Here is a 113584-nt window from a genome sequence, read left to right as displayed (position 1 = left end):
GGTCCCCGGTGACCTTGTGCCCTCCATGAGGATGCCCTTGGCCTGGCCGATGACGTCCCTGGAATCGACGGCCGCATGCAGCTGCTGGGTCTTCTCGGCTTCGGCGAAGGCGACAGCGGCATGGGAGGCGACCAGCAGGCCCACGTTCTCCGACTCGTCCGTGAACGCGTTCGCCTCGTACGAGTAGAGGTTCAGCGCCCCGAGGTCATCGCCTTCGACCCACAACTGGATGGACAGCATCCCCTTGGCACCGGCCTCGGTGGCACGCTGCGCGAAGAGCGGCCACCGCTCCTCGGCCGCCATGTCCGGCACCCGGACGGTCCGGTGCTCGTACGCCGCTTCCAGGCACGGGCCCTCCCCGGTCTCCATCTGCAGCGCATCGATGCGTTCCGGAAGATGTCCCGATGCGCCACGTGACCCGACATTCTTCCGTCCCAGGACGACGCTGACCGACCCCTCGTCAGCGCCCGGGATGAGCTCCAGGGCCCCGTGGACCAGCCCTGCCAGGACGGCGTCCGCATCCGGCTCCCCCTGCAGCGACTGGGCCAGTTCTGCCAGTTCGGCTGCCAGGTCGTTCGTCTACTCTTCACCCTCGTGGTGTGCCGACGGCCTGCCCCGACCCCCGTTGGGGCCCTCGCCCGTCGCGTCACCCTCGCCGGCCGTCGGATCCTCGCGGACGCGGCCTTCATTGTGCTCAGTCATAGGAATCATCGTGTCAGACGGTGACGGACCACACCTATCATCTGCAGTCCCTGCCGATCCGGTCGGCCCGCACCGTGCACGTGGTACAGGCGGTCCGTCCGGATCACGCGGTCCGGCGACGCCGAAGGAAGCCGGCGACGGCGGTCGCCACGGCGCCGGCGGCGCTGTGATGCGCGGCGTGGGGTGCGCCGTCGATGGCGGCCGACTCGCCCCGCTGTGCGGTGCGGGCGAGCCTCTCCGACCAGTCGGCGCCGGCGACGACATCGCGCGAACCGCGCAGGACGAGCACGGGCTGTTCCACGCGGGGCAACCGGTCCTCGAGCGGATAGCTCATCGCCAGCTTGAGCTGGGCGACATACCACCGGGGACCGCACCGGAGGACGTCCAGGAACTGCACCATGCTCAGCAGCGGCTTCTCGAAGATGGAGTTGACGCCCAACCTCAGGGCCTGCTGGTGGGCGGTGCGGTGTTCGGCGTCGATGGCCGCGCCGATCAGCACGAGGTGGGAGACGAGGTCCGGGCGTTCGATGGCCAGTTCCGTCGCACTCTGCGCACCCATGGAGTGCCCGACGACGACGCAGGATGACGCCCCGGCTTCGTCGAGGAGCTTCCCGACGAGATCCGCTGTCCCCTCGTTGGTCGTCGCATGCGCCGGCCGCCTCGTCCACCCGTAACCCGGGAGGTCGATGAGGTGCACCTCGCCGTAGGCGGAGAGGAGGGCGCCCAACCGGCGGAAGTACCGGTGGGACATGCCGATCCCATGGATCAGGACGAAGACCGGCGCGGGAGCCCCGCCCTCGGGCTCGATACGGTCGGCGGCCGAGCCGTGGCCGCCGAGGTAGGAGCGGCACTGCCGGTCCCGTACCGTGACGCTCCGCATCTCGACGACCTCTTCGGACGCGTGCGGCCCTGACGGGTAGGTCCTCGAGGAGCGGTTGAGGTAGGTGGGCGCCGAACGCAGCGGCGCGGGCTCTCCCACGTGCCGGGGAGCGAGGGTCTGCACGGGCCCCTGGAACTTCCCCCCGCGATCAGGAAGGGACTCGAGAATGGCATCCGCGATGTCGACGGCGCCTCCGCGGTGCGCCGCATGCGGCCGGCCGGCCAGTTCGACCAGGCGGCCGTCCCGTGCCGAGGAGCTGAGCTTCCGGCACCAGTCATGGCCGGAGATGATGTCGCGGGTACCCCGGACGACCAGGACGGGGCAGGTGACCAGGGGCAGCCTGGCGTCGAGGCTGTAGCCGAGCATGACGGGCAGTTCCTTCAGGTACCAACGGATCCCGCATTCGGCGTACGCCGTTCCGACCATCAGATTGGTGACGGGGGGTTCGACGAGGGAGTCCGCGACGAGCATGAAGGCGTGCTTGACCGGGGACCTGCGAGCCGTGTCGGTGACAGGACCGACCAGCACGAGCCGGGAGACGAGATCGGGCCGGCTGATGGCGAGCTCGGTCACGAACTGCGCGCCCATCGAATGGCCGATCACCACGCACCCCTGCGCGCCCTCCTCGTCCAGCGTCCGTGCGATGACGGCGGCGTAGGCGTCGACGCCGAGCTGGTGGTCCGGGGACGGCGTCCGGCCGAAGCCGGGAAGGTCCAGGACGAGGGTGTCACCGTGCTCGATGAGCGTGTGCTGCAGCTCGCCGAAGTAGCGGTGGGACATCCCGAGCCCGTGCACCATCACGAAGAGCTGCCGCGAAGATCCGGGTTCCGGTGCCCGCCGGGCACGATGCACGCGACAGGACAGCTCCTCGCCCACCGGCAGGTCGGGGATCGCTGCTGCGCCGTCAGCAGGGCTGTCATCGGCGGTGTCATCGGCGGTGGCGGTGGTATGCATTCGGTTCACAGTGTCCCAACGGGTCCGGATCGGTGGCTCAGGGGCGGCGGTAGCGGGTGAGGATGGGGCAGTCGAAGGGGTCGCGGGCGGCGAGGCCGACGCGGTTGAGGTAGGTGATGACGGCGGTGTAGGAGGCGGTGACGCCGACCTCGGTGTAGGGGACGCGGAGGCGTTCGCAGTGCTCTTTGACGATGATCGAGGCCCGGCGGAGGTGGGGTCGGGGCATGTCGGGGAAGAGGTGGTGTTCGATCTGGAAGTTCAGTCCGCCGTAGGCGTTGTTGATGAAGGTTCCGCCGCGGATGTTGCGGGAGGTGAGGACCTGTTTCTGGAAGAAGTCCAGGGTGCTGTCCCGGGGCAGGACGGGCATGCCTTTGTGGTTGGGGGCGAAGCTGGCGCCCATGTAGAGGCCGAAGACGGCCATTTGCACGCCGAGGAACGCGAGGGCCATGCCGGGGGGCAGGAACCAGAAGAGGATGCCGAGGTAGGCGCCGAAGCGGGTGGCCAGGAGGGCGAGTTCGATCCAGCGGCCGGTGATGGTGCGGCGGGCGAAGAGGGTGGCGATGGAGCGGGCGTGGAGGTTGATGCCTTCGAGGGTGAGCAGGGGGAAGAAGAGGTAGCCCTGGCGGCGGGTGATCCAGGCGTGGAGTCCGCGGGCCTGGGCGGCGTCTTCTTCGAGGAAGGAGATGGTGTCGACGTCGATGTCGGGGTCTTTGCCGCGGGTGTTGGGGTCGTTGTGGTGGCGGGTGTGTTTGTCCATCCACCAGGCGTAGCTGATGCCGACGATGCCGGCGGCGAGGATCCGTCCGGACCAGTCGTTCGCGCTGCGGGTGGCGAAGATCTGGCGGTGGGATGCTTCGTGGGCGAGGAAGGCGACCTGGGTCAGGACGATGCCCAGGACGGCGGCGATGAGGAGTTGGAACCAGGTGTCGCCCAGGAGCGCGAAGCCGGTCCAGGCCGCGCCCATGGCCAGGGTCAGGGCCGCGAAGACCGTGAGGTAGAAGCGCCGTCGCCGGTTCAGCAGCCCTTCCTTGCGGACCTGCTTCAGCAGCACCGAGTAGGACGCCACCACATCATTGGGCCGGGAAAGACGAACCGTACGCGACGCTGCGGCAGGTGTGGAGGGCGGTGCGGCGAGATCGCTCATGAAGGTCCTTGGCGGTCGTGATGGGTAGTGGGTGGGTCAGTGTCGCTGGTGGCGCTGACCGGTGGCCGTCAGGATCGAGCGGGCAGGGGCGCGGGATACAGGTCATCCCCGTGCCGGAGGATTCCAGGCACGGGGATGACGATGCGGGCTATGCGTTGTAGTGCTCGCGGCTTCCGGACTTCGCCAGTCCGCGGGCCACCATGTAGCCGATGGTCAGGTACGTGATCAGCTGCATGGCATCACGGCCGTCGAAGATGTCATCGCCGCCGCCGTCGCCGTTACCCACCATCACCGAGGTGATGACCGTCGCGATGACCATCGCGACGTAGGCGAACAACTCGGTGGTCTTGGTCGAGGCCTTCGTCTCGGTCGAGCGGCGGTTCTCCACCGCGTGGTCGCCGGTGACGTTGTTGTTGGAATGGGTGTTGCTGTGCGCAGTGCTATTAGCCAAGAAATTCTCCTGAAACGTAAGGGGGCCGCTCTACGGCGATGGATGCCCTGATCGGGCTCGTCCATGGATGTGTGAGCTGGAAGGATCCGCAGTGTCCTCTACGACCGCTCTACACCGTAGACACTATGGTGTAGAGTCCAAATTAGCAAGACGGCTTACTAATGCCGCATCAGGGAACAGGTGTTCAGGATCGTGACGAGGCAGGACAGCAGTCCCGGCGAAGAGGCCGCGGGTGGAAGCCCCACGCGTGGACCCCTGAGCCGCGACCTCGTCCTGCGGACCGCTATCCAGCTGGTGGACGAGGACGGACTCGAGGCCCTGTCGATGCGGCACCTCGCTGCGAGGCTCGGCCGGGATCCGATGGCCCTGTACCGGTACTCGACCAACCGTGAGTCACTGCTGGACGGGCTCGCCGAACTGCTGCTGGACCAGTGGGCCATCCCCGTGGCGGGCAGCGGCGGCGGGGCGTGGCTGGACCAGCTTCGCCGGGCAGCCCACGACTTCCGTCATCTGGCCCTCCAGCATCCGCATCTCATCCCCCTGTTGGTGACGCGCCCCCTGTCCACACCCCTGGGGCTGCGGCCGCTCGGCGCGCTCAGGCCACTCGAGCGGATCCTTGCCATCCTCCGCGAAGCCGGTTTCGATCCGGCCGGCGCCCTGCACGCGTACCGCGCCTATTACGGCTTCCTCATGGGACACCTCATCAATGAGCTCGAGGAGTTCGTGGTCAACGCCGACGAGGACGAGATCGGTCTGCGCCTGGGTCTGCACAGGCTCCCCAGGAAGGACTTCCCCAACCTGCGCGACCTCGCGGCGGTCCTGCTGGACTACGACGGCGAGGCCGAACTCGACCAGGGCATGACCATCATCCTCCACGGCCTGGAGGCGCAACTCCAGGACTCGCCAGTGACCCCCGCCTAACGGTAAGCTTACTTACAACAAGTGTCCGCCCGGGGCTATTCCGGTTCCCCGGGGGTGTTTTCAAGAGCACAGACATGGCCCATTTCCCGGTCGCAGCCCGAGCAGGCACCCGAATGACCGCACAGACCCAGCAGCACAGCACTTGGCTCGCAGCACATCACGCGGATCTTCTTGCCCGCGACCTCTGGCTCCACTACTTCAGCATCGGCGGCTACCTCACGGAGTTCGAGCTGGACGCCTACCTGCACGGCATGCTCCCGCTCCCTCAGGGCGAGCGCAACACCGTCGCACTGGCCCTCAACGAACTGATCGATGATCTCCCCCGGCGGCCCCGGGCCGACTACGTGCAGGCCTGGTCCTCGGACTAGAGCCGAACCCCGCGGGCGCAGCGCACTGCGGAGGCCACGGGAGCCTGCCGTGAGCACCACCCGGGCCCGCGGCATCCTCGCGCCATGCGCCGGACGATGACCGGGCGACGGCCTGGTTCCATCCCGAGGCACCCCTGCGGCGGGGGCTGGATACGATAAGGGCGAGGCAAGGCGCAGGAGGCTCCTGCAGGACGAAGGAGAACCCGAGGCTGTGCGGTCACTACCCGGTGTGGCGAACGGTACCGAGGGCCTGCGCGCACAGAACCTCTCACAGATCCTCACGATGGTCCACCGCGGCGGCCCGCTGTCCCGCGCGGAACTCACCCGGCGCAGCGGCTTCAACCGCTCCACGGTGGGCGCCCTGGTGTCGGCGCTCTCCGCGAAGAACCTCGTCCGCGAGACGGAACCGGCCGTCGGCGGTCGGGTGGGCCGTCCGAGCCCCATCGTGCAGGCGAACCCGGCAATAGCGGTGATCGCCGTCAACCCCGACATCGATGCGCTGACCGTCGGCGTCGTCGGGCTGGGCGGCCACGTCCATGCGAGGATCCGCCGCGAGACCCGGGGCATCCCCTCGCTCGAGGACGCGGTCGGGCTCACGCGCGAGATCGTGGCAGGCCTCCGACCCACCGTGGCCGGGCTCGACCGGGTGCTCGGCGTCGGCATCGCGCTGCCCGGGCTCGTCAACGCGGGCACGGGGCGGGTGCTCGTCGCGCCGCACCTCGGCTGGCACGACGTCGACCTCACGGGCCCCTTCGGCGCCGCCCTCGGCCTGCCGGTCGTGGCCGCGAACGACGCGTCCCTCGGATCGCTCGCGGAGAGCATCTTCGGCGCGGCGCTCGGCGTCGACGACGCCGTCTACCTCAACGGCAGCGCGAGCGGCATCGGCGGCGGCATCGTGAGCGGGGGTGCGCAGCTGGTCGGCAGCCGCGGGTACGGCGGGGAGCTGGGCCATACGCTCGTCAGCCCGGGCGGCCGGGCCTGCCACTGCGGGCGTTCGGGCTGCCTCGACGCCGAGGCCCGCCTCGAGCGGCTGCTCGGGGCGGCAGGCCTGGACGGCGGGGGCATCGAGGCCCTCGAACGTGTGCTGTCGGGCACCCCGCCCGAGGCCGTCCGGGTGGAGGCCGAACGGCAGCTGGACCTGCTCGCCGTGGCCCTCACGGACTTCGTCAACATCTTCGACCCGGGACTGATCGTCCTGGGCGGGTTCCTCGGATCGCTCGTCGGCTTCCGGGGCGACCGGCTCGCCGAGATCGTCAATGCGGGCTCGCTGGCCGGCCGCGTGACCGTGCGGCGCGCGACGCTGGGACCGGAGCTCCTGCTCGTCGGCGCCGCAGAGCTGGCCTTCCAGCCCCTCCTCGCCTCGCCGGCCTGAAGCGTGCCGCCGTCCGGGCATGCAGAACGACGCACCGTCCCCGAAGGGGCGATGCGCCGTGTGGTTCACGATTCGCCGTCCGGCCCGAAGAGGACCGGCCGGCCGGGTCAGCCGGTGCGGCGTGAGCCGTTCTCCTCGCCGTCGTCGAGTTCGTCGGCGTACTTGTCCGCATACTCCGAGTAGTCCGGTTCGACCGGCTCGAGCGGTTCGGTACGTCGGGTGGATGCACGACTACCCGGGCCTGTGAGCTCTCGCTGCAGTGCCGAATAATCAGTGGCCGGACTGAAATACTTCATGTCCCTGGCCTGCTTGGTAGCTTTTGCCTTTTGACGGCCGCGCCCCATGGCGTGACCCCCTTTGTGCGTCGATCCGGAAATGTCACTGGGGCACGAGGCCCAAGGCTGCAGCGAGGCCCCGGAGTATTTGGTCGTTTTGTCGTAAGTATAGGTTACATGTTTTCGGGGGCACCCGAGTGCGCGGGCCCTCGGGTCCCGCCGAACACCCCCGACCGCGGGGGCGCAGGCCGTGGCACAGGATTTCCGCGGGACGGTCTCTTCGCAGGCGTTCTTGGATAGAGTCGACTCGACGTCGGAGCGCCGGCCATGGTAGCGACCATGCGGCACCAGGATCGCAAGGAGACAGCAACCCCATGAGCAACGAGGAGCAGGTGCCGGCGGATCCCAGTCACGAGCCCGGGCCGGACGGCGCCGGGGAACCCGAAGGCGCCGACGTGCTCGACCCCGACACCGTGGTCCTCGACGACCCGGACATCTCCGCCGAGGCGCTGGAGCCCGAGCTGACCGTATCCCCGGACACCCTGGACCTCGAGGAACCCGCCCTCGAACCGGCGCAGATCAGCCCCGAGGTCGCGGAGGCTGCGTCGCTCGACGATGCCGCAGCCGAAGCCCGCGCCGTGGCCGCCGCGGCCGAGGAGGCGAGGACCCTGGTGGGCGGCCCCCTGCCGCCCGGCGCCCCGGTCGCCATGCCACCGGGCGAACACGCCGTCACGCCCGCGGGGGCGGCCTCCGTCGATCCGGTGGATGTCGCGGCGGACAGGACCGGGGAGGCGGCCGCCGCCCCACCGGGCGAATACGCCGTCACGCCCGCGGGGTGGGTCCCGACGACGCCGGGTGGCGAACCGGCGTCCGAGGCACACCCCAAGCGGGACCGGACCCGGTCCAGGAGCGGCTTCGTCCCGCTCCTGCTGGTCGCCGGCGGCGCCGTCGTGCTGCTCGGGCTCGTCGCCTGGCTGCTCCTCTCGCTGTTCGGAGGATCGGAGGACGAGGGACGCGTGGACCCGTCGTCGCTCGCGGCCGGGGACTGCCTGGCCGAGTTCACGGACATCACGGAGGAGGCCGTCCTGGTCGACTGCTCGGAGCCGCACAACGCGCAGCTCGTGGCGAGCGAGGACTACGCCGACGACGCCGAGTTCCCGGGTCGCGACCAGCTGGGCCTCCGCGCCGAGGCGGCATGCGCCGCGGCCTCCGCCGGCATCGACCCGGACGTCGTCACGGAGGACCTCCAGGTCACGCTCCTGCGCGCCACGCCCACGGAGGGGACCTGGGCGGACGGGGACCGCCGCGTGGACTGCTTCGCGGTCGTCGAGGACGGCGGTCCCGTCAGCCACAGCCTGCTGGACCCCTGAGGGGAGCCGGCAGGACACAGCAGCACCGGGGCACACCGCAGCACCGGCGGACGTACCCCGTGCGCATGACCCGCAGCGGCCCCGGTCAGCGGGCGGCGTACACCAGCAGGCCACCGGCGTCGGGCCCGGTCTCGCCGAGGGCGTCCACATCGGGCGCGGGACGGTCGACGTGGACGGTGTCGCCGTCGACGATCTCCCCGGCGAGGATACCCCTCGCCAGCCTGTCGCCGATCTCGCGCTGCACGAGCCGGCGGAGGGGGCGGGCGCCGTACGCCGGGTCGAACCCGGTGAGGGCCAGCCATTCGCCCGCCGCCGCACTGACGTCGAGTTCGAGCCGGCGGTCGTGCAGCCGGTCCCCGAGGGCCCTGACCTGGAGGTCGACGATCCTGGAGAGGTCATCCAGGCTCAGCGGATCGAAGACCACGACGTCGTCGAGCCGGTTCAGGAACTCGGGCCGGAAGTTCGCGTTCACCGCGGACATCACGGCGGCGCGCTTCGCGGCGTCGTCGAGGGACGGGTCGACGAGGAACTGCGAACCGAGGTTGGACGTCAGCACGAGGATGGTGTTCCGGAAATCGACGGTCCGGCCCTGGCCGTCGGTCAGCCGGCCGTCGTCGAGCACCTGCAGCAGCAGGTCGAACACCTCCGGGTGCGCCTTCTCGACCTCGTCCAGCAGCACCACGCTGTACGGGCGGCGCCGGACGGCTTCGGTGAGCTGGCCGCCCTCCTCGTAGCCGACATAGCCGGGAGGGGCACCGACGAGGCGGGCCACCGAGTGCTTCTCCGAGTACTCGGACATGTCGATCCGGATCATGGCCCGCTCGTCGTCGAACAGGAAGTCCGCGAGCGCCTTCGCGAGCTCGGTCTTGCCCACGCCCGTGGGGCCCAGGAACAGGAAGGACCCCGTGGGGCGGTTCGGGTCCGAGACCCCGGCCCGGGCGCGCCGGACGGCGTCGGACACCGCGGACACCGCCCGCTTCTGACCGATCAGCCGCGCCCCGATGACCTCCTCCATGGCGAGGAGCTTCTCGCTCTCGCCCTGCAGCATGCGCCCGGCCGGGATGCCCGTCCAGGCGGAGATGACCTCGGCGATGTCGTTCGCCGTGACCTCCTCGGCGACCATCAGCTCGGGGGCGTTCGCGGTCTGCTCCTCGGCGGCCTGCGCTTCGCGCAGCTCGCGCTCCACACGCGGGATCTCGCCGTAGAGGATGCGCGACGCCGTCTCGAGGTCCCCCTCGCGCTGGGCGCGGTCCGCCTGCGAGCGCAGCTCGTCGAGGGAGGCCTTCAGGTCACCCACGCGGTTCAGTCCCGCCTTCTCCGCCTCCCACCGGGAGTTCAGGGCATCGAGTTCCTCCTGGCGGTCGGCCATCTCCGCCCGCAGGGCGTGCAGCCGCTCGAGGGACGCCTCGTCCTTCTCGCGGGAGAGGGCCATCTCCTCCATGTGCTTGCGCTCGAGGGACCGGCGCAGCTCGTCGATCTCCACGGGCGCCGAGTCGATCTCCATGCGCAGGTGCGAGGCGGCCTCGTCCACGAGGTCGATCGCCTTGTCCGGGAGCTGACGGCCGGGGATGTACCGGTGGGAGAGGGTGGCTGCGGCGACGAGCGCGGAGTCAGCGATGGAGACCTTGTGGTGGGCCTCGTAGCGCTGCTTCAGCCCGCGCAGGATGCCGATGGTGTCCGCCACGGACGGCTCGCCCACGTAGACCTGTTGGAACCGGCGTTCCAGCGCCGGGTCCTTCTCGACGTTTTCGCGGTACTCGTCCAGCGTCGTCGCGCCGATCAGCCGGAGTTCACCCCGCGCCAGCATGGGCTTGAGCATGTTGCCGGCGTCCATCGAACCCTCGGACGCCCCGGCCCCCACCACGGTGTGGAGCTCGTCGATGAAGGTCACCACCTGGCCGTTGGAGCCCTTGATCTCCTCGAGCACGGCCTTCAGGCGCTCCTCGAACTCGCCCCGGTACTTGGCGCCCGCGATCATGGACCCGAGGTCCAGGCTGATGAGCCGCTTCCCCCGGAGCGATTCGGGGACGTCACCCGCGACCATGCGCTGCGCGAGCCCCTCGACGACGGCGGTCTTGCCGACGCCGGGCTCACCGATGAGGACGGGGTTGTTCTTGGTGCGGCGGCTGAGCACCTGCACCACGCGGCGGATCTCGGCGTCGCGGCCGATGACCGGGTCGAGCTTCCCGCTGCGCGCCACCTCGGTCAGGTCGACGCCGAACTTCTCGAGCGCCTGGAAGGTGTTCTCGGGATCCGGCGTCGTCACGCGCCGGTCGCCCCGCACGCCGGGCAGCTCCGCGGCGAGGGCCTCACGGGTGAGCCCGACGGACCGCAGGATGCCGCCCGCCGCTCCCCCGTCGGCCGCCAGGGCCAGCAGGAGGTGTTCGGTGGACACGAACTGGTCCCCGAGCGTCTCCGCCTCCTGCTGGGCGGCGCTGACGACCTGCAGTGCACCGCGCGAGAACTGCGGCTGCGCCACGGAGGAGCCCGACGACGACGGCAGGGCCTTGATCGCGGAACTCGCCTGGACGCTCACTGTGTCGGGATCCGCGCCTGCCGCCCGCAGCAGGGCGACGGCGATGCCGTCCCGCTGGTCGAGCAGCGCCTTGAGGAAATGCGGCGCCTCGATCTGGGCGTTGCCCGCCGTGGATGCGTTCATCGCAGCGGCTGACAACACCTCACGGCTCTTGGTGGTGAAGTTGGTATCCACGCGCGGTTCCCTTCCGGTCTGGGTGCAGATCCTGGTGACGCCTTGAGTGTACTCGACTCAACTTTCGGCGTCGCCCCCCCCCCCCCCGATCCAGGGGGGCAGGACGACGCGGGTCGCGCACGGGCCGGCGTCTTCGTACGCTGACTCTGGAGACCGGACACCACCGGCCTTGCCCCGGGCCCCCGAAGGAGCATCGAGTGGACGGTGACGTCGAGAGCTGGTTCCTGAGCCGTGCCGAACGGGGGAGTCCGGCGTCGGACGTGCAGGCGGGTGATGCAGGGTCGCCGTCCTGGTCCGAGGGCAACCTCGTGCGGCCCCTGATCCATGGAGCGACCTACTTCGCCCGACTGCACGAGGAACTGACGGCCCTGCAGGCGGGAGACCGCGTGTGGTTCACCGACTGGCGCGGCGACGGCGACGAGCGGCTGACGGAGGACGGCCCGTCGATCGGCGGGCTGCTCGCGGGTCTGGCCCGTGCGGGAGTGGAGGTGCGGGGCCTGATCTGGCGATCCCACGGCGAGCGCGTGTCGGCTCCGATCAGCGGCCGGTCCAACGAGCTCCTGAGTCGCCAGGTCAACGACGCAGGCGGCGAGGTGCTCCTGGATCAGCGTGTACGCCTCTTCGGCTCCCACCACCAGAAACTCTTCGTCATCCGCCGTCGTGACGACCCGTCGCGTGACGTCGCGTTCGTCGGCGGGATCGACCTCTCCCACAGCAGGCGGGACGACGCCGACCACGCAGGAGACCCGCAAGCGGTGGCGATGGATCCCCGGTACGGGAAACGGCCCCCCTGGCACGATGCCGCCCTCGAGCTCCGCGGGCCCGTCGTGGCGGATGTCCTCGAGCTGTTCGCTGAACGGTGGAACGACCCGCATCCCCTGGACCATCGCACGCCGTACCGGATGCTGCTGCATCGCCTGGCCCGCATGCCACGGCACCCCCAGCCGCTTCCGGAGGCTGCTCCGCCGCCACCACCGGCAGGCCCCCACGCCGTGCAGCTGCTCCGTACCTACGGCGTCAGGCACCCCCCGTTCCCCTTCGCGCCCGACGGCGACCGGAGCATCGCCCGCGGCTACGCGAAGGCCTTCTCCCGGGCCCGCTCACTGATCTACATCGAGGACCAGTACCTGTGGTCGACGGAAGTCGCTGCCGGCATCGCCAGGGCACTGGAGCAGAACCCCGACCTGACGGTGATCGCCGTGGTGCCCCGGTACCCGGACTCCGACGGCTTCTTCGGAGGTCCGCCCAGGCGGATCGGGCAACTGCGCGCCATGCGGACACTCCACCGGGCCGCGCCCGGCAGGGTCGGCGTGTTCGACCTGGAGAACAGCTCCGGGACGCCGATCTACGTCCACGCCAAGATCTGCATCATCGACGACGACTGGTTCGCCTGCGGCTCGGACAACTTCAACCGCCGATCCTGGACCACGGACAGCGAACTCACCTGCGCCGTACTCGACACCACTGACGGCACGTCGGCACCGACCCGCACGGACGCCGGACAGGAGCCCCACCGTCCGCTGGCCCGCGAGTTCCGGCTCCAGCTCTGGGCCGAACACCTGGGCCTGGAGCAGGACGACCCACGCCTCCAGGACCCGGCAGCCGGGCTCGAGCTGTGGAACACCACCGCCGACGCGTTGGACCGATGGCATGACACGGGCCGCCGCGCGTCCCGTCCAGCCGGGCAGGTACGGCACCACATCCCCGAACCGGTGCCGCCCCTCCACCGTCTCTGGGCCGATCCGCTCAGCCGTTTCGTCCTGGATCCCGACGGCCGCCCCCGCCGATCACGCGGCACGACGGAGTTCTAGGCAGGTCAGCGGCCGCCGACCACTGCCGGACCCGGCGCCGGGACTCCGCGTCCGTCCCCCATCGCCCGGGACGCGTCGTCCCTCCGATCAGGGCGCGTGCGCCCCACCCGGCGCGCCGGTCAGGTCAGCGGGGCCTTGCGGGCTCCTCGGACATAATGGGCCGTATGGGGAAACTGCAGCGTGCCACGTCCGTCCTGACCACCGTCGCCCTCGCCCTCACGCTCGCGGCCTGCACCGACGACCGCCCGACGGCCGAGGACGCCGCCGGCACACTCGCCGAGGGGCTCGCCCGGCTCGACGTCGGACAGTCCGCCTTCACCGCCGCGCAGCCCGCCGAGGTGACCGCCCAGCTCGCCGCCATCACGGAGGGCTTCGCCCCGGAACCGCCGCAGGTCACCGTGGCCGGCGTCGAGGAGACCGGCGAGGACACGGCGACGGCGACGCTGGAGTACGCGTGGGACCTCGATGCGACCGACGAGGACTGGACGTACACCACGACGGCGGACCTCACGCGCGTCGAGGACGCCTGGCAGGCAGCCTGGGATCCCGGCGTCTTCGTCCCCGACCTCCTGCCGGAGGAGAAGCTCACCCTGACGCGCGTCCCCGGGGACCGCGGCGACATCACGGGCGCGAACGGCGCGATCATCGTCACGCAGCGGCCCGTCGTCCGCGTGGGCATCGACAAGACCCTGGTCCCCGAGGCGCAGCAGGCCGCCTCCGCGCGCGCCCTGGCGACACTGCTGGAACTCGATCCCGCGGGCTACGAGGAACAGGTGACCACGGCCGGCGCGGAAGCCTTCGTGGTGGCCCTCGTGCTGCGCGACGACGCCACCCGGACCGTCACCGACGCGCAGATCGACGCCGTCCCGGGAGCACTCCGCCAGGCGGACACGCTCGAGCTCGCGCCCACCCGCACCTTCGCCCGGGAGCTGCTCGGCGGCGTCGGGGAGGCCACCGCGGAGCTCGTCGAGCAGTCCGACGGCGCCATCCGGGCCGGGGACACCACCGGGCTCGCCGGACTGCAGCTGCAGCACAACTCCCGCCTCGCCGGCACCCCGGGCCTGTCCGTCGACGCGGTACCCGTGGGGGATGCGCCGACGGCACCCCGGAACCTCTTCACCACGGCACCCGTGGACGGCGAGGACCTCGCCACCACCCTCGACCCCCGGCTCCAGGCACTCGGCGAGGAGGTCCTCGCGGACGAGCCCTCGGCGTCGTCCATCGTGGCCATCCGTCCCAGCACGGGCGAGATCCTCGCCGCCGCCAACGGGCCGGGCAGCGAGGGCCTGCAGACGGCGCTGCTCGGGCAGTACCCGCCGGGATCGACGTTCAAGATCGCCACGAGCCTCGCACTGCTGCGCACGGGTTTCACCCCCGAGACACCGACCGAGTGCAGCGAGGAGGTCGTGGTGGACGGCCGGACATTCACCAATGCCAGCACCTATCCCGCCCGGTTCGTCGGCACCATCCCCCTCCTCGAGACCTTCGCGCAGTCCTGCAACACCGGGTTCATCGCGGCACGGGACGAGATCAGCCAGGCCGAACTGGAGAGCGCCGCCGCCGACCTCGGCATCGGCGTCGAGGCGAGCATCGGGACGCCCGCCTTCTTCGGCTCCGTGCCCGCCGAGGCCGAGGGCACCGCCCACGCCGCCGCGATGATCGGCCAGGGCGACGTCCTCGTCTCGCCCCTCTCGCTCGCCACCATGGCGGCGTCCGTCGGCGCCGGCGCCCGCGTCACCCCCACACTCCTCGCGCCCGGGGAATCCACCGCACTCGATCCCGGCTCCGAGAGCGCGGCGTCCTCCCAGCAGCCCACCGACGACGCCACCGCCCCGTCCGCCACCGCGGGGGCGTCCCCGACCGCGGCCCCCTCGGACCCGGCGGAGCCGAGTGCCTTCACGGCCGCGGAGTCCGCGACGCTGAAGACGCTCATGGGCGCCGTCGTCGCCCAGGGCGGCGTGCAGCTGCTGCGGGATGTCCCGGGCGCACCCGTCCTGGCGAAGACCGGTACGGCCGAGTTCGGCAGCGAGACTCCCCCGCGCACCCACGCCTGGGTCGTCGCCCTGCAGGGAGACCTCGCCGTTGCCGTCTTCGTCGAGGAGGGCGAGCTGGGCTCCACCTCCGGCGGGCCGCTCATGCAGGCGTTCCTCACCGGAGCCGCCACCTAGAACCATCGGCCGCAGCGAGCGGCCCATCCGCTTCGATGACATGGGGGTCAGATCAGCACAGTGCACGCAACAGCTTGATCACGCTCCGGCGCGCACACGCTGCGCCGGAGCTTCTTCGAAGACCATTGAAAGGGTCGCAAGTGGATCTCACGTTCATCCCGCTCATCATCGGCGCGGTGGTACTCCTCGTCCTCGTCATCGCCGCCATCGTGCTCGCCCGGATGGCGCTGCACATCGCCAGCCCGGACCAGGCACTCATCATCTCGTCCAAGGACAGCAAGGGGCAGCCCGATCCGGACAGCCAGCGGGTCGTCTTCGGCCGCATCTTCATCAACCCGTTCTCCCAGCGGGCCTACCCGCTGTCCCTGGCCTCCCGGCAGGTGTCCCTCCGCATCGAGGGCATCTCGAAGAACGGCATCAAACTCCACCTGACCGGCGTCGCGCAGGTCAAGGTGGGCGGCGACGCCGACGCCGTCCGCAAGGCTGCCCAGCGCTTCCTCAACCAGCAGGACGCCATCGACCACTACACGCAGGAGACGCTGTCCGGTTCGCTGCGCTCCATCGTGGGCACCCTGACCGTCGAATCGATCATCCGGGACCGCGCCACCTTCGCCAAGAGCGTGAAGGAGGAGGCGGAGCACTCCATGCACAACCAGGGCCTGGAGATCGACACCTTCCAGATCCAGTCCGTGGACGACGACTCCGGGTACCTGAAGAACCTCGGCCGGCCCGAGGCGGCCCTCGCCGAACGCAACGCGAAGATCGCCGAGGCGCGGTCCATGCAGGAGTCGGAGCAGGCGCGCGCCCTGTCCGACGAGCAGGTGGCCCTCGCGCAGCAGCAGCTGATCATCCGCCGCGCGGAGCTCAAGGAGGAGGCCGACGCCCGCCAGGCGCGGGCCGACGCGTCCGGCCCGCTCGCCCAGGCGGAACAGCAGGAGCAGGTCATCATGCGCGAGCAGCAGGTGGCGCAGCGGCGTTCGGAGCTGCGCGAGCGCGAGCTCGACACCGAGGTGCGCAAGCCCGCCGACGCCGAGAAGTACCGCCTCATCCAGCAGGCCGACGCGAAGCTCGAGGAGCGCCGTCGTGCCTCCGAGGCGAGCGAGATCGAGGCCCGCGTGGACCTCGCGCGCCGCAAGCTCGTCGCCGAGGGTGACCGTGTGGCCGCGGAGGCCGACGCCGCCGCGAACACCGCGCGCGGTACCGCGGAGGCGTCCATCAGCGAGGCCAAGGGCCGTGCCGATGCCGCCGTCATCGCGTCCCGCGGCGACGCGGAGGCCGGGTCCGCGGAGGCCCGCGGCAAGGCCGAGGCGGCCGGGATCGCCGCGCAGGCGGAGGCCTACGAGAAGTTCAACCAGGCCGCCATCCTGTCGAAGGTCCTCGAGGTCCTGCCCGCGATGGCCCGCGAGATCGCGGCGCCGATGTCCGCGATCGACACCATGACCGTGGTCTCCACCGACGGCGCGAGCCAGCTCAGCCGGAACGTCTCGAACGGGGTCCACCAGACCACGCAGATGGTGAAGGACACCACCGGGCTCGACATCATCGCGCTGCTCGGCGACCTGCTGAAGAACGCGGACAAGCCCGGGCAGAACGGGGCAGCGGTCCACAGCTCCGCCACGTCCGACTAGCGCAGGAAGAGGCCGCCACCGGGGATCCGGCGGCGGCCTCTCAGCAGGTCGTCTGCAGGTCGTCTGCTGGACGTCTGCGGGTCGGTCGGGGTGAGGTCAGCGGTACGTCTGCAGCGAGGTTCCCTGCGACGGGACGATGACCTTGCCGAGCGGTGCCAGCGACACCGGGATCAGCTTGAGGTTCGCGATGCCCAGCGGGATGCCGATGATGCTCACGAACATCGGGATGGCCGTGATCACGTGGCCGATGGCGATCCAGATCCCGGCGACCAGCAGCCAGATCACGTTCCCGATCGCGGACCACGCTCCCACGCGCCCGCCCCGGTTCACGATGGTCTGGCCGAACGGCCAGAGCGCGTAGACACCGATCCGGAAGGATGCGATACCGAAGGGGATGGTCACGATCAGCAGGCAGCAGATGACGCCCGCCGCGAAATAGCCGAGGGCGAGCCAGATGCCGCCGAAGAGGAGCCAGATGACGTTCAGGAGTGCGTTCATCCGGCCATTGTTCCCCACCCGGCGCACCCCTCGCACCACCCGGAACGCGTGAGGCCCCCCACCCGGACGGGTAGGGGGCCTCACGGATGCGTGGTGCTAGCGCGGGCGGCGGTCGTTCGACGCCGGGGCGCCGGCCCTGCGGGAGCCTCCGGCGCGGCGGGCGCCCTCGGACCGGGCGCCCTCGGGGCGCGCGGCCGACGACGGTGCGTGGCTGCCCTGGCCACCGGCCGCGGGAGCCCCCGCGGCGGTGCGGCGGACGGCGTCGCCGACGCGCTGGCCCGAGGCCGGACGGCGGCTGCGCGACGTCGTCTCCGAGGCCGTGCGGGGCTCCTCGGTGCGACGACGGGAACCTGTCTTCGCCGCGGCACCGGTGTCGGAGCCGAAGCGGGGTGCCTGCGGCTGGTCCTTGCGGCGCTCGGCGCGGTTGCCCTGGGCTGCCTGCGGATCAGCGCCGACGCGTCCCCGACCGCCACGGCCACCACGGCCACCTGCGGTCGGTGCTGCAGCACCACGGCGGGCGCGCTTGCGCTCGGCGTTCGCACCGGTAGACGTGCCCTCGCCGCGAGCGGCCTCACGGGAGACGAGGAGTGCAGCACGGGTGCGGGGGTCGATCTTCTCTGCGAGGTCCCCGGTCAGGGACAGGACCAGGGGCGAACTCGCCTTCACGTTCTCGAACGCGACGTCGACGCCCGCAGCCTTCATCAGCTTCTGCACCTCGGACTTCTGCTCGGGCAGCGTGATGGTGACCACGGTGCCCGACGAGCCGGCGCGGGCGGTACGGCCCGAACGGTGCAGGTACGCCTTGTGCTCCGTGGGCGGATCCACGTGGACCACGAGCTCGACGTCGTCGACGTGCACGCCGCGCGCGGCGACGTCGGTGGCGACGAGCACGCGCACGTCACCCGAGGAGAACTCCGCGAGGTTACGGTCGCGGGCGTTCTGCGACAGGTTGCCGTGCAGGTCGACGGCGGGGATCCCGGCGTCGGTGAGCGTCTTGGCGAGCTTCCGCGCGTGGTGCTTGGTGCGCATGAAGAGCAGGCGGCGGCCGGAACCGGAGGCGAGCTGGACGATCAGCTGCTTCTTCTGCGTCTGGTCGCCGATCAGCAGCACGTGGTGCTCCATGGTGGTGACCGCGGCCTGCGGGTCGTCGACCGAGTGCGTGACCGGGTTGGTCATGTAGCGGTTGACCACCTTGTCCACGCCGTTGTCCAGCGTCGCCGAGAACAGCAGGCGCTGGCCGTCGGCCGGGGTGGTGTCGAGCAGCTTCTTCACGACGGGGAGGAAGCCGAGGTCCGCCATGTGGTCGGCCTCGTCGAGGATGGTGATCTCCACGGACTCGAGCGTGATCAGCTTCTGCCGCATCAGGTCCTCGAGGCGCCCGGGGCAGGCGATGACGATGTCGACGCCGGCGCGCAGGGCCTTCTCCTGGCGCTGCTGGGAGACTCCGCCGTAGATGACGGTGGTGTTCAGGCCCAGTTCCTTCGCCAGGGGCTCGACCGTGGCGTTGATCTGGGTGGCGAGCTCACGCGTCGGAGCGAGGATCAGGGCCAGCGGGCGTCCGGGCTTGCGGCGGTAGGCCGCCTCCTGCTCGGCGAGGCGCGCGACCATGGGGAGCGCGAAGGCGAGGGTCTTGCCCGAGCCGGTGCGGCCGCGTCCGAGGACATCGCGCCCGGCGAGGGAGTCGGGGAGCGACTTGACCTGGATGGGGAAGGGTTCGGCGATTCCCTGCGCGGCGAGGTTCTCAACCAGCGCTTTGGGCACACCGAGGGCAGCAAAAGTAGTCATGTGAAGTACACGAACTTTCTTCTCATGTTCCCCGGCACCGGTCGGCGCAGGGGTTCGCCGAAGAAGAGTCAGACAGTGTCCACCGCGCTCACGATCGTGCGAGCTGGATGCGGGACAAAAGAATGCGTTCTATCGACGCAGGCTGCGCACTGTACCAAGTGGTGTTGTACTGGGTGGTGCTGTACTGGCTGACGTGGTCAGCCGTGCGCAGGCAAGTCCTTCGACTTTACCAGCAGGCGGGCCGGAATCCCGCATCGCCGTCCCGGCCGACGCCGCTCTCGGGGCCCGGTCCGCGGCCTCCCGTCCGGTTCCCGGGGCCCCGCGGCGACCCGCTGCCGGTAGCCTTGGGGGTGATGGATCCTCAAGTACAGACCCCCGATCAGCCGCACCGCACCCAGCCCGTGTCCTTCGTCCGGCGGGGCTCGCGCCTCCAGGGCAGGCGGCGCGAGGCCTGGGACGAACTGGCCGCGGCCTTCCTCCTGGATGTCCCGCGCGTCCACAACGCCGACACCTCGGTGGCCCCCGGCTTCGTGCTCGACGTCGAGGCCGCTTTCGGCCGGTCCGCGCCGCTCGTCGTCGAGGTCGGGTCGGGACTGGGCGAAGCCATCACCCACGCCGCCGAACTCGACCCGGACCGCGACCACCTGGCCCTCGAGGTGTACCGTCCCGGGCTCGCCCAGACCATGCTGCGCATCAGCCAGAAGGACCTGACGAACGTGCGGACCGCGCAGGTCGACGCGGCGGAGGCCTTCGCGGGGATGATCCCGGCGTCGTTCGTCGCCGAGCTCTGGACCTTCTTCCCCGACCCGTGGCACAAGGCCCGCCACCACAAGCGCCGGCTCGTGAAGGAGGACTACGTGGACCTCGCCGCCCGCGTCATCGCTCCCGGCGGGCTGTTCCGCCTCGCCACCGACTGGTCGAGCTACGCCGTGCAGATGCGCGCCGTCCTCGACGCGCACCCGCACTTCGAGAACCTGCACGACGGCGAGCGCAGCGGCGCGGACAGCCCGCTGACCCAGGTCTGGGAGAGCGGTGTGGAATCGGTGGTCGGCGGCGCGCCGGTGCGTGAAGGCCGCGATCCGGTGAGTACCGGGAACACGGGCGTCAACGAGGGAACGGACATGCTCGGCGGCTGGGCTCCCCGCTTCGAGGGCCGCCCCCTCACCAGCTTCGAGAACAAGGCGATCCAGGCCGGGCGCACGGTGTTCGACCTCGCCTACCGCCGCCGCTGAGCGGCCGCGGGCATCAGGGGGACGCAGGAGTGATGCGCATCTTCGGCCGCCGCAGGACCTCCGCGCGCCGGGCCGGCACGGACCCGATCGACGCCTTCTGGCGCTGGTGGGCCGACGACGGCGAGGACCTCCTGACCGACGCGACCCGGGCCGGGAACTTCGACGCCTACGTCGACGTCATGACGCGGCGCGTGAAGGCGATCGCGCGCGGCCTCGAATGGGAGACCCGGACAGGCACCGACGCCGAGCACACGCTCTGCGTCTCCAGCGGCGGCGACCCGTCGCTGCGTCCGGTGGCCGAGCGCTGGTTCCGGGCATCCCCGCCGCCCAGCCCCCGGTGGGACTTCGTGCCCGCCCGCAGCGCCAAGCCGGACATGCTGGAGTCGGCCATCACCTACCGCGGCCGGACCTTCGACCTCCGGCGGACCCGCGTGCATGCCGCCGTGACCCGCGCCGGCGACGGTTTCATCGTCTCGGTGTACAACCCGGGCTTCGCCGGGCAGTGGGACGACGAGTACGGGCTGTGCGTCCTGCTGCTCGAATGGCTGCTCGGCGAGGACGACGTGGAACGCTGGGTCCGCCGCGTGGACTGCATCGTCCACGACGTGGTGGACAGCATCCCTGCCGCGGAGCTGCCGGCCAGGGTCGCGGACCTCGCCCGCACCCTGCCCGCACCGGACTGGCTCCTGATGCAGGGGGCGCTCACGACGGGCGATCCGATCCTCGTGCGCGCCCTGCGCCCGCTGCGCTGGATCGACCATCCGCGCTTCGACCTCCACACGACGCTGCGGGTCCCGTTCGACGCCGACGAGCAGGGCCTCCCCCGCCCCGCGGCGTTCGACGCCCTCGACGCCCTCGAGGACGCACTCGTGGAAGCTCTCGGGATCCGCGGGATGCTGGTGGCCGCCGAGACGTCCAGGGGCGCGCGGACACTCCACTTCTACTCCGATTCGGAGGACCAGAACGGCAGGGACGTGCTCGACGCCGCGGCCCGCGAGCAGCGCACGGTCACCGCGCGGCACACGCTCGACCCCGGCTGGAAGAAGGTCCGGGACTTCGCCTGACCGCGCACACCGGCGGCCTCCGGCGTGGCCCGGGGTGCGGACCGCCGGGGACGCGCGGCAGTTGTTCCCCGTCTACGGTCCCTCCCGGCGGGCATGTCCGATCCTGCCCACCGGGAGGGGCCGCAGGATGGGCTGTGGGTCACGGGCGTGCGCGGGCCGGCAACGTCAGCGGGCCATCACGCAACCGGTGCGCTACCGGCCCCGTCGGTACGCGAGCGGCAGCGTCAGAACGACGACGACGGCAGGTCCCGCTCGCCGTCCCGGATCGCGGTGACGATGCGCTCGGCGACCGCCACCGGGTCCTTCCCCCGGGGCAGCTTCGGGGCCTCGCCCGCGATCGGCCGGGTGGCCAGGCCGGTCTCGGTGTGCGGCGGACGGACGTCGAGGATGCGCACGCCCTGCCGGCGCAGTTCCAGCGTCAGCGCCTTCCCGTACGCGCTGAGTCCTGCCTTCGTCGCCGAGTACGCGGCCATGCCCGCCGTCGGGCTCTCCGCCACGACGGCGCTGATCTGCGCCACGAAGGAATCCCTGGCGAGCCTCGGCCCGACCTCGCGCATGAGGCGCATGTAGCCGAGCAGGTTCACGAGCATGAGTTCGTCGAGGGTGTCGTCGTCGACCTCCATGGCCGATCCGAAGGCGACGACGCCGGCGGCGAACACGACACCGTTGAGCTCCCGTCCGTAGACGGCCGCAGCGATGTCGGCGGGCCCCGACGGTCTGCTGAGATCCGCGGCGACGGATCCGACGACGGCGTCCCCGAGCTCGTCGGCGAGGTTCGCCAGCTTCTCCCGGGAGCGGCCGGACAGCGTCAGCCTGGCGCCCTGGGCCGCGAGCTGCCGGGACAGTTCGGCCCCGAGGACCCCGGTGGCGCCGACGACGAGGACGTGGGAACCGCTCAGCTCAGTCATGGCCAGAGTCTAGCAACGCGTTCTCCGCTCCCCCGCCGGTCCGTGACGCGAGATCGGGCCGGCGGGGGAGGCGGCCAGGTCTCGCCGGCCGCGGAGGGACGACGCCGGTCCGGTCAGTGCGGTGCGGGCGGGTAGCGCCGTGCGTTCCTCCGCTTGAGGTCCTCGAGCTCCTGCTGGGTCGCCGCTTCGGCCTCGAGTTCCTCGAAGGCCCGCTGCAGGCGCGGGGAGGACGGGTCGGTCCAGGACAGCTCCTCGCGCGCCTGCGCCTGGGCCTCGAAGCGCCGCACCTCGAGTTCGGCGCTGCGGCGTGCGGCGTCGATCGCGGCCGCCTCCCGCGAGGACGAGGCGAGCGCGTCATGGACGCCGATGGCGGCCTGCGCTGCAGCGCGCCGGGCCAGCATGGCGTCGTACTCCATGGCGCTCTGCTGCACGTGCTGTTCGAGCCGACGGACGTCCTGCTGCAGCCTGCGGGACTGCTCCTCCGCCTCGCGGAGCTGCCGGGTGAGCGTGTCCAGGCGTCGTCGCGCCGTCATCGACTCGCGGATCGCGGCGCGGGCGGCGTCGTCGTCCCCGCGCTGGACGGCGGCCGCGGCGGCCGCCTCGACCCGGTTCAGGTAGGCGGCGGCGTCATTGGCGGCGAGGCCCACGCGGTGATGGTGCGCCGCGACGTCGGCGGCCCCGCGGCGCGCCTGGTCCAGCAGCGCGTGCTGCGCCGACTGGGCGCTCCGGGCCTGGACCCTGGGGTCCTGCTTCCCTTCGGCCGCGGCGTTCCGGTTGGCCTGCACGATGCGCGTGATGCGTCGTTTGATCGACATTGCTCGGACCCCCGGCTGCTGGTTGTGGTGTGGCTACCTGGTCGAACCTCTCACCACGTCTGCCGGTTCCCGTAGGTGTCCCGCCAGGTCCCCATGGCCGAGATCTCGGTGCGCAGGCGGGTGGTGGCACGCTCGAGCTGGAGCGTGTCGATGGACCGCGAGGTCTGCAGGAGGCATCGGCGCAGGTCGGCGGATAGTTCGTCGAGGGCGTGCGCCTGGGTGGAGAGGTCCCTGGTCCATTCCTGCTTGAGCGCGCGGTTGGGTTCCCGGTCCGCGGCCCGCAGCAGATTCTCGAGGGAAGCCGCCGCCTGGTCGATCTCCGCGGCGGCCCGCGGCAGGTCGCCGACCGGGCGGCCCTGGGCGGTCGCCTCCGACAGGGCGAGGTGCGTGGCGCGCGAGGACCGGGCGAGGTTGCCGATCAGGCGTGCGGGTTCCCGGGTCAGGGCATCCGGGGAATAGGCGCGGGCGGCCAGCAGGCCGCGGTCCCTGGTCCGCTCGATGATGCGCGAGTTCCTGACCCTCCGCACGACCACCCAGCCGGCGACCCCGGTCCCGGCGCCGAGGGCGAGGAGCACCCCGAGGCCGATGGCGAAGGCTTCGACGAGCTCCTCAAGCATGATGGTGCTCCGGGATGTGGTTCATCCGTCTAGTCTGCCCGCCTCCCCTGACAAATTCCACCCGTCGAAGGGCCCTCGATCACCGACGGGCAGGGGGAGGGACGCCGGGAAGACGCCACACCCCGACGCCCGGCCCGCGGCCCGACACCACGAGCGCGTCCGCCGTCTCCTCCGCCGACGCCCCCGGCAGGCCCAGGTCGATCGCCTGGGCCGCGGTCCACGGGGCGGGCAGCAGGTCGGGCGGCACCCGGACGGCGTCGTAGTCAGCCCGGGCCGCCGCGACCACGAGGCATTCCTCCTCGTGCTCGCGTACGAACACGACGACGTCGGGCGTCGCGGCCAGCCAGCGCACCGCACCCTCCCGCAGCGCCGGGGAGGCGCGTCGGAGCGCCGCCAGGTCCGCGATCAGGGTGCGCACGTCGGCGGGCCGGCGGTCCGGGGTGTCCCACGGCATGGGTGTCCGGGCGTCCTCGCCGTTCGTGCCCCGCAGGCCGAACTCGTCACCGGCGAAGAGCGTGGGCAGGCCGGGCAGCAGGAAGGCGAGGGCGAGTCCGACGGCGGCGCCGCCGTCGACCATCACCGTGGCGGCACGCGCGGTGTCGTGGGTGTTCAGCGCCGTCATGTTCTGCGAGCGGACGCGCCACGAGAACCCGGAGGACAGGGCCGTGTGGGTGGCGACGAGGTCGCCGCCGTCGATCCGGGGTACGCCGGGCGCGGGCGTGCCGAAGAAGTTGACGCCCGCCGCCGCCCGGTCCCCGCGGGCCAGCCACTGCCAGAGCGGGCGCGTGAAGTTCGAGTAGGTCATGCCGCCGTCCCAGGTCCGCCCGGACAGGTCGTCGGTGGCGTCGCCCGTGGATTCGGCGAGCAGCATCAGCCCGGGCCGGACGCCGTCCATGGTGCCGCGGATGAGCGCGGCGACCTCCCGGTTGAGGTCCACGCGCCCGTGCCGTCCGGTCATGTTGGCGACGTCGATGCGCCAGCCGTCGAGGTTGTAGGGCGGGAGCAGCCATCTGGCCACCGCCGACTCCGGACCCTCGACGAAGCGGCGGCGCAGTCCCGGCGAGGACCAGTCGAGTTTCGGGAGGCTGGGGACGCCGAACCAGCTGGCGTACTCCGTGCCGTCCTCACTGAAGTAGTAGAAGCCGGCCTCCTCGCAGGTCGGATCGGCGGAGGCCTTCCGGAACCAGTCGTGGGCGTCGCCGGTGTGGTTGACGGTGAGGTCCCCGAGCACCGCGATGCCGCGGGCGTGGGCGGCCTCGACGAGCCGGACGAGGGCGGCGTCACCGCCCAGGAGCGGGTCCACCTCGTCGAACGTCGAGGCGTCGTACCGGTGGTTGGACCGCGCGGGGAAGAAGGGCGTGAGGTACAGGACCGTCGCGCCCAGCGCCTGGATGTGGTCGAGGCGGTCGGTGATGCCGTCGAGGTCTCCCCCGTACACCTGCCGGGGCGTCAGCTCACCGCGCGGCTGCACCGGTTCGTCCCAGGGGCAGCCGACGGCCCAATCCGGGAGGGCGTCGAGGGGCGTGGCGGAGGAGGACCGGGCGTACCGGTCGGGGAAGACCTGGTAGATCACGGCGTCGCGCGCCCACGGCGCGGGTGCCGGGCGGCAGTCGAGGCGGAAGTCGTCGCGGTCGGGGGTGTCCCGGCGGGACGTGCCGACGGCGTTGAGCCACCGCTGGGCAGGCCCGTGCGGCGTCGGCAGCTCCAGCAGGAACCGGTAGCGGAGCGTGGGGTTGACGGCGGTGACGTGCGCCTCCCAGCAGGCCCACGCGCCGTCGTCCCCGGCACCGGTGAGGAGCCGCGCCTCGTCGTAGTGCCCCTCGCCGTCGCGGATCGACCGGACGAACACCCGTCCGGGTGTCCCCCACCGGATGGGGACCCGCACGCGCACCACGAGGGTGTCGCCCACTCCCGGCGACTGCTCGGGCACGTACAGGGGCGAGCCGTCGTGGTGGGGTGCGAGGAACGGGTCCTGCACGGGTCAGCCCTTGACGGAGCCGGAGACGAGACCGGTGGTGATGTACTTCTGCAGGAAGAGGAACAGGGCCATGACCGGCACGGCCGCGAGCACCGCGCCCGCGGCGAAGACGCCCCAGTTCTCGGACCGCTGCTGCGCCACGTAGGAGTACAGGCCCACGGCGAGGGTCTGCGAGTCGGGATCCGTCAGCACCACGCTGGCGATCACGAATTCGCTGCTCAGGCCGATGAACGCGAGGAGCCCGACGACCGCGAGGATGGGCGTGACGAGCGGCAGGATGATCGTGAAGAACACCTGCACGTGGCTGGCGCCGTCGATGCGGGCGGCTTCGTCGAGGGACTTCGGGACCGTGTTGAAGAACCCGTACATGAGGTACGTGTTCACGCCCAGCGCTCCGCCCAGGTAGACCATGATCAGGCCGAGCTGGCTGCCGAGGCCCAGCCACGGGACCACGTCGGTGATGGCGTTCAGGAGCAGGAAGATGGCGACGACGGCGAGCAGCTGCGGGAACATCTGCAGGATCAGCAGCGAGAGCAGGCTCACGCGGCGGCCCTTGAAACGCATGCGGCTGAACGCATAGGCCGCGAGGGCGCCGAGGAACACGGTGGCCGCGGAGGTCACCACGCCGATGATCATCGTGTTCATGAACCACCGCCCGAAGGGCCTGCTCGGGTTGTCGAACAGCGCCTCGAAGTTGCCGGTGTCGAACCGGCTGAACAGGACGTTGGAGCCGGCCATGGTGCCGCTGGAGTTCAGGGCGGCGGAGAGCACGTAGAGCAGCGGGAACACGGCGAAGAGCGTGGTCACGACGCCGACGACGTGGCGCCAGCCCTTGTGCCTGAACCACTGGCCGAACGTGCGCTTGCGCTGCTCGGGGATACGGCGGGACCCGCCCGCGTCCGGCTGGACGGGGGCGGCTGCCTGGGGATCGGTGAACGTGGTCATCAGTTGATGTCCTCCAGAGCCTTGGTCTGCCGGAAGCTGATGGCGGAGATCACGGCGACGATGATGAAGATGATGATGGACAGGGCGCTGGCGAGGCCGTAGTCGCGGCCCACACCGGTGCCGAACGCGATCTCGTAGACCATCGTGATCAGGATGTCGGTGTGGCCGATGTTCGCCGTGGTGCCCGAGAACCGGGGCCCGCCGTCGGTGAGCATGTAGATGACGTTGAAGTTGTTGAAGTTGAACGCGAAGCTGGCGATCAGCAGCGGCGCGACCGAGACCAGCAGCAGGGGCAGCTTGATGGCGGTGAACGTGCGCCACGCGGTCGCCCCGTCCATGCGGGCGGCCTCGTTGACCTCCTCGGGCAGCGACTGCAGGGCGCCGGTGCACACCAGGAACATGTACGGGAAGCCGAGCCAGAGGTTCACGATCAGCACGCTGACCTTGGCGAGCAGCGGGTCCGTCAGCCACGGGATGTCCGCGCCCCCGAAGAAGGTGTTGTTGACGAATCCGAACTCGGGGTTGAGCAGGCCCGACCACACGAGGCCGGCGAGGAAGGCGGGGAAGGCGTACGGCAGGATCATCAGGATGCGGTAGATCCGCTTGCCGCGCAGGTCCGGCAGGTTGAACGCGTTCGCGAGGAACAGGCCGAGCGCGAACGTGGACAGGACGGAGACGATCGCGAAGGTGAAGGTCCACAGGACCACCTGCAGCAGTGGGCCGCGGATGTTGTCGTCCGAGAACGCCTTCACGAAGTTGTCGAAGCCCACGTTGATCTTCCAGCCGGTGCTCAGCTGCTCGCCGTCCGAGGACCGGAAGGAGCCCTCGCCCGTGTCGGAGTAGGTGGTCCCCGTCTCGAGGTCGGTGAAGGTGCTCGAGGCCTCGTCGTAGCTCAGCGACGGGCGGTAGACATAGGCGTTCGAGCCGTCGCTGGTCTTGAGGCTGCCGTCCTCCGGGTCGTCGGAGAACGGGACGGTGACCGCCAGGATGTCCGCCTGGTTCGCGAGGACCTCGCCGAACTGCAGCGTGCGGTAGCCGTCGAGCTCCACGCCCTTGCCGGTGCCGTCGGTGACGGCCTCCCCTGCCTCCTCGAGCGGCACGTCGGTGGTGCCCACGGACACCCCGCCGTCGGGGTCGGTGGCGAGGAGGTGGAACTCGCCGTCGCGCTCGAGGACGGAGATCCGGTAGGCGGGCGAGTCCGGGACCCGCTGCTGCGCCGAGAGCTGGATCGCGTTCACGGCGTCGGCCTTGGTGCTGTTGTGGCCGTCGCCGTAGTTGGTGAACGCGACGTAGCCGCTGTAGATCATGACGAACACCTGGAAGATCACCAGGAAGAAGATGCCGGGGGCCAGGTACTTCGCGGGCAGGCCGCCCCTGCGCAGGTAGATCCAGTTGATGAAGACCGTCACGGCGGCGCCGACGACGAGGATCACCCATTTCTCCTGCAGGAAGAGCGTGATGAGGACGTAGACCGCGAAGGCATCCACGAGGGCGAGCAGCACGATCTTCGCGAGCAGGCCGAGGGTCGAATCGGAGCGGACGGCAGTCTTCTTGGGAGGACGCGTTGCGGCCGGGCCGGGAGGGGCCGATGTGAGCATGGCGGAGGCTTTCGGTGATCGGCGCGGAAGGCCGCTGCTGTGATGCCGCCACCTCGATAGGGGTGGCGAGGAAAAGGGTGGCGCCCGTCGCCGGGGCGACGGGCGCCAGTGGTACTGCGTTACTGCGTTACTGCGTTACTGCGTTACTGCGTTACTGCGTTACTGCGTTACTGCGTTGCTGCGTCACTGCGGGTACTACTGTTCGGCGATCTTCGCCTCGATGTTGCTCACCATGGTGGTCCAGGCTGCGGCGGGGTCGCCGCTGCCCTTGATCAGCGCGAGCTCGGTCCCTCCCCAGTCGGCCCAGACGGCCTGCATCTCGGGCAGTGCGGGCATCGGGACGCCGTTGGCGCCGATCTCACCGAACGCGGCGACGATGGGGTCGGACGCTGCCTTGTCGAAGCTGGCCTTGAGGGCCGGCGGGCGGCCTCCGACGTCGTACATCGCATCCTGTGCGGCTTCGGTGCTCAGGTAGTTCACGGCGAACTCGTTCGCCGCGAGGGCGTTGGCGCTCTTCGAGGAGATGAAGAAGCCGTTGACGCCGATGAACGGCTGGGCGTCCTGGTCGCCGACCGTGGGGAGCTTGTCGACGGCGAGGTTCAGGCCGGCGGCCTGCGCGTCGGGGACGTTCCACGGACCGGTCAGGAAGTAGGGCGACTCGCCCGCGTTGAACTTCTCCTTGGCGATGTCACCCGTGATGTTCGAGTTGATGATCTTCGATCCGGTGTCGCCCCACTCCACGAGCTTCTTGGCGAATTCCACGCCGTTCGGCTCGCCGAGCAGCAGTTCGTCGGCGTTGTAGCTGCCGTCCTCGTTCTGCCCGAACACCGGCACGCCCATCGAGGTCTGCAGCGGGTACAGGTGGTAGGGGTCGCCCTGCTTGGGATCCATGCCCACCAGGAACGGATAGGTCGCTTTCCCCTCGGCGACCGCGGCCTCGCCGTTGGCGATGACCTCGTCGAAGGTGCCGGCGGCCTCGGGGACGAGGTCCGTGTTGCGCAGCAGCGCGATGTTCTCCAGCGCGTAGGGCACGCCGTAGACGTTGCCGTCATAGGTCATGGCCTGGACGGCGGACTCCTGGAACTCGGAGGCCTTGTCGCCGAGCTCCACGGGGGCGACGACGCCGTTCTGCACGAAGGTGCCCAGCCAGTCGTGGGGGCCCACGATCAGGTCGGGTCCCTTGCCGGTGGGCACCTGGGTGATGAAGTCGTCGCGGACGGCGGCGAAGTCCTTGACCGCGAGCTTGACCTCGATGCCGGTGTCCTCCTTGAAGGACTTGGTGATCTCCTCGAGGGCGGGGGCGCGCTCGGCGTCGACCCACATGGTGAGGGTGGTGGCGCCACCCTCGGCGAGGTTCGGGGCGGCGGAGCTGGAGCTGGCGGAGGAGGACTCGGAGGCCCCTCCACCGCAGGCCGTGAGGGCCAGGACGGCCACCGACACGACGCCGGTGATCAGAGCGTGCCGACGGGTCGGCTGGGTGGATCGCACCTTCATTGGTGAACCTTTCATGAGCGGCTTCTGTCGATCTCCCGGACGAGGCACGGGGCTTCGCGGGCCGGGAGACGTGGGTGTCGCAGCCGCTCCCAATCGGAGGCGACGGTGACCCGAGTCACAACTGTAAACGCTTGCATCGGGTTTGCCCAACGCAGGATGCCCGACGCGCCGGTACCCGAGGAAAGACGCAAGATCAAGGCACTTCCTGCTGAAAGCGCTTCCACAATCCGGTCGGATGCGGTCTAGGATGATGCGCATGTCTGAGATCGCCCGCCTCCTGCACGGCGAGGACCTGTCCTCCCCCGATGCCTTCCATGCACCGCTCCACGCCCCCTCCGAGGGCGACCAGTGGTGGCGTTCGTCCGTCATCTACCAGGTGTACCCGCGGTCCTTCCGCGACTCGAACGGCGACGGCATGGGCGACCTCCCGGGCATCACGGCGGAGCTCGACCACCTCGCCGAGCTCAGCATCGACGCGCTCTGGCTCTCGCCGTTCTTCACCTCGCCCCAGCGCGACGGCGGCTACGACGTCGCCGACTACTGCGACGTCGACCCCCTGTTCGGCACGCTCGCCGACTTCGATGCGCTCGTGGCGCGCGCCGACCGCCTGGGCGTCCGCGTGATCGTCGACCTCGTCCCCAACCACTGCTCCAGCGAGCACGTGCTCTTCCGGGCCGCCCTCGCGGCTCCCGCGGGCTCCGCGGAACGCGCGATGTTCATCTTCCGGGACGGCCGGGGCACCGACGGCAGCGAGCCGCCCAACAACTGGCAGTCGCACTTCGGCGGGCCGGCCTGGACCCGCGTCATCGACGCCGACGGTACGGCGGGCCAGTGGTACCTCCACCTCTTCGACTCCTCGCAGCCCGACTTCAACTGGGACAATCCCGCGGTGCGGGCCGAGTTCGAGAGGGTCCTGCGCTTCTGGCTCGACCGCGGCGTCGGCGGTTTCCGCGTCGACGTGGCCCACGCCCTCATCAAGGCCGAGGGGCTGCCGGACTGGGGCGGACGCGCCGACGGCGGATCCTCCGAGGGCTTCCCCGGCTGGGAGGCGCCCATGTTCGGCCAGGAGGAGATCCACGACATCTACCGGCAGTGGCGGGCCATCCTCGCCGAGTACGACGGCGAGCGCATCCTGTGCGCGGAGGCCTCGATCGACCCCCTGCCGCGGCTCACGAACTGGGTCCGCTCCGACCAGATGCACCAGGCGTTCAACTTCGCCTACCTCCACCACCCGTGGAACGCGCACGGTCTCCGGCACGTCATCTCCTCCTCCCTCACCGCGTTCGACGCCGTGGATGCTCCCACCACCTGGGTACTCAGCAACCACGACGTCGTCCGGCACGCCAGCCGCTTCGGGCTGACGGACGGCCCGCCGCGTGGCGGCGACGGCATCGGCCGCTCGGACGCACAGCCCGACACAGCGACCGGCCTCGCCCGCGCCCGCGCCGCGTCGCTCGCCATGTTCGCGTTGCCCGGCGGGATCTACCTCTACCAGGGCGAGGAACTCGGCCTGCCCGACCACACGGCGATGCCCGACGACGCCCGGCAGGACCCGACCTTCGTCCGCACGGCCGGTGAGAGGATCGGCCGCGACGGCTGCCGCGTCCCCCTCCCCTGGCAGGCGGCGGCGCCGGCGTTCGGATTCGTCGACGCCGAGGCGCCCGCGACACCGTGGCTGCCGCAGCCCGAGGGCTGGGCGGAGTACGCCCGCGACGTGCAGTCCGCCGACCCCGAGTCCACCCTCTCGCTGTACCGGACGGCCCTGCAGCTGCGCCGGGACCTGCGCCTCGGCGCCGGGTCGCTCAGCTGGTCCCGGGACTTCGAGGCGTCCGACGTCGTCGCGTTCCGCAACGGGGAGGTGCTGGTGATGCTGAACATGGGCGAGTTCGCCGCTCCCCTGCCGGAGGGCACCGTCATCGCCACCAGCACGCCGGGCTCCGTGACGGACGGCATGCTCGCCCCCGACGCCTGCGTGTGGCTGATGGCCTCCGCCGGGTAGGAGATCCGCGCAGGATCCGCAATGATCGGACGGGGGCACCCTGCTGGGTGTCCCCGTCACCGCTGACCACGCGGGAAGGGGGAACCATGGCCGGCATCAAGGACGTCGCCCAGCTGGCCGGCGTGTCCACCGCCACGGTCTCCCGGGCCCTCAGCGGCAACGGCCGCGTCTCCGAGCGGGCGCGCGCACGCGTCCTGCAGGCGGCCAGGGAGCTCGACTTCGTCGTCAGCTCGACGGCCTCCTCCCTGGCATCCGGACGGCACCGCAACATCGGCGTCGTCGTCCCGTCGGTCGCCCGCTGGTACTACTCCCAGATCGTGGACAGCCTGGCGGCGTCGCTCCTCACTGCCGGCTACGACCTCACGCTCTACAACCTCAACGAGGACGCCGGTCTCCGCGACCGCGTCCTGTCCGAGTTCCTGCTGCGGCAGCGCTGCGACGGCGTCATCCCGGTCTCCCTCGAACTGAGCCGGGAGGAACTGGGGCAGCTCCTCGCCGTCGGCAAGCCCGTCGTCGGGATCGGCGGCCCGCTCCCCGGCGCGGAGACCTACAGCGTCAACGACCGCGAGATCGCCGAACTCGCCACCGAGCACCTCATCAGCCTCGGGCATCGGCGCATCGCCCACATCGGCGGGTCCGACGCCTTCGAGAACGACTTCCGGATCGCCGGTACACGGCGCCACGGCTACGAATCGGCGATGGCCGCGGCGGGCCTGGAGATCCTCGACTCCTGGCGCGTGGACGCCGACTTCACCATCCAGGGCGCGCACAGCCAGGCGAAGCAGCTCCTCGGCTACCCGCGGGACACCCCGACCGCCGTCTTCTGCGCGTCGGACGAGATGGCCATCGGCGCCATCCTGGCCGCCCGCGAACTGGGCCTCCGCGTCCCCGAGGACGTCTCGGTGATCGGTATCGACGGGCACGAGCTCGGCGAGGCGCTCGGCCTGACCACCGTGGCCCAGTTCCCCCGGCAGCAGGGCAAGCGGGCCGTCGAGCGCCTGCTGCAGATCCTGCAGGATCCTGGCGCCTACCGCCCCACGAACCACTCCGCCCGGACCGCCCTGATCATCCGGTCGAGCACCGCCGCCCCGGCGGCCTGACGCCCCGGTACCGTTCCCTGGGACGTCCGGCCCCGGCGGTGCGTGTCGACCTCCGACGCGCCGGCCGGTCCCGCCCGGTCCGCGCCGAAATCCCGCACTCCCGCCGGGAACCGGAAGGGCCCGGCACCCCGTGAGGGATGCCGGGCCCCGGTGGGCGCGGACTACCGCGCCTCGAACACCGCCACCGTGCGGGCAGGGACCGTGAAGGTCCCGTCCTCGGTGGCCGCGGCCTGGCGGACGACGTCGTCGCTCCCCGCCGCCTGGACGGCGTGCAGCGCGAAGCCCGTGCCGGCGGCGGCCGGGACGCGCTGGCTGGTGGGTTCGTCGGAGGCGTTGAAGACCACCACGATGCCCTTCCGCCCGGGATCGACGTCGGGACCGACGGTGTCGTCGAGGTGCATCACGATCACGCCGGGCGCCTGGTCGGGACCACTGCCCGGGAAGGACAGCTTCTGCTGGACGAGCCCGGCCGTGCCGAGGCTGAACAGCGGGCTGCCCTGCCGGACCTGCAGCAGCTCCTGCGCCTGCTCGCTCGCCGCCTCGATGTCCGCCGGCGACGGCTTGAGCGCCGGGTCGGCCAGCAGCGGCTGCATGAACGCGTACTTGCCCTCGTTGTCCGCACGCGGCGGCAGGCCCCGGCCGAAGCCGTTGTCCGTGCCCGTGTGGTCGAGGATGTTGAACCAGTCGCCGGAGTCGTAGCTGTTGCGATCCAGCGACTTGCTGCGCAGCGCCTCGCCACCGGCGTGCCAGAAGGAGACTCCCTGGCCCAGTGCCGTGGTGGAGAGCGCCAGGGTCTGCATCCTCACGCGGTCGGCCATCGGGGTGTCGGACGGCAGCTTGAACGCGAGCGCGTCGAAGAGCGTCTCGTTGTCGTGCGCCTCGACGTAGGTGATGCTCTCCTGCGGGTCGGCGGCGTACCCGGTCGGCGAGCCGTTGTAGTCGACGTCGGCGCCCGTCACCTGCCGGCCGGTGCGGTCGGTGAACACGTAGTCCTTCAGGTTGCCGGTCAGCCCCACCCGGATCTGGTCCTGCGACAGCAGCAGCTCGGCACGCTGTTGGGCCTCGGTGCCGTTGCCGGCGACGCCGTTCGGGTCGGTCAGCAGCCCGGAGGCGAAGCCCTGGATCCGCGGGTCGTCGTCGAAGGGTCCGCCGCCGCGCACCGCGTCGCGGAGCCGGTCGTTGAACGTGCCGATGCCGGTACCGGCCATGTTGGCCTGCGTGGCCTGGACGAACCGGGCGTTGTCGGCGACCTCCCCGAAGTTCCAGCCCTCGCCGTAGAGGTAGATGGACGTGCCGTCCACGCCGTCGCGCTTGAGCGTCAGCTTGTCGAGGGCGGCGCGGACGTCGAGGATGTTCTGCTTGGAGTGGTGCCCCATGAGGTCGAACCGGAAGCCGTCGAGCTTGTAGGTGCGGGCGAGCGTCACGATCGAGTCGACCATCAGCTTGCCCATCATGGTGTGCTCGGTCGCCGTGTTCGGGCAGCACGTCGAGGTCTCGACGGCGCCCGACTCCGGGTTGAGGCGGTGGTAGTAGCCGGGCACGATCCGGTCGAGGTTGTTCTCCGACGACTGGCCGGCGCCCGCGGTGTGGTTGTAGACGATGTCCTGGACCACGCGCAGGCCCGATTCGTTCAGCGAGGCGACCATGCCGCGGAACTCGCGGATCCGGGTGGCGTCCGCGGGGTTCGTCGAATAGGAGCCCTCGGGCGTCGTGTAGTGCAGCGGGTCGTAGCCCCAGTTGAAGCCGTCCCGGGCGGCGACGTCGGTGACGCACTCCTGCTGCCCGGTGCTGTCGGGGGCGAACGCCTCGAGGTCGCAGTCGGGTCCGGCCTGCCGCGCCCGGTCCTCCTCGATGGTGCCGATGTCGTTCACGGGCAGGAGGTGGATGGCGTTGAGCCCGTTGTCCGCGAGCTCCGAGAGCCGCTGCATGCCGACGCTGTCCGGCCGGCTGAACGCCGCATAGGTGCCGCGCTCGGCCTCGGGCACGGTGGTGTCGGTGATCGAGAAGTCGCGCACGTGGAGTTCGTAGACGGACAGCTCCTCGGGCCGCTCGAGGGCCGGTTTCGCCAGGCGCGACCACGACGACGGCATGAGTGCCGGATCCGTGAGGTCCACGAACAGGGAACGCTCCGAGTTCGTGGAGAGCCCGACGCTGTAGGGGTCGGTCACGCGGTTGTGTTCCACGGCGCCGGTCTCCGGGACGAAGACCTCGACGTCGTAGAGGTAGTACGCGCCGTTCCAGTCCTTCTCGCCGTCGACGCTCCAGATGCCGTCCTTGCCCGCCCGCAGGGAGCGCGTGGCGATCGGGTCCCCGCCCGAGCCGTCGCGGAAGACCTGCACGGAGACGCTGCGCGCCGTCGGGGCCCAGAGGTCGAGGTGCGGCTTCCTGCCCTTCCAGCTGAGGCCGAGCTGCTGGCGCGCGGCCCCCGCGTAGAGATCGTCGAGCACGCCGGGCACCTGGACGCCCGTGGTCGCCAGGAGTTCTCCCTCCGGCGAGACCGCGGCGAGGAGCAGCTGTCCCTTGAGCAGGTCCCCGGCCTTCCGGGCGTCCTTCCTGTCGAGCGTCACGGTTGCGAGGTCGGCCAGGTGCGGGTAACGGGCCGCGAGATCGGCGGGCAGCGCCTCGCCGCCGCGCTGCAGGTCGATGTAGGTGCCGCCCGTGACGCTCGTGTCGTCGGCGACGAGGCCACCCTCCGGGGCGGAGTAGAGCCGGAAGCGGGCATCGGCCGGCACCTCCGCGCCCCAGGCGAGGGTGTCCTCGGTGAGCCAGTGCGCCGCCGTCGACCCCGTGGGCGCCTGGGGGGCGTCGCTGGAGATGACGTGCGTGCGGTGGTTGTAGGTGAAGGTCACCGGGCCGCCCGGAGCCTGCAGCGCCAGGTTCGCGCCACCGGCGGCACCGTCGGCGCCGTAGTTCTCACCCCAGGACTCGTTCAGCGCCACCTTGTACTCGTAGGACCCGGCGGGGACGTCGAAGGTGGCCGACCAGGTGTCCGGCGAGCCATCCACGGGGGCGAGCCTCGTGGCTGCGCACTCCGGCTGCCAGTCGTCCGGGCAGCCGATCTCCGCTTGCAGGGAGCCCACGAGGGCGACGGTGCCCGGCGGGGTCGTGTGGTCGGCCAGCGCGGGGGCGGGCATAAGGGTCGCGAGGAGCGGCGCGGTCAGGACGACGGCGGCCAGCCGGGAGCGGCGCCGAAGGGCTGGTCTCCCGCCGGTCCGGCCCGTATCCGTGGTGTTCAGGGTCATGGTGGTCCTTCCCCGGCCGTGCGTCGCTGCAGGCCGGACTGGGGGTGGATACCCCGACCCTAGGGATGCCGCGCGCCGACCGTCAAGAAGTTTTCGAAACTTTCACGCAATCTTTCTGGGCGCGTTGCGGGCCTGCGCTAGATTGGGGCCATGACTCCCGGCAAGCGTAACGAGCGGCCGCGCCTGGACGACGTCGCCCGCACCGCCGGTGTGAGCGTCCCCACCGTCTCGCGTGTCCTGAACGGCAAGGGCGGCGCCTCGCAGGAGACCCGGCAGGCTGTCCTCGCGGCGATGGACAGCCTGGGCTACGAGCGGCCCGGACGGACGGCAGGACGCTCCAAGGGGCAGATCGGCGTCGTGGTCCCGGACCTCGTGAATCCGATCTTCCCGGCCTTCGCCGGCGCCATCGCGGCCCTGCTGGCACCCAACGACTACATCCCCGCCCTGTGCACCCTGCCCGGCGGGGGCATCACCGAGGACGAGTACGTCGCCCTCATGCTGGACCAGGGCGTCAGCGGCATCATCTTCGTCTGCGCCGCGCACTCCGACGGCCGGGCGAGCGTGGAGCGCTACCGGCGCCTGCGCGGCCGCGTGCCGTTCGTCCTCGTCAACGGGGCGAGGCCCGAGATCGACGCGCCGTCCGTCTCGAACGACGACGCCACCGCCATCCGGACGGCGGTCCGTCACCTCGTGGCGCAGGGACACCAGCGCGTGGGCTTCGCCACCGGACCCGACCGCTTCATCCCGAGCCGCCGCAAGCTGGAGGGTTTCCGCTCCGGGCTCACGCAGTTCCTCGGGGACGACGACGCCGGGCCGCACATCGCGACGAGCATGTTCACCATCGAGGGCGGGCAGAGCGCGGCGAACGAACTCATCGACAGCGGCCATACCGCGATCGTCTGCGCCTCGGACGTCATGGCCCTCGGCGCCGTCCGCGCCGCGCAGACCCGCGGCCTGCGGGTGCCGGAGGACATCTCGGTGGTCGGTTTCGACGACTCCCCGCTCATGGCCTTCACCGATCCACCGCTGACGACCCTGCGGCAGAACGTCGCGGCGATGGCGGAGGCGGCCGTCCACGCCCTGGTCACGGAGCTGGACGGCGACCGGGTGACGCGGAACGAGATCCTGTTCCAGTCGGACCTCGTGGTCCGCGGTTCCACCGGGGCGGGACCCGCGGTGCGGACCGCCCCCTAGCCCTACGGGGCCCGCGTGTACGCCTGGTTCGCGGTGCGCGCCGGCTCGGGGCGCCACACCATCAGGGCCTGGCTGCGGGCGCGTGGTCGCTGCCCCCGGACGAGGGTGACGACGTCCCCCGCGAGACCGGCCGCGAACACCCGGCTCGACTCGGCGTGGACGCGGCGGGCGGCCAGTTCGGAGGACAGTTCGGCGACGCGCGACTGCAGGGCCGCCACCTGGTTCTCGAGGTCGAGGATCCGCCGGATACCCTCCAGCGATACGCCCTCCTGGGACAGCCGCTGGACCTCGCGCAGGGTACTGACGTCCTTCTGGGAGTAGCGGCGTGCCCGGCCCGGCGCCCGGCTGGGCGTCACGAGGCCGAGCCGGTCGTACTGGCGGAGCGTCTGCGGGTGCATGTCCGCGAGCTCGGCCGCCACCGAGATGACGTAGATGGGCAAGGTGTAGTCCATGGCAGGCCTCCTTCCGTTGCCGATACTCCCGGGTACTGCTCGAATACAGGTCTCGAACGGCCTGCTACAGGCGCGCCTTCGCGGCCAGGCCCGCCCGCGGATCCGCATCCTGCGTGGCGGCCCGGAACGTCTCCACGGCGGCTTCCGCCTCCTTGGACAGGTTCTGCGGAACGACGACGTCGACGGTCACCAGCAGATCGCCGGTCGCCTTCGACGTCTTCACGCCCCGGCCCTTCAGCCGGAGCGTCCGGCCCGACGGCGTGCCGGCGGGCACCCGCATCGTGACCATCTCGCCGGAGAGGGTCGGCACCTGGATCTCGGCACCGAGCGCCGCCTCCGGGAAGCTGACGGGCACATGCACCCGGATGTTGTCGCCGTCGCGCTTGAAGAGCGGATGCTCCTTCACGCTGACGCTGACCATCAGGTCACCGGGCCCGGCCTGGCCCGGCTGGCCCTTGCCCTTGACCCGGACCTTCTGGCCGTCGCGGATACCGGCCGGGATCCGGACGTCGATCTGCTCCCCGGAGGGTTCGCGCAGCCCGATCGTCGTGCCGTTGATGGCACCCGCGAAGGAGATGGACGTGCTCGCCGTGCGGTCCGCGCCCTTCTGCGGTCGGGTGGGCTGGAACCCGCCGGGGAAGCCGCCACCGCCCATACCGCCGCCGCCGCCGAACAGGTCGGCGAATTCGGGGGGCAGGTTGCTGTTGGAGAAGCCGGTGCGCTGGCGTGTGCCCGCGCCCTGGCCGAAGAGGTTGCCGAAGACGTCCTCGAAGCCGGCGCTGCCACCGGCGCCGCCGCCCGCCCCGCCCGCGGAGAAGCGCGCGCCGCCGCCCATCGCACGGATGGCGTCGTACTGCTGGCGCTGCTCGGCGTCGGACAGCACCGAGTAGGCCTCCGACACGTCCTTGAAGGTCCGCTCCGACGCCGCGGCCCCCTGGTTCTGGTCAGGGTGGTGCTTGCGCGCGAGCTTCCGGTACGCCTTCTTGATCTCATCGCCGGAAGCATCCTTGGAGACACCCAGGATCTTGTAGAAATCCTTGTCGACCCAATCCTGACTAGCCAATTGGCGTCTCCTTCCTAGGTCCTGCTGAAAGTTGTGGGCCCGAAGTGTCGGTGTGCAGCTTCCTGCACCCACCGCTTCGGGGAGAGCCGGGTGGGGTGGTCTTCTGTAGGGCCTTTAATATTCCTTCGCGAGTTCTGCGAGCGCAGGAATTTCGTTGGCCCGGGAAGACCATCCCACCCGGCGGGTAGAGCTACTCCGGCACGGCGACGATCACTTGCGCGGCCCGGAGGACGCGCTCCCCCTTGCGGTAGCCCGCACGGAGGATCTGGCTGACGCTGTCCGCCTGGACGTCCGCGCTCGGCTGCTGCATGAGCGCCTCGTGGACGTTCGGGTCGAACGCGACCCCGACCTCGTCGATCCGGGTCAGCTCGTACGTCTTCAGGACGTTCTCGAGCTTCCCCGCGATCGCCGCGAAGGGGCCGTCGGCGAGATCGCCGTGCTGGCGTGCGGCGTCGATGTCGTCGAGGACGGGCATCAGCGAGTTCAGGACGCCGATGACGGCCTGGTCGCGGGCGACGTCCCGGTCGCGCTCGACGCGGCGCCGGTAGTTGACGTACTCCGCCTGCAGGCGGAGCAGGTCGTTGCGGAGTTCCGCGACGACGTCCACCGCAGGATTGTGCCCCTCGGCGCCGGCCTCGTTCAGGATGGCCTCGGCCTGGGCCAGGGCGTCCCCCTCGGAAGCGTCGGCGGCGGGGGCCGCCTGCTCCCCGGTCGCGGATTCCTCCGCGACCGGCTCGCCGGCGTCCTTCTGCTGCCCACGGACTTCGCCCGTCTCAGGGTCGATCTTCCGGTTGTCACGAAAGCTCACCGGCTCTGACTCGTGCTCTTCTTCATTTCCGTGGTGCGGCATGGCTACTTCTTCTCGTTGGTGTCTTCGTCAACCACTTCGGCGTCGACGATGTCCTCGTCGCTGCCCGCGGAGGCTGGCTGGTCGTCGGCGGGCGCAGCGCCGGCCTGGCCGGCGTCCTGCTGGGCCGAGGCGTAGATCGCTTCGCCGAGCTTGGACTGCGAAGCCTGCAGCTTCTCGAAGGCCGCCTTGACCTCGTCGTCGTTGTCCTGCGTCTCGAGGGCCTTCTTGAGGGCATCGACGTCGGCCTGGACCTCGGTCCTGACGTCCTCGGGCAGCTTGTCCGAGTTGTCGGCGATCAGCTTGTCCACCGAGTAGGCGAGCTGCTCGGCACCGTTGCGGACGTCCGCGGCCTCGCGGCGCTTCTTGTCCTCGGCGGCGTGCTCCTCGGCCTCGCGCACCATGCGGTCGATGTCCTCCTTGGAGAGGGAGGAACCACCGGTGATGGTCATCGACTGCTCGGTGCCGGTGCCCTTGTCCTTGGCGGACACGTGCACGATGCCGTTGGCGTCGATGTCGAAGGTGACCTCGACCTGCGGGACGCCGCGCGGGGCCGGCGCGATGCCGGTCAGCTCGAACGTGCCCAGCGGCTTGTTGTCGCGGGTGAACTCGCGCTCACCCTGGAACACCTGGATGGCCACCGACGGCTGGTTGTCGTCCGCCGTGGTGAACGTCTCGCTGCGCTTGGTGGGGATGGCGGTGTTGCGCTCGATGAGCTTGGTCATCATGCCGCCCTTGGTCTCGATGCCCAGGGACAGCGGGGTGACGTCGATCAGCAGGACGTCCTTGCGCTCGCCCTTGAGGACACCGGCCTGCAGTGCGGCGCCGACGGCCACGACCTCGTCCGGGTTGACGCCCTTGTTGGGCTCCTTGCCACCGGCGAGCTCCTTGACGAGCTCTCCGACGGCGGGCATGCGGGTGGAGCCGCCGACGAGGACGATGTGGTCGATGTCGGCGACCTTGATGCCGGCCTCGGTGATGACGTCGTGGAACGGCTTCTTCGTCCGGTCCAGGAGGTCCTTGGTGAGGTCCTGGAACTTGGCGCGGGAGAGGTGCTCGTCGAGGTGGACGGGTCCGTCCGGCGTCACCGAGAGGTACTGCAGGGAGATGTTGGTGGACGTCGCCGAGGACAGCTCCTTCTTGGCCTGCTCGGCGGCCTCCTTCAGGCGCTGCAGCGCGATCTTGTCCTTGGAGAGATCGGCACCCTTGGCCTTGGCCTGCGACAGCAGGTAGTCCACGACGCGCTGGTCCCAGTCGTCGCCGCCGAGGCGGTTGTCACCGGCGGTGGAGCGGACCTGGATGGTGGAGAAGGCGTCCTCGTCCTTGCCGACTTCGAGCAGGGAGACGTCGAACGTTCCGCCGCCGAGGTCGAACACGAGGATCAGCTCGTCTTCCTTGCCCTTGTCGAGCCCGTAGGCGAGGGCCGCCGCGGTGGGCTCGTTGACGATGCGCAGCACCTTCAGGCCCGCGACCTCGCCGGCCTCCTTGGTGGCCTGGCGCTCGGCGTCGTTGAAGTACGCCGGCACGGTGATCACGGCGTCGGTGACCTTCTCGCCGAGGTAGCTCTCGGCGTCGGTCTTGAGCTTCTGGAGGATGCGCGCCGAGATCTCCTGCGGCGTGTACTTCTTGTCATCGACGGCGATGTTCCAGTCGGTGCCCATGTGGCGCTTGACCGACGCGATGGTGCGGTCGATGTTGTTGACGGCCTGGCGCTTGGCGATCTCGCCGACCAGGACCTCGCCGGACTTGGAGAATGCGACGATCGACGGCGTGGTGCGGGCGCCCTCGGCGTTCGCGATGACGGTGGGCTCGCCGCCTTCGAGAACCGAGACGACCGAGTTGGTGGTTCCGAGGTCAATACCTACTGCACGTGACATGCAAATTCCTTTCGACTGCCCGGGGTTTGCGAGGCGCTCATCCGCCGGGCGCGTAGATTGAGCGTTCTGGACTCAAGTATAGGCGGGGATCGGGACGGGTCAAAACGAAGTTGAGTCCGGCCGACTCAACTCCCCGTGTCTAGGCCGCCGGTACAGCGGTGATGAGCCCCTCGCGGAAGGCGTCGACGAAGAGCGCATGGTCCTCGCGGACCGTCTCGGCGTAGGCCTCCCCGAACCCGACGATGTCCTCGAGGAAGTCGTCGCGTGAGCGGTCCACGGCGGCCAGGATGGCCGTCTCCGTGCGGAACGGCACGAGGTCGTGGTCGCTGTCCTCGTCGGTCGAGCAGTGGATCTTCGCGGTCGCCTGCCCGAGCGCCTCGAGGACCGGCACCATCTGCTCGGGTTCGGTCAGGTCCTCCCAGGAGAGGTCGCGCTTGTAGGGCGAGAGCTCCGACACCACGAAGGAGACGCCGCCGATCGTCGTGTAGCCGAGGAACGGGTCGGTGTGGGTCTGCAGGGACCGCTGGCTGATGACGGCCCGGTGCCCGTCGTCCGCGAAGTAGCCCCGGACCCGCTCGTCGTCGACGATCCGGCTGGGCGCGGCGATGTTCGACTGCTTCATCGTGAGGATGATGTCGTTCTCCTGCGCCTCGTCGAAGCCCTCGATCAGCACGTTGTAGGTCGGCAGGCCGGCACTGCCGATCCCGAACCCCTTCTTGCCGACGATGCCCTTCACCCGGTAGAACACCCGCCGCCGGGACCGCTCGCTGTCCGGGATCGTGTCGAGGTACCGGTCGAAGGCGTCCGCGACCTCCCGGTACTCGTCGTCGGGGAGCACCCGGATCGAGCCGTCGTCGCGGAACTGGCGCTCGTAGTCCTCGATGAGCGTGAGCGCGTCGAGCAGTCGCGTCCGGCGTGCCGCCCGGGCCTGCTGCAGCACCTGGTTGACGGGCCCGTCCGTGTTGTCAAGACCGAAGGCGAATTCGGACTGCTCGTCGTCCACGTAGTCCCCGACCCGGCCGAGGTACGCCTCGAGATAGGTGCGCGAGAGGTCCCGGACCGACTGCGACGGCAGTGCCTTCTGCCAGCAGAGCAGTGTCAGCGATGCGACGAAGCGGCGCAGGTCCCACGAGAAGTGGCCCACATAGGCCTCGTCGAAGTCGTTGACGTCGAAGGTGAGCCGGCCCTCGTTGCTCATGTAGGTGCCGAAGTTCTCGGCGTGCAGGTCGCCGTGGATCCACACCCGGCTGGTGCGCTCGTCCGCCCAGGCGTCGTCGAGCCGTGCCATATCGGTGTAGAACAGCGCCGCGCTGCCCCGGTAGAAGGCATACGGATCCGCCGCCATCTTCCGGAACCGTGCCCGGAAGGCGAGGGGGTCCACGCCCATGAGGTCCTGATGGGCCTCCACGAGGGTGCTGACGATGTGCTGCTGACGGGACTCGGAGGCTGCCATCACGCCACCGTACGCGTGTTCCCTGTGGATCGCGGGGGATCAGTGGCGCGTGAGGACTGGTTGCCACGGAGGGGCACCCGCGTGGCTCTGCCGGCGTCGCCTGCGAGGGCCGGCGAGCAGCGCGCCACCATCGGCCGCAGCGGGCGGCCGGCGGCGGAGCATTCCGGCGCTAGGCGGGGTGTTCCTCGCGGGGGCTACCGCCGTGGCTGTCACCGGCCTGGCTGGTGACGGTGGTCAGGAGGAACACGGAGTCCTCCAGCGCCTCGACACCGTGACGCACGTGGGTCAACGCGACGATCTCCCCGGCAGCCACCTCCGATGGGTCCTGCCCGGTGACCCGCACCCGACCCCGCAGCACATACATGCTCGCAGCAGGCGGGGAATTGTGCTCAGCGAGGATCTGCCCTCTCCTGAGCCCGATGACGGTCTGACGGAGGGGCCCGTCGTGGACGAGGATCGCGGCCGAACGACCCTTGTCACTGGCCGTCGCGTCGTCGAGTGCCTTCACGAGAGCCGACTCGATGATGGGCATGGTGCCTCCTGTGGTTCGCTCGTGTGCTGGATCCAAGCGGTCGGTGCGACAGTGCTGGCCAGTCTATCGGTGACGGTGAGGCCATCCGGTGGCGCCATCCGGTGGGGCACCGGGGTGACACCCGCGGGTGCCATACTGTCCGGCATGGACCTCGAACAATGGTGGAACATCGTCACGCCGCCGACCAGGGAATGGCTGATCGCCCACAACGGCGAGGCGCTCACGCCCGAGGTCGTCGCCGACATCAGCCGTGCCGGCGGCCTCGTCGCCTCCGATGCGTGGTGGATGGGCGGACGCGGGCCCGATGGCATCTTCCTGTCCGACGCCGCGACCGACTGGATCGAGGAACGCGCCAACGAGGAGTAGCGCCCGGCCGCTCCATGGTCGCGGACGCACGCGCTACCTCAGGACGAGGAGCACGGCCAGCAGGAGCATGACGACCGCGATCAGCCCGTCGAGGATACGCCAGGCCCGCGGGCGGGCGAAGACGGGGGCGAGGAAGCGGGCCCCTACGCCGAGCGCGGAGAACCACAGGATGCTGCCGAGGGCCGCACCCGCGGCGAACCACCACCGGCCCGGCGTGCCATGCGTGTTCGCGAGCGATCCCAGGAGCAGCACGGTGTCGAGGTACACGTGCGGGTTGAGCCAGGTCAGGGCGAGACACGTGCCGAGCGCGGCGCGCCAGGACATCGTGGCGTGTCCGCCGTCGACGTCGAGTCGCTCCCCCTGGAGTGCGCGTCGCGCCGCCAGGGCGGCATACCCCGCGAGGAAGGCCGCCCCGGCCCACCGCACCACGTCGAGGAGCACGGGGGCCTGCTCGATCGCTGCTCCCAGCCCGCCGACGCCGAGGACGATCAGCACGAGGTCCGAGACCGCGCACACCGTCACGACCAGCGCTATATGGGAACGCCGCAGGCCCTGCCGCAGCACGAACGCGTTCTGGGAGCCGATGGCGACGATCAGGGTCAGGCCGGCGGCGAGGCCGCCGGCTGCAGTGGAGATCACGGGCCCACGCTAGGCCCCGCGTCCGTGCTTAGACAAACTAATGTTCCTTCAGCATGATAAGAATTGCTCATGAGATCCGTCGATCCGGGACAGGCCGCGGCTCTTGCCGCGATCATCGACCAGGGGAGTTTCGAGGCGGCGGCCTCCACTCTCTCCGTCTCGCCCTCCGCAATCAGCCAGCGGATCCGGGCCCTCGAGGTGGCCGTCGGGCGCCCGGTCATCACCCGTACCCGCCCCCTCCGCCCCACCGAAGCGGGACGGGCGATCATCCGCTTCGCGCGACAGCTCGAACTGCTGTCGGCAGACCTCGCCACCGAGCTCGACGCCACCCGTGACGGCCCCCGGCTGCGGATCACGATCGTGGTCAACGGCGACTCGCTGCACACCTGGGTCCTGCCGGCCCTCGCCCGGGTCGCAGACACCCTGCAGCTGGAGATCCTGCGGGAGGACGAGGACTACTCCCTCGAGCTGCTGCGCGACGGCGCCGCCTCGGCGGCCATCACGTCCGTGGCCTCTCCCGTGCAGGGATGCTCCTCGCAACCGCTCGGCGTCATGCGCTACGTGCCCGTCTGCTCACGGGACTTCCGCGCCACCTGGCTCGCGGACGGGGCGACGCCGGAACGGCTCTCCCGTGCACCCGTGGTCCTCTTCGACCGGAAGGACGATCTCCAGGACCAGTACCTGCGGTCGCGCGTCCGCCACGCCTTCGATCCGCCGCGCCACTACCTGCCCGCGGCGCAGGAGTTCGCAGACGCGATCCGCCTCGGCATGGGGTGGGGTCTCGTCTCCGAACTGGAGTTGCGGTCCGACCCGCAGGACCTCGTCCCGCTCGGCCCCGGAGGCCACGTGGACGTCCCGCTGTACTGGCAGCAGTGGCGCCACGGGTCCACGGCGCTGGCCGCCGTCAGCGACGCGGTACTGCGGTCCGCGGCACTCCTCCTCCGCCCGCCCGCACGGACGGGCTGACCGCGGGGGCCGCACGCTGCGCCGGCATCAGTGACGCCACGGTCGACGGCCCTCCCGCTTGTTCACGGAGGTGTCGGTCGGGGTTGCTACTATCATCGGGCGAGCAGCTGCTCGTCGACAAAGGCAAACCCGGCGCGAGCCGGGGACGCAAAGCCACGGGACCCTCGAGGTCAGCCGGGCCGCCGAAGAGAACAGGCCCACGGAGTATGCCTCGGACACGCCACGTCCCCTCAGTTCCCATACCGGCCTGCCGACAGGCGTCGGCCGTCCCGCAGGGCCGTCCCGGGACAGCCCGCGATGAGTAGTCCCACACTCGGCGATCGCCGCGCCGCCGTCGTCATCGAGGACGATCTCGATATCCGGAACCTGGTCTGCGCGGTCCTCGAGCAGGGCGGCTTCGTGGTCAGCGGTGCCACCACGGGACGCGAGGGTGTCGACGTCGTCCGCCGGCAGCATCCGATGGTGGTGACCCTGGACATCGGGCTCCCCGATATCGACGGGTACGAGGTCCTGCGCCGGATCCGCAACACCACCGACTGCTACGTGATCGTGCTCAGCGGCCACAGCGACGAGATGGACATCCTCACCGCCCTCCAGGCGGGAGCCGACGACTACGTCCTGAAGCCGTTCCGCCCGCGCGAACTGCGCGCCCGCATCGACGCGATGCTTCGCCGGCCCCGCATCGGACAGGATGCGCAGCACCCGCCGGTCCAGCCCGCGGACCCCGCCGCATCCACCCCGTCCGACGACGGCGAGGCCGCCCCGGTCGGGTCCGCGAACGTCCTGCGGAACGGCGGGATCACCGTCGACGGCGACGCGCGCATCGCCAGCTGCGCCGGCGTCGAGCTCCCGCTCACGAAGACCGAATTCAACCTGCTGTGGGAGCTGATGCGGAGCAACGGCGCCGTCCGGACCAAGGAGGAGCTGGTCCGCGTGTCCCGGGGCGGGGACTACCGGGGCTACAACTTCGTCAGCCGCACGGACGAGCGGGCCATCGAGGTGCACGTCGCCAATCTGCGCCAGAAGCTGGCGCGCTTCGACGGCGGTCCGGACCTCATCACGACGGTGCGGGGCGTCGGCTTCCGCATCATGCCCCGGAACAGGGACTAGACCGGGACCGACTGCTCAGGATTCGTCCGGGTAGCCGGCACGCAGTTCCCGGAGCGTGTCGGTCGCGCAGGCGCGCAGCAGCGCCGCCGAGCGCCGGGCGCCGTGGAGGTCGTCGGCGGCGATCATCCTGTGGATTGCACGCGCGGCCTGATTCAGGCGCACCGCGCCCACCATCATGGCCGATGTGGTCACGCTGAGGACGGCATCCTCGGCGCCCGTGGCGTCGCCGGCCTCGATCCGCAGCGCCAGCCGCTCGAGCTTGCCCTCCAGCGTGGCGGAGAAGTCACGCACGAACCGGAGGACGACGGCGGGGTCGGAGAAGTCGCGCCGCATGTCCGCGAGGACCGTGGGGTCGACGAGGGGCGCTGCTTTCCCCGGGGCGTCGAAGGAGGGGTCGGCATCGTGCAGGAGGGGTGCCGCACCGTCCACCGGAGACCGGCCCTGGAACTGGTCAGGGCCTGACGGGGCTGAAGGTAGGGGCACCGTCCAAGCCTAGCGACGGCAGGAGGGCGGCGTGTACCCGCAAGAAGTTCTTGCGCAAAGCTTGCGCTGGAGCGTGCCGTTTGCAGACAGGACTGCTGCGCTTCACCTTCGCGCCACCCGGCACCGGCCGGTGCAGGCCGGTGCTCTCGGATCCTCGGACCCGGACCGTGCTCCGCTCAGGCCTTCCACTCGGGCAGGTAGCCCCCGTGGCCGGCCCACGGTCCGGCGAGCAGCTTCAGCATGCTCGACCCGTGGGGCTCATCGAGGTCGAACAGCGCGAACTGGAGGAGCCGGCGCTTGGCCTCGCACTCGGACAGGACACGGGCGGGCTCGTACCAGCCGCGCGCCCCCCACACTTCTTCGGGGAGGGTGCCCGTGCGGGCTGCTTTTTCGTCCTCGGTGATGCGGGCGTCGAGGAAGGTGGCGATCTCGTTCATACCTGAAACCTTATCGAGCAGGAGCAGCGGCACCGTCCACCCCACGCGGACGACGGCCCGCCGTCGCTCGCCGGCTCACGATCAGGCGGGACCTGCCGGTCGCGCGCGGCAACGGCTCCAGGTGCCGTCCCTCTCCCGTGACGATCTCCTCGAGCTCGTCGAGGACTCCGGGCAGCGGCCCGTCGGCGTCCACGCGCCGGAAGCCGTCGAATTCGGGGAGCCCGAGGTAGCCGGCGCGGTAGGCGCGGAGGTCCTCGACGCGTTCGGTGTCGGCGCCCCGCACGACGATCCGGCGGAAGGCCTCCTCCGGGCTGACGTCGAGGAAGACGACGACGTCCGAGGCCGGCAGCATCCGCGTCAGCGCGGCGAGGAACCTGCCGCGGGGCAGTCCGCGGGTGGTGCGCAGCGCCTGCTGGCAGTGCAGGTGCCGGTCCAGGATGACGACGCCGTCGAACCGGTGGGCGCGGAGATGGTTGGTGAGCACGTTGACCGCCCGGACCAGCGATTCCAGGAGGTCGAGGATCCGTGGCGGAACGGAGAGGCCGAGCCGCGCCGTCCACGCCGTCATGGTGCGCCGCCCCGAAGGATTGGCCAGGACCAGCGTCGGCGTCGTCGTCCCGAGGAGCCTGCCGAGCGCGGAGGCCGCCGTCGTCTTGCCCGCGCCGTCGATGCCCACCAGGGCTACGACGACGCGACGCACCGGACGGCGGGAGGGCCTGCCGTCGGTACTCGCTCGGGGTATCACCCTCCAGGTATACGGGCTGATGCTAGGAGTCCTCCCGACGCGGGATGTGCCGGGGCTGTGAAACGGGCAGTTCCACACGGAACCGGGTCCGCCCGGGCTCGCTGCTCACGCGGATCGTCCCCCCGTTCGCCTCGACGAGGGCCTGGACGATCGCGAGCCCGAGGCCGGTGCTGCCGGCGTCCGCGGAGCGCGCCGTGTCCGCCCGGCTGAAACGCGTGAAGATGGTGTCGATGAAGGCCGGATCGATGCCGGGGCCGGTGTCCGTCACGGTGACGGCGGCGAGCCCCTCCTCGACCGTGACGGCGGTGGTCACGGCGGTTCCCGGCGGGGTGTGCTTGTGGGCGTTGGAGAGCAGGTTGATCAGCACCTGCCGGACCTCGGCCTCCACGGCCCGCACCACGACGGGCTCGTCCGGCAGGGCGAGGGTCCACGTGTCGCCGGGCGCGGAGGCCTGGGCGTCGCTCGTCGTCTCGATCACGAGCTCGGTGAGGTCGACGTCGGACGCCTCGCCGCGCTGGCCCTCGTCCAGGCGTGCGAGCAGCAGGAGGTCCTCCACCAGGGAGGACATGCGCCTGGACTCGCTGTCCACGCGCTCCAGCGCCGAGCGCGCGGACGGGCTCACCACCTCGCTCATGAGGATCAGCTCGGTGTAGCCACGGATGGACGTCAGGGGGGTGCGGAGTTCATGGCTCGCGTCGGCCACGAACCGGCGCACCTTCATCTCGCTCGCCTGGCGGTCCTGGAGCGCGCTCGCCACGTGGTCGATCATCCCGTTGAGGGCCAGCCCCACCGTGCCGACCTCCGTCCCGGGCCGCGCGGCAGCGGGCGGAACACGCACCGGGATGGTGACCTCTCCCGAGGACAGGGGGAGCCGGGAGACGGACGTCGCCGCGGCGGACAGCTCCTCCAGGGACCGGAGCGATCGGCGGATGATCACCGTCCCCGCGGCACCGGCCAGCGCCAGCCCCGCCAGCGACAGGCCCGCGACCGTGACGGCGAGGGAGACGAGGGTGCTGTCACGCTCGGCGGTGGACAGGCCGGTGACGAGGACCGCGCCGTCGGAGCCCGGGACCGGCGGGATCCCGGCCGCATCCACGCGGTAGTGGCCGGTACTGAGCGTCAGTTCCTCCGGTGCATCGGCCGGGTCGAGGCCCGCCAGCAGGTCCAGGTCGGCCGGTCCCAGCGGCCGGGTGCTCCCGTCGTCCTGCACGAGCGCCGAGGTCCGCGCCTGGCCGTCGTCGAACACCGCGTTGAGCGTGCCCGGCCGCTGGCCCGCCGCGTTCTCCGGGTCGACGGCGCCGGACGGCCGGTCGTCGTCGTCCCCCGGCGGGCGGTCGCCGGGGAACCCCGCCCGTCCGGCGGCGAGCTCGAGCGCCGCATCGAGCTGACCGGTCAGGTAGCTGCTCATCGCGAGGTGGCTGAGGACGCCGAGGGCCGCGCAGATCGCCGTGAGCAGGCCGAGCGTCACCAGGATGAGCTTCGTGCGCAGGTGCAGAGGATGGCCCGCTCCTGCCGGTCCGGCGCCGTCGTCCGGAGCGGTCATGGGGCCGCGGGCTTCAGGACGTACCCCGCGCCACGCACCGTGTGGATCATGGGCGCACGGCCGGCGTCGATCTTCTTGCGCAGGTAGGAGATGTACAGCTCCACGATGTTCGCCTGGCCCCCGAAGTCGTACTTCCACACGTTGTCGAGGATCTGGGACTTGCTGAGCACGCGGCGGGGATTCTCCATGAGGTACCGGAGGAGCTCCCACTGCGTGGACGTCAGCGCGATGTCCTCGCCGTCGCGGGTGACCTCGCGGGTGTCGACGTTCATCACGAGGTCGCCGACCACCAGTTCGGCGGAGTCCGACGCCGCAGCGCCCGAGCGCTGCACGAGCCGGTGCAGCCGGAGCATGAGCTCCTCCATGCTGAACGGTTTGGTGACGTAGTCGTCGCCGCCCGCGGAGAGTCCGGAGATGCGGTCCTGCACGGCGTCCTTCGCGGTGAGGAACAGCGCGGGGACACCGGGGGCGAACGCGCGGATCTTCTGCAGCGCCTCGATGCCGTCCAGGCCGGGCATCATGACGTCGAGCACGAGGACGTCCGGCCGGAAGTCCCGCGCGGCGGAGACCGCGGTGCGGCCGTCGTTCGCCGTCGTCACGCTCCAGCCCACCATCCTCAGGCCCATGCTGACGAGTTCAGCGAGGCTCGCCTCGTCGTCGACCACGAGGGCCCGGATGGGGCTGCCGTCAGGGTGGGCGAGGCGCGGGAGGTTGTCGGTCATGGAATGGTGCGTGGCGTCGGCCATGTGTCGTCCTCGGGTCCTGCCGCGGCCGGTGGGTCACGGGCAAGCGTTGCGGAGCAAGCGTTGCGGTCCAGTATCCCGCACCGCCGGTGTCCCCCGAGCGTGCCGCCCGGACCTTGTGCGGGGCTTTCCCGACGCTGTGCGGCGGCTGTGCGGAGCATCCATCCGCGGTGCGCACACAGGCCGGGTCACGCCGTCGACCACCGCTGCGTGCCCGGCCCGCGTGCACCCCGGACGCACGGCCCCCGGATTCACGCCTGCGGCTACCGCGGGGACGGCACCCTGCCAAGCTTGGACGGCCACCAGATCTTCGGGCCGATGTCGTAGGACAGGGCCGGGATGAGCAGCGAGCGCACCAGGATGGTGTCGAGGAGGACACCGAAGGCCACGATGAACGCGATCTGCGCGAGGAACAGGATCGGGATGACGCCCAGGGCGGCGAAGGTCGCCGCGAGCACCACGCCGGCCGAGGTGATGACGCCGCCCGTCACGCCGAGCCCGCGCAGGATGCCGGGCCGGGTGCCGATGCGGAGGGACTCCTCACGGACCCGCGTCATCAGGAAGATGTTGTAGTCCACGCCGAGGGCCACGAGGAACACGAAGCCGAACAGCGGCACCGATGCGTCCGCCCCCGCGAACCCGAAGACGTTGTTGAACACCACCGCCGAGACCCCGAGGGCCGTCGCGTAGGAGAGCGCCACGCTGGCCACGAGGAGCACCGGCGCGAGCACGGAGCGGAGCAGGATGACCAGCACCACGAGGATGACCCCCAGGACGATCGGGATGATCTTGACGAGGTCGGCGAGCGCGGTGTCGTTCGTGTCGATCGCCACCGCCGTGACGCCGCCGACGAGCGCCTCCGGGCTGGCGTCGTCGAGCGCGGTGCGCAGCTCACGCACCACGTCCTCGGCCTGTTCGGAGTCGGCCTGGTATTCGAGCGTGCCGCTGATGAGGACCTGACCGTCCTCGATGACGGCGGCGCCGCTCGGGTCCGTGGTCAGGGCGGCGTCGGAGATGCCCTCCTGCGCCGTGACGACCTCCAGCGTCGCCGCCTGGTCCGCCTCGGGTGCGACGACGTAGACGGGACTCCCGGAGCCTGCGTCGAAGTGGCGGGCGAGGGCCTCCTGGCCGTCGACCGCGTTGGACGGCGTCAGGATCACGGCGGACTGCGGGACGCCGTTGGCCTGCAGCTGGGTCAGGCCCAGGGCACCCGCGGCGAGGATGAGCAGGGACGCGATCCACAGCACGCGCGGGCGGCGGGCCACGAGCAGGGCCACGCGCCGCCAGAGGCCCTTGAGCCGTTCGAGTCCCGTTTCCGGCCCGGCGCCCGTCGGCGCCGCATGCCTGCCGTGGTGGGGGGCGACGACGGCGGCCGCCTCGGGGTCGTAGCGCGGAACCAGGGGCCAGAAGGCCGCCCTGCCGAACAGGAGCAGGAGCGCGGGGAGGAGCGTGAGCGCCGCGGCGAGCGAGAAGGCGATGCCGATGGCGGCGATCGGCCCGAGGCTCCGGTTCGAGTTCAGATCCGAGAACAGCAGGCACAGCAGGCCGAGGATCACGGTGGCGCCGGAGGCGAGGATCGGCTCGAACGACCCGCGGTAGGCCACCCGCATGGCCTCCCACTTCGTCGCGTTGCCCGCGAGCGCCTCCCTGAACCGGGCGACGAGCAGCAGCGCGTAGTCCGTCGCCGCACCGATCACGAGGATCGAGAGGATTCCCTGGCTCTGGCCGCTGAGCTGGATGACGTCGAGCTTCGCGAGACCGAAGATCAGCAGGATCGACGTCGCCAGGGCGAACACCGAGGTCAGCAGGACGAGGAACGGCAGCACGATGGACCGGTACACGGCGAGGAGGATGACGAACACCGCGCCGAGCGCGACGGCGAGCAGGATGCCGTCGATCCCGCTGAAGGCGTCGACGAGGTCGTTGGTGAGCCCGGCCGGGCCCGTCACGTAGCCGGTGACGCCGTCGGGCAGTTCGTCGTCGAGGATGCTCCGCAGCTCGCCGACCACCTCGGTGAGTTCCGCGTCGGAGGAGACGAAGGCGATGTACTGGACGGCGAAACCGTCCTCCGACGGGATGGGACCCGCCACCGCGGGCGCCCCCTCGGCCGGGGGTTCGAGCCCCTCGACCCCACCGAGCGTCGCACCGAGCTCCGCGTAGGAGCCGAGGTCCTGCGGACCGATCACGGTGTCAGATTCGGCGACGATCACCGCCGGGATGGCGTCCGAATCACTGAACCTCTGCTGCAGTTCCCCGGCCTCCGTCGACTCGGCGCTGGCAGGCAGGAAGGACGCCTGGTCGTTGCTCGAGACCTCCTCGAGCCGCCCGAAGGTGGGGCCACCCACCGCCGCACCGACCAGCCAGATCAGCACCACCACGACGGGCAGCAGCACCCTCAGCCATTTGTTCTTCATCGCACTCCACGCCTCTCTCGGATTCTCTCTGCAACAAAGTATATCTATGATGGAGATAATCTGAACCGGCTTAAACTGGGAGGGACAGGAGGCGAGGATCCATGGCCACGAGGGACGAGCTCATGGCACTCATGCGGCAGTTCACCATCGAGACCGAGCGCTACGTGGAGGCCGCCAGTGAGCGCGACAGCCTGTACCGCACCGATCTCCACGCCCTGAGCATCATGATGGGTGCCGCCCAGGCCGGCCTCACCGTCACCCCCGGCCTGCTCCGCGAGGAGCTCAACCTGAGCTCACCGGCCACCACGGCCCTGGTCGACCGCCTCGATTCCGCCGGCCACGTCACCCGGCGGCGCAGCGAGGTGGACCGGCGGCAGGTCCACCTGCAGATGACCGACAAGGCACGCAGCACCGGCGCGATGCTGTTCGCCCCGCTCGCCCGCCACCTCAACGGCGTCCTCGACCGGTACACGGAGGAGGAACTGACCCTGCTGCGCGACATGATGCAGAGGATCACCGACGCCACGGTCGCCGCGAAGGACGACGCGCGGGACGGCGTCGGGCTGGCTGGTGACCGGCCCGCCGGTTAGCCTTCCAAGCATGAACGACGAGGTCTACTCCCATGGACACCACCCGAGCGTGACGGCCGCGCATGCGATGCGCACGGTCGCGTCGTCGGCCGCCTACCTCGAGCCGCTCCTCGAGACCGGCATGGAGCTGCTCGACATCGGGTGCGGACCGGGCAGCATCACCGCCGGGTTCGCCGATCTCCTGGCCCCGGGGTCGGTGACCGGCCTCGACCGGTCGGCCGACGTCGTCGCGCAGGCCACGGCCGCCCACGCGGACGTGGCCAACGTGGAGTTCCGCGAGGGCAACGTGTACGACCTCGACTTCCCCGACGAGTCGTTCGACGTCGTGCACGCACACCAGCTGCTGCAGCACCTCGCGGATCCGGTGGCCGCGCTGCGGGAGATGCGGCGCGTCGTGCGCCCGGGCGGCATCGTGGCCGCCCGCGAGGCGGACTTCGGCGCGATGACCTGGTACCCCGCGGTCGGCGAGCTCGACGAGTGGCGGGACCTCTACGGCCGGCTGGCGCGCGGGAACGGCGGCGAGCCCGACGCCGGGCGGCGCCTCCCCGCGTGGGCGGCCGAGGCCGGTTTCGCGGACGTCGAGGTGTCGTCGTCGAGCTGGGTGTACGCCGCCGCCGAGGACCGGCGCGGGCACGCCGAATCCTGGGCCGAGCGCGTGGAGCACTCGGCCTTCGCGGAGCAGACCATCGAGCGCGGCCTCGCCGACCGGCAGACCCTGCAGCGCCTGGCCGAAGGGTGGCGCAGGTGGGGGCGCGCGGACGACGGCGTGTTCCTCCTGCCGAGCGTCGAGATCCTCGCGCGCGCCTGACCCGACCGCCGATAAGCTGGCGGGATGTACCGCATCGTCACCGTCTGCACGGGCAACATCTGCCGTTCGCCCATGGCAGAGCTCATGCTCGCGCATGCCTTCGCGCAGGCGGGACTGCAGCAGCACGTCGCCGTCGATTCCGCGGGGACCACCGACTGGGAGGCCGGCCAGCCGATCGACGAGCGTGCGGCGGCGAAGCTGGCGGAGCTCGGCATCGAGAGCCACCTGCACCGTGCCCGGCGCTTCGAGGCCGTCTGGTACCGCGAGCGGGACCTCATCCTCGCCCTGGACCTGGACCACTACCGCGAGCTGCGCCGGGATGCGCCGGACGGTGAGGCCCGGGACCGGATCCACCTCCTGCGCGAGTTCGACCCGTCCACGACGGACGCCGACCTCGAGGATCTGGGGATCTACGACCCCTGGTACGGCGACGCCAGCGACTTCGAGGCCACCTGGCGGATGGTCCACGGCGCAGTGGAGGGCGTCGTCCGGTTCGTGCGCAACGAACTCGACGCCTGACGTTCCTCCGCCCCGACCGGCAATGCTTACCATGAACGGGTGAATCCCTCCCTCTGGCTGGCGCTGCTCGGCGCCGGAACGCTCATCAGCTTCGTGCCCGGGGCGGGCGCGGTGAACACCATGAGCAACGCGCTGACGGTCGGCTTCCGCCGTTCCATCTGGGGGATCCTCGGCCAGCAGGCGGCCCTCCTCGTGCACATCGGTGTCGCCGCGGCGGGCGTCGGACTGCTCGTGACCAACTCGCCGCTGGCGTTCAACCTCATCCGGTACACCGGCGCCGCGTACCTGGTCTACCTGGGCGTGCGGAAGTTCCTGCAGAAACCCGAGCACAGTGAGGTCCGTGACCGGCAGGTCAACGAGGGCGCGCTCTCGATGGTCCGCCGCGGCCTCTGGGTGAACCTGCTCAATCCGAAGGCCATCGTCTTCTTCCTCGCCCTGATCCCGCAGTTCATCCGCCCGGACCGCCCGCTGCTGGGCCAGTACGCGGTCCTGGCCGTGACCGTCGTCGTCATCGACGTGCTCGTCATGTGGTTCTTCTACGCCGGCGCCGCCCGCTCGTTCCGGCGGTTCACGCAGGACGACCGCGGCCAGGTCATCTTCAACCGGACCTTCGGCTCGCTCTTCGTGGGCGTCGGCGCCCTGCTCGCCGTGGCCTGATCCGTGCCGGCCGACGCACCCCTGCTCATCGCCGTCGACGGGCGATCCGGGGCGGGGAAGACCACCCTCGCCGTCGAACTCGCCGCCCTCCTCCGGGAGCACCACAGCGTCAGCCTCTTCCACCTCGAGGACATCTACCCGGGCTGGGACGGGCTCGACGACGGCATCGGCCGCTACGTGGAGCGCGTCCTCCGCCCCCTGCACGCCGGGCGGCCGGCGCACTGGAACGCCTGGGACTGGGACCGCGGGCAGGACGGCGCCGAGCGGACCACGGCGGCGGCCGAGATCGTGCTCCTGGAAGGGGTGGGCGCGGCGGCCGCCGCCGCACGGCCCCACCTCGACGCGGTGATCTGGATCGAGGCGGATGCCGGGATCCGGCACCGGACCGCGATCGAGCGCGACGGCGAGGCCTATGCGCCCTTCTGGCATCGCTGGGCGGACCAGGAGGACGCCTGGCTGGCGGGCGACGATCCCGCCGCGGCCGCCGACGTCGTCGTGCAGGGCCACCGCGGGGTCCCCTCGCCGCAGGCCGTCCGCCTGGCGCTCACGGGGCTGCCTGCGTGCGCGATCCTGCTCGCGCCGGAGCGTGCGGGACGGCGCGGACTCCGGCTGGACTGCGAGCGCATCGAGGCGGCGCCGGACACCGCGGCGCTGTTCTCGACCCTGTACGGCGCGGCCCCCGCGGCGGTCTGGCTGGACAGTTCCGACGCCGGGACCACGACGCCCCTGCCGGACGGGCGCAGCCGCTTCAGCATCCTGGCGGACGCGTCAGGCGACTTCGGGCAGCAGGCCCTGCACCGGGACGGCACCACGGAGATCACCGCCGGCGCGGTCACCACGCGCATCCGCGAGCCCTTCTTCCGCTGGCTCGACGACGTCTGGGGGCGCCGCGCGGTCCGCACCCCGGACGGGTTCGCCTGCGGGTTCGGACTGGGTTGGCTGGGGTACCTCGGCTACGAGCTCAAGCGGGAGACGGGCGGCGCCTCCGTGCCGACCCCGGCCGACGCCCTCCCGGACGCCGCGCTGGTCTTCGCGGGCCGCGCCGTCGTCGTGGACCATGCCCAGGAGGCCGTCTTCCTGCTCACGCTCGCGGACGGGCGCCGCGACCCCGGCCGTGAGGACTGGCTGGGGAGGGCCCGCCGCGCCGTCGGGGCCGCGCCCCTCGCCGCGCCGTCGCCCCCGCCCCCGGCGCCCCGCTTCGTTGCCCGGGATTCCCGCGAGGAGTACCTCGCGAAGACCCGCCGCGCGCAGGCCGAGATCGCCGACGGCAACACCTACGAGGTCTGCCTGACGACATCGCTGTCGGCCCGCGTGGAGCGCCTCGATCCGCTGGCGACGTATCTCCGCCTCCGCGCCGCGAGTCCGGCACCCTTCGCGCACTACCTCCGCTTTCCCGGCTTCGCCGTCGCCAGCACCTCCCCCGAGCGCTTCCTCCAGCTCACGCAGGACGGCCTCATGCGGGCGGAGCCCATCAAGGGCACGCGCGGCCGTTCGGCGGACCCGGCGGAGGACGCCGCCCTGCTCGAGGACCTCCGGAACTCCGCGAAGGACCGCGCGGAGAACATCATGATCGTGGACCTGCTCCGCAACGACCTCTCGCACCACGCGGTCCCGGGCTCGGTCACCGTCAGCCGGCTGTGCGCCATCGAGTCCTACGCCACCGTCCACCAGATGGTGAGCACCATCGACGCCCGGCTGCGGCCGGGCAGCGCGCGCGCCGGGGTGATCGGGTCCGCGTTCCCTGCCGGCTCGATGACGGGCGCGCCGAAGATCAGCACCATGGCCATCCTCGACCGCCTCGAGGAGGGTCCGCGCGGCCCCTACTCGGGCGCCGCCGGGTACTTCAGCCTGACCGGCGCCACGGATCTCGCCGTCGTCATCCGCACCCTCGTGCTGGCGGACGACGGCGATACCACGCACCTCGCCCTGGGCGTCGGCGGGGCGATCACCGCCGACTCGGACCCCGCCGAGGAGTGGGCCGAGGTCCGGACGAAGACACGCGGGGTGCTGTCGGCCCTGGGGTCCGAGTTCCCGGCCGATGTCCCCGACGTGCCCCGCACGGCGCCCGCCACGGAGCCCGCCCGTCACCCCTCCTCAGGAGCGGATGTCAACCGGATCCTGCCGGTACCGCGGCACCTCCCGCAGGTGGACGATGAACGGGTCAGACCGCGGCAGCCCACGGCGGGCCGCGGACCGGTTCGACTGAAAGCCGACTCTATGGCGGACACTGGTGACATGGCCGACAAGGCCGAGGATTATGCACAGGACAGCGATCAGGAGTAACTGATCCCGCCCCGGAGGCCGGGCCGCACGCATGCGGCCCGGCCTCCCTTTCCTTCAGGCCCTCCGCCGGTGCCGAGCGGATACGCTGTGGCCCATGACTGTTCTCGTGTTCCTCGACCCGGCCCACGACGACGGCAGGGTCGTCGACGCGTCCCAGCCCCAGCTGATGGCCACCGACCTCGGCGCCACCCGCGGCGACGGCCTCTTCGAGTCCCTGCTCGCCGTCGACGGAGCTCCCCGCAAGGAGCAGGCCCACCTGGCGCGCCTCGCGTCGTCGGCCGCGGCCCTGGACCTCACCGTGCCGGACGCCGAGGCGTGGAGCCGCGCGATCCGCACGGGCCTGCGCGAGTTCGCGGCCGCGGAACCGGGCCGGCAGGACGCCGTCGTCAAGCTGATCGCCACACGCGGGGTGGAGGGCGCCGGGCGCGCCACCGCCTGGGTCCAGGTGGCCCGCGTACCGGAAGCCACGCTGCGGCAGCGCGAGACGGGCCTGAACGTCCTCTTCCTGGAGCGCGGGTACGACAGCACGGTCGCCCAGCGTGCACCCTGGCTGCTCATGGGCGCCAAGACCCTCTCCTACGCCGTCAACATGGCCGCCGTCCGGTACGCGAAGGCGCACGGGGCCGACGACGTCATCTTCACCTCCTCCGACGGCAAGGTGCTGGAAGGGCCGACGTCGACCGTGCTCCTCGCCTACGACCGCGACGGCCGGAAGACCCTCCTCACACCCCAGCTCGAGAGCGGGATCCTCGCGGGCACCTCGCAGAGCGCGCTGTTCGCCGCTGCGAAGGAGCAGGGGTGGGAGCTCGGCTACGGACCGCTGGAACCGCACCACCTGCTCGAGGCCGACGCCGTGTGGCTGATCTCGAGCATCCGGCTCCTCGCGCCGGTGCTCTCCCTGGACGGCCAGGAGCTCCGCACCTCGAGCGCGCTGACCGCGGAACTCACCGACCTGGTGGACCGCTTCGTGTAATCTCCGCCACAAATAGGCCCCCTGGGACCCTTCTGCTACGTCAAGCGTCGCATTCCGGCCCTTCCCGTTTTGACCCGGCGCTTCCTGCTGCCCTAGCGTTTTGCCTGCAATCAAGAGTTCCAGCCCTCGGCCCTGGCCGGCTGGACAGCAACCCTCTCCCGTAGTGGGGTGCTCCAGGTGAAGATTCGGCCGCCGGGACAAGTCCCCCGGTTGGCAAGTACGGCGTCGTGCGGCCTGTCCCGATCCAACCCCGGTGACAGCAACCGCACCTGCGCACAGCCCAGAACAGTGAGCGTGTCACCCAGCAGCCTGTCTTCTTCCTCGCCGTGACCCGGCGTCCCAGCACCACCCCCGTTTCCCGCGCCCCCATCCGGGCCGGCACTTCGAAGGACACCATGAACATCTCCCGCAAGGTCCTCGCGGCACTCGCCGTCCCCTTCCTCGCCCTCACCGTCTCCTGCGGCAGCGGCAGCAGCGAACCCACCGAGACCACCGACGCCCTGGCCGGCAGCGACCAGCAGTCGCTCGACCAGTACACGACCGAGAGCACCACGCCGGTCGACGAGATCGACACGTCGGAGCTCGGCCTCATCACCGACGGCACCCTGCGCGTCGGCACGCTCTCGGACGCCCCGCCGAACATCTTCCTCGAGGATGGCGTCTTCACCGGCTACGACAACGAACTGCTGCGCGCCGTCGGCGACAAGCTGGGCCTCGAGGTGGAGTTCGCGTCCACGGACTTCTCCGCACTCCTCGCCCAGGTGCAGAACAAGCAGTTCGACGTCGGATCCTCCTCGATCTCCACCACCGCCGAGCGCCGCGAGAACGTCGGCTTCAGCAACGGCTACGACTTCGGCTACATGGCCGTCGTCACGAAGAACGGCTCCTCCGTCACGGGCTTCGACTCCCTCTCCGAGAGCACCCGCATCGGCGTGGTCCAGGGCACCGTCCAGGACGACTACGTCTCCAACACCCTCGGCCTCGAGCCGGTGCGCTTCCCGGACTACAACACCGTCTACGCGAACGTGAAGAACGGGCAGGTCGACGCCTGGGTGGCCCCCTCCCAGCAGGCCACCGGCCAGGTGAAGGACGGCGACGACACCACGATCGCCGAGACCATCATCAACACCGAGAACTTCACCGCGTACGCCGTGAACAGCGACAACCAGCCGCTCATCGACGCCCTCAACGCGGGCCTCGACGCCGTGGTCGCCGACGGCACCTGGACCGAGCTCACCCAGGAGTGGTACCCGGAGCGCGAGACGCCCACCGACTGGAAGCCCGGCAGCAAAGCCGTGGAAGTAAAGTAGCGGTCCCTGCATGGATGCCCTCGAACAGCTCGGGAAGACCTTCTTCGATTGGGAGGCGATGGCGGCCGTCCTGCCGGACCTGCTGACCGTCGGACTGCCCAACACGCTCCTGCTCGCCCTGGCGTCGGGGATCATCGGCACGATCGTCGGGATGATCCTCGCCATCATGGGGATCTCACGCAACCGTGTGCTGCGGTGGATCGCCCGTATCTACACGGACATCTTCCGCGGCCTCCCCGCCGTCGTGATCATCCTGCTCATCGGCCTCGGGCTCGGCCCGATCCTCCGGCAGATCACGGGCAGCACCAGTCCGTACCCGCTGGGCATCCTCGCCCTCTCGCTGATCGCCTCGGCCTACATCGGTGAGATCTTCCGCTCCGGGATCCAGAGCGTGGAGAAGGGACAGCTGGAGGCGTCGCGCGCCCTGGGCTTCAGCTACGGCGCGTCGATGCAGCTCGTCGTGGTCCCCCAGGGCGTGCGGCGCGTGCTGCCCGCCCTGGTGAACCAGTTCATCTCGCTCATCAAGGAGTCCTCGCTCATCTACTTCATCGGCCTCGTGGCCAGTGAGCGCGAGCTCTTCCGGGTGGGTAACGACGCCGCGAGCAACACCGGCAACCTGTCGCCGCTCATCGCCGCCGGTGTGCTCTACCTGTGCCTGACCATCCCGCTCACGCACCTGGTCAACTTCATCGACCAGCGCCTGCGGGTCGGGAAGACGGCGAAGCCGGAACCGGACGAACTGGCCGCACCGATCGGCGAAGGAGCGAAGGCATGAACACACAAGCATCAGGAACCCTGACGGGGAAGAACCTGCACCTGTCCTTCGGCTCCAACCACGTGCTGCGCGGCATCGACCTGCACGTGGAACGGGGCACGACGGCGTCGGTCATCGGCCCCTCCGGGTCCGGGAAGTCCACGCTCCTGCGCGTCCTGAACCGGCTGATCGAACCGGACCAGGGGGACATCCTGCTCGACGGCCGGTCCGTCCTGAAGGACAACCCGGACGAGCTGCGCCGCCGCATCGGCATGGTGTTCCAGCAGTTCAACCTGTTCCCGCACAAGAGCGTGCTGGAGAACGTCTCGCTGGCCCTGCGCAAGCTGCGGAAAATGTCGTCGGACGAGGCGCGGAGCAAGGCCCTCGCCCAGCTGGACCTGGTGGGACTGAAGCACAAGGCCGACGTCCGTCCCGGCAACCTCTCGGGCGGCCAGCAGCAGCGCGTCGCGATCGCCCGCGCGCTGGCCATGGACCCCGAGGTGATGTTCTTCGACGAGGCCACCTCGGCACTGGACCCCGAGCTCGTCAAGGGCGTCCTGGCGCTCATGGCGGACCTCGCGACGGCGGGCATGACCATGGTCGTGGTCACCCATGAGATGGGCTTCTCACGCAATGTCTCGGACACCGTGACGTTCATGGACGGCGGTGTCGTGGTGGAATCCGGCCCCCCGGCCGCGATCTTCGACGACGCGCAGACACCCCGCCTGAGGGCGTTCCTCTCGGACGTGCTCTAGCCACCCCGTCCGCCCGTTCGACCCGTCCACCGGGGGCCCGCTCCAGCGGGCCCCCGGTGCCGTCTCCGGGGACTTCCGACCGCGGTCACGTGGCGCGGGTCAGGTGACGCAGGTCAGGACAGGATGAAGTTCCAGGTCCCGGCCAGGACGGCCGCCGTCGTCGCACCCGCCGCGATGGCCAGTCCGACGACGGCCACCCCGACGTCGAGCACCGAGAACGTGCTCGTCCTCGCCCACGTGCGCGTCCCGCCGCCGAAGCCGCGCGCCTCCATCGCCGTCGCGAGCCGGGTGGCGCGCCGGATGGCCTGCACGATCAGGCCGAACGACTGCCCCACCAGATTCCGGGTCCGGGCAACGATCGACCCGTCCGAACCGATGCCGCGGGCGTGCCGGGCGAGCCCGAGCATCTCCCACTGCTCCACCAGCAGGCCCACCAGCCGCAGCGACGCCAGCGCCCCCAGGACGAAACGGTGCGGGAGGTGCAGCTTCTGCGCCAGGGCGTCCGCGAGATCCGTGGGGTCCGTGGTGAGCAGGATGAAGATCCCCGGCAGCGCGAGGGCCAGGCCCCGCAGCCCGACGGCGGTCCCCGCCGCGACGGACCCCTCGGTGAACAGGAACGGCCCGACGTCGAGCAGCACGCCGCCCGTCTTGTCCGCGAGCAGCGCCGTCCCGTAGGCGCCGAGCAGGGCGGCCACCAGCAGGGGCCAGATCCGCCGCGCGAGGCCGACCACGCTGATGCCCAGCAGCGGCATGAGGGCGAGTTCGCAGCCGAGGACCACCGCTGCACTGACCCAGTCGATGCTGGCCAGGAGCGCGAGGGTGATGACCCCGGCGGCGAACAGCTTGGACACCGGATTGGCCCGGAGGAGTGTCCGGCCGGCGAGGGCCGGCGTCAGGTAGTCCCCGCTCACCGGGCCACCAGCCGGCCCGCCCCGCCGGAGACGTGCAGGGTGGCACCGCCGAGCGCCGCGATGAAATCGGCGTCGTGCGTCACGGAGACGACGGCGACGCCGTCCTCGATCAGCTCGCGCAGCAACGTCACGAGCTCCGCCCAGGTGAGGGCGTCCTGGCCGAACGTCGGCTCGTCGAGGATCAGGATGCGCGGCGCCGTGGCGAGCATCGTCGCCACGGACAGGCGCCGCTTCTCCCCGCCGGAGAGCGTGAACGGGTTGGCCCGCAGCAGGTGGGTGAGCCGCAGCCGTTCGGCGATCTCCGCGGTGCGCCGTGGGTCAGGGGTGCCGCTGACCCTCCGCGGCCCGAACGCGAGCTCCTCCCCCACGCTCGGGGTGAGGAACTGGTGCTCGGGTTCCTGGAACACGGTGCCGATGCGCTGCACGAGCTGCGCCGAGCGCCAGCGGAAGGGGTCGGTTCCCGCAGCGCCCGCGAGTCGCGGCAGCGCCTCGAGGCGTCCGGCGCGGGGGCGCAGCAGGCCCCCGAGCGTGAGCGCGGCCGTCGACTTGCCGGCGCCGTTGGGTCCGGTGACGCTGAGCGCCTCCCCGGCCCGGACGTCGAGTCCGAGACCCTCGACGGCGGCCGGACCCCGCTTCGTCCGGGCGACCGTCAGGCCCCGCGCGGACAGCAGCGCCTCCCCGCCGCCGTCGGGCACGGACCCGCCGACGGGCGGCTGCCGGCCCGGGATCCACACGCCCGCGTCCGCGAGCCGGGCGCGCGTGCCCTCCTGGACCAGGACCGAACCCGGGGCGCCGTCGGCGAGGACACCGCCGGCGGCGTCGAGCACGATCACGCGGTCGACGACGTCCGCCCAGACGGCGACGCGGTGTTCGACGACCACGAGGGTCGCGCCCGTGCGCTCGAGGACGCGGACGACGGCGTCGCGGATCTCCACGACGCCGTCGGGGTCGAGGTTCGCCGTCGGCTCGTCGAGCAGGAGCAGCCCCGGCTCCATGGCGAGCACCGCGGCCAGGGCGAGGCGCTGCTTCTGACCGCCCGAGAGCGCCGTGGTCGGGTGGTCGAGCGGGACGTCGAGCCCGACGTCGTCGAGCGCCCGGTGCACCCGCTGCCAGATCTCCTCCCGCGGGACGGCGAGGTTCTCGGCGGCGAAGGCCACCTCGTCGCCGACGCGCGCGAGGACCACCTGGGTGTCGGGGTCCTGCAGCACGAGGCCCGCCCGGCCCCGGACGTCGGCGGGGCGGGCGCCGTCGAGCAGCAGTTCACCCTCCTGTTCGCCCTCGTCCTGGCTGCCGAGCAGTCCCGCCAGCCCGTGCAGCACGGTGGACTTGCCCGCGCCGGACGCACCGAGGAGCAGGACGCGCTCGCCGGGGCGGAGGTCGAGGTCGAGGTGGCGGGCGGCGAAGGCCTTCCGGCCGGCGTGGCGCCAGCCCCATCCCCGGGCGCTGACGGACGCAGCTCCCGGGGACGGCGCCTGCGCTGGCGTCACACGTCCGCCGTGCGGCCGGCGGCGAAGGAGGACAGCACGCCCGCCCTCGCGAGCCCGCGCATGGCCAGCCAGGACAGCAGGCCCGCGATGACGACGCCGGAGATGGCGGCGGACACCGCATACAGGAGCTTGAACTCGACGCTCCAGAGTGCGTTGTAGAGGATGTTCTCGCTGATCGCCAGCGCCAGGCCCGCGCCGAGGCCGGCGAGGAGCGCGACGGGCAGGTTCCACTTCCGGTAGAGGAAGAGCAGGAACACGAGTTCGGCCCCCGCTCCCTGGATGGCCCCGGAGATGAGGACGCCGACGCCCCACTGGGTGCCGATCAGGGCGGAGACCGCAGCGGCGAGGACCTCGCAGTAGATCGCGGCGCCCGGTTTCCGGATGATCAGCCCGCCGAGCACCCCGGCGATGAGCCAGCCGCCGGAGTAGAGGCCCGCGAGCGGCGGGAAGCCGGCGGTGAGCACGCTGATGCCCGAGTAGCCCGCGGACCACACGAAGAACAGCACGCCGACGGCGACGGCGATGACCGAGGCCACCACGATGTCGACGACGCGCCACCGGGCGGTGCGGGGGGAGAGGCCCTCGAGGGCCGTCGATGATGCCATGCTGATTCCTCCTGGGTTGCAGGAGGGGAGGGCGCACGGTTGCCGCGCACCCTGAGAACTCGACTCCCTTCGCCGGTACTAACCGGATCAGGTTCGAGGGTCTGCGGCGGTCCGCACTCTCAGCGCCCGCTCCGGCAGCATGCTGCGGATCGGCGCTCCCCTGTCGTTGTTGCTTGAGCGCTCCCGATCCTACACCTGCGGACGGGAGATCAGCCCGGCTAGGCTAGTCGCAGGACCAACGGACCAGAAGGAGAAACCATGAACGTAGTGTTCAAATTGCTCGGTGTGGGAATGAGTGTCGGCGCAGGCTTCGTGGGGACGAAACTCATCGACTTCCTGTGGGAGAAGATCACGGGCGAGGCGCCGCCCAAGAGCAAGGACGGCCTCGAGAACACGCTCCGCTCGGCGCTGGTGTTCGCCATCATCTCGGGCGCGGTCAGTACCACCATCCAGGTCCTGACCAACCGGTCCACGCAGAAGGCCATCGAGCGGTTCGCCAAGAGCCGCGATCTCACCTGAGCCGTATGAACCAGGAAAGGGCGTCCCTCGGGGCGCCCTTTCCTTCGTCCGGGGTCAGGACTCCCCCTCGATGCCCAGCTCGGGCTTGACGGCCTGGAGGATGCGGTGGAGATTCATGCCGATCGCGGCCGCCGAGCCGAAGGGGACGGTCTCGGACGAGGACTCGTAGGCCTTGGTCTCGAGGACTTTCAGGGTCTGCTCGGCCCGATGGAGCATCTCGGCGCCGTTCTCCTCGACCGTCCACAGGTCCAGGACGTTCCCGACGGCGGCGAACGCCGCCTGCAGGGGCGGGCGGACCGCCTCGGGCAGGGGATGCTCGGCGGCCGTCCCGTGGAGCCCCTCCTGCAGCATGTTGGTGATGTTCAGGGTGTGGGCGGCGACGACCTCCAGGACCTCGACATGCCGGTAGTCGCCGGGTATGTCCCGCGGGTGGAAGCGCCGCCGGACGTTCCCCTTCCGGCTCTCGGCCGCGTACTGCAGGGCGCTGCGGGCGTTGCGCACCGACGCCGTGAGGTCGTCGCGGCGTTCCGCCCACCGGGGATCGTCCTCGGCCCAGTCCTGCTCGAGCGCCTCGCCCATCTCCTGGAGCTGGCGCGCCGCCGTCCGGCGCAGGCCGCTCATCTGGCCGACAGCGTCATTGAGATGGAGCGGGGGCAGGATGAGCGCGCTGACCGCGAGGCCCACGCCGACGCCGACGAGGGTCTGGATCAGGTAGCCCAGCGAGTACCCCAGGTTCTCGTTGCCAATGACGAGCACGAACAGTCCCGCCGACGCGATCCCCGACCCGCCGCCCGCCGTCCTCTTGAGGACCCCACCGAGAAGCACGCCGACCCCGACGACGAACGCGATGGTCAGCCAGTTCGGATCCCCCGCCCACACCGCGACGTACGCGAGGAGGATCCCGATCGTCAGCCCGACGACGGTCTGCAGGCCGAGCTTCACGGTGCCCGCCACCGTCGGGTAGATGGCGAGCAGGGCACCCAGCGGCGCGTAGTACGGGTACTCGGCCGCGGTTCCGGGGATGGCGAGGGCGATCGTCCAGGCGAGCGCCGCAGCGAAGGCGGCCTTGGCCGCCAGGAGGAGCTGCGGGTTGACCACCGCGGCCCGCAACCGCTCCCTGAGATCGCCGTCGAACCGGGACGCGAGGCCCGGGTGGATTCTGAGGGTGGGCATCCCGCAGTATGGCAGCCCAACCTTGGCGTCCCTTCTCCCGGATGCGGGCACGCGGCATACTGGCGGCATGACCCTCCTCACCACGCAGCAGATCCTCGACGCCGGCCTCGCCGACTGGCGCAAACTGGCCCGGGCGCTGCACGCCCGCTTCGTGACCGGCGACTTCGCCACCGGCCTCGCCCTCGTCACGGCGATCGGCGACCTCGCGGAGCAGGCCGGCCACCACCCCGACGTCGTGCTGACCTACCCGCACGTCGACGTCACACTCCTCAGCCACGACGCCTCCGGCGTGACGGAACGCGACGTCGACCTCGCGCGCCGGATCAGCGCGATCGCGAGCGAGCAGGGCATCCGGACGGACCCTGCGGCGCCCGCCGTCGTCGAGCTCGCCCTCGACACCGCGGACGTCGCGGCCGCCGGACCGTTCTGGGCGGCACTGCTGACCGGCGACGCCACCGCCGTGGACGGCGACGACGTGGCCGACCCGGGCGGGCGCGTCCCCCTCCTGTGGTTCCAGCACACCGACGCCCACGAGACGCCACGGCAGCGCTTCCATCTCGACCTCTGGGTGCCGCACGATGCCGCGGAGGCCCGGATAGCCGCCGCCGTGGCCGCGGGCGGACGCGTGGTCGACGACGCGCAGGCGCCGTCCTTCACGGTCCTGGCCGACGCCGAGGGCAATCGCGCCTGCGTCTGCACGATCCTGGGTCGCTGAGCGGCGCCCGCCGCGCGGTCATGACGGACGACACGACGGCCCCCGACGACGCCGACGTGCTCGTGGTGGGCGCGGGGCCCACGGGCCTCATGCTGGCCGATTGGCTGACGCGACTGGGTGTCCGCACCATCGTCCTGGACGGCAAGGACGGCCCGACCCCGGAGTCCCGCGCCCTCGGCGTGCATTCACGGTCCATGGAGATCTACGACCAGCTCGGCGTCGTCGACCGCGTGCTGGCCGCAGCGGAGCACGCGGATTCGATGCGGCAGGGGTTCGGCCGGAAGGCCTTCGCACCGATTCCCCTCACCGGGCTCGGACGGGGACTGACCCCCTATCCCGGCATGTACGTGCTGGAGCAGAGCGCCAACGAGAGGATCCTCGCCGGGCACCTCGCCGAGCTCGGCGGCGGCGTCCGCTGGCGGCACCGCCTGACGGGCCTGGAGCAGGACGACGACGGCGTGACCGCCCGGGTCGACGGGCCGGACGGGCCGTCGACCCTCCGGGCCCGGTTCGCGGTGGGGTGCGACGGCGCGTCCTCGACGGTCCGGTCCCTGTGCGGGATCGCCTTCGAGGGCACGACGAACCGGCAGACCTTCTATCTCATCGACGCGGTGGGCGTGCACGGGCTGGCGCCGGCCACGGTGAACATCCGGCAGGGCGCCGCCGAGTTCCTCCTCGCCTTCCCGATGCGGTCCGAGGGTACGGCGGGCCAGCGGCAGCGGCTCATCGGGATCGCCGACGACGACGTCGCGCCGACGGTGACGGAGCAGTACGCGCGGCATCACCTCGCGGAGGTCTTCGGCGTCACCTACGAGGACTCCCGCTGGTTCTCCACCTACCGCGTCCACCACCGGGTCGCAGCGAGCTTCCGCGACCGCTCGGTCTTCCTCGCGGGCGACGCAGGGCACGTCCACTCGCCGGTCGGCGCCCAGGGCATGAACACCGGCCTGCAGGACGCCCACAACCTCGCGTTCAAGCTCGCCGACGTCCTCGCTGGACGGGCGCCCGCAGGCGGCCTGGACCGCTACGAGGCCGAACGCCGCCCGGTGGCGCTGCGCCTGATCAGGACCACCGATCTCGTGTTCCGGGGTGTAACGGCGCGCTCGCGGGCCGTGACGTTCGTGCGCAGGTACGTGCCGCGGGTCGTGCTGCCCATCGGGGTCGCCCTCCTGCCCCACCTGCCGATCGGACGGCGGATGGCCGGCTACCTCGGCCAGATCCGCATCCACTACCGGATGGACGGGGCTGCGCCGCGACGGCGGCGTGACCCCGTCGTCGGCCGCCGCCTCCACTGGACGGGGGAGAACTTCGACGCGCTGCGGTCCGCGGCGTGGCAACTGCACCTGTACGCTCCCGACGATGCGGCGGCACGGGGTGGGGAAGCCGCCGCCGTCGACCTCGGACTCCCGCTCCACACCTTCGCCTCCACAGGGACCACCCCCCTGCGACCCGGCACCCTGTATCTCGTGCGGCCGGACGGCTTCGTGGCGGCCGCCTCCGTCCCCGCCGAGGCCGTCCCCGTGTTCCGGGCGGCGTGGCAGGGCGCCTCCGCCGCCGACCCGGCCGAGCAGGAAGGACGACCATGACGGACGCCGGGCCGATGGCTTGCGGCTGCTATGGTGATGCCGTTCGGTGACCATCAGCAGGAAGCTCCTCATGACCCCGCTACGCCCGGACCCGACCGCACTGTTGGCCCGGAGGTCCACCGTGCTCGCGGTCTTCGCGGCAGTCCACCTCCTCTCCTTCGTCCTGCTGCTTCCCACGATCACCGCCGGCGAGACCTACGGCGATGTGGTCCTGTACCGCCACTGGGCGTTCCACGGCTTCAGCAAGGGCATCTGGCTGGGAATCGACGACGCCTGGGTGTACCCGGCCGGTGCGATGCTCCCGATGATCGTCGCCGGGCTGATGGGGCAGCAGCCCTACATGCTCGTGTGGTTCCTGCTGTGCCTGGTCCTCAACCTGACTGCCGTGCTGGCCCTGCTGAACAGCCGCGCCACGCGTCACGGGTGGCAGGCCGCCTATCTCTGGATGGTGCTCACTGCGGTCCTCGGGCCGGTCGCTTTCTCCCGCGTGGACGGTGTCACGGGCCCCCTCGTCGTTGTCGGCCTCGTTTTCGCAGCCGCGTACCCGGTCTTCGCGTCGTCCGTCCTCTCCCTGGCAACCTGGATCAAGGTCTGGCCGGCAGCAGCCGTGCTGGCGCTGCTCATAGCGGCCAGGGCGAGGATACGGGTTGTCCTTGCAGGGCTCGTGGTGTCAGGAGTGATCGTCGGGGTAGCCGCGTCCAGGGGAGGGATCGGGAACGTCTTCGGCTTCCTGTCGACGCAGGGCGAGCGGGGGATGCAGCTCGAGGCACCCCTCGCAACACCCGGCCTGTGGCAGGCGATCCTCGGTGGCGCGACGACCGTGGAGTTCAACGCCGAGATCCACACCATGGAGATCCGCGGTTCCCTCGCGGGACCCCTGGCCGCCTGGATGGACACCTTCCTGTGCCTTGCCGTCGCGTCGATCGCCCTGCTCATGGTGGCTGCGCTGAGGAAGGGGGCCGACCGCACCCGGCTCGTCATCACCGGCACCCTCGCTCTCGTCGGGGCCCTGATCGTCTTCAACAAGGTAGGTTCTCCCCAATTCATGATCTGGCTCGTCGCCGTGATCGCGGTGGGAGTCGCCCTGGACGGCCGTGCATGGTCCCTCCCGGGCGCCCTGATGGTCCTGATCTCCATCCTGACGACGCTCGTCTACCCGATTCTCTACACCCAGCTCCACGAGGCGCTGAACCCCGGCGTCGCGCTTCTCCTCTCGGTACGCAATCTGCTCGTCGTCGTCGTCTTCGCCTGGGCCCTGCGACAGCTCCACCTGCTCCGGAGAAGAGCGCACGGGACGCTGCCCCTTACGCCACAGGGCCTGACCGGCAGCGTCGGTGGCAGCGTCTAGGCTTCGAAGGCCGGCACGGTGACGACGGGCCGACGACGAGTCGGCGGGCAGCCGGTGGCGGAACCACGGCTGGAAGGAGGAGGGGGATGGATGCTTCCGGTGTGCCCGGGGCGGCGCTGGGCCGGCCGGTCGGCGCGGCCGAAGGCGGCTCGCTCATGCCGTCGGGATATGCCTCCCCTGCCCAGGACTGGTTCGAGGACCGGATCGACCTCAACCGCCACCTCATCCGGGACATCACCAGCACGTACATCGTCAGGGTCTCCGGGGACGCGATGGACGGCGCCGGCATCTCCGACGGGGACGAGCTGATCGTCGACCGCGCCCTGCGCCCGCGGGACGGCTCCGTGGTCATCGCCGTGCTCGACGGCGAGCTCGTCATCCGCAGGATAAGCATCGCCCCCTCGGGGGTGGCACTCGTCGCGGCAAGCCCCGCCTACCGGCCCATCGCCGTCCCGGATCCCGATTCCCTGGTGATCTGGGGCGTCGCCACCCGGTGCCTGCACCGTGTCTGAGTCCGGCAGCAGTATCGCGCTCGTCGACGTCAACAACTTCTACGTCTCCGCCGAGCGTGCCTTCGACCCGTCGCTCGAGGGCCGGCCCCTCGTGGTGCTCTCCAACAACGACGGCTGCGTGATCACCCGGAGCCCGGAGGCCAAGTCCCTGGGCATCACGATGGGCACACCGTGGTTCAGGATCGCGGGGCAGGCGCGCGGGTGGGGACTGGAAGTGCGCTCGAGCAACTACGAGCTCTACGGCGACCTCAGCGCCCGCGTCATGGAACTGCTCGGCCGGCACACCGGGAACCTCGAGATCTACAGCATCGACGAGGCCTTCCTGACCCTCTCGGGTCCCCTCGACGCGCAGCGGCGCGCCGGCACGGAGATCCGGGCCACCGTGCGCCGCAATGTCGGGCTGCCCGTCTGCGTCGGGATCGCCCCGACCAAGACCCTCGCCAAGCTCGCCAACCGCTGGGCCAAGGGCAATCCGGAGTTCGACGGCGTGTGCCATTGGCGCATCGTCCCCGAGGAGAACCGGCGCTCCCTGCTCCGGCGGCTCGCGGTCTCGGACGTCTGGGGCGTCGGTGCGAAGAACGCGCAGAGGCTGGGCGCGATCGGGATCGACTCGGCCTGGGACCTCGCCGCCGCGGACCCCGTGGCCATCCGCAAGCGCTTCTCGGTGGTGCTGATGCGGACCGTCCTGGAACTGCAGGGCACCCCGTGCATCACGGGGAGCGAGTCCACCGGCAACGAGCAGGTCCTCTACTCCCGTTCCTTCGGGACGCCGGTGAGTACCCGGGACGCGATGCACCAGGCCCTCAGCGTCTACGCGCAGGGCGCCGCCTCGCGCCTGGCCAGGAAGCACCTGCAGGGGCGGGTGATCACGGCCTTCGCCGCAACGTCCCCGTTCAGCGCCGGCCGGAAGAGCACCCCCACCATCTGCGTCCCGCTGCCCGCGCACACGGCGGATCCCCTCGAACTCTCGCGTGCCGCGGACACGCTCCTCCCCCTCATCGAGGAGGGCGTGCCATACATCCGCGCGGGCGTCATCGTCACCGACCTCCGGCCCGCCGGCGCCCAGGACACGCTGCTGCCCGCCGAGGGCCCGGCACTCAAGGACACCGGACCCCTTCTGCAGGACGTCGGCCGGCGCTTCGGGCGATCGGCGATCGGGCTCGGGCACGCAGGGCTGAAGGCCGGGTCCGACTGGACCATGAAGCGGGACATGCTCTCACCCCACTACACGACGAAGTGGTCGGAACTGCCCGTCGTCAAGGCCCGCTAGGCACGTGCGGTGCCTGGCCGCGGCGCCGTCCGAGCGTTACGCGGCGTCCGGGAGGGGAAGGAGATCGTCGAGGTAGGCACGGAGCGCCCGGGGACTGAAGGGCTTCGCCATGAACTGATCGGAACCCGCCGCCAGGCACTGCTCCTCGGTGAGCTGCGGGGGGCGCGCGGAGATCGTGAGGATGTGCGCGTCCGACTGGGCCCGGAGATGCGGGCAGAGGTCGAGGCCGTCCACGTCCGGCAGGTTGAGGTCCAGCGTGATGAGGTCCGGTCGGACCGTGTCGACGAGGCGCTGCCCCTCTGCTCCCGTGCCCGCCTCGTGCACGGTGAAGTTCCGCCCGGACAGCACGATGACGAGCAACCGGCGGATGTCGGCGTCGTCCTCGATGACGACCGCACTGCGCTGCAGCATCCCTCCGGACCTCCCTCCCGTGCCACTCCCTGTAATCATCAGCTACCTTACCGTCCGCTGCGGGACGGCCTCGCCGTGGCCACGCCCCCGGCAGCAGCTTGACAGGTAGGGGCCGGCCACCTGTCGGGCCGATTGCGCCGCACCCGGGGCGTCACGGCCCGCAGCGATCCGGTCAGACGATCCCGCCGGGGGCCTCCCGCCCCGTCCCGCCATCGGCCTTCCGGCCCGCACCGCCATCGGCCTCCTGGCCCGCACCGCTATCGGCCTCCCGGCCGGGTCCCACGGGGTCGCCCTCGGCGGCTCTCGCCACGACGTCGTCGAGCTCGTCGAGGGTGAGCAGGTCCCGCCGCAGGTGCCGCGTGCGGTAGCCGGCCCGGCCCACCATGTGCGCCGACACGGGGCTGGTGAGGAGCTGGAAGATCCAGCACAGCGTCAGCAGCGGGACGAGCGCCCAGCTCTCGAACTCCACGGCGAGCGCGAGGAGGAACAGCAGCAGCCCGAGCACCTGCGGCTTGGTGGCGGCGTGCATGCGGGACAGCAGATCCGGGAAGCGCGCAAGGCCGATCCCCGCTGCCAGGGACATGAGGGCGCCGCCGATCAGCAGGACCGAGACGATCGCATCATTGACCATGGCGCTACTTCCTGTCGGTGACGAAGCGGGCGACGGTGACCGAGCCGACGAATCCGATGAGCGAGATCGTCACGAGCAGCAGGAGATTGTCGAGGTGGCGGCCCACCACCATGTTCAGGACCAGTCCGCCGCCGACGATCGCCAGGACGACGTCGATCGCCAGGACGCGGTCGAGGATCGACGGCCCGCGGACGGCCCGGTACAGGGCCAGCAGGACCGCGACCGTGAGTATTCCCCCGGCGACATACACGGCGGCCGTCATCGGCGTGCCTCCTCTGCACCGAGTGCGTCGAGGTCCCTGCGGCTCCCCATGATCCGGATGAGCCAGACCTCCGTGGCGCGGACGTCCCGCCGGATGGCCTCGGCGTCCTCGTCGGAGCGGATGTAAAGGCAGTGGAGGTAGAGGGTCGAGGTGGAGCGGTCCACCTCCAGGACGAGGGATCCCGGGATCAGCGAGATGGCGTGACCCGTGGCCGTGACGAGGAAGTCCGAGTGGCTGCGGAGCTTCACGGCGACCACCGCGCTCCGGAGGGACGGCCCCCGGGTGACGGCCAGCCAGAACACCTCGGCGCTGGCGACCACCAGCTGGTACAGGAACCGCCCGAGAAACGGGAGGACCCACAGCACGTTGAACCGGCCCGTCAGCTCCACGGGCGGCAGGTAGAAGAAGTTCACGACGGCGTACGCGATGATCGCGCCGAAGACGAGGTTGCCGAGGCTGAAGTCCTGCCACAGCGCTCCCCAGACGAGGACGAGCCAGATGACGAGCGGCAGCTCGGTGATGAGGGGGATGCGCTGGCGGCTCATCCGTCCGCCCCCGGCCCGAGGACGGACTCGATGTACGGGGTCCGGTCGAGCATCTCCTGGGCCGCGCCGTCGCTGAGCGCGAACAGCGGCCCGGCGAGGAAGGTCAGGGCGAGCCCGAGCACGACGAGGCCGATCGTCGGGCCGGTCATCGTTCCCGGCAGGAGCGTCACGGGATCCTTGCCGGCGAAACGCCCGGCGTCCTCCCCGGTGACGTGGCGGGAGGTACCCACGCTGGAGCCGTCCGCCTTGCTCGCGAGCAGGATGGGATCCGGGTCCTCCGCGTCGGCGGGGCTGCGCCAGAAGGCGCGGCTCCAGACCCGTGCCATGACCAGGAGGGTCAGCAGGCTCGTCAGGATTCCCCCGGCCACCAGCAGGTAGGCGAGCGGCGTCCCGAGCTCCACTCCGGCCTGGATGAGCCCGAGCTTCCCGAGGAAGCCCGAGAACGGAGGGATGCCGGCGAGGTTCATGGCGGGCACGAAGAAGAGGACGCCGAGCAGCGGCGAGAGCTTCGCCAGTCCGCCGAGCCGGTCGACGTTCGCCGTCCCGCCCCGGCGCTCGATCAGTCCCGTGACGAGGAAGAGGCTCGTCTGCACGGTGATGTGGTGGGCGACGTAGTAGACCGTGGCCCCGAGGCCGATCCGCGAGGAGATGGCCAGCCCGAAGACCATGTAGCCGATGTGGCTGACGAGGGTGAAGGACAGGAGCCGCTTGATGTCGGATTGCGCGAGCGCCCCGAGGATGCCCACCACCATCGTGAGCAGCGCGACCACCATGAGGAGGGAGTTGATGCGGTCGCCGGGGAAGAGCAGCGTCTCGACCCGCACCATCGCGTAGACGCCCACCTTGGTCAGCAGGCCGGCGAACACGGCTGTCACCGGGGCGGGTGCCGTGGGATAGGAGTCCGGCAGCCAGAAGGAGAGCGGGAAGACCGCGGCCTTGATGCCGAAGGCGACGAGCAGCATGAGATGGAGCACCAGCTGCGTCGCCGGGTCCACCGTCTCCAGCTTCACCGCGAGGTCCGCCATGTTGACCGTCCCGGTGGCGCCGTAGATCATCGCGATACTGATCAGGAACAGCATGGAGGACACCACGCTGACCACGACGTACGTCACACCGGCCCGGATGCGCGGGGCGGTGCCGCCCAGGGTCATGAGGACGTAGCTCGCGGTGAGCAGGATCTCGAAGCCGACGTACAGGTTGAAGAGGTCGCCCGTCAGGAAGGCGTTGGACACCCCGGCGACGAGGATCAGGTAGGTGGGGTGGAAGATCGAGACCGGGCCCTCCTCGTCGCCGTCGGCCATGCCCTGGCCGGCCGCGTAGATCAGCACCGCGAGGCTGATGGCGGAGGACACCACGAGCATCAGGGCGGAGAACTGGTCCACCACGAGCACGATGCCGAACGGCGCCTCCCACCCGCCGAGCCTGACCGCATGCGTCCCCGAGGAGGGCGCGGCGAGCAGGATCACCACCTCGATGATCAGGGTCACGCTGAGGGTCGAGATGCTGACGACGCGCTGCGCCCGTGAATGGCGGATGAGCAGGAACGTGACCGCCGCTCCGAGGAACGGCAGTACGACGGCGAGGGGAGCCAGGTCGGCGGCGATCACAGGTGGTCCCCCGGCCGGCGCGTCCGTGCGGTCGAGGCATCGTCGTCGTCGTCGGAGAACTCCGAGGTCTCCGCGACGACGTCGGCGTCGTCCTCCCAGTCGTAGCTGCCCTGGTCCGCGACGCGGCGATCCTCGGGATCGTCCTGGACGTCGTCCTCGCGGCCGAGGACCCACGAACGGTAGATGATGCCGAGCATGAACGCCGTGACCGCGAACGTGATGACGATCGCCGTCAGCACGAGGGCCTGCGGCAGGCTGTCCGTGTACTCCTCCGCCGGCGTTCCGGAGACGTAGAGCGGCGATCTCCCGCCGCCCCCGCTCATGGCGAGCATCAGGATGTTCGCGCCGTTGCCGACGAGGATCAGGCCGAGCAGCACGCGGGTCAGGCTGCGTTCGAGCAGCAGGTAGATCCCGGCAGCGAAGAACACCGCCATGAGCACGATCAGCGTGAGGTTGACGGTCACGGCTGGACTCCTTCGACGGCGGGCGGGACGAGCGCATCGGACCCGGGGTCCTCTTCGACGGGTTGCTCGGCTTCGCTGCGCTCGTCGATCTCCGAGCCCAGGCTGCGCAGGACATCCAGGACCAGGCCGACGACGATGATGTAGACCCCGATATCGAAGATGGTGGACGTCACGAACTTCACGTCGCCGAAGACCGGAAACCAGAACTCCAGGATGTAGCTCTCCAGCACCGCGCCGCCGAACAGCAGGGGCGCGGCCGCAGTGAGGGAGACGATCGCCAGCCCGACCCCCAGGAGCATGCCGGCGCTGACCGGGCTGGCTTCGGCCAGCTCGAACCGGCCCCCCGCAAGGTACCGGATGGCCAGGGCCAGCCCTGCGGTGAGTCCGCCCGCGAAGCCGCCGCCCGGCAGGTTGTGTCCGGCGATGAGCAGGTAGACGGAGAGCACGATGATGGTGTGGAAGAGCAGCCGGGTGATGACCTCGAAGATGATGGACCGGCGCTCGGGCGCGAGGGTGCGGCCCGCCACGAGCCAGGGGTCGCGGGACACGTCGGCGAACCGCGCCGCGAGCTCCCGGGCAGCGCCGGCCCGGCCACCCGCGTCGAGCGGCTCCTGGCCCCGGTCCACCGAGCCGTCCTCGACGCCGTGGGCCCTGTGCCTCTTGTCGCCGCGCCCCCGGATGAAGATGAGGCTCGCGATCCCTGTCGCCGCGATGGCCAGCACGGTGATCTCCCCGAAGGTGTCCCACGCGCGGATATCGACGAGCAGCACGTTGACGGCGTTGGCGCCGCCGCCGTCGTCATAGGCCATCTGCGGGTAGGCCAGGGAGATGGGCGTGGCGTTGCGCGAGGCCATGGAGGACATCGCGATCACGGCCATGGTGCCGCCGAAGGCCACCCCGAGCCCGGCCCGCAGGACCCGGTGCCGGCTCCCTGCGCGGTTCCAGAGCCGGGCAGGAAGGGAGCGCAGCGCGAGGACGAAGGCGACCAGCACGATCGTCTCGACGAGCATCTGGGTGAGGGCGAGGTCGGGAGCGCCGTGCAGCGCGAAGATCGCCGCCATGCCGTACCCGGTGATCCCGACCATCAGGACGGCCATGAACCGCTTGGTGGACCGGAGCGCGGCGAGGATGCCCACGATGATGACGAGCGCCGCGACGACCTGCGCGGGCGACTCCGCGATCCTGACGTCCGAGGGCAGAGGGGCGTCGAACAGGATGAGGGCGGCGAGCGGGGTGACGACGGCGGTCGTCAGGATGACGAACAGGTAGAAGGCCAGCGAGCCGCGCTGCGTGCGCCCGGTGATCCACACGGCGACGTCGTCGAGGACCCCGATCAGGGAGCGGTACACCACCTCCGCCTCCCGGACCGCGGGGAGGCGCCCCTGCAGCCGTTCGAACGGCCCCCGCAGCAGGTACAGCGCGGTACCGGCCACGATCGTGACGGTCGAGAGCAGCAGCGGCAGGTTGACGCCGTGCCAGAGGGCCAGATACGGCGCCTCGCCCTCCGCCGGGAACAGTCCGACATACGGCTGGATGACGGCGTCCAGCGGCGCCGGCCAGAGCCCGAACAGCACGGAGGCGACGGCGAGCACGGCGGGTGCCAGCAGGAAGGACGTGCGGACCCGCTTGAACGGGGTCTGCGGCCGGCCGTGCTTCAGCGCGAAGGCACCCCACACGAAGCGCGCGCTGTAGGCGAAGGTGAGGATGGACCCGAGGACGATGCCGCCCAGCAGGAGGACGCCGGCGGGGCCGTCGCCCGCCCGGTGGACGAACGCCTCGAGGACCGATTCCTTCGCCACGAAGCCCAGCAGGGGCGGCACACCGGCCATCGACCCGGCGGCGACGGCGGCGACGGCGAACAGGGCGGGCGAGGTGGCACCCACCCCGGACAGGACCCGCAGGTCACGCGTGCCGGACTGGTGGTCGATGATGCCGACCACCAGGAAGAGCGTGGCCTTGAAGAACCCGTGCGCCAGCAGCAGCCCGAGGCCGGCGAGGGCGCCGTCGCGTCCGCCGAGACCGACCACCATGGTCAGGAAGCCGAGCTGGCTCACCGTCCCGTAGGCCAGCACGAGCTTGAGGTCGAACTGGCGCAGCGCGCGCCAGCCGCCGAGCAGCATGGTGGCCATCCCGAGCCCGAAGACGACGGGGTACCAGAAGGTGGTCTCCGCGAACCCGGGGGCGAACCGCGCCACGAGGAAGACACCGGCCTTGACCATCGCCGCCGCGTGCAGGTAGGCGCTGACGGGCGTGGGCGCGGCCATGGCCCCGGGCAGCCAGAAATGGAAGGGGACGAGCGCCGACTTGGTGATGGCTCCCACCAGCACGAGGCCGATCGCGACGTCGATGAGCAGGCCGCCGGCCGCGAGGGTCCCGGCGTCGGCCATGATCTCGGATATGCGGTACGTCCCGGCCTCGTGCCCGAGGATGACCAGGCCCACCAGCATCGCCAGGCCGCCGAACGTCGTGACGATCAGCGCCTGCAGGGCGGAGCGTCGGGCGGAGAGCCGCTGCCGCGAGTAGCCGATGAGCAGGTAGGACAGGATCGTGGTCAGTTCCCAGAAGATGAACATGAGGATCAGGTCATCGGCGGTGACCAGTCCGAACATCGCGGCGGCGAACGCGAGGAGCTGTGCGCCGAAGGCGCCGACGTCGGGATCGTCGTTCTTGAAGTAGCGCGCGCAGTAGAACAGAACGAGGGCCCCGACGCCGAGGATCAGGATGCAGAGGACCGCCGCGAGGGCATCCAGCCGGAAGGACAGCTCGACCTGCAGGCTGGGGATCCAGGGGATGGTGAGCGACGGCGGGGCACCGGGACTGCCGTTGGGCGCTTCCTGGTCGGAGGCCAGGACCCGCGGGAGCTCGGCCAGGAGCCAGGCGAAGCCGGCGGCGGGCGCAGCGGCGAGGACGAAGAAGGCCGAACGTCCGAACCGGGAGAACAGGACAGGCGCCCCGAGTGCCAGCGCGAACATCGCGAGCAGCACGGTGAGCATGGGGTCTCGATCTTCCACTGGGGGCCGGTCGGGCCCCGCCAGTCTATCGGCGCGATTGCTTCGACGTTTCAGTGTTACTCGCCGCGCATCCGCCCCGACGGGGCGCGGGCGCCTCGGCGTGACGGGGATCATACGGCGCTAGCATTCACCGTATGAGTACCCATGAGCCGCTGCCGCTCCCCGCGGAGGCCTCTGCTCCCGATCCCCTTCGCGGCTCCGGTCGTATCTTCAGCCGGCCCGTCCTGGCCTGGGCGTCGTGGGACTGGGGGTCGGCCGCCTTCAACGCCGTGATGACCACCTTCGTGTTCACGGTGTACCTCACGTCGGACGCGTTCGGCGGCGAGGCACGTGCGTCCCAGGTGCTCGGGTGGGGCCTCGCGGCGGCCGGGCTGCTCATCGCGCTGCTCGCACCCGTCATCGGGCAGCGGTCCGACAGCGGGGGCCGCCGCAAGCTCTGGCTCGGCGTGAACAGCGCGATCGTCGCCGTCCTGACGGCCCTGTGCTTCTTCGTGTTCCCCAGCCCCGGGATGCTGATCCTCGGCGTCGCCCTGATCGCCGCGGCGAACATCTTCTTCGAGTTCGCAGGCGTCAACTACAACGCGATGCTGACGCAGGTCTCGACGCCGGCGACGATCGGGCGCATCAGCGGGTTCGGCTGGGCCATGGGCTACGTGGGCGGCATCGTCGCCCTCGTGGTGGTCCTCGTGGTCTTCATCGAGCCGGTCATCGACTGGCCGGGAGCCTCCGGCGAGAACGGACTGAACATCCGCCTCGTGGCCGTCTTCTCGGCGCTGTGGTTCGCGGCGTTCGCCCTGCCCGTGATGTTCGCCGTGCCGGAGGTCCCCCGGAAGTCCAGGGCGGCGCAGGTGGCATTCCTCGCCTCGTACGGCCTGCTCCTGCGCCGGGTCAAGGCCATCTATCGCCAGAGCCCGCACACCATCTTCTTCCTGCTGGCCAGCGCCGTCTTCCGCGACGGACTCGCTGCGGTGTTCACCTTCGGTGGCATCCTGGCGGCGGGCACCTTCGGATTCTCGACGAGCATGGTGATCGTCTTCGCCATCGCGGCGAACGTCATCGCCGCGATCGGCGCCGTGATCGGCGGGTTCCTCGACGATCGCATCGGACCCAAGCGGGTCATCATCGGGGCCCTGGTCGGCCTGCTGGTGGCGGGGACGGCGATCCTCGTCCTGGGCACCGGATCGTATTCCTTCTTCGGCATGAACTGGACCGCGGATACGACGTTCTGGGTCTTCGGCCTGATGCTGACACTCTTCGTCGGCCCGGCGCAGTCGTCGTCCCGCGGCTATCTCGCGCGCCTCGCCCCGGTCGGCGACGAGGGCGAGCTGTTCGGCCTCTATGCCACGACGGGCCGGGCCGTCAGCTTCCTGGCGCCCGCACTCTTCGCCCTGTGCATCGGCATCTTCGGCTCGCAGCTCTACGGGGTGGTCGGCATCCTCGTGGTCCTCCTCGCGGGGCTCCTCCTCCTGCTCCCGGTCAGGCCGCCGGCACAGGTGACGCGCGCCGTCGTCCCGGAGGCCTGAGCCGCCATCGGGGCGGCGGGCCGAGCCTCCGGGTGCGGGTCAGATGCTGGTGCGGTGGAAGTTCAGGTGGCTGCGCGACGCCGTCGGGCCCCGCTGGCCCTGGTAGCGGTTCCCGTACTCGCCGGTGCCGTACGGGTGCTCGGCGGGGGACGTCAGCTTGAAGAAGCACAGCTGGCCGATCTTGGAGCCCGGCCACAGCTTGATCGGCAGGGTGGCCATGTTGGACAGCTCGAGGGTCACATGGCCGGAGAAGCCGGGATCGATGAACCCTGCGGTCGAGTGGGTGAGCAACCCGAGGCGGCCCAGCGAGGACTTGCCCTCGAGGCGCGCTGCGATGTCGTCGGGCAGCGTGACCGTCTCGTAGGTGGAGCCGAGGACGAATTCGCCGGGGTGCAGGATGAACGGCTCGTCCGGCGCCACCTCGACCAGGCGCGTGAGCTCCGGCTGGTCCTCGGCGGGGTCGATGTGCGCGTACTTGTGGTTGTCGAAGAGCCGGAAGTAGCGGTCGATGCGGACGTCGACGCTGGAGGGCTGCACCATCGCGGGATCGAGCGGGTCGAGGACGATCCGCTGGGCTGCCAGTTCTGCTCGGATGTCGCGGTCGGAGATCAGCACCGTCCAACGTTACCAGTCCGGCGAGCGTGGTCCCGCGGTTCGGGTCACCGCCCGATCTCCGTGCGCACGGCGAAGAGTTCGGGGAAGAAGGTGAGCTCGAGGGCGCGCTGGAGGAAGCCGACACCGGAGGAGCCGCCCGTCCCCGCCTTGAACCCGATGGTCCGCGCGACGGTCTTGAGGTGGCGGAAACGCCACAGCTGGAAGTTGTCCTCGAGGTCGACGAGCTCCTCGCATGCCTCGTAGACGTCCCAGTGACCCGCGGCATCCTCGTAGACCTGCTTGTAGACCGCGACGAGCGCGGGGGTGAATTCGTGGGCGAGGCTGACATCGCGGCTGAGCAGCTCCTCGGGCACGGCATAGCCCCGCCGGGCCAGGAGGGCGATGAACTCGTCGTACACACTGGTCGTCGTGAGGAGCTCCGAGAGCAGGGAACGCGCCGCCGGGTCGGCGTCGAACACCTCGATCATGGCGGCGTTCTTGTTGCCGAGCAGGAACTCGACGGCCCGGTACTGGTAGGACTGGAAGCCGCTCGAGGACCCGAGGTCGCCGCGGAACTCCGCGTACTCGGACGGTGTGAGGGTCGCCAGGACGGACCACTGCTCGGTCAGTGAGCGCTGGATGTGCTTGATCCGGGCGATGCCCTTCATCGCGGCGCGCAGATCGTCGGCCCGCAGGTGCAGGCGGACGGCACGGAGTTCGTGGAGCACGAGCTTCAGCCACAGCTCGGAGGTCTGGTGCTGGATGATGAACAGCATCTCGTCGTGGTGCTCCGGCGAGCTCACGGGGTGCTGCGCGTCGAGCAGCCTGTCCAGCTCGAGATACGAGCCGTAGCTCATCTTGTCCGAGAAGTCCCGTTCGATGCCCTGCTCCAGGTCGCGGGTGTTCCGCTCCACGCTCATGCGGCCAAGCCTACGTGCCGCGGGGTGCGGCAGGAATGTCGGTCCGTCGGTCTACCTTGGTGACCAGCCGAAGGAGTCTCCCATGCCGCGTATCCTGCACCGAAACCCGCAGCGCACCCCCTGCAGCATCGTCCCGCCGCACCTCCTCACGCGTCTCGCCGCGCTGCGGGACGCCCGGCACGCCGTCGCGGCCGAGGCAGCACGCCGGGCCCTGCGGGAACTGGATCCGCTGTGGCATGCCCGTACGGAGGCGTTGCGGGCGCCGGTGCGCCGACGGGCCGCCGTCGGAACGCTGACACGCCGTATCTACGACGCCGGCGGCCGGGAGGAGCTCCCCGGGTCCCTCGTGCGGGGCGAGGGAGCCGCTGCGACGGGTGATCCGGCCGCCGACGAGGCCTACGACGGACTGGGGTCCACCTACCGCCTGTTCAGCGAGGAGTACGGGCGTTCGTCGATCGACGGTGCCGGCAAGACCCTCGACGCGACGGTGCATTACGGGACCGGCTACGACAACGCCTTCTGGGACGGCGAGCGCATGGTCTTCGGCGATGGCGACGGCGAGATCTTCGGCCGCTTCACGGCGTCCCTCACGGTCATCAGCCACGAACTCGCCCACGGGTTCACGCAGTACTCCACGAACCTCGAGTACCAGGGCCAGTCCGGTGCGTTGAACGAATCGCTCTCGGACGTCTTCGGGGTGCTCGTGGAACAGCGGGAACTCGGGCAGGATGCCGCGGCGGCGTCCTGGCTCGTGGGCGCGGGCATCTTCACGGCGGCGGTGCAGGGCGTCGCCCTGCGGTCGCTCAGGGCGCCGGGGACGGCGTACGACGACGACGTGCTCGGCAGGGATCCCCAGCCCGCGACCATGGCGGACTACGTCGAGACGACGTCGGACAACGGCGGGGTGCACATCAATTCGGGCATTCCCAATCATGCGTTCTACCTGGCGGCCACCGCGGTGGGCGGCCGGGCCTGGCAGGGCGTCGGGCGGGTCTGGTACGACGCCGTCCTCAGCGGCAGCATCCCGCAGGACTGCGACTTCCCGACGTTCGCGGCCGCCACGACGGAGGCCGCCCGGACGCGTTTCGGGGCCGCCAGCCGGGAGGCAGGCGCGGTCGCGGACGCGTGGTCCGCGGTAGGCGTCCTGCCGTGAGGGTCGAGATCACCCGCTCCGGGGGCATCGGCGGGCTCACGCGGACGTGGAGCCTCGAGGTCAGCCGGGCGGAGGCCGAGCAGCGCTGGCTGCCGCTCGCGGAGGCGGAGGCGGGAGCAGGAGCAGGAGCGGGAGCAGGAGCCGGAGCGGGAGCGGGAACCGGAGCCGGAGCGGGAGCCGGGGCGGGAGCCGGAGCCGAAGCAGGAGGCCTTCCCGGGAAGGCCGTGCCGGACGCCGGACCGCCGGCGCCGGACGCCTCGCGGGACCGGTTCACCTACCGCATCACCGTCGGCTACACCCAGGTCTCGGTCCCCGAGAGCCGGCTCGCGGAGCCGTGGCGGGAGCTGATCGAGCGCGCCCGCGCGGCCGCACCGAGCCGACCGGAGCCGGTCGTGCGCGAGGGCCCCGCAGCCGGCACCGACGGTCCCGCCGGGGGTGGGCATGGCACCCCGGAAGAACTGTTGTAGGGTGATAGAGCGGTTTCAACTGCCGTGCGGGCGTAGCTCAATGGTAGAGCGCTAGCTTCCCAAGCTCGATACGCGGGTTCGATTCCCGTCGCCCGCTCTCTTCTTCCCCCGGCTGGGCCCTCGCGGCCCGCCGCGTGTGGCCCAGGACACCCTCCGCTCCGCCCTCGCCCGGCCGGATCGGCAGTATCCTTGAGGCGATGAATCGCACAATGTTCGCCTCGAAGATCCACCGCGCCACGGTCACGCATGCCGATCTGCACTATGTCGGCTCGGTCACCGTAGACCTCGACCTGCTCGAAGCCGCGGACATCCTGCCCGGTGAGCTCGTGTCGATCGTCGACATCACGAACGGAGCCCGACTCGAGACGTACACCATCGCCGGCGTCCGGGGATCCGGGGTGATCGGCATCAACGGCGCCGCAGCGCACCTCGTCCAGCGAGGCGATCTGGTCATCCTGATCGCCTACGCGCAGATGACCACAGAGGAGGCGCGCGCGTTCACTCCCACGGTCGTCCACGTGGATGCGGACAACCGGATCGTCGAATTGGGCACCGATCCTGCCGAGGCGGTCACCGAGGGTCTCCGGCGACCGCCGTTCGCCGTGGAGCACACCACCGTCTCCGCCTGAGCCGCCACCGTACTACCACGTCCGGCCGTGCCACCCGGGCCGTAGCCTACGATCGCGTAACACCAAGCATGCTGCCTAGCGCATCCTGCCCGCAGGGCTTAGGGTCGAAAAGCAAGCTTGCTTAGGCTGTCGATTCGATTGAACCGTCAGCCGGGTTGTCTACGAAGATGTGGAGGCTCGGTACGAATGCCGACTAGTCGAAGAACGCGCAATATCGTGAAGAGCCGTCCGAAGGCCGCCGTGCTGGCGGGCCTGGTGATCGGCACGATGGCCATGAGCGGGTGCGGCCCCGCTCAGGCCGACAACAGTCTGACCTGGTACATCAACCCCGACGCCGGGGGTCAGGCCGCGATCGCCGAGAAGTGCACCGCCGAGTCCGAGGGGCGCTACAGCATCGAGACCTCGCTCCTCCCGAGCGACGCCGCGTCGCAGCGCGAACAGCTCGCGCGTCGCCTCGCAGCGGGCGATTCGTCGCTCGACATCATGAGCCTCGATCCGCCGTTCATCGCTGAGCTCGCGGAACCGGGCTTCCTCGCTCCGGTCCCCGACGATGTGGCCGCGGCCACCACCGAGAACGTCGTCGAAGGCGCCCTGACCGGAGCCACCTGGAAGGACGAGCTCGTTACCATCCCCTTCTGGGCCAACACGCAGATCCTGTGGTACCGGAAATCGGTCGCAGAGGCCGCCGGTCTGGACATGTCGAAGCCGGTCACCTGGGAGCAGATCATGGAGGCCGCCCGGACGCAGGACAAGACCCTCGGGGTACAGGGCGCGCGGGCGGAATCGATGACGGTGTGGGTCAACGCGCTCATCGAATCCGCAGGCGGATCCATCATCGTCGACCCGGAGGCGACCGCCGACACGGTCGAACTCGACATCGACTCCCCCGCCGGCGTCGCCGCGGCCGACGTGGTCTCCACGATCGGCAAGGACGGCCTCGGCGGTCCCGGCCTCCCTACGCAGACCGAGAACGATTCACTCATCGCCTTCCAGGGCGATTCCGGGTCCTTCATGGTCAACTACCCGTTCGTCTGGCCCGCCACCAACGCAGCCGTCGAGGCGGGCACCCTGGACCAGTCGGTCCTGGACGACATCGGCTGGGGCCTCTACCCGCAGATGACGCCGGATCAGGAAACCGCTCCGCCGCTGGGCGGCATCGACCTGGGCGTCGGCGCCGAGAGCGACAATCCGGAGCTGGCGTACGAGGCGATCCAGTGCATCGTCTCGGTGGAGAACCAGGCGGAGTACTTCGTGACCAACGGCAACCCGCCGTCGAACACGGAGGCCTACAACGACCCGCGGATCGCGGAGACCTTCCCCATGGCGAACACGATCAGGGACTCCCTGCAGATCGCGGCGCCGCGCCCGCAGACACCGTTCTACAACGAAATCTCCACCGGCATCCAGCAGACCTGGACGCCGCCCGCCGACGTCGATCCCGACGTCACCCCGAAGGAGTCGGACGACTTCATCACCCTGGTCCTCAGAGGGGAGCAACTCCTGTGACCTCCGCCATCCCAGCGAAGACAACGACGGCGTCCACGACCGAATCCGGCCCGCGTGTGGACGTCGGCAACGGCAACCGCAACGGCAAGAAGCCGCGCATACAGTACAGCGACCGGGCACGAGCGGAACGACGGCTGGGCTGGATACTCGCCGGGCCCGCGTTCCTCGTGATGCTGGCTGTCACGCTGTACCCGATCCTGCTGGCCATCTACGATTCGCTCTTCCAGTTCCGCCTCACGGCCCCGGACGAGCGGACGTTCATCGGCTTCGAGAACTACCTCGTGATCCTCTCGGACCCGATCTGGTGGACGGCCCTGCGGACCACGGTGTTCATCACCGTGGTCACGGTGGTCGTCGAACTCGTCCTCGGTTTCGCCCTCGCTCTCGTGATGCACAAGGCGCTCAAATCCGTCCGCGGGATCCTCCGCACCGCGATCCTCGTGCCGTACGGCATCATCACCGTCGTCTCGGCCTTCGCCTGGTTCTACGCCTTCGACATCAACTCCGGGTACGTGAACAACTGGTTCAGCTGGGTGCCCGGCATCGATGAGACCACCAACTGGTTCGCGCAGACCGGGACCTCCCTCTTCGTCATCATGGCGTCCGAGATCTGGAAGACCACGCCCTTCATCTCCCTGCTCCTCCTCGCCGGTCTCGCGCAGGTCCCGGACGAGCTGGCCGAAGCGGCGAAGGTCGACGGCGCCACGTGGTGGGAGCAGATGCGCAAGGTCATCCTCCCCAACATGAAGGCGGCGATCATGGTCGCCGTGCTCTTCCGTGCCCTTGATGCGTTCCGCATCTTCGACAACGTGTTCATCATGACCAACGGCGCCTACGGCACGGAAGTGCTGTCACTGCTCGCCTACCGGCAATCCATCAGCAGGCTGGAGATCGGGCTCGGCTCCGCGGTCTCCGTCCTCCTGTTCCTGTGCGTCCTGCTGATCTGCTTCGTGGCGATCAAGCTGTTCAAGGTCGATCTCGCCGGATCGACAGGAGGAAAGTCATGACGAACAACAGCACCAGGCACAAGGTCCTCTGGGCAGTCATCACGGTCCTCGTGATGTTCTACGCACTGTTCCCCGTGGCCTCGATCCTCGCAACGTCCTTCAAGGCACCGAGTGACCTCACCAGCGGCAAGTTCCTCCCCTCGTCGGGTACGGCCACGACGAGCAACTACGAGCAGATCCTGGTCGGTGACGCCCAGGGCCTGTTCCTCTCGTCGCTGCGCAACTCCATCGGCATCGCCCTGATCGCGACGTTCATCGCAGTCATCCTGGCGACGCTGTGCGCCTATGCGATCGCCCGCCTGGACTTCCCCGGCAAGAAGGTCATCCTCACCACGGCACTGGCAGTGTCGATCTTCCCCGTGATCTCGATCGTCACCCCGCTGTTCAACCTGTGGCGCACCATCGGCCTCTACGACACGTGGCTCGGCCTGATCATCCCGTACCTCTCGCTCACCCTGCCCATCTCCATCTGGACTCTCGCAGCCTTCTTCCGGCAGATCCCGTGGGAGCTGGAGCAGGCAGCGCAGGTGGACGGGGCGACCACGTGGCAGGCGTTCCGCAAGGCCATCGTGCCGCTGGCAGCACCTGGCGTCTTCACGACGGCGATCATCGCGTTCTTCATCGCGTGGAACGACTTCGTGTACGGCATCTCGCTCACCTCGACCGAAGCGGCCCGCCCGGTCCCTGCGGCGCTCGCCTTCTTCACCGGGGCCTCGCAGTTCGAGGCCCCCACGGGGGCCATCTCGGCGGCGGCGATCATCGTCACGATCCCGGTCGTCCTCCTGGTCCTGCTGTTCCAACGCCAGATTGTCTCAGGCCTGACCTCGGGCGCCGTCAAGGGCTAACGCCCCCGGTTCAAGTAAAGGATTCGCACCATGGCTTCAATCACCCTCAACCACCTGGTCAAGAAATACGGCGACGGGTTCCCCGCCGTCAACGACATCAGTATCGACATCGCGGACGGCGAGTTCATCATCCTCGTCGGTCCGTCCGGCTGCGGGAAGTCCACGCTGCTGCGCATGATCGTGGGCCTCGAGGACATCACGGAGGGCGACCTCCTGATCGATGGGCAACGCGTGAACGACAAGGCGCCGCGCGACCGTAACCTGGCGATGGTGTTCCAGAACTACGCCCTGTACCCGCACCTGACGGTGTACGAGAATATCGCGTTCCCCCTGCGCCTGGCGAAGAGCAAGCACTCGGAGGAGCAGGTGGACAAACTCGTCACGGAGGCCGCGGCGACCCTGGAACTCACCGACCACCTGCAGCGCAAGCCGGCGAACCTCTCCGGCGGCCAGAGGCAGCGCGTCGCGATGGGCCGTGCGATCGTGCGGCAGGCGGACGCGTTCCTCTTCGACGAGCCGCTGTCCAACCTCGACGCCAAGCTCCGCGGCCAGATGCGGTCGGAGATCTCGCAGATGCAGCGGCGCCTCGGTGTCACGTCGGTCTACGTCACGCACGACCAGACCGAGGCCATGACTTTGGGTGACCGCGTGGCCGTCCTGAAGAAGGGCGAACTGCAGCAGATCGCGTCGCCGCGCGAGCTGTACGAGCAGCCACGGAACCTGTTCGTCGCCGGCTTCATCGGCTCGCCGTCCATGAACTTCCTGCCGGCGACCCTCGAAGGCACCACCCTCAAGACCGCTATCGGGGACCTCGAGATCCCTCAGGAAAAGGCCCAGAAGGCGGCCGGCAAGAAGGTCGTCCTCGTGGGCGTCCGGCCCGAGTTCTTCGAGGACGCGAAGCTGGTGGAGGACACCAAAAAGCCTCACGGCTCGACCTTCGCGGCAACCCTGACGCACACCGAATGGCTCGGCAACGAGCAGTACGGGTACATCAACTTCGATCCGGCGCCCGAGATGCGCGACCTGCTCAACAGTCTCGCGCGCGACATGGACGCCGACGAGCTGCGCCCGCAGGTGGTCGTCACCCTCGACGCCTCGAGCCGGATCCGGGGCGGGCGCGAGTCGGAGCTCTGGGTGGACACCCGGAAGCTCCACCTCTTCGACGCCGAGTCCGGGGAGAACCTGACGCGTGACGCCGAGGCCGGCGCCGAGCTGACCCGCGAGGCAGCCGAGGAGCGCGCCGAGGAGATCGCGTCCGCCCAGCAGGCCGACGGGCGGGCGGACTCCAGCGGTTTCGGAGGCGGCAACGGGACATCCGGTGGCGGGAACACCGGGACGGTCGACGCCGGCCGGACCGGGGGCGCGACCGCGGCCGGCGGCAAGCACGCCGCAGGCTGACAGGACCTGCACCGGCGCCCGCAGGGGCGCACGGACGGACAGGACCGGCGCCCACGAGGGTGCCGGTCCTGCTGTGTAGTCTGGCCCTATGGTCGAACACGACGGTGCCGCCCAGGTCGCCGACATCAGCGCCGGCTACCTCTTCGAAGGGCCGACGCTGCACCTCGGGGCTGCCCTCGTCGACGGCACCCTCCACGCCGATGCGCAGGTCCGTCTCCCCCTCGCGATGATGAACCGGCACGGCCTCATCGCCGGTGCCACCGGGACCGGCAAGACGGTCACGCTGCAGGTGTTCGCCGAGCAGCTCTCCGCGCAGGGCGTCCCCGTCTTCCTGTCCGACATCAAGGGGGACCTCACCGGCCTCTCCGCCCCGGGGACGGCGTCCGACCGGCTGGCGAAGCGCACGACGAGCGTCGGCCAGGACTGGACACCGAGGGCCTTCCCCGTCGAGTTCCTCTCCCTCGGCGGCGACGGCGACGGCGTCCCCGTCCGGGCCACCATCTCCGCCTTCGGACCCCTGCTCCTCAGCCGTGTCATGGACCTCAACGAGACGCAGGAATCAAGCCTCCAGCTGGTGTTCCACTACGCCGACAGGAACGGGCTGGAGCTGTACGACCTGGCGGACCTGCGCGCCGTCATCCGCTTCCTCACGTCGGAGGACGGCAGGGACGACCTGGAATCGCTCGGCGGACTGTCGAAGGCGACGGCCGGCGTGATCCTCCGGGAGCTGGTGACCCTCGAGGCCCAGGGCATGGGGGCGTTCTTCGGAGAGCCCGAGTTCGACACCGCCGATCTGCTCAGGACCGCTCCGGACGGCCGGGGCGTCATCACGGCACTGGAGCTCGTCACCGTCCAGCAGAAGCCGCGCCTCTTCTCCACCTTCCTCATGTGGCTGCTCGCGGACCTGTTCGCCGAGCTCCCCGAGGTGGGCGACGTCGACAAGCCCCGCCTCGTGTTCTTCCTCGACGAGGCGCACCTGCTGTTCGCCGGATCCTCGAAGGCCTTCCGGGAAGCCATCCAGGCCACGGTGCGGCTCATCCGATCGAAGGGCGTCGGCATCTTCTTCGTCACCCAGACGCCGAAGGACATCCCGGGGGACGTCCTCGGCCAGTTGGCCAACCGGATCCAGCACGCACAGCGCGCGTTCACGCCCGACGACGCCAAAGCCCTTCGCGCCACCGTCTCCACGTTCCCCGTGAGCCCCTACGACCTCGAGGAGGTGCTGACCTCGGCCGGCATCGGGGAGGCCGTCGTCACGGTCATGAACGAGCGGGGCTCCCCGACCCCGGTCGCCTGGACGCGCCTGCGCTCCCCCGAATCGGTCATGGGACCGGCGCCCGAGGGCACCGTCCCCGCCGTCGTCGCTGCCTCCCCGCTCCTGGCCCGGTACCGAGAGTCGATCGACAGCCACTCCGCGTTCGAGAAGCTGGCCGTGCGCCCCGCATCCCGGGCTGCAGCAGCACCGCCGCCCGAGCGTCCGGCCCCGGGCGCCTCGCGTGAGGCGCGCGACGCGGAGGCACTCCGCATCGAGGAGGACATCCTCGGTGTCCCGTCCCGACCGAGGGAGGCACGCGGGGGGCCCGCTCAGGGCGACGCCCAGGGTGCCGGCGGGCCGACCGGTCGCCGCAGCCCCGTCGGGAACGACATGACCGACCTGGCGCTGAAGGCCGCCGGTGTCATCGGCAAGGAACTGGCGCGCGGGCTCTTCGGGACCAAGCACCGCACGCGGCGGTGGTCCTGACGCGATGCGCCGCCGTCCGGACAGACCCCGATCATGCTGATCGAGATCGTCAGTTCCACCCTCACGGTGCTGGGGCTGGTGCTGCTCGTCGCCGCCCTCGTCGTCCGGCTCGTGTACGGCTCCTGGACCAGGACGCAGGCCATCACGTTCAGCCACGAGGGGCACCCCTACCTGCGCTGGCACGACCACCGGTTCCGCATCGTCGAAGCCCTGTGGTCCAGCGGCTCACGACGACGGCGCCACCGGACACCAGCCCCTCCACCGCTGCCGCCGGGCGAGGACGTCACGATCTTCTACCAGGCCCGCCACCCCACGCACTGGTCGCTCGAGGAGCCCTATCGCGGCTCGCGCCGGATCGCGCTCCTCGGGCTCGTGTGCGCCGTCGTCGGGGCAGGTCTGGGCTTCCTGCCCGGCTGACCCGGCCCAGCCGGTAACGTGGGACTGTGCACACCACCCCGGTCATGAAGGTCCTCGCAACGTGGCTGCTCGGGCTCATGCTCGTCGGTGCGGCCTTCGTCGCCACCGTCTCCTTCATGAACGCACGGCTCTACAGCCCCGAACACCAGGTGGACCTGTACCTCCAGGCGCTGCGCGACGGCGACGGCGGGGAGGCGCTGGGCCTGCTCAACGCGTCGGTCCCGGAGGGGTCCAATCCCGCCCTGCTGGACGGCGACGCCCTCCGCCGGTCGAGCGCGGACGTGGAGGACCTCGAGGTGGGCGAGGCGCGGGAGTCGGGCGCCGACCGGGTCGACGTACCCGTGACCTACACCCTCGACGGCACCGAGACGACGACGGTCTTCCCGCTCCGGCGGATCGGCACCGAATGGGGCTTCTTCAACGTGTGGCGTTTCGAGCAGTCCGTGCTGCCCATCGTGCAGGTCACGGCCCGGAACAGCGTGGAGGCCGCGGTGAACGGCGTCGACGTCGGCCTCCCCGACGGCACCGCCGGGCTGGCCTCCTTCTACCCGGCAGCCATCACCGCGCAGTACGACGGGCAGTTCTTCGCCGCCCCCGAACAGCGCGCCGTCGTGACGAGCAGGGAGACTCCCCCGCCGCCCCTGGCGCTGGCCACGGAGGCGACCCCCGAACTCACACAGGCGGTCGACGACGAACTGCGGTCGTTCCTCGACGGGTGCGCGGAGCAGACCGTCTTCCAGCCCACCAATTGCCCCTTCAACTACGTGACGAACGAGCGCCTGGCCGGGGACATCACCTGGTCCATCGAGGAGTACCCGGCCGTCAGTGTCACCCCGGACGACGGCGGGTGGCTCCTGGGTCCGCTGCGCGGGTCCGCGCGGATCGACACTCAGCTCCGCGACTTCTTCTCCGGGGCCGTCCGCGACGTCTCGGAGACGGTCCCGTTCGAGTTCGAGGCCGACCTCACGGTGACCGAGGACGAGGTCGCCGTCACGCCCGTGGTCCGCTACTAGCCGGTCCTGCGCGGCAGCCCGCGGCGCGTCAGGGGATGAGCTTCTCGGTTCGGTAGCGCTCGAACAGGGCCGTGAACGCGTCGAGGGTCCGCCGGTACCCGGTGAAGCCCGCGATCCGGCTCTTGCCCATGTCGGTGACCACCTCGATCCCCCGCCCGAGGTCGCTGTCCGTGTGCCACCACGAGGCCATGCGGTCCAGCCGGGGTTCCGCGAGGCCGTGCTGCTCCGCGAGGTCGGCCCACTGCTCCTGCCGACCGGCCATCGCCTGCTCGAGCGGCCGCGGCGCACCGTCATAGCCCTCCCAGTCGACCCCGAACCAGGCGGCGAGCTGCGGCCACATCCAGCGCCACCGGAACACGTCGCCGTTCACGATGTTGAACGCCTCGTCGGCGCCCTCCGGAGTCGTCGACGCCCACAGCATGTGCTCGGCGAGCAGGCCGGCGTCGGTCATGTCGGTCAGCCCGTTCCACTGCGTCTCCGACCCGGGGAACACGAAGGGCTCGCCCGCGGCCCTGCACAGTGCCGCCTGCGTGGCGAGCGTGAGGCCCATGTTCATCGCATTGCCGACGGCGTGGCCGATCACGGTGTGGGCGCGGTGCACCGACCATGTGAAGCCCTGATCCGCCGCCGCGGCGAACAGTTCGTCCTCCTGCGCGTAGTAGAAGTTCCTGACCGGCAGGCGCGGCTCCTCCTCGTGGAACGGCGTGTCCGCCATCTCCCCCGCCGCATAGGCCTCGAACGGGCCGAGGTAGTGCTTGAGCCCGGTCATGAGGGCCACATGGGCAACGTCCTTGCCGCGGAGGGCGGCGAGCAGGTCGCGCAGCATGGCCGCGTTGACCTCGATGTTCTCCTCCTCGGTGTCCCTGCGGGACCACGCCGTGAAGAAGACGTGCGTGGGCTGCTCCCCGGCGAGGACTGCGGCCAGCGACTCCGCCGAGGTCAGATCCGCGGACAGCCAGCGCACGCCGTCACGCGCGGCGCCGGGCCGGCGGGACAGGGCCAGCACGGGCCACCCGTCGGCGGTGAGCGCCTCCACGAGCGCCGATCCGGCGATGCCGGTCGCCCCCACCACGAGGGCCGCCCGTGGGCTGGTGACTGCTGGTCCGTGGTCGATCGTCATCGTGCGCTCCTCGTCGTGGTGCTGCCGGCGCGGTGCCGGCACAGTGTGTGGGCCCGGGGCCCGGGCGTCGAACCGGGCGCGGCGGGGGTCCGGGAACCGGGCCCGGGCGCCGACGCCCGGACCGGCGCCGGATCCGCGCAGGGCTCGCCGCGCCGGGCCGGGGCATCCGGCGCGGCGGCTCACCTACAGGGAGGTCGGTCGAGACCGGACAGGTCGAGGGTCAGGCCCGTGTCGCCGTCGTCCGAACTGGGAGGTCAGTCGAGACCGCGCAGGTCGAGGGTCAGGCTCGTGTCGCCGTCGTCCGAGAGCGTGACCGGGATCCCCCAGTCCTGCTGGTACAGGTGGCACGCGGCGTGGTCCGGGATCTCGCCGCCCGGCTCGCCGTCGCAGGACGCCGCACGGGCGGTGATGTGCAGGACGCCGCCACCGACCTCCGGGGAGAGGACGAGCTCACGGGTCAGTCCCGTGGACGTGCCGCCGCCCGAGACGAGGAGCGATTCCGGCGAGGCGCTGATCTTCAGCTGGGTGGGATCGCCCCAGCGGTCGTCGAGCTTCTGGCCCTTCGGCGCGGTGAAGCGCACCGTGAGGCCCACGGGGCCCGCGGACATCGGCGTGGTGGGTCGCTGGGTGCGAGAGGCCCCCTCGTCGACGGCGAGGGCTTCCTTGGGCAGCGGGACACGGACCAGCTGGTGCCGGTTGGTCTCGACGACGATCAGCAGCGGATCCCCGCCGTCGGCGACGGGCGTCAGGTCCACGAGGACGTCGGAGGGCTCGGACAGGCCGCGGATCAGCGTGGACACCTGGCGGGTCGCGGGGTCGTACCGGCGGACGGCGCCATTGTAGGTGTCGGCGATCGCGATGGAGCCATCCGGGAGCGCGGTGACCCCGAGGGGATGCTGCAGCCGCGCCTGCTCGGCGTCGCCGTCACGGAAGCCGAAGTCGAAGAGGCCGGTCCCGACGGCGGTCTGCACCTGCACGCGGCGGCTGCCGTTGACCTCGAGGAAGGACAGGATCCGCACGGAGGAGGTCTCCGAATCGGCGATCCAGATGCTCCCGTTGGCGTCCTCAGCGAGGCCCGAGGACTGGGCGAACCACGCGGCCGTCGCGTCGCCGTCGAGCAGTCCCTCGAGGCCCGTACCGGCAAGGATGTCGACCGCGTGGGTGCGGGGGTCGTAGGTGAAGATCTGGTGCGTACCGGCCATCGCGATGACCACGCGGTCCAGGACCGTCGAGTGGAGCACGTCCCACGGCGAGGACAGCGAGACGTTCAGCGCATCGGTGCCGAGCTCCGTCTCGGTGAGGCGCGGCGACTCGCTCTCCGCCGCCACCTCGAAGGCGTTCTCCTGCAGCCCGGCCCTGCTGTGGTTGGCGGCGTCGAGCAGCCGCTGGGTGCCGTTGCCGGCGAGCGTGCGCACCTCGCCCGTGGCGAGGTCCACACCGCGCAGGCGGTGGTTCACGGAGTCGGCGACGACGACGTCGTACCCGACCTCCGCGGCCAGCTCTGCCGGCAGCAGGGCGAGCCCCTGCGGCTCGTTGAACTCCGCCTCGTCGGCACCGCCGTCGCGGAAGCCCTTCGCGCCGGAACCGATGGTGCGGCGTACCGTGACGAGGTCCGCCTCCAGCTCGACGAGCCGGTGGTGGCCGGTGTCGCCGGCGAGGAAGGTGCCGGTGGCGGGCAGCGCGAGGAGCTTCCCGGGGAACTTCAGGTCTCCAGCAGTGCTCTCGGCAGGGACGTACGGGCCGTCGCCGCGGTGCAGGGTGCCCTTGGCCTCGTGCTCGGCGACGAGCTCCTCGACGAGGGACGTGAGGCCGGCAGCGTGGCCCTCGCCGGAGAGGTGCGCCACGATGTAGCCCTCCGGGTCGATCACGACGAGCGTGGGCCACGCGCGGGCCGTGTAGGCCTGCCAGGTGGTCAGCTCCGGGTCGTCGAGGACGGGGTGGTGGATGTCGTAGCGTTCGACGGCGGCGGCCAGTGCGTCGGGGTCGGCCTCGTGCTCGAACTTCGGTGAGTGCACGCCGACCGTCACCAGGACGTCCGAGTGCTGCTCCTCGAGCGGGCGGAGCTCGTCCAGGACATGCAGGCAGTTGATGCAGCAGAAGGTCCAGAAATCGAGGATAACGATTTTTCCGCGGAGGTCCTCGAGCTGCAGCTGCCTGCCGCCGGTGTTGAGCCAGTTACGGCCGGTCAGGGCGGAGCCGCGCACGCGGTAGTCGGCGCGGGCGCGCACTGTGGTCTCGGTCATTCATCGTCTCCTGCGGTGGTGGTCACCCGCGCCGTGGGCTGCCGGCCCGGACGGGCGGGGCCGGCGTCGCGCGCGGCGAGGTCGGCGAACATGCTGTTGTAAGCCGCGAGATCGGCGTCGTTATTCCTGTCCGCCGCGCGATCCTTGCGCTTCGTCTCCCGCGCGTCCGATCGCGACCACACGATCGCGACGCCGATCGCGAGCAGCAGCGTCGGGATCTCGCCCACACCCCACGTCACGGCGCCGCCCACCTGCTGGTCGGCGAGGGCGGAGTCGCCCCACTCACGGCCCATGTTGCCGAACCAGGAGGCTTCGAGCAGGGACGTCGAGCCCATGAGGGTCACGCCGAAGAAGGCGTGGAAGGCCATGGTCGCGAACAGGAGCAGCAGCCGCATGGGGTACGGGGCGCGGAACGGGACGGGGTCGGAGCCGATCATGGACAGCACGAAGATGTAGCCGGTGATGAGGAAGTGGGTGATCATCAGCTCGTGGCCCACGTGCTCGCGCAGGGCGAACCCGAACAGCGGCGAGTAGTAGAAGACGACGATGGACGCCACGAAGTTGCCGGCCGCGAAGAGCGGATGCGTGATGATCCGCGACGGCCAGGAGTGCACGATCACGAGGATCCACTCACGGATGCCCCGCGTGCCGTCCCGCCGGGCGCTGAGGGCCTTGAGTGCGAGGGTGACCGGTGCGCCGAGGACGAGGAAGAGCGGCACCACCATGGTCAACGCCATGTGGTCCACCATGTGCGCGCTGAAGAGCACCATGCCGTAGACCGCCGGAGCGCCGGAGGTGAAGTAGGTGAGGAACGCGAGGCCCACCAGCCAGCTCATGAGCTTCAGCGGCGACCAGGAGTCACCGCGGCGGTGCAGCTTCACCATGCCCAGGATGTATGCGACGGCGAAGGTCAGCGCGACCGCGATCCACAGCCAGTCGGGCCGCCACTCGGTGAGCCAGCGGGCCGCAGTGGGCTCGGGCGGCAGGTCGTAGCCGGTCAGGATCCGCGCCGGACCCGCCTCGGTGGGCAGTTCCTCGGAGCGGGGCGGGGCCGTGCGCCCGAGGGCCCCGGCCACGCCCAGCACGGCGCTCATGATGACGAGCTCGACGACGACGAGCTGCCACAGGACGCGGCGCGCGGACATCCTCGACGCGGCGGTCCCGGCAGGGGCCTCGAGCTGCGGGATGATCCACTGCCGGTGCATCCAGCCGATCCCGCCGAGCAGGATGGTGGCGATGGTCTTGAACGTGACGAGCAGTCCCCACGAGGAGCTGAGCTGTCCGAGGTCGGAGATGCGGAGGCTGGCGTTCACCACGCCGGAGGCGACCACGAGGATGAACGCGAAGCCGGCCAGTGCGGAGAAGCGCTTGAGGACCGAGAGGGTCTGCTCGCCGAGCCTGCCGCTCACCACGGCGAGGGCGATGATCCCGCCGACCCACAGGCAGACGCCGACCAGGTGCAGCGCGATCGAGTTCACCGCGGCGTTGTGGTCGTCACCGCTGGCGGAGTGGCCGATCAGGGCCATGGGCAGCAGGTTCAGGAGCGCGAGCACCAGGGTCAGTGCCAGGCCGGTCTGCGACCTCACGCCGAACAGGATGGTTGCCAGGACGGCCGCGACGATGGACGTCACGAGCCACGCGCGCCCGGTGGAGAAATCGGTGAGGAACGCGGCGAGCCCCTGGGTGTACGCGGGGTCCGTGCTGAGGGGCAGCCCTGCCGCGTCCGAATAGGTGAAGATCATGACGCCGAGCGCACCGAGCGTCCACGCGACGGCGGAGACGGACGCGAGGAGCATCACGCGGGAGAAGGCGGGGTGCTCGGCGGCGGTCCCCGCCGGCTTCCGGCCCCGGTGGCCCATCCGGCGCGGGAGCATGAAGACGGCGAACACGAGGGCGCCTATGGTCGCCGCGGCCGCCGTGTTGTTGAGCACCTTGGCGACGGGCAGGCCCCACCGTGTCAGGGCGCCGGGGTCTCCGAGCTGCCGTGCGGCGGCTGCGCCCGTGTAGAGCAGGGCGACGACGAGGGCGACGAGCACGACGGCGCCGGCCAGGACGAGCCACCCGGTCCCGACGGCACGCTCAGGGGAAGAGTCGGCGACAGTCTCCCGGGTTTGCTTCACAGTGGTCGGCACGTACACCATTCTCTACCCCGAGTAGAAATAGGGCCAATCTCCGGCAGGGCTGCGCCGGCTGCGGGGTAGACCCGACAACGCAAGGGGACCGCTACCTGATGGCAGCGGTCCCCGGGCGTCGGTCGTGGAACTACTTGGCGGAAGCCTTCAGCTTCGAGCCGGCGGTCAGCTTGACGCTGTGGCCGGCGGCGATCTGGATGGTCTCACCGGTCTGGGGGTTGCGTCCCGTACGGGCTGCGCGGCTGGTGCGCTCGACGGCGAGCCAACCGGGGATGGTGATCTTCTCGTCCTTGGCGATGGACTCGGAGAAGACGTCGAACAGCGCATCGAGGACGCTGTTGACTGCGGCCTGGCTGGTGTCAGCCTTCGCCGCTACCTCTGCAACAAGTTCACTACGGTTCTTAGCCAATTTTGTCCTCCTGGACGTCACTCTTCTGAAAGAGCTTTTCGCGGTATTCGAAAAGCCTCTGTGCGAAAACTTACCAGCTTGGGCGCCCGGACCCGCGTGTTTACGCGGCTTTTCGGCGGAAACACGGCTGTTTCGACGCCGTTTTCCGGCCGGGCGGCCCCATCGGAGCACCATCGCGAAGAAGCCGCCACCCGAGGGGTGACGGCTTCTTCGTTACCGCGTGGAGCGGCAGGTGACGCGACGGGGCCTGGCGCCCCGGGGGCTGTCTACCAGCTCGACTTGGTCACGCCGGGCAGCTCGCCCCGGTGCGCCATGTCGCGGAAGCGGACACGCGAGATGCCGAACTTCTGGAGCGTGCCGCGGGGGCGGCCGTCGATCTGGTCGCGGTTGCGCAGGCGCACCGGCGAGGCGTTGCGGGGAAGCTTCTGCAGGCCGAGGCGTGCGGCTTCGCGTGCTTCGTCGGTGGCGTTCTCGTCGACGAGGGTCTTCTTGAGCTCGAGGCGCTTGGCCGCGTAGCGCTCCACGATGACCTTGCGCTGCTCGTTGCGAGCAATCTTTGACTTCTTGGCCATGGTTAGCGCTCCTCTCGGAATTCGACGTGCTTGCGGATCTTGGGGTCGTACTTCATCAGGACCATGCGGTCCGGATCGTTACGACGGTTCTTGCGCGTCACGTAGGTGTAGCCCGTCCCTGCGGTGGACTTCAGCTTGATGATCGGACGTACGTCCTTGTCCTTGGCCATTAGAGCTTCACTCCCCTGGCGAGGATGGACGCAACGACCGCGTCGATGCCGCGCACGTCGATGGTCTTGATACCGCGGGCCGAGACCTGCAGCGTCACGTTGCGGCGCAGGGAAGGCACGTAGTAGCGCTTCTTCTGAATATTGGGGTCGAACCGGCGCTTGTTACGGCGGTGCGAGTGCGAAATGCTGTGTCCAAAGCCGGGCTCGGCTCCGGTCACTTGGCAGTGGGCTGCCATAACTCTCCTCCAGATTAGATGAACGTGACGGAATCACTTGTTGAGCGTCCCGCCACCAGTAATGACACCGTTATTACTGCAGCTTTCCGGAGGTTGACCTGGCAGGGTGAGAACCTGCCGAAGCGCCTCGCCGCGGGGAAGACGGTGAAGTTCAGGCGGGGCACGGCCTTGCGGCCGGCACAGCCTTGAATTCTAGGTAGTCGCGGGTCGCTGGGCAAATTGCTCCCGTCCACGGACGGGCGTCATCAGCCACAGCCAAACGCCCTACCATCGTACCGGCAGGATCTGGCGTGGCCAAAACGGGTCAGTCGTCGATCGGCCCGGCCAGGGCCGCCTCCGTGGCGGCGTCGCCGTCGGCCAGGATCCAGTGCGCGCTGTGCATGCCGCGGAGGATCTTGCGGCCCACCCGCTCGAGGTCGGCGACGTCCTCGTCGTCGAGGGCGTCGAAGACGGTGCAGCGGACCTGCGCCACGTGGGACACCGCGAGTTCGGCCAGCATCTCGAACCCGGCGGGGGTGAGGGAGGCCGTGGTCACCCGCCCGTCGAGCGCGGACGGCAGCCGGGTGACCCACCCGCGTCCCTCGAGCTTCTTGACCACATGGCTGAGCCGGGAGAGGGATGCCGTGGACCGGGCGGCGAGCTCGCTCATGGGCAGGCTCGTGCCCTCCGCCTCCGAGAGCATCGCCAGGACGTGGTAGTCGAAAAGGGTGATCCGCGCCTCCCGGAAGAGGTGGGCATCGAGGTTCGCGGGGAGCAGTGAGGTCAGCGCGTAGAGGGCCAGCCATGCACGCCGCTCGTCGGGTGTGAGCCAGTGCGCCGCCATGCGCTCATTCTGGCACACGGGTTCCCGCGCCCGGGGTCCCGTATGCCGCTCCGGGGTGGTTGCGGGCGCGGGCGCGGCCGTGCACGCCATCGGGCCTCAGGCGCTGATCGACGCCCAGTGCGGGCGGCCCGGCGTCGGGTACTTGGGCATCAGGTCGTCGCCGGACGACACGCCCCGCAGGCGCCTGCCCACCCATGGCGTCAGGTACTCGCGCGCCCACTGGGCGTCGGCCCTCAGCTGGCCCGCACGCTTCAGGGCGGGGCGGGCCTCGAGCTCGGGGAGGTCGATCCGGTGGGACGCCTTCATGGCCTCGAGGACGCGCGTGGCCATGAGCGTGTGACCCGCGACGGACATGTGCATCCGGTCGACGTCCCAGTAGCTCCAGTCCTGGAACTCGCGCAGGCGCCAGTAGTCGACGATCGTGGCGTCGTGCCGATCGGCGATCTCACGCACCCACTCGTTGTAGACGGCCGTCCGGCCGCGGGTCTTCCCGAAGACCGCGGAACCCGCCGTGTCGAAGCCGGTGAAGAGCACGACGGCGGCTCCCGCCGCGCGGAGGCGGCCCACGCCGTCGTCGTACCGGGACATCAGCAGGTCGATGTCGACCCGCGGCCTCAGGATGTCGTTGGCCCCGGCGTAGACGGTCACGAGCGTCGGCTCGAGCGCCAGGGCGGCGTCGATCTGCTGGTCGAGGATCTGCCGCATCTTCTTGCCCCGGATGGCGAGGTTCGCGTACCCCCAGGACCCGTCGGCGAGGATGAGCTGCTCGGCGACGCGGTCCGCCCACCCCCGGACGCCGTTGGGCGACGCCGGATCCCAGTCACCCACCCCTTCGGTGAAGGAATCGCCAAGGGCCACGTATCGCTGGGTGTAGGTCACGACCAAAGATTACCCCCGGCAGCCGCACCCACCGGGATAAGCTCGTCGGAGCCATTCCTCCACCCTGCCCGAAGGACATCATGCCCACCGAAGCAACACTGGAAGCGACCCCCGAGACGCTCGCCGACACCGGATCGGGCCGCCGTCGCGCCGCGCTCATCGTCAACCCGATCAAGATCACCACGGTGGACGTCGAGGCGGCCGTGAAGCGCATCTCGGCCGAAGACGGGTGGGACGAACCCCTGGTCATCGAGACGACGGCGGATGATCCGGGACACGGCCAGGCCCAGCAGGCGCTCGAGGCGGGCGTGGACCTCGTCATCGCCGCGGGCGGGGACGGCACCGTGCGATGCGTCGCCGAGGAGCTCGCCGGCACCGACACCATGATGGCCCTCGTGCCGCTGGGTACGGGCAACCTCCTGGCCCGCAACCTCGACATCGCGGTCGACGACCCGGACGCCGCCGTCGAGTCCGCGTTCCGCGGGACCGAACGCACCATCGACGTCGTCCACGTGACCGTGGACCGGGCACAGGACGCCCACGTCTTCCTCGTGATGGCCGGCATCGGCTACGACGCCGCCATCATGTCCGACACCCGCGACGACCTGAAGGACAAGGTGGGCTGGCTCGCCTACGTGGACGCCGGGATCAGGAACCTTCCCGGCAAGCCGGCCCGGACCACCATCTCGGTGGACGGCGGCAAGCCCTTCGACCGCCGCCTGCGCAGCGTCATGGGCGGCAACTGCGGCAAGATCATGGGCGGCCTGGAGATCTTCCCCGGCGCGAAGATCGACGACGGCCTGATGGACCTCATGACCGTCGCCCCCAAGGGGAAGCTCGGCTGGCTCGCCGTCGCCGGCAAGCTCTTCGCCCGCGGCAAGGGCAAGGATTCCTCGCTCGAGTACTTCCAGTGCCGCACCGCGGAGGTGACCCTGCACGAGCCGCTGGAGGTGCAGCTCGACGGCGATCCCCTCGGCAAGGCGACCCACCTGGCGTTCGAGGTCAAGCCCGATTCCCTGCGCCTCCGGATGCCGCTGGGCTACAAGGATCCCGCCGTCGTGAGCGAGCCCCTGCCCTGACGGGTCAGCCCCCGGCGGCGTCGGGCGGGGCGGTCACCGCTGCCGCTGGCTCCGGAGCGGGCCCGCGCTACAGCCAGGGCTGCGGGTCCACCTTCTCGTCATTGATCAGGACCTCGAAGTGGAGGTGGCATCCGGTCGAGTTACCGGAGCTGCCGACGGCGCCGACCACCTGACCGCGCTGCACCGTCGCCCCCGCGGGAGCGTCGAGGGCGCCCAGGTGGTTGTAGGTGGTCGTGGATCCGTCGCCGTGGTCGATCACGATGCGATGGCCGCCACCGTACGCGTGCCACCCGGAGTCGACGACGGTCCCGGCGTCGGCCGCCAGGACGGGGGTGCCGCACGCGCTGGCGTAGTCCTGCCCCGTGTGGAGCTCCGAACCGTAGCCGCTCACAGGGTCGACGCGGTATCCGAAGGTCGAGGCCACGACGGGGTGGTCCACCGGACCGCCGAAGGCCTTGCGCTCCGCCAGCGCGGGTGACAGCGGCGCACTGAGCGCCCGCGAGCGGGCCACGCCCGGCGCGATGCCCTCCGTGGCAGGGCCGGCGCTCTCGAGGCCGAAGGTGACCGTGGCTCCTGCCGGTGCCGTGACGGCGGGCGCCACCCCGGACGCGAGGGCGACGCCGCTGGTCCGGTCGGTCCGGTCAGCCGTGGCAGGCGCGGAGGGTGCGACGGCCCCCACGAGCAGGCCGGCCGAGGCGAGCACGAGGCCCGCCGTGGCCGCGCTGTCCCGCAGCCGTCCGAGCGGTGTCCGACGTCCGGCGGTCGGTTGTGCGGTCGTGCGGACCGTCTCCGCGCCGCGTCCGCCGCGCTGCTGCGACCCGGCCGCCGCGTCCTGCCGGCGGATGATTCGGCGGCTCGGCAGGACCGGGCCGGCCGGGGTTCTCGCGGGCGTCACCAGTGTCGCGGATGCGACCGGTGACGCGGGGGCCGAGGGTGCCGCGGCGGCGGATGACGCCGCCTCCCGGACGGCCTCCTCGTGCTCGCGCAGTCCTCGGCGGGTCAGGCGCGCCTCGGCGGCTGCGACGGCGTCGTGGCAGGTGCCGAACGGCGCAGCGGGGTGCGCGCCCGCAGCCGTGGCGTCGGCCATCGCGGCCGACGGCGTGAACGGGATGGTGGCTTCGGTCGGCGGTGCGTAAGGGGCGATGGACCCCCCGAGGCCGATCACGGAAGGCGAGGCGTCCGCCTGGCGGCGCCGGCCGCGGAGCGTGCGCCGGCTCGGTAGGGGCGCCTGGGCAGAACGGCGCGGTGCGGGATGCTGACGGGGAGCACGGGCATCGGACGCACGACGGCGCCCGGACGGTACCGTCTGGGTCAACTGCTTACCTCTCTCATAGCGCCTGCGAAGTCATGGGTCGGGCTCGAGCAGGAGTCGACGCGGCCCCCTCGGCGCGGCTCCGGACAACGGTGGGACCGCGGAGCGGAATCACGCTGTGCCGAGGGCTCCACCCGAGGCGGCAGATGCCGCCGCAGTGCGGGCGCTCCACCCGCGTCACAGGTGGTGGACGGTCCGCTGGCAGGGTCAGGCGTGAGGACCTGGATTCGGCGACACCGGCTTCTTCCGCTCGAACTGTAGGACACTTCACCCGAAGTTACAATTCCGTTACATAAGCTGTGGATTGCCCCTGCCCCGATGGTGGTGACCCGTGACTTCCTGCGGAGAAATGCGGCTACCTGCGGAGAACCTGAGGAGCTATCGATCGGACCCGGACAGCGTCGTCCCCCGATCAGGGGCCTGCTGGGGTCGCGGCCGATCCGCCGTACTGGAGTGTCACGTCCCGGCCCCGGCCGATCCCGGCGGGGGTGCTGATGACGTAGGTCAGCGGCATCGGGTCGGCCGTGCGGGGCGTCCTGTCGTGACGGTCGATGCCGGGCCTGAGGGGGGGGGGTCGATGACCTCGATCGATGCAGGAGACGCCGGGCAGGGGGTCACTCCCGGCGGTCCACCGTGCTGTGCCCGGGGAAACAGCCGACGGGGCACTGCGCCGCGCTTCCCTCCAGCCGGGGTCAGGACAGCTCCGCGCGCCCCTTGCGCCAGTAGCCCATGAACGCCACCTGCTTCCGGTCCACGCCGACGTCACGCACGAGGTAGCGGCGCAGGCTGCGCACCACCGCCGCCTCGCCCGCGATCCAGGCGTAGAAGGGCTGGGTGCCCGGAGGCCGCTCCGGGTTGACCGACGACTGCACGATGGCCGTTTCCAACCGCTGCGGCGTCTCCCAGAGGATGGTCCTGTCGACGTCGACGTCCTCCGGCTCGCTCCCGCCGCGTGCCGCGGACCGGCCGGACAGGGAGACCCAGCCGGGAACGCGCACCGCGTCCCGGACCGCCGTCTCCAGCTGCTCACCATGCGCCCGGCCGTTCCGGGCCAGCCAGGTGACCTGCACGGAGGACTGCGACCGGATGGGCCGGATGTCCTGCTCGTCCGGCACCTCGAGGAACGCGTGTCCGCCGACGCCCTCGGGGAGAGCCTCGAGGATGGCGCTGATGGCGGGCACGGCGGTCTCGTCCCCGGCGAGGAGGACATGCTGCGCGAGGCCCGGGCTCCACTCGATCCCACCGTAGGCACCCGCCGTCCGGCACCGGGCCGCGGAGGCGTTCGGTCCGATGATGCAGACCCTGTCCCCGGGCCGTGCCGCCGCGGCCCATTCCGCGGCGGGGCCGCCCCGACCGTGCGCGTCGAGGTGCAGCACGAAGTCGACGTCGATCTCGGGGCGGGGGCCGCTGCAGCGCGACTCCCGGACCGTGTAGGTGCGCATGGAGCCGCGGTCCGCGGCGTCCAGGCCGAGCCACCGCTGGAACCAGCCCGAGGCGTCGCCGCCGCCCATCATCGCCGCGATGTCGGGGCAGGCGCGGCCCTCGGAGGGGATGACGATCTTGATCCGCAGGTCGAGGGTGTCCCCCGCCACGCCGAACCCCGCCAGGCACGCGCCGCCGAAGGTGATGCGGCGAAAGGTCGCGGAGAGATCCTGCACGGCCGTGACCACGACGTCGAACGCCAGCACCATCGGCTCGGTGTCCGCGGTCGTCCGCCGTGCGCTGCGCTGGGTCACGTCGGTCATGATGCTGCCTCCAGGCGGGCAGGACCGGTGTCCCGCGGATCGGATCGGTGGCCCCCCACCGGCGCGGACACCGAGGGGGGAGTCGGTCCTGCGGCCTGCGCCCCTTCGGCTGCTGCACCCCGACCGTGGTGCCGGCCGACCGGGACCACCATCGGGGTCCCGGAGACCGGGTCGGTGATGACGCGGCACTCCAGGTTGAACACGCCGGAGACGGTGTCCTCCGTGACCACGTCCGACGGCGCACCCTCGGCCACGATCCTGCCGTCCCGCATGGCGATCAGGTGATCCGCGTAGCGTGCGGCGAGGTTGAGGTCGTGGAGCACCATGACCACCGTGGTCCCCGCTCTCCGGTTGAGGTCGGTGATGAGGTCGAGCACCTCGACCTGGTGGGTGACATCGAGGAACGTGGTCGGCTCGTCGAGCAGCAGGATGTCCGTCTGCTGGGCGAGGGCCATCGCGATCCAGACGCGCTGGCGCTGCCCGCCGCTGAGCTCGTCGACGGAGCGGTCGGCGAGGGCGAGGGTGTCGGTGGCCTCGAGCGCATCCGCGACGGCGTCGTCGTCCTGCGGCGTCCACTGGCGGAACCAGCCCTGGTGCGGGTACCTGCCGCGGCCCACGAGGTCGGCGACGCTGATGCCCTCGGGCGCGAGCGGGGTCTGCGGGAGGAGGCCGAGGGTGCGGGCGACGGCCTTGGTGGACTGCGTGGCGATGTCCGAGCCGTTGAGCAGCACGGTGCCGCCGGCAGGCCTGAGCAGGCGTGCCAGTCCCCGTAGCAGCGTCGACTTGCCGCACGCGTTCGCGCCGACGATCACCGTCACCTTCCCTGCGGGCAGTATGACGTCGAGGCCGTCGACCACGGTGCGGTCGTCGTAGGCGAGCGTGAGCCCTGCGGCGGACAGCGTGACCGCCGTCGTCGGGTTCCTGGTTCCTTGCATCATCAGCCTCCCTGGCCTGATCGGTTCGCCGTGGCGAGCAGCCACAGCAGGAACGGTGCGCCGAGCGCTCCGGTCACGACGCCGACGGGCAGCGACGTGCCGGGAACGAGGTTGGCGGCCACGAAATCGGCGCCGAGCACGATCGCCGCACCCACGAGGGCCGCCATGGCCAGCGACGGCCGGTTGCCGAGCAGGCGGCGGGCGATCGGCCCCGACAGGAAGGCGACGGCGGCGACAGGTCCTGCCGCGGCGGTCGCGACGGCGGCGAGGGCCACCCCGGTGGACATGAGCCCGAGGCGGGACGCCTCGACGCGGAGGCCGAGGCCCGCGGCGGCGTCGTCGCCCAGTTCGAGGCCCCGCAGTCCGCGGGCGAGCACCGCGGCGGCGGGCAGCAGGACGGCGAGGCACGCGGCCAGTATCGTCGCGCGGTCCCAGGTGCTGGAGTTCAGCGAGCCGTTGAGCCAGAGCACCGCGGCCGACGCCGTCCGGAGATCCGTGCGCGTGATGAGGAAGCTCACGAGCGCATGCATGACCGCCGCGAAGCCGATGCCGACGAGGATCAGGCGGTAGCCCGCCACGCCGCCGCGGTGCGAGATCAGGTAGATGGCCGCTGCGACGACCATCGCGCCGACGAGGGCGGAGAAGGACACCGCGGCGCCGGCCGCGCCGAAGAGGACGATCGCGGTCACGGCGGACGCGCTGGCGCCGTAGCTGATGCCGATGATGTCGGGGCTCGCGAGCGGGTTCCGCAGCATGGTCTGGAACACGGCGCCCGCGATCCCGAAGGCTATGCCGATGAGGAGCCCGATCACTGCACGGGGCAGCTTGTTCTCCAGCACGATGAAGCCGGCGCCCGGGATGTCGGCACCGCCGAGGATGCGGAAGAAGTCCGGGATGGTGACCGTATAGGAGCCGAGCAGGACGTTCACGGCGAACAGCACCACGACGACGCCGGCCAGCGCGGCGAGGCGGCTGCCGGTGCTCCGGCGGCGGCGGGTCCGCGCGGCGGCGAGGCCCCCGCCGGGACCGTCCGCACGCGGCATCCGGGGAAGCGTGCGGTCCGGGGACGCGCTCACAGCTGCGCCATGCCGCGTCGGCGCACGAGCCAGACGAAGACCGGCGCGCCGAGGACGGCGGTCATGATGCCCACCTGCACCTCGCCCGGCGGCAGGATGACCCGGCCCACGATGTCCGCCCCGAGGAGCAGCACGGGCCCCAGCAGCGCGGAGAAGGGCAGGATCCACCGGTAGTCGGAGCCCACCACGATCCGCACCAGGTGCGGGATGATGAGTCCCACGAAGGCGATCGGCCCGGCGGCGGCCACGGCGGCACCGCACAGCAGCACCACGCCGACCGCGGTGACGGCACGGGCCAGGGGGACGTTCTGGCCGAGCCCGCGCGCCACGTCGTCGCCCAGCGCCAGGGAGTTGAGGACCCTGCCCGTGGCAAGGGTCAGCGCGAGGCCCGCCACGAGGAAGGGCGCCACCGCACCGATGACGTCCCAGCCACGGCCGGCGAGCGTGCCGACCTGCCAGAACCGGAAGGCGTCGAGGGTCTCCTGGCTGGAGACGAGGACGGCGTTGGTGAGGCTCGCGAGGCCGGCGGCCAGGGCCGCGCCGGCGAGTGCCAGCTTGACCGGCGTCGCGCCGTCCCTTCCGAGGCTGGCCACGGCGTAGACGGCGACGGCCGCGGCGCCGGCACCCGCGAAGGCGAACCAGAGATAGCCGGCGGCGCTGCCGAGGCCGAACAGGTAGATGCCGACGACCACGGCGAGGGACGCACCGGCATTGATGCCGAGGATGCCGGGGTCCGCCAGCGGATTGCGGGCGATGCCCTGCAGCGCGGCTCCCGCGGTGGCAAGCGCTGCCCCGACGAGCAGCCCGACGACGGTACGCGGCACGCGGGAGAGGACGACGGCGTGGTCGCCGTCCGCCGGGTCGAAGGACGTCACCGCGTCGAGCACGGTCGGGACGCTGACGGAGCGGGCGCCGATGGTGAGCGAGGCGAGGCAGAACAGTGCGAGGACCAGGGCCGCGAGGAACAGCTTCGCGAGGGTCCTCGCACGGGCGGACCGGTGGAGGGAGTCCGGGGAGGCACGGGCCGGGCGCAGGGCAGAGGCCTGGACTGCCATGTGCCTCCCTCAGCCGGACGATCGTTCTGAGGTAAGGCTAACCTAGGCTCCAGCGAATTAGGAAACGGGTTTGTTCCCTAATGCGGTACGGACCGGGACTGCCACGGACAGGCCGCGGCAGTCCCGATCAGGTCATGCGGTGGCCGGCGGCGTCCCGTTGCCGAAGGGCCGTCCGCCGAGTGCCTCGCGGCCGTGGGCGGTGGTCCACCCGGTGAGGTCCGGCCCCTTCGGGACGATCCCGGTGGGATTGATGTCCTCGTGGACGATGTAGTAGTGCTGCTTGATCTGCTCGAAGTCGACGGTGTCCCCGAACCCCGGCGTCTGGAAGAGGTCGCGCGCATAGGCCCACAGCGCGGGCATCTCCGTCAGCTTGGACCGGTTGCACTTGAAGTGGCCGTGGTACACGGGGTCGAAGCGGACGAGCGTGGTGAACAGGCGGACATCCGCCTCGGTGATGGTGTCGCCCACGAGGAAGCGCTGGCCGGTCAGCCGCTCCTCGAGCCAGTCCAGGGCGGTGAAGAGGCGATCGTAGGCGGCGTCGTAGGCATCCTGCGACCCCGCGAAGCCGCAGCGGTAGACCCCGTTGTTGACTTCCGTGAAGACCCGCCTGTTCACGGTGTCGATCTCCTCGCGGAGGTGTTCCGGATAGAGGTCCGGGGCTCCCTCGCGGTGGAACTCCTTCCACTCGCCGGAGAAGTCCAGGGTGATCTGCGGGAAGTTGTTCGTCACGACAGCTCCGGTGGTGGTGTCCACGACGGCCGGCACGGTGATGCCGCGCGAGTAGTTCGGGTCCCGCTTGAAGAAGGCTTCCTGCAGGCGCTCGATGCCGAGCACCGGGTCCCGGCCGTCGGGGTCGAGGTCGAAGGTCCAGGACCGGCTGTCGTGCGTGGGGCCGGGGGTGCCCAGCGAGATGGCGTCCTCCAGTCCGAGGAGCCTCCGCACGATGATGGCGCGGTTCGCCCAGGGGCAGGCGCGGGCCGCGACGAGGCGGTACCGGCCGGCCTCGACGGGGTAGCCGTCGGCGGCGTCGCGCGTGATCCGCGTCTCGATGTACTGGGTGTCGCGGGTGAACTCCTCGCCGGAGGTCACATAGGCCCCTTTGGTGCTGTGCTCGGACGGCTCGGCCTGCTGTGTGTCGGTCATGCTGCCAGTCTAGGACCGCGGACACGCCGGAGGCCCGGCCGTGTGCACGACCGGGCCTCCGCAGGGTGGTTCCGGGGCGTCCCTCAGTTCTTCGCGGACTCGCGTCCGTACTTCTCGCGGAGCTCGCGGCCCTCGCGGACGAGCTTGAGGTGCTTCTCGCTCTTCTTCTCGGCGGCCTTGGTGTCGCGCGGGGGAAGCTGGATGGTCTCCTCCGCCTCGATCCCGCCCTGCAGCTGGCGGCCGCGCTCCATCTCGGCGTCGAACTCGACGCCGAACAGCAGTGAGATGTTGGCCAGCCAGATCCACAGCAGCAGGACGATGACGCCGGCGATGGCACCGTACGTCGCGTTGTAGTTGCCGAAGTTGGCGACGTAGAGGGAGAACGCCGCCGTGGTGATCGCGAGGACCAGCAGGGCGATGAACCCGCCGAGGCTCATCCAGCGGAACTTGGGCTGCTTGATGTTCGGGGCGCCGTAGTACAGGACGGCGATCATCAGGACGGCGAAGAGAACCATGATGGGCCACTTGACGATGTTCCAGATGAGCAGGGCGGTGCTCCCCAAGCCGATGGTGTTGCCGATGGCCTCCGCGACCGGGCCCGACAGCACGAGCATGAGGCCCATGGCGACGATCAGGACGAGCACGATCACGGTGATGAGCAGCATCTGCGGGCGCAGCTTGAAGAACGACCGCCCCTCCTCGACCTCGTAGATGCGATTCATGGCGCGGGAGAACGCGTTCACGAAGCCGGAGGCCGACCAGATCGCACCGAGAAGGCCGATGACGAACGTCAGGCCGGCGGCCTGGTTCGAGGCGAGGTTCGTGATGATGGGCTTGATGGTGTCCAGGGCCTCCTTGGGCGCGAACTGCCCGATGACCCCCATGACCTGGTCGGTGGTGGCCTGCGCCTGCCCGAAGAGCCCGAGGAGCGACATCAGGGCGAGGATGCCGGGGAAGATCGCGAGGACGGCGTAGTACGTCAGCGCCGCGGCGAGGTCGGTGCACTGGTCCTTGCCGAACTCGCTGACGGAGCGCTTGAACACGTACTTCCAGGCCGGCTTCTTGACGTCCTTCGGATCGTCCGGCTTGCGGGGATCGTTCGGATCAGGCGCGTTCTGGGCCTTCTGGCCTGCTGCGCTGCGAGGCTCGGCCCCCACTCGGCTGTTGCTGCTCACGGATACCTCCCGGTCTGGCCCCGCACACGGTATGGGGCGCTTTATCGGCTATGCGTCTACTCCAACTGCACCATAAGCTTGCTTAGTAGTCCAGTTCGACCCGGCACATGCCCGTGCCCCTACGACCACCAGGCCAGGAGCAGCAATGCGCATTGCAGTCATCGGCGCCACCGGAAACGTCGGCACCGCGGTTCTCGCCCGGCTCCACCGCGCCGCCGGGGACCGCGCCACGACCCGGCGACCGGGCGTCGACGCGTCCGGCGACCCGACGGGCCTCTCGATCACCGCCGTCGCGCGCACCATCCCGGACACAGGCCGGTTCCCGTACGCGGGCGTCGACTGGCACGCCCTCGACGTCGGCACCGACGAGGGCCGGGACGCCCTGGCCACGGCACTGTCCGGCGTGGACGCCGTCGTACACCTGGCCTGGGCCATCCAGCCCAACCGGGACGAGGAAGCCATGCACCGGACCAACGTGACTGGCACCGCGAATGCGTTGCGGGCGGCCGCCGCCGCCGGCGTGCGCCAGTTCGTCTGCGCCTCCTCCGTCGCCGCCTACTCCTCCTCGGACAAGGCCACGCGCCGGGACGAGTCCTGGCCGACCGGCGGCATCCAGTCCTCCCACTACAGCCGGCACAAGGCCGAACAGGAGCGGCTGCTGGACGGGTTCGAGCGGGACCACCCGGGGATCGCCGTGGCGCGCCTGCGGCCGGGGCTGATCTTCCAGGACCAGGCCGGGAGCGAGATCGGCCGGTACTTTCTGGGCCCGATCGTGCCGAAGATCGTGCTCGGGGGCCTGCCGCTCCCGCTGCTGCCCGTCCCGGACTCCTTCATCTTCCAGGCGGTGCATGCGGAGGACGTGGCCGATGCCTACTGGCGCGTGGTGGCGCGGCGTGCCTCGGGCGCCTTCAACATCGCGGCCGAGCCGGAACTCACGCCCGGACGCGTGGCCGACCTGCTGGGCGCGCGGCGTGTCATCGGCCTGCCCGTCCGTGTGCTCCGCCTACTCGTCGGCGTGAGCTGGGCGTTGGGCCTCCAGCGGACGGATCCGGGCTGGATCGACCTGGCCGCCGGGAGTCCCGTCATGGACACCACGCGGGCGCGCACCGAGCTGGGGTGGGAGCCGCGCCATTCCTCGAGGGACACCCTCGCCGAGGTCCTGGCGGGGCTCCGCCACGGCGCCGGCCACAGCGGCTCCCCGAAGCTGTACCCCCGCTCAGGATCCTGACCGGGAGGGCCTCAGGGCGTGGACACCCGCGGAGCCTCGGCGGCGCCGACCAGCGGGACGCCCTCCGGCAGCTGATCCGGCTCCCCGGGGAGGGTGACCGTGAATTCGGCGCCGCCCCCCTCGACGTTGCGGACCCTGATCGACCCGCCATGGCTCTCGGCGATCCGCCGGCAGATGGCCAGGCCCAGACCGGTACCGGTTGCCTGACCCAGCCCGTTCTCGGAGCGGTGGAACTCCTCGAACACGCGCTCGAGGTCCCCTCCCGGGATGCCGATGCCGTTGTCGCGAACGTGCACCTCGGTCCTGCCGCTGGAGGCGTCCGTCGAGGTGTAGACGGTGACCTCGCCCGAGCCGTCGGTGCGCCCGTACTTCATGGCGTTGCCCACGAGGTTCTCCATGAGCTGCAGGAAGAGCCGCTCGTCGGCGTACACCAGGTGCTGCGCGCGGACCTCGAAGCGCACCTCGGGCAGCTGCGTCCCGGGCAGCGCGGTCCGCAGGTCGATGATGCCCTCCACCACGCGGCCGACGTCGATCCTCGAGGCGGTCAGCTTCTCCTCCTTCGCCAGGCTGTAGGCGAGGAGGTTGCGGATGAGGTTCCTCATGCGGAGGCTTGCCTGCTGCAGTCGTTCGATGCTGGCCTTCCGTTCGGAGGGCGGCAGATCGGGGTCCTCGAGCATCTCGAGCCACCCGTCGAAGACCGTCAGGGGTGTCAGGAGATCGTGGGCGACGACGGACGCGAACCGCCCGAGGTCCCGCTGGTACGCACGCTCGTCGGTCACGTTCCGCATCACGACGAGCGCCCCGCGCCCGCCGGGCAGCGGCATCGCGTCGACGGAGAGGTGCACCAGTTCGCCCGACCGGTGCATGAGGTCCAGGTCCATCCGCTCCGTCACCCAGCCCCGGAGGGCGAGGGTCAGCGGGTTGTCGTCCGTCTCCAGCCGCGCCCCGTCGGGACGGGTGACTTCGTACTCCTGCGGCCACACCTCACCGGGGCGGGCCGTCCCTGGTCCCAGCCACCGCTCGCTCGTGGCGTTCTGGAAGATCAGACGACGGTCCGGTCCCGCGACGAGCACGCCGTCGTTCATGCGGCCGATCACGAGGTCGCGCAGGTCCGCCGCCGCCTTCGCCTCGGCGGTCGCGCGGTACAGGCGGTCGATGAGGCGGCGCCGCTCGTCCATGCTGAGCGCCAGGACGGCGGAGAGCGAGAAGGCGATGAACATGAAGGACTGTGCGACATAGGCGCCCTCGACCGGCGCCAGGTCCTGGAACGGACCGAGGCCGGCCAGGGTGAAGAAGATGAGGAATCCCCCACTCACCAGTCCGTGCACCATGGCCCAGCCGGTGCGCAACCGGAGCCCGGCCCACATGTTGGCCGGGAGGGTGATGTAGGCGATGGGCAGGGCGGAAGCCGCCCCGAAGGTCGCGACGTAGAGCAGCACCGACAGCACGGCGAGGAGGGCATATTCGGCGCGCCGGGCAACGGTGAGTGGTGGCGGGAACTCACCGGCGGCGCGGGCCGCGATGCTCGCCGCGGCGACGATGCCGAGGGATCCGATCGCCGTGAGCGACACCGCATGGCGGACCAGCCACGGGATGAAGGACGCGAACGGATCGGATCCGCCCTCGAGCGCGACGCCGAGGACGATGACCAGGGCGCCGACGGAACAGGCGCCGAGCGCCACCAGACCGAGGCGGAGATAGTCCCCCACGGTCCGCACGGCCACGGACGGCACCAGCTGCCGGAAGAAGAAGACGGCCACCGCGGTCTGGACCATGCTCCCGAACGCGACCGCCAACGCCAGGTGAGGGCTGAGGCCGGTGGCCAGGTTCACGGTGGTCAGCAGCGGCACGGTGGCGACGAGGGCGACGGCGAGATCGCGCCGGGTGCGCGCGGCCCACAGCCCCCAGAGGAAATTGATCCCTGCCGCTGGCCAGACCAACGCGAGGCTGGAGGATTCGAAGGTCGTGAAGCGTCCGAGGAGAGCGGCCACCACGAGCATCACGGCGAACGCCGCATGCACAGCCATGGGTGACATTCGTGTCAGTCCCCCAGCGACCGTCCGCATCCGCCCCTTGCCCATCCCATGTCGTACCCGAATCCAGTGTCCCGCGGTCGAGACCAGACCTCGCGGAGGTGGCCGGAAAAGAGCCACCGACACTCAGTTTACTTGCTACCTCCCCCATCATGCCCGCTCCCGCGCCCGCGGACGAGCCCGGCGGCGGGCGCGCCGCAGTTCACGACCAGGCTCCCGACGTCACCGATGCCGTCGCCACGGAGGAGCTGACGGGTACCGGCGGTCGATCCTGGCGAGAGGGCCAGGACCGACCGCTACCGACGGGGGCGCCTAGGGCGTGTCTCCTAACCGTTTGAGCCAGAGGGTAATCGCGCGTAGTACGGCGCCGCCGCGGTAGGTGAGGGCGAGTTTGTCGTAGCGGGTCG

At 70.6% G+C, this 113584-nt stretch carries 103 protein-coding genes, 1 tRNA gene and 3 riboswitches (1 of these 107 cut by a window edge); of the genes, 44 read left to right on the top strand and 60 right to left on the bottom strand.

Annotated features, from left to right (window positions below; genetic code table 11):
* The 5 genes from IWX63_RS04930 to IWX63_RS04915 form a co-directional block, all read right to left on the bottom strand.
* On the bottom strand, positions 1-474 hold the 5' portion of the coding sequence (locus IWX63_RS04930) for a GAF and ANTAR domain-containing protein (RefSeq protein WP_334685674.1). Its footprint begins 51 nt before the window's first position; only the first 474 of its 525 coding nucleotides appear in the window; its start codon is at positions 472-474; its stop codon lies beyond the left edge, outside the window.
* A gap of 105 nt (positions 475-579) precedes the next feature.
* On the bottom strand, positions 580-702 hold the full coding sequence (locus IWX63_RS16730; RefSeq protein ID WP_334685643.1) for a hypothetical protein: 123 nt from the start codon (positions 700-702) through the stop codon (positions 580-582).
* A 103-nt stretch (positions 703-805) separates the two neighbouring features.
* The gene (locus IWX63_RS04925) at positions 806-2536 is read right to left on the bottom strand and encodes an alpha/beta fold hydrolase (protein WP_199277051.1); all 1731 of its coding nucleotides are present in this window, start codon (positions 2534-2536) and stop codon (positions 806-808) included.
* A gap of 37 nt (positions 2537-2573) precedes the next feature.
* Positions 2574-3680, bottom strand: a complete 1107-nt coding sequence (locus tag IWX63_RS04920) for a fatty acid desaturase family protein (protein ID WP_199277050.1) — start codon at positions 3678-3680, stop codon at positions 2574-2576.
* A gap of 148 nt (positions 3681-3828) precedes the next feature.
* A complete protein-coding gene (locus IWX63_RS04915) occupies positions 3829-4131 on the bottom strand; it encodes a hypothetical protein (RefSeq protein WP_199277049.1) in 303 nt (100 codons plus the stop codon).
* A gap of 192 nt (positions 4132-4323) precedes the next feature.
* Here IWX63_RS04915 and IWX63_RS04910 point away from each other — a divergent pair, with 192 nt between their 5' ends.
* The 3 genes from IWX63_RS04910 to IWX63_RS04900 all read left to right on the top strand — a co-directional run bounded on the left by IWX63_RS04910 (position 4324) and on the right by IWX63_RS04900 (position 6792).
* The gene (locus IWX63_RS04910) at positions 4324-5052 is read left to right on the top strand and encodes a TetR/AcrR family transcriptional regulator C-terminal domain-containing protein (RefSeq protein WP_199277048.1); all 729 of its coding nucleotides are present in this window, start codon (positions 4324-4326) and stop codon (positions 5050-5052) included.
* A 113-nt stretch (positions 5053-5165) separates the two neighbouring features.
* Complete coding sequence (locus IWX63_RS04905; RefSeq protein WP_199277047.1) at positions 5166-5420, top strand: hypothetical protein; 255 nt, start codon at positions 5166-5168, stop codon at positions 5418-5420.
* A gap of 229 nt (positions 5421-5649) precedes the next feature.
* The gene (locus IWX63_RS04900; RefSeq protein ID WP_334685642.1) at positions 5650-6792 is read left to right on the top strand and encodes an ROK family transcriptional regulator; all 1143 of its coding nucleotides are present in this window, start codon (positions 5650-5652) and stop codon (positions 6790-6792) included.
* Between the two features lie 107 nt (positions 6793-6899).
* Here IWX63_RS04900 and IWX63_RS04895 read toward each other — a convergent pair whose 3' ends face one another.
* Positions 6900-7136 carry a DUF3073 domain-containing protein gene (locus IWX63_RS04895; RefSeq protein ID WP_199277046.1) on the bottom strand — a complete coding sequence of 79 codons (237 nt, stop codon included), beginning with the start codon at positions 7134-7136 and terminating at the stop codon, positions 6900-6902.
* Between the two features lie 305 nt (positions 7137-7441).
* On the opposite strand from IWX63_RS04895, the gene IWX63_RS04890 reads away from it, so the two are divergent.
* Positions 7442-8437, top strand: a complete 996-nt coding sequence (locus IWX63_RS04890; RefSeq protein ID WP_199277045.1) for a septum formation family protein — start codon at positions 7442-7444, stop codon at positions 8435-8437.
* A gap of 85 nt (positions 8438-8522) precedes the next feature.
* Here the strand turns inward: IWX63_RS04890 and clpB are convergent, their stop codons facing one another.
* Positions 8523-11147: an ATP-dependent chaperone ClpB gene (clpB, locus tag IWX63_RS04885; RefSeq protein ID WP_199277044.1), complete on the bottom strand. Its 2625-nt coding sequence runs from the start codon at positions 11145-11147 to the stop codon at positions 8523-8525.
* Positions 11148-11344: 197 nt separating this feature from the next.
* On the opposite strand from clpB, the gene IWX63_RS04880 reads away from it, so the two are divergent.
* The 3 genes from IWX63_RS04880 to IWX63_RS04870 all read left to right on the top strand — a co-directional run bounded on the left by IWX63_RS04880 (position 11345) and on the right by IWX63_RS04870 (position 16754).
* Positions 11345-12958: a phospholipase D family protein gene (locus tag IWX63_RS04880; protein ID WP_199277043.1), complete on the top strand. Its 1614-nt coding sequence runs from the start codon at positions 11345-11347 to the stop codon at positions 12956-12958.
* A gap of 164 nt (positions 12959-13122) precedes the next feature.
* A complete protein-coding gene (locus tag IWX63_RS04875; RefSeq protein WP_199277042.1) occupies positions 13123-15126 on the top strand; it encodes a penicillin-binding transpeptidase domain-containing protein in 2004 nt (667 codons plus the stop codon).
* A 140-nt stretch (positions 15127-15266) separates the two neighbouring features.
* Positions 15267-16754 (top strand): flotillin family protein, encoded by a 1488-nt coding sequence (locus tag IWX63_RS04870; RefSeq protein ID WP_199277041.1) that lies wholly within the window; start codon positions 15267-15269, stop codon positions 16752-16754.
* Between the two features lie 96 nt (positions 16755-16850).
* On the opposite strand, the gene IWX63_RS04865 is transcribed toward IWX63_RS04870, so the two are convergent.
* On the bottom strand, positions 16851-17252 hold the full coding sequence (locus IWX63_RS04865) for a YccF domain-containing protein (RefSeq protein ID WP_199277040.1): 402 nt from the start codon (positions 17250-17252) through the stop codon (positions 16851-16853).
* A gap of 96 nt (positions 17253-17348) precedes the next feature.
* Positions 17349-19037, bottom strand: a complete 1689-nt coding sequence (locus IWX63_RS04860; RefSeq protein WP_199277039.1) for a DEAD/DEAH box helicase — start codon at positions 19035-19037, stop codon at positions 17349-17351.
* 353 nt (positions 19038-19390) lie between these two features.
* Here IWX63_RS04860 and trmB point away from each other — a divergent pair, with 353 nt between their 5' ends.
* Together trmB and IWX63_RS04850 are read left to right on the top strand one after the other, a co-directional pair.
* A complete protein-coding gene (trmB, locus tag IWX63_RS04855; protein ID WP_199277038.1) occupies positions 19391-20269 on the top strand; it encodes a tRNA (guanosine(46)-N7)-methyltransferase TrmB in 879 nt (292 codons plus the stop codon).
* Positions 20270-20301: 32 nt separating this feature from the next.
* A complete protein-coding gene (locus IWX63_RS04850; RefSeq protein ID WP_199277037.1) occupies positions 20302-21333 on the top strand; it encodes a DUF695 domain-containing protein in 1032 nt (343 codons plus the stop codon).
* Positions 21334-21557: 224 nt separating this feature from the next.
* On the opposite strand, the gene IWX63_RS04845 is transcribed toward IWX63_RS04850, so the two are convergent.
* The 7 genes from IWX63_RS04845 to IWX63_RS04815 form a co-directional block, all read right to left on the bottom strand.
* Complete coding sequence (locus tag IWX63_RS04845) at positions 21558-22241, bottom strand: SDR family NAD(P)-dependent oxidoreductase (RefSeq protein ID WP_199277036.1); 684 nt, start codon at positions 22239-22241, stop codon at positions 21558-21560.
* A gap of 113 nt (positions 22242-22354) precedes the next feature.
* On the bottom strand, positions 22355-23056 hold the full coding sequence (locus tag IWX63_RS04840; RefSeq protein WP_199277035.1) for a PspA/IM30 family protein: 702 nt from the start codon (positions 23054-23056) through the stop codon (positions 22355-22357).
* A gap of 50 nt (positions 23057-23106) precedes the next feature.
* Positions 23107-23673, bottom strand: a complete 567-nt coding sequence (locus tag IWX63_RS04835) for a hypothetical protein (protein WP_199277034.1) — start codon at positions 23671-23673, stop codon at positions 23107-23109.
* A gap of 79 nt (positions 23674-23752) precedes the next feature.
* Entirely contained in the window at positions 23753-25651 is a 1899-nt protein-coding gene (locus IWX63_RS04830) for a glycoside hydrolase family 13 protein (RefSeq protein WP_199277033.1), read from the bottom strand.
* 3 nt (positions 25652-25654) lie between these two features.
* Positions 25655-26596 carry a sugar ABC transporter permease gene (locus tag IWX63_RS04825; protein WP_199277032.1) on the bottom strand — a complete coding sequence of 314 codons (942 nt, stop codon included), beginning with the start codon at positions 26594-26596 and terminating at the stop codon, positions 25655-25657.
* Entirely contained in the window at positions 26596-28194 is a 1599-nt protein-coding gene (locus IWX63_RS04820) for an ABC transporter permease subunit (protein WP_199277031.1), read from the bottom strand. Before IWX63_RS04820 ends, IWX63_RS04825 begins: the two co-directional genes overlap by 1 nt.
* Positions 28195-28389: 195 nt before the next feature.
* Positions 28390-29688, bottom strand: coding sequence for a sugar ABC transporter substrate-binding protein (locus tag IWX63_RS04815; protein ID WP_199277030.1), 1299 nt, complete (start codon positions 29686-29688; stop codon positions 28390-28392).
* A gap of 256 nt (positions 29689-29944) precedes the next feature.
* Between IWX63_RS04815 and IWX63_RS04810 the strand changes: the two genes are divergently transcribed.
* Complete coding sequence (locus IWX63_RS04810; protein ID WP_199277029.1) at positions 29945-31687, top strand: glycoside hydrolase family 13 protein; 1743 nt, start codon at positions 29945-29947, stop codon at positions 31685-31687.
* 86 nt (positions 31688-31773) lie between these two features.
* On the top strand, positions 31774-32787 hold the full coding sequence (locus IWX63_RS04805; RefSeq protein WP_199277028.1) for a LacI family DNA-binding transcriptional regulator: 1014 nt from the start codon (positions 31774-31776) through the stop codon (positions 32785-32787).
* A 161-nt stretch (positions 32788-32948) separates the two neighbouring features.
* Here the strand turns inward: IWX63_RS04805 and pulA are convergent, their stop codons facing one another.
* Positions 32949-36029 carry a pullulanase-type alpha-1,6-glucosidase gene (gene pulA, locus IWX63_RS04800; protein ID WP_199277027.1) on the bottom strand — a complete coding sequence of 1027 codons (3081 nt, stop codon included), beginning with the start codon at positions 36027-36029 and terminating at the stop codon, positions 32949-32951.
* Positions 36030-36179: 150 nt separating this feature from the next.
* On the opposite strand from pulA, the gene IWX63_RS04795 reads away from it, so the two are divergent.
* Positions 36180-37223 carry a LacI family DNA-binding transcriptional regulator gene (locus tag IWX63_RS04795; RefSeq protein ID WP_199277026.1) on the top strand — a complete coding sequence of 348 codons (1044 nt, stop codon included), beginning with the start codon at positions 36180-36182 and terminating at the stop codon, positions 37221-37223.
* A 2-nt stretch (positions 37224-37225) separates the two neighbouring features.
* Here the strand turns inward: IWX63_RS04795 and IWX63_RS04790 are convergent, their stop codons facing one another.
* The 6 genes from IWX63_RS04790 to IWX63_RS04765 all read right to left on the bottom strand — a co-directional run bounded on the left by IWX63_RS04790 (position 37226) and on the right by IWX63_RS04765 (position 43447).
* Positions 37226-37675 carry a heat shock protein transcriptional repressor HspR gene (locus IWX63_RS04790; RefSeq protein ID WP_199277025.1) on the bottom strand — a complete coding sequence of 150 codons (450 nt, stop codon included), beginning with the start codon at positions 37673-37675 and terminating at the stop codon, positions 37226-37228.
* 64 nt (positions 37676-37739) lie between these two features.
* Positions 37740-38738 carry a DnaJ C-terminal domain-containing protein gene (locus tag IWX63_RS04785; protein WP_199277024.1) on the bottom strand — a complete coding sequence of 333 codons (999 nt, stop codon included), beginning with the start codon at positions 38736-38738 and terminating at the stop codon, positions 37740-37742.
* A gap of 190 nt (positions 38739-38928) precedes the next feature.
* The gene (locus IWX63_RS04780) at positions 38929-39588 is read right to left on the bottom strand and encodes a nucleotide exchange factor GrpE (protein ID WP_199277023.1); all 660 of its coding nucleotides are present in this window, start codon (positions 39586-39588) and stop codon (positions 38929-38931) included.
* A gap of 2 nt (positions 39589-39590) precedes the next feature.
* Positions 39591-41462, bottom strand: coding sequence for a molecular chaperone DnaK (gene dnaK / locus IWX63_RS04775; RefSeq protein WP_199277022.1), 1872 nt, complete (start codon positions 41460-41462; stop codon positions 39591-39593).
* Positions 41463-41601: 139 nt separating this feature from the next.
* Positions 41602-42915: a DUF2252 domain-containing protein gene (locus tag IWX63_RS04770; RefSeq protein WP_199277021.1), complete on the bottom strand. Its 1314-nt coding sequence runs from the start codon at positions 42913-42915 to the stop codon at positions 41602-41604.
* A gap of 169 nt (positions 42916-43084) precedes the next feature.
* Entirely contained in the window at positions 43085-43447 is a 363-nt protein-coding gene (locus IWX63_RS04765) for a hypothetical protein (RefSeq protein ID WP_199277020.1), read from the bottom strand.
* 144 nt (positions 43448-43591) lie between these two features.
* Between IWX63_RS04765 and IWX63_RS04760 the strand changes: the two genes are divergently transcribed.
* Positions 43592-43813, top strand: coding sequence for a hypothetical protein (locus tag IWX63_RS04760; RefSeq protein ID WP_199277019.1), 222 nt, complete (start codon positions 43592-43594; stop codon positions 43811-43813).
* Between the two features lie 33 nt (positions 43814-43846).
* On the opposite strand, the gene IWX63_RS04755 is transcribed toward IWX63_RS04760, so the two are convergent.
* Complete coding sequence (locus IWX63_RS04755) at positions 43847-44452, bottom strand: LysE/ArgO family amino acid transporter (protein WP_199277018.1); 606 nt, start codon at positions 44450-44452, stop codon at positions 43847-43849.
* A gap of 69 nt (positions 44453-44521) precedes the next feature.
* Here IWX63_RS04755 and IWX63_RS04750 point away from each other — a divergent pair, with 69 nt between their 5' ends.
* On the top strand, positions 44522-45418 hold the full coding sequence (locus tag IWX63_RS04750; protein ID WP_199277017.1) for a LysR family transcriptional regulator ArgP: 897 nt from the start codon (positions 44522-44524) through the stop codon (positions 45416-45418).
* Between the two features lie 112 nt (positions 45419-45530).
* A riboswitch (cyclic di-GMP riboswitch) is annotated at positions 45531-45605 on the top strand.
* A gap of 110 nt (positions 45606-45715) precedes the next feature.
* A complete protein-coding gene (locus tag IWX63_RS04745) occupies positions 45716-46528 on the top strand; it encodes a response regulator transcription factor (protein ID WP_199277016.1) in 813 nt (270 codons plus the stop codon).
* A gap of 15 nt (positions 46529-46543) precedes the next feature.
* Here the strand turns inward: IWX63_RS04745 and IWX63_RS04740 are convergent, their stop codons facing one another.
* The 6 genes from IWX63_RS04740 to IWX63_RS04715 all read right to left on the bottom strand — a co-directional run bounded on the left by IWX63_RS04740 (position 46544) and on the right by IWX63_RS04715 (position 52893).
* Positions 46544-47011: a hypothetical protein gene (locus IWX63_RS04740; RefSeq protein ID WP_199277015.1), complete on the bottom strand. Its 468-nt coding sequence runs from the start codon at positions 47009-47011 to the stop codon at positions 46544-46546.
* A 176-nt stretch (positions 47012-47187) separates the two neighbouring features.
* Positions 47188-47448, bottom strand: a complete 261-nt coding sequence (locus IWX63_RS04735; protein ID WP_199277014.1) for a DUF6221 family protein — start codon at positions 47446-47448, stop codon at positions 47188-47190.
* 10 nt (positions 47449-47458) lie between these two features.
* Positions 47459-48193, bottom strand: a complete 735-nt coding sequence (locus tag IWX63_RS04730) for an AAA family ATPase (RefSeq protein WP_199277013.1) — start codon at positions 48191-48193, stop codon at positions 47459-47461.
* Between the two features lie 22 nt (positions 48194-48215).
* Positions 48216-49736 (bottom strand): sensor histidine kinase, encoded by a 1521-nt coding sequence (locus tag IWX63_RS04725; protein WP_334685641.1) that lies wholly within the window; start codon positions 49734-49736, stop codon positions 48216-48218.
* Positions 49733-50482: a response regulator transcription factor gene (locus IWX63_RS04720; RefSeq protein WP_199277012.1), complete on the bottom strand. Its 750-nt coding sequence runs from the start codon at positions 50480-50482 to the stop codon at positions 49733-49735. The genes IWX63_RS04725 and IWX63_RS04720 overlap by 4 nt, the downstream gene beginning before the upstream one ends.
* A 260-nt stretch (positions 50483-50742) precedes the next feature.
* On the bottom strand, positions 50743-52893 hold the full coding sequence (locus tag IWX63_RS04715) for an MMPL family transporter (RefSeq protein WP_199277011.1): 2151 nt from the start codon (positions 52891-52893) through the stop codon (positions 50743-50745).
* A gap of 101 nt (positions 52894-52994) precedes the next feature.
* Here IWX63_RS04715 and IWX63_RS04710 point away from each other — a divergent pair, with 101 nt between their 5' ends.
* The 9 genes from IWX63_RS04710 to IWX63_RS04670 all read left to right on the top strand — a co-directional run bounded on the left by IWX63_RS04710 (position 52995) and on the right by IWX63_RS04670 (position 61542).
* A complete protein-coding gene (locus IWX63_RS04710; RefSeq protein ID WP_199277010.1) occupies positions 52995-53483 on the top strand; it encodes a MarR family winged helix-turn-helix transcriptional regulator in 489 nt (162 codons plus the stop codon).
* A 10-nt stretch (positions 53484-53493) separates the two neighbouring features.
* Positions 53494-54291, top strand: coding sequence for a methyltransferase domain-containing protein (locus tag IWX63_RS04705; protein ID WP_199277009.1), 798 nt, complete (start codon positions 53494-53496; stop codon positions 54289-54291).
* Between the two features lie 24 nt (positions 54292-54315).
* Positions 54316-54810, top strand: a complete 495-nt coding sequence (locus IWX63_RS04700; RefSeq protein ID WP_199277008.1) for a low molecular weight protein-tyrosine-phosphatase — start codon at positions 54316-54318, stop codon at positions 54808-54810.
* Between the two features lie 39 nt (positions 54811-54849).
* Positions 54850-55467 carry a LysE family transporter gene (locus tag IWX63_RS04695; protein WP_199277007.1) on the top strand — a complete coding sequence of 206 codons (618 nt, stop codon included), beginning with the start codon at positions 54850-54852 and terminating at the stop codon, positions 55465-55467.
* A 3-nt stretch (positions 55468-55470) separates the two neighbouring features.
* Positions 55471-57750 (top strand): aminodeoxychorismate synthase component I, encoded by a 2280-nt coding sequence (pabB, locus tag IWX63_RS04690; RefSeq protein ID WP_199277006.1) that lies wholly within the window; start codon positions 55471-55473, stop codon positions 57748-57750.
* A 94-nt stretch (positions 57751-57844) separates the two neighbouring features.
* The gene (locus IWX63_RS04685) at positions 57845-58723 is read left to right on the top strand and encodes an aminodeoxychorismate lyase (protein WP_199277005.1); all 879 of its coding nucleotides are present in this window, start codon (positions 57845-57847) and stop codon (positions 58721-58723) included.
* A gap of 108 nt (positions 58724-58831) precedes the next feature.
* Positions 58832-58949: riboswitch (SAM riboswitch) on the top strand.
* 169 nt (positions 58950-59118) lie between these two features.
* Positions 59119-60033, top strand: a complete 915-nt coding sequence (locus IWX63_RS04680; protein WP_199277004.1) for an ABC transporter substrate-binding protein — start codon at positions 59119-59121, stop codon at positions 60031-60033.
* 10 nt (positions 60034-60043) lie between these two features.
* Positions 60044-60808 carry an amino acid ABC transporter permease gene (locus IWX63_RS04675; protein ID WP_199277003.1) on the top strand — a complete coding sequence of 255 codons (765 nt, stop codon included), beginning with the start codon at positions 60044-60046 and terminating at the stop codon, positions 60806-60808.
* Positions 60805-61542, top strand: a complete 738-nt coding sequence (locus tag IWX63_RS04670; protein WP_199277002.1) for an amino acid ABC transporter ATP-binding protein — start codon at positions 60805-60807, stop codon at positions 61540-61542. The genes IWX63_RS04675 and IWX63_RS04670 overlap by 4 nt, the downstream gene beginning before the upstream one ends.
* 113 nt (positions 61543-61655) lie before the next feature.
* Here the strand turns inward: IWX63_RS04670 and IWX63_RS04665 are convergent, their stop codons facing one another.
* From IWX63_RS04665 to IWX63_RS04655, 3 genes are read right to left on the bottom strand one after another with little or no spacing between them, the layout of a single operon-like run.
* Positions 61656-62453, bottom strand: coding sequence for an energy-coupling factor transporter transmembrane component T family protein (locus IWX63_RS04665; protein WP_199277001.1), 798 nt, complete (start codon positions 62451-62453; stop codon positions 61656-61658).
* Positions 62450-63940, bottom strand: a complete 1491-nt coding sequence (locus tag IWX63_RS04660; RefSeq protein WP_334685640.1) for an ABC transporter ATP-binding protein — start codon at positions 63938-63940, stop codon at positions 62450-62452. The genes IWX63_RS04665 and IWX63_RS04660 overlap by 4 nt, the downstream gene beginning before the upstream one ends.
* Entirely contained in the window at positions 63937-64545 is a 609-nt protein-coding gene (locus IWX63_RS04655) for an ECF transporter S component (protein ID WP_199277000.1), read from the bottom strand. The genes IWX63_RS04660 and IWX63_RS04655 overlap by 4 nt, the downstream gene beginning before the upstream one ends.
* 47 nt (positions 64546-64592) lie before the next feature.
* Positions 64593-64717, bottom strand: a riboswitch (TPP riboswitch).
* Between the two features lie 86 nt (positions 64718-64803).
* Here IWX63_RS04655 and IWX63_RS04650 point away from each other — a divergent pair.
* A complete protein-coding gene (locus IWX63_RS04650) occupies positions 64804-65064 on the top strand; it encodes a DUF4235 domain-containing protein (protein WP_199276999.1) in 261 nt (86 codons plus the stop codon).
* Positions 65065-65118: 54 nt separating this feature from the next.
* Here the strand turns inward: IWX63_RS04650 and IWX63_RS04645 are convergent, their stop codons facing one another.
* Positions 65119-66237 carry an FUSC family protein gene (locus IWX63_RS04645; RefSeq protein WP_199276998.1) on the bottom strand — a complete coding sequence of 373 codons (1119 nt, stop codon included), beginning with the start codon at positions 66235-66237 and terminating at the stop codon, positions 65119-65121.
* Positions 66238-66304: 67 nt separating this feature from the next.
* On the opposite strand from IWX63_RS04645, the gene IWX63_RS04640 reads away from it, so the two are divergent.
* The 5 genes from IWX63_RS04640 to IWX63_RS04620 all read left to right on the top strand — a co-directional run bounded on the left by IWX63_RS04640 (position 66305) and on the right by IWX63_RS04620 (position 71668).
* On the top strand, positions 66305-66952 hold the full coding sequence (locus tag IWX63_RS04640) for a 4a-hydroxytetrahydrobiopterin dehydratase (RefSeq protein WP_199276997.1): 648 nt from the start codon (positions 66305-66307) through the stop codon (positions 66950-66952).
* A 20-nt stretch (positions 66953-66972) separates the two neighbouring features.
* The gene (locus IWX63_RS04635; RefSeq protein WP_199276996.1) at positions 66973-68538 is read left to right on the top strand and encodes an FAD-dependent monooxygenase; all 1566 of its coding nucleotides are present in this window, start codon (positions 66973-66975) and stop codon (positions 68536-68538) included.
* Positions 68539-68608: 70 nt separating this feature from the next.
* Positions 68609-69886 carry a glycosyltransferase 87 family protein gene (locus IWX63_RS04630; RefSeq protein ID WP_199276995.1) on the top strand — a complete coding sequence of 426 codons (1278 nt, stop codon included), beginning with the start codon at positions 68609-68611 and terminating at the stop codon, positions 69884-69886.
* A gap of 155 nt (positions 69887-70041) precedes the next feature.
* Positions 70042-70398: a LexA family protein gene (locus tag IWX63_RS04625; RefSeq protein WP_334685673.1), complete on the top strand. Its 357-nt coding sequence runs from the start codon at positions 70042-70044 to the stop codon at positions 70396-70398.
* Positions 70391-71668, top strand: coding sequence for a Y-family DNA polymerase (locus IWX63_RS04620; protein ID WP_199276993.1), 1278 nt, complete (start codon positions 70391-70393; stop codon positions 71666-71668). Before IWX63_RS04625 ends, IWX63_RS04620 begins: the two co-directional genes overlap by 8 nt.
* Before the next feature lie 36 nt (positions 71669-71704).
* Here the strand turns inward: IWX63_RS04620 and IWX63_RS04615 are convergent, their stop codons facing one another.
* From IWX63_RS04615 to IWX63_RS04585, 7 genes are all read right to left on the bottom strand, one after another.
* A complete protein-coding gene (locus IWX63_RS04615; protein WP_199276992.1) occupies positions 71705-72079 on the bottom strand; it encodes a response regulator transcription factor in 375 nt (124 codons plus the stop codon).
* A 172-nt stretch (positions 72080-72251) separates the two neighbouring features.
* The gene (mnhG, locus tag IWX63_RS04610; protein WP_199276991.1) at positions 72252-72710 is read right to left on the bottom strand and encodes a monovalent cation/H(+) antiporter subunit G; all 459 of its coding nucleotides are present in this window, start codon (positions 72708-72710) and stop codon (positions 72252-72254) included.
* A 4-nt stretch (positions 72711-72714) separates the two neighbouring features.
* The gene (locus IWX63_RS04605) at positions 72715-72972 is read right to left on the bottom strand and encodes a monovalent cation/H+ antiporter complex subunit F (protein ID WP_199276990.1); all 258 of its coding nucleotides are present in this window, start codon (positions 72970-72972) and stop codon (positions 72715-72717) included.
* Positions 72969-73517 carry a Na+/H+ antiporter subunit E gene (locus IWX63_RS04600; RefSeq protein WP_199276989.1) on the bottom strand — a complete coding sequence of 183 codons (549 nt, stop codon included), beginning with the start codon at positions 73515-73517 and terminating at the stop codon, positions 72969-72971. The genes IWX63_RS04605 and IWX63_RS04600 overlap by 4 nt, the downstream gene beginning before the upstream one ends.
* Positions 73514-75124 carry a Na+/H+ antiporter subunit D gene (locus IWX63_RS04595; RefSeq protein ID WP_199276988.1) on the bottom strand — a complete coding sequence of 537 codons (1611 nt, stop codon included), beginning with the start codon at positions 75122-75124 and terminating at the stop codon, positions 73514-73516. Before IWX63_RS04595 ends, IWX63_RS04600 begins: the two co-directional genes overlap by 4 nt.
* On the bottom strand, positions 75121-75588 hold the full coding sequence (locus IWX63_RS04590; RefSeq protein ID WP_199276987.1) for a Na(+)/H(+) antiporter subunit C: 468 nt from the start codon (positions 75586-75588) through the stop codon (positions 75121-75123). The genes IWX63_RS04595 and IWX63_RS04590 overlap by 4 nt, the downstream gene beginning before the upstream one ends.
* Positions 75585-78581: a Na+/H+ antiporter subunit A gene (locus IWX63_RS04585; protein ID WP_199276986.1), complete on the bottom strand. Its 2997-nt coding sequence runs from the start codon at positions 78579-78581 to the stop codon at positions 75585-75587. The genes IWX63_RS04590 and IWX63_RS04585 overlap by 4 nt, the downstream gene beginning before the upstream one ends.
* A 152-nt stretch (positions 78582-78733) precedes the next feature.
* Here IWX63_RS04585 and IWX63_RS04580 point away from each other — a divergent pair, with 152 nt between their 5' ends.
* Positions 78734-80122 carry an MFS transporter gene (locus IWX63_RS04580; RefSeq protein WP_199276985.1) on the top strand — a complete coding sequence of 463 codons (1389 nt, stop codon included), beginning with the start codon at positions 78734-78736 and terminating at the stop codon, positions 80120-80122.
* Between the two features lie 39 nt (positions 80123-80161).
* Here the strand turns inward: IWX63_RS04580 and dcd are convergent, their stop codons facing one another.
* Together dcd and IWX63_RS04570 are read right to left on the bottom strand one after the other, a co-directional pair.
* Positions 80162-80737 (bottom strand): dCTP deaminase, encoded by a 576-nt coding sequence (gene dcd / locus IWX63_RS04575; RefSeq protein ID WP_199276984.1) that lies wholly within the window; start codon positions 80735-80737, stop codon positions 80162-80164.
* Positions 80738-80781: 44 nt separating this feature from the next.
* A complete protein-coding gene (locus IWX63_RS04570; protein WP_199276983.1) occupies positions 80782-81636 on the bottom strand; it encodes a tryptophan 2,3-dioxygenase in 855 nt (284 codons plus the stop codon).
* An 82-nt stretch (positions 81637-81718) separates the two neighbouring features.
* Here IWX63_RS04570 and IWX63_RS04565 point away from each other — a divergent pair, with 82 nt between their 5' ends.
* The 11 genes from IWX63_RS04565 (at position 81719) to IWX63_RS04515 (ending at position 91812) form a co-directional block, all read left to right on the top strand.
* On the top strand, positions 81719-82789 hold the full coding sequence (locus IWX63_RS04565) for a M4 family metallopeptidase (protein WP_199276982.1): 1071 nt from the start codon (positions 81719-81721) through the stop codon (positions 82787-82789).
* Positions 82786-83256, top strand: coding sequence for a protealysin inhibitor emfourin (locus IWX63_RS04560; RefSeq protein ID WP_199276981.1), 471 nt, complete (start codon positions 82786-82788; stop codon positions 83254-83256). Before IWX63_RS04565 ends, IWX63_RS04560 begins: the two co-directional genes overlap by 4 nt.
* Positions 83257-83282: 26 nt before the next feature.
* Positions 83283-83353 (top strand) — tRNA-Gly (locus IWX63_RS04555).
* Positions 83354-83453: 100 nt separating this feature from the next.
* Complete coding sequence (gene panD, locus IWX63_RS04550; protein WP_199276980.1) at positions 83454-83885, top strand: aspartate 1-decarboxylase; 432 nt, start codon at positions 83454-83456, stop codon at positions 83883-83885.
* 186 nt (positions 83886-84071) lie between these two features.
* Positions 84072-85391, top strand: coding sequence for an extracellular solute-binding protein (locus IWX63_RS04545; protein ID WP_199276979.1), 1320 nt, complete (start codon positions 84072-84074; stop codon positions 85389-85391).
* Positions 85392-85447: 56 nt separating this feature from the next.
* Positions 85448-86398 (top strand): carbohydrate ABC transporter permease, encoded by a 951-nt coding sequence (locus tag IWX63_RS04540; RefSeq protein ID WP_334685671.1) that lies wholly within the window; start codon positions 85448-85450, stop codon positions 86396-86398.
* A complete protein-coding gene (locus IWX63_RS04535; protein WP_199276978.1) occupies positions 86395-87243 on the top strand; it encodes a carbohydrate ABC transporter permease in 849 nt (282 codons plus the stop codon). Before IWX63_RS04540 ends, IWX63_RS04535 begins: the two co-directional genes overlap by 4 nt.
* 30 nt (positions 87244-87273) lie before the next feature.
* On the top strand, positions 87274-88641 hold the full coding sequence (locus tag IWX63_RS04530) for an ABC transporter ATP-binding protein (protein WP_199276977.1): 1368 nt from the start codon (positions 87274-87276) through the stop codon (positions 88639-88641).
* Between the two features lie 88 nt (positions 88642-88729).
* Positions 88730-90382, top strand: coding sequence for a helicase HerA-like domain-containing protein (locus tag IWX63_RS04525; RefSeq protein WP_199276976.1), 1653 nt, complete (start codon positions 88730-88732; stop codon positions 90380-90382).
* Positions 90383-90415: 33 nt separating this feature from the next.
* Complete coding sequence (locus IWX63_RS04520) at positions 90416-90799, top strand: DUF3592 domain-containing protein (protein WP_199276975.1); 384 nt, start codon at positions 90416-90418, stop codon at positions 90797-90799.
* A 26-nt stretch (positions 90800-90825) separates the two neighbouring features.
* The gene (locus tag IWX63_RS04515) at positions 90826-91812 is read left to right on the top strand and encodes a hypothetical protein (RefSeq protein ID WP_334685639.1); all 987 of its coding nucleotides are present in this window, start codon (positions 90826-90828) and stop codon (positions 91810-91812) included.
* Between the two features lie 28 nt (positions 91813-91840).
* Here the strand turns inward: IWX63_RS04515 and IWX63_RS04510 are convergent, their stop codons facing one another.
* The 9 genes from IWX63_RS04510 to IWX63_RS04470 all read right to left on the bottom strand — a co-directional run bounded on the left by IWX63_RS04510 (position 91841) and on the right by IWX63_RS04470 (position 100396).
* Positions 91841-92932, bottom strand: coding sequence for an SDR family oxidoreductase (locus tag IWX63_RS04510; protein ID WP_199276974.1), 1092 nt, complete (start codon positions 92930-92932; stop codon positions 91841-91843).
* Between the two features lie 254 nt (positions 92933-93186).
* A complete protein-coding gene (locus IWX63_RS04505) occupies positions 93187-95175 on the bottom strand; it encodes an NHL domain-containing thioredoxin family protein (RefSeq protein WP_199276973.1) in 1989 nt (662 codons plus the stop codon).
* Positions 95172-97307 carry a cytochrome c oxidase assembly protein gene (locus IWX63_RS04500; protein ID WP_442859094.1) on the bottom strand — a complete coding sequence of 712 codons (2136 nt, stop codon included), beginning with the start codon at positions 97305-97307 and terminating at the stop codon, positions 95172-95174. Before IWX63_RS04500 ends, IWX63_RS04505 begins: the two co-directional genes overlap by 4 nt.
* A 130-nt stretch (positions 97308-97437) precedes the next feature.
* On the bottom strand, positions 97438-97716 hold the full coding sequence (locus IWX63_RS04495) for an HU family DNA-binding protein (RefSeq protein ID WP_043441577.1): 279 nt from the start codon (positions 97714-97716) through the stop codon (positions 97438-97440).
* A gap of 266 nt (positions 97717-97982) precedes the next feature.
* A complete protein-coding gene (gene rpsN / locus IWX63_RS04490; protein ID WP_026545363.1) occupies positions 97983-98288 on the bottom strand; it encodes a 30S ribosomal protein S14 in 306 nt (101 codons plus the stop codon).
* A gap of 2 nt (positions 98289-98290) precedes the next feature.
* Positions 98291-98458, bottom strand: a complete 168-nt coding sequence (gene rpmG / locus IWX63_RS04485) for a 50S ribosomal protein L33 (RefSeq protein WP_019481734.1) — start codon at positions 98456-98458, stop codon at positions 98291-98293.
* Entirely contained in the window at positions 98458-98694 is a 237-nt protein-coding gene (rpmB, locus tag IWX63_RS04480; RefSeq protein ID WP_043441573.1) for a 50S ribosomal protein L28, read from the bottom strand. Before rpmB ends, rpmG begins: the two co-directional genes overlap by 1 nt.
* 304 nt (positions 98695-98998) lie before the next feature.
* Entirely contained in the window at positions 98999-99517 is a 519-nt protein-coding gene (locus IWX63_RS04475; protein ID WP_199276971.1) for a MarR family winged helix-turn-helix transcriptional regulator, read from the bottom strand.
* A gap of 96 nt (positions 99518-99613) precedes the next feature.
* Positions 99614-100396 carry an SGNH/GDSL hydrolase family protein gene (locus IWX63_RS04470; RefSeq protein ID WP_199276970.1) on the bottom strand — a complete coding sequence of 261 codons (783 nt, stop codon included), beginning with the start codon at positions 100394-100396 and terminating at the stop codon, positions 99614-99616.
* A gap of 80 nt (positions 100397-100476) precedes the next feature.
* Between IWX63_RS04470 and IWX63_RS04465 the strand changes: the two genes are divergently transcribed.
* A complete protein-coding gene (locus IWX63_RS04465) occupies positions 100477-101475 on the top strand; it encodes a diacylglycerol/lipid kinase family protein (RefSeq protein ID WP_199276969.1) in 999 nt (332 codons plus the stop codon).
* Positions 101476-101542: 67 nt separating this feature from the next.
* On the opposite strand, the gene IWX63_RS04460 is transcribed toward IWX63_RS04465, so the two are convergent.
* From IWX63_RS04460 to IWX63_RS04430, 7 genes are all read right to left on the bottom strand, one after another.
* Positions 101543-102790, bottom strand: coding sequence for a M23 family metallopeptidase (locus IWX63_RS04460; protein ID WP_199276968.1), 1248 nt, complete (start codon positions 102788-102790; stop codon positions 101543-101545).
* A 689-nt stretch (positions 102791-103479) separates the two neighbouring features.
* Positions 103480-104532, bottom strand: coding sequence for a siderophore-interacting protein (locus IWX63_RS04455; RefSeq protein WP_334685638.1), 1053 nt, complete (start codon positions 104530-104532; stop codon positions 103480-103482).
* Positions 104529-105467, bottom strand: a complete 939-nt coding sequence (locus IWX63_RS04450; protein WP_199277225.1) for an ABC transporter ATP-binding protein — start codon at positions 105465-105467, stop codon at positions 104529-104531. Before IWX63_RS04450 ends, IWX63_RS04455 begins: the two co-directional genes overlap by 4 nt.
* 2 nt (positions 105468-105469) lie before the next feature.
* Positions 105470-106510: a FecCD family ABC transporter permease gene (locus IWX63_RS04445; protein ID WP_199276967.1), complete on the bottom strand. Its 1041-nt coding sequence runs from the start codon at positions 106508-106510 to the stop codon at positions 105470-105472.
* A gap of 29 nt (positions 106511-106539) precedes the next feature.
* A complete protein-coding gene (locus IWX63_RS04440) occupies positions 106540-107598 on the bottom strand; it encodes a FecCD family ABC transporter permease (RefSeq protein WP_199276966.1) in 1059 nt (352 codons plus the stop codon).
* A 132-nt stretch (positions 107599-107730) separates the two neighbouring features.
* Entirely contained in the window at positions 107731-108741 is a 1011-nt protein-coding gene (locus IWX63_RS04435; RefSeq protein WP_199276965.1) for a glutathione S-transferase family protein, read from the bottom strand.
* Positions 108742-108824: 83 nt separating this feature from the next.
* Complete coding sequence (locus tag IWX63_RS04430; RefSeq protein ID WP_334685637.1) at positions 108825-109916, bottom strand: YihY/virulence factor BrkB family protein; 1092 nt, start codon at positions 109914-109916, stop codon at positions 108825-108827.
* Positions 109917-110061: 145 nt separating this feature from the next.
* On the opposite strand from IWX63_RS04430, the gene IWX63_RS04425 reads away from it, so the two are divergent.
* Positions 110062-111144 (top strand): NAD-dependent epimerase/dehydratase family protein, encoded by a 1083-nt coding sequence (locus IWX63_RS04425; protein ID WP_199276964.1) that lies wholly within the window; start codon positions 110062-110064, stop codon positions 111142-111144.
* Positions 111145-111155: 11 nt separating this feature from the next.
* Here IWX63_RS04425 and IWX63_RS04420 read toward each other — a convergent pair whose 3' ends face one another.
* Entirely contained in the window at positions 111156-113171 is a 2016-nt protein-coding gene (locus tag IWX63_RS04420; RefSeq protein WP_199276963.1) for a sensor histidine kinase, read from the bottom strand.
* Positions 113172-113584 lie beyond the last annotated feature (413 nt).

Source organism: Arthrobacter sp. CAN_A2, assembly GCF_015752045.1.
In the GTDB taxonomy this organism is placed as follows: domain Bacteria; phylum Actinomycetota; class Actinomycetes; order Actinomycetales; family Micrococcaceae; genus Arthrobacter_D.
The sequence above is the reverse complement of the archived record's forward strand: the minus strand, read 5'-3'. Positions and strand labels throughout refer to the sequence as shown.

What these genes read in the sequence shown, in the direction of transcription:
- IWX63_RS16730 (WP_334685643.1), bottom strand. Translation starts at nt 702, where the DNA reads ATGACTGAGCACAATGAAGGCCGCGTCCGCGAGGATCCGACGGCCGGC.
- IWX63_RS04925 (WP_199277051.1), bottom strand. Translation starts at nt 2,536, where the DNA reads ATGCATACCACCGCCACCGCCGATGACACCGCCGATGACAGCCCTGCT.
- IWX63_RS04920 (WP_199277050.1), bottom strand. Translation starts at nt 3,680, where the DNA reads ATGAGCGATCTCGCCGCACCGCCCTCCACACCTGCCGCAGCGTCGCGT.
- IWX63_RS04905 (WP_199277047.1), top strand. Translation starts at nt 5,166, where the DNA reads ATGACCGCACAGACCCAGCAGCACAGCACTTGGCTCGCAGCACATCAC.
- IWX63_RS04895 (WP_199277046.1), bottom strand. Translation starts at nt 7,136, where the DNA reads ATGGGGCGCGGCCGTCAAAAGGCAAAAGCTACCAAGCAGGCCAGGGAC.
- IWX63_RS04890 (WP_199277045.1), top strand. Translation starts at nt 7,442, where the DNA reads ATGAGCAACGAGGAGCAGGTGCCGGCGGATCCCAGTCACGAGCCCGGG.
- IWX63_RS04875 (WP_199277042.1), top strand. Translation starts at nt 13,123, where the DNA reads ATGGGGAAACTGCAGCGTGCCACGTCCGTCCTGACCACCGTCGCCCTC.
- IWX63_RS04865 (WP_199277040.1), bottom strand. Translation starts at nt 17,252, where the DNA reads ATGAACGCACTCCTGAACGTCATCTGGCTCCTCTTCGGCGGCATCTGG.
- IWX63_RS04860 (WP_199277039.1), bottom strand. Translation starts at nt 19,037, where the DNA reads ATGACTACTTTTGCTGCCCTCGGTGTGCCCAAAGCGCTGGTTGAGAAC.
- trmB (WP_199277038.1), top strand. Translation starts at nt 19,391, where the DNA reads ATGGATCCTCAAGTACAGACCCCCGATCAGCCGCACCGCACCCAGCCC.
- IWX63_RS04850 (WP_199277037.1), top strand. Translation starts at nt 20,302, where the DNA reads ATGCGCATCTTCGGCCGCCGCAGGACCTCCGCGCGCCGGGCCGGCACG.
- IWX63_RS04845 (WP_199277036.1), bottom strand. Translation starts at nt 22,241, where the DNA reads ATGACTGAGCTGAGCGGTTCCCACGTCCTCGTCGTCGGCGCCACCGGG.
- IWX63_RS04840 (WP_199277035.1), bottom strand. Translation starts at nt 23,056, where the DNA reads ATGTCGATCAAACGACGCATCACGCGCATCGTGCAGGCCAACCGGAAC.
- IWX63_RS04835 (WP_199277034.1), bottom strand. Translation starts at nt 23,673, where the DNA reads ATGCTTGAGGAGCTCGTCGAAGCCTTCGCCATCGGCCTCGGGGTGCTC.
- IWX63_RS04825 (WP_199277032.1), bottom strand. Translation starts at nt 26,596, where the DNA reads ATGACCACGTTCACCGATCCCCAGGCAGCCGCCCCCGTCCAGCCGGAC.
- IWX63_RS04820 (WP_199277031.1), bottom strand. Translation starts at nt 28,194, where the DNA reads ATGCTCACATCGGCCCCTCCCGGCCCGGCCGCAACGCGTCCTCCCAAG.
- IWX63_RS04815 (WP_199277030.1), bottom strand. Translation starts at nt 29,688, where the DNA reads ATGAAGGTGCGATCCACCCAGCCGACCCGTCGGCACGCTCTGATCACC.
- IWX63_RS04810 (WP_199277029.1), top strand. Translation starts at nt 29,945, where the DNA reads ATGTCTGAGATCGCCCGCCTCCTGCACGGCGAGGACCTGTCCTCCCCC.
- IWX63_RS04805 (WP_199277028.1), top strand. Translation starts at nt 31,774, where the DNA reads ATGGCCGGCATCAAGGACGTCGCCCAGCTGGCCGGCGTGTCCACCGCC.
- pulA (WP_199277027.1), bottom strand. Translation starts at nt 36,029, where the DNA reads ATGACCCTGAACACCACGGATACGGGCCGGACCGGCGGGAGACCAGCC.
- IWX63_RS04795 (WP_199277026.1), top strand. Translation starts at nt 36,180, where the DNA reads ATGACTCCCGGCAAGCGTAACGAGCGGCCGCGCCTGGACGACGTCGCC.
- IWX63_RS04790 (WP_199277025.1), bottom strand. Translation starts at nt 37,675, where the DNA reads ATGGACTACACCTTGCCCATCTACGTCATCTCGGTGGCGGCCGAGCTC.
- IWX63_RS04780 (WP_199277023.1), bottom strand. Translation starts at nt 39,588, where the DNA reads ATGCCGCACCACGGAAATGAAGAAGAGCACGAGTCAGAGCCGGTGAGC.
- dnaK (WP_199277022.1), bottom strand. Translation starts at nt 41,462, where the DNA reads ATGTCACGTGCAGTAGGTATTGACCTCGGAACCACCAACTCGGTCGTC.
- IWX63_RS04770 (WP_199277021.1), bottom strand. Translation starts at nt 42,915, where the DNA reads ATGGCAGCCTCCGAGTCCCGTCAGCAGCACATCGTCAGCACCCTCGTG.
- IWX63_RS04765 (WP_199277020.1), bottom strand. Translation starts at nt 43,447, where the DNA reads ATGCCCATCATCGAGTCGGCTCTCGTGAAGGCACTCGACGACGCGACG.
- IWX63_RS04760 (WP_199277019.1), top strand. Translation starts at nt 43,592, where the DNA reads ATGGACCTCGAACAATGGTGGAACATCGTCACGCCGCCGACCAGGGAA.
- IWX63_RS04750 (WP_199277017.1), top strand. Translation starts at nt 44,522, where the DNA reads ATGAGATCCGTCGATCCGGGACAGGCCGCGGCTCTTGCCGCGATCATC.
- IWX63_RS04745 (WP_199277016.1), top strand. Translation starts at nt 45,716, where the DNA reads ATGAGTAGTCCCACACTCGGCGATCGCCGCGCCGCCGTCGTCATCGAG.
- IWX63_RS04735 (WP_199277014.1), bottom strand. Translation starts at nt 47,448, where the DNA reads ATGAACGAGATCGCCACCTTCCTCGACGCCCGCATCACCGAGGACGAA.
- IWX63_RS04725 (WP_334685641.1), bottom strand. Translation starts at nt 49,736, where the DNA reads ATGACCGCTCCGGACGACGGCGCCGGACCGGCAGGAGCGGGCCATCCT.
- IWX63_RS04720 (WP_199277012.1), bottom strand. Translation starts at nt 50,482, where the DNA reads ATGGCCGACGCCACGCACCATTCCATGACCGACAACCTCCCGCGCCTC.
- IWX63_RS04715 (WP_199277011.1), bottom strand. Translation starts at nt 52,893, where the DNA reads ATGAAGAACAAATGGCTGAGGGTGCTGCTGCCCGTCGTGGTGGTGCTG.
- IWX63_RS04710 (WP_199277010.1), top strand. Translation starts at nt 52,995, where the DNA reads ATGGCCACGAGGGACGAGCTCATGGCACTCATGCGGCAGTTCACCATC.
- IWX63_RS04705 (WP_199277009.1), top strand. Translation starts at nt 53,494, where the DNA reads ATGAACGACGAGGTCTACTCCCATGGACACCACCCGAGCGTGACGGCC.
- IWX63_RS04700 (WP_199277008.1), top strand. Translation starts at nt 54,316, where the DNA reads ATGTACCGCATCGTCACCGTCTGCACGGGCAACATCTGCCGTTCGCCC.
- IWX63_RS04685 (WP_199277005.1), top strand. Translation starts at nt 57,845, where the DNA reads ATGACTGTTCTCGTGTTCCTCGACCCGGCCCACGACGACGGCAGGGTC.
- IWX63_RS04680 (WP_199277004.1), top strand. Translation starts at nt 59,119, where the DNA reads ATGAACATCTCCCGCAAGGTCCTCGCGGCACTCGCCGTCCCCTTCCTC.
- IWX63_RS04675 (WP_199277003.1), top strand. Translation starts at nt 60,044, where the DNA reads ATGGATGCCCTCGAACAGCTCGGGAAGACCTTCTTCGATTGGGAGGCG.
- IWX63_RS04670 (WP_199277002.1), top strand. Translation starts at nt 60,805, where the DNA reads ATGAACACACAAGCATCAGGAACCCTGACGGGGAAGAACCTGCACCTG.
- IWX63_RS04655 (WP_199277000.1), bottom strand. Translation starts at nt 64,545, where the DNA reads ATGGCATCATCGACGGCCCTCGAGGGCCTCTCCCCCCGCACCGCCCGG.
- IWX63_RS04650 (WP_199276999.1), top strand. Translation starts at nt 64,804, where the DNA reads ATGAACGTAGTGTTCAAATTGCTCGGTGTGGGAATGAGTGTCGGCGCA.
- IWX63_RS04645 (WP_199276998.1), bottom strand. Translation starts at nt 66,237, where the DNA reads ATGCCCACCCTCAGAATCCACCCGGGCCTCGCGTCCCGGTTCGACGGC.
- IWX63_RS04640 (WP_199276997.1), top strand. Translation starts at nt 66,305, where the DNA reads ATGACCCTCCTCACCACGCAGCAGATCCTCGACGCCGGCCTCGCCGAC.
- IWX63_RS04635 (WP_199276996.1), top strand. Translation starts at nt 66,973, where the DNA reads ATGACGGACGACACGACGGCCCCCGACGACGCCGACGTGCTCGTGGTG.
- IWX63_RS04630 (WP_199276995.1), top strand. Translation starts at nt 68,609, where the DNA reads ATGACCCCGCTACGCCCGGACCCGACCGCACTGTTGGCCCGGAGGTCC.
- IWX63_RS04625 (WP_334685673.1), top strand. Translation starts at nt 70,042, where the DNA reads ATGCCGTCGGGATATGCCTCCCCTGCCCAGGACTGGTTCGAGGACCGG.
- IWX63_RS04615 (WP_199276992.1), bottom strand. Translation starts at nt 72,079, where the DNA reads ATGCTGCAGCGCAGTGCGGTCGTCATCGAGGACGACGCCGACATCCGC.
- mnhG (WP_199276991.1), bottom strand. Translation starts at nt 72,710, where the DNA reads ATGGTCAATGATGCGATCGTCTCGGTCCTGCTGATCGGCGGCGCCCTC.
- IWX63_RS04605 (WP_199276990.1), bottom strand. Translation starts at nt 72,972, where the DNA reads ATGACGGCCGCCGTGTATGTCGCCGGGGGAATACTCACGGTCGCGGTC.
- IWX63_RS04600 (WP_199276989.1), bottom strand. Translation starts at nt 73,517, where the DNA reads ATGAGCCGCCAGCGCATCCCCCTCATCACCGAGCTGCCGCTCGTCATC.
- IWX63_RS04585 (WP_199276986.1), bottom strand. Translation starts at nt 78,581, where the DNA reads ATGCTCACCGTGCTGCTCGCGATGTTCGCGCTGGCACTCGGGGCGCCT.
- IWX63_RS04580 (WP_199276985.1), top strand. Translation starts at nt 78,734, where the DNA reads ATGAGTACCCATGAGCCGCTGCCGCTCCCCGCGGAGGCCTCTGCTCCC.
- IWX63_RS04570 (WP_199276983.1), bottom strand. Translation starts at nt 81,636, where the DNA reads ATGAGCGTGGAGCGGAACACCCGCGACCTGGAGCAGGGCATCGAACGG.
- IWX63_RS04565 (WP_199276982.1), top strand. Translation starts at nt 81,719, where the DNA reads ATGCCGCGTATCCTGCACCGAAACCCGCAGCGCACCCCCTGCAGCATC.
- panD (WP_199276980.1), top strand. Translation starts at nt 83,454, where the DNA reads ATGAATCGCACAATGTTCGCCTCGAAGATCCACCGCGCCACGGTCACG.
- IWX63_RS04545 (WP_199276979.1), top strand. Translation starts at nt 84,072, where the DNA reads ATGCCGACTAGTCGAAGAACGCGCAATATCGTGAAGAGCCGTCCGAAG.
- IWX63_RS04535 (WP_199276978.1), top strand. Translation starts at nt 86,395, where the DNA reads ATGACGAACAACAGCACCAGGCACAAGGTCCTCTGGGCAGTCATCACG.
- IWX63_RS04530 (WP_199276977.1), top strand. Translation starts at nt 87,274, where the DNA reads ATGGCTTCAATCACCCTCAACCACCTGGTCAAGAAATACGGCGACGGG.
- IWX63_RS04525 (WP_199276976.1), top strand. Translation starts at nt 88,730, where the DNA reads ATGGTCGAACACGACGGTGCCGCCCAGGTCGCCGACATCAGCGCCGGC.
- IWX63_RS04520 (WP_199276975.1), top strand. Translation starts at nt 90,416, where the DNA reads ATGCTGATCGAGATCGTCAGTTCCACCCTCACGGTGCTGGGGCTGGTG.
- IWX63_RS04510 (WP_199276974.1), bottom strand. Translation starts at nt 92,932, where the DNA reads ATGACGATCGACCACGGACCAGCAGTCACCAGCCCACGGGCGGCCCTC.
- IWX63_RS04505 (WP_199276973.1), bottom strand. Translation starts at nt 95,175, where the DNA reads ATGACCGAGACCACAGTGCGCGCCCGCGCCGACTACCGCGTGCGCGGC.
- rpsN (WP_026545363.1), bottom strand. Translation starts at nt 98,288, where the DNA reads ATGGCCAAGAAGTCAAAGATTGCTCGCAACGAGCAGCGCAAGGTCATC.
- rpmG (WP_019481734.1), bottom strand. Translation starts at nt 98,458, where the DNA reads ATGGCCAAGGACAAGGACGTACGTCCGATCATCAAGCTGAAGTCCACC.
- rpmB (WP_043441573.1), bottom strand. Translation starts at nt 98,694, where the DNA reads ATGGCAGCCCACTGCCAAGTGACCGGAGCCGAGCCCGGCTTTGGACAC.
- IWX63_RS04475 (WP_199276971.1), bottom strand. Translation starts at nt 99,517, where the DNA reads ATGGCGGCGCACTGGCTCACACCCGACGAGCGGCGTGCATGGCTGGCC.
- IWX63_RS04465 (WP_199276969.1), top strand. Translation starts at nt 100,477, where the DNA reads ATGCCCACCGAAGCAACACTGGAAGCGACCCCCGAGACGCTCGCCGAC.
- IWX63_RS04455 (WP_334685638.1), bottom strand. Translation starts at nt 104,532, where the DNA reads ATGACCGACGTGACCCAGCGCAGCGCACGGCGGACGACCGCGGACACC.
- IWX63_RS04450 (WP_199277225.1), bottom strand. Translation starts at nt 105,467, where the DNA reads ATGCAAGGAACCAGGAACCCGACGACGGCGGTCACGCTGTCCGCCGCA.
- IWX63_RS04445 (WP_199276967.1), bottom strand. Translation starts at nt 106,510, where the DNA reads ATGCCGCGTGCGGACGGTCCCGGCGGGGGCCTCGCCGCCGCGCGGACC.
- IWX63_RS04440 (WP_199276966.1), bottom strand. Translation starts at nt 107,598, where the DNA reads ATGGCAGTCCAGGCCTCTGCCCTGCGCCCGGCCCGTGCCTCCCCGGAC.
- IWX63_RS04435 (WP_199276965.1), bottom strand. Translation starts at nt 108,741, where the DNA reads ATGACCGACACACAGCAGGCCGAGCCGTCCGAGCACAGCACCAAAGGG.
- IWX63_RS04425 (WP_199276964.1), top strand. Translation starts at nt 110,062, where the DNA reads ATGCGCATTGCAGTCATCGGCGCCACCGGAAACGTCGGCACCGCGGTT.
- IWX63_RS04420 (WP_199276963.1), bottom strand. Translation starts at nt 113,171, where the DNA reads ATGGCTGTGCATGCGGCGTTCGCCGTGATGCTCGTGGTGGCCGCTCTC.